This is a genomic window from Halomonas korlensis (genome assembly GCF_900116705.1).
Lineage (GTDB): Bacteria > Pseudomonadota > Gammaproteobacteria > Pseudomonadales > Halomonadaceae > Halomonas > Halomonas korlensis.
The window spans coordinates 114763-209880 of record NZ_FPBP01000007.1; the positions used below are offsets into that span (position 1 = coordinate 114763).

Below are 95118 nucleotides of genomic sequence, written 5' to 3' on the forward strand. Positions count from 1 at the left end.
GCACATCACGCACTGCCTCTGGATCCCAGCGAGCCCGCTCAAGCAGGTATTGCACGCCATCAGGGGTCGCGTCGCCCAGCCACTCGGCAAGCTGCCAGCCATTCTTGCGTTCACATTGGCTCAGCAGCCCCTTGATATAGGCCATGGCTCGCATGCGCGTTTCGGAGCGTAGAAAGAGCGGGCCCAGCCGGCTGGCTATAGTGTCGAAGCATCTGGAATCAGGGAAATCACAGCACACCATGACACACCTATTTCGGAAGAAGGCTTGCTTCCGAGCGTAGCTCAATCAATTACGGCTGTAGTAGTAGAAGCTCCCATGATCGCCGTCATCTTCGAAGTCGTGCCGCACCCTGACCAGCGCGACCACTATCTCGATATCGCCGCCGGCCTGCGCCCGCTGCTGGAGGAGATCGATGGCTTCATCTCCATCGAGCGCTTCGAGAGCCTGGCTCAGCCGGGCAAGCTGCTCTCGCTTTCCTTCTGGCGCGACGAGGAGGCCATCACCGAATGGTGCCGGGTCGAACGCCACCGCGTCGCCCAGTCCCTGGGCCGCGAGGCAGTCTTCGAGGACTACCGCCTGCGCGTGGCCGCGGTGATCCGCGACTATGGCCTGGACGACCGCGAGCAGGCGCCGACGGACAGCCGCGAACGACATGACTCGGCGCCTCGCTCAAGGCCAAGCGCATGATCGAAGCCGTGAGCTGAGACATTGTCGACGCCGGCGCTATAAGTCCATAAATCATCACAACAGATTGTCCCCCCGACCCGCATGACCTTTCCTTGTTGGTGACCAAACCGTCGCCGGCCTCGGCGGCTGCCCCTACGCCAAGGGAGTCTCCGGCAACGTGGCGAGTGAAGACGTGGTCTACCTGCTCGATGGCCTCGCCATCGAAAGCGGCATCGACCTCGACAAGCTCGCTGAAACCGGCACCTGGATCACCCAGACCATCGGGCGGCCGAATCGATCGAAGGTGGGCGTGGCACTGGCGGCGATGTAATTGATCTACCAGAACGAAACGCCCCCGAGCCAGATGACTGACTCGGGGGCTTTGGTCGTGGATGATTAACGCCTGCCATCACCGGTGACAAGACCGTAGCGAAATGGCGTTTGGCATCCGGTGCATGGCTTGGTTAACTACCGATCCTCATGCAAGCGACCTTCTACATATTTATGGAGGATGCTGGCAACAAGGGTTTGGTATGGAATACCTTCGGCCAGAGCTTTCTTCTGAAGCCCACGAAGATCCTTGGAAGAAAGCCAGATGTTAATACGGGCATCTTTCTTGAACATCGCCTCGGCGTACTGTTGATGCCGCGCTTTCCTATCCTCGCTGTCTGGCGACCGCTGCAGTTCTCCTGCATCAAATGCATCCAGAATTTCCTGCTCTTCTTTATCCAGCCTACTCATTTTGGACCTCCCAAATAGGTTTTGGTCGCTTTCCGGCTCGGGATGACCGTTTTTAGAAAAAACTCATCCTCTGTCTCTACAAAGGGCACCAAATACGCATACCTTTCTATTTCAATCACATGAATTCGTTGACCCGGATACCTCTCCCGATTCGGATGCTCGAATGTATCCAAGATACCTCCAACCGAGATGTGCAAAACCACATCCTCGAAAGGGACGTGCCTTCCCATTTGGAGAAATTTGTTCTTCTCTGGGTTCCATGTGATCGGTTTCATGAGTCAAAGCATAGCACGTTGTGTGCTTTTTGTACTCAAGTGCTAACCCAAAGCTTTGCGGTAATTTTGGAGCCGCGAAATGGTGGAAAAGTTGTACGGCAACAGCGGCTGGTTATGCATTATTCGTAGTGGCTTCAGAGCCGGAGAACCTTCACCACCTTCTCTTCTTCAATCACCTAGTACACCAGACGATGCCGGATATTGATGCGGCGTGAATACGCCCCGGCAAGATCACCAATGGGCTTCACGAACGGCGGCTTGCGGTAGGGATCCTCCGCGATCAGTGCCAACAGTTGCTGGGCGTTTGGCTTGAGGCCACTGGAGGCCAGCTTCTTCGCATCTTTCTGGGCTTGCCTGGTGTAAACCAGCTTCCAAGTCACCAGTCCAGCTCCTCATTGCACTGAGCCACGGGGGTATCCATTCCTTCACGAATAGACTCACGCATCCCCGGCACAGAGAGCAGGTAAAGCGTTTACCGAATTGTCGACCAATCTTCCTCGGACACGAGAACAGCCCTGTTCCGTTTACTCATGATAACGATGGGTTGGTGGGACTCGGCGGTTTCATCGATCAACCGGTAAAGGTTACTGTGCGCCTCTGTTGCTGTGATTTCGGTCATGACGCACTTCTTGAGCGTTTAACTGTGTACCGAGTGTACGCCTTTGGGTGCGTACCTCAAGACGCACGTCTTGCGTAACGACGCCAGCATGCGCTGCTAAAAATGGAAGCGAAGCCGAAAAAGAAAGCCGTCTTATAACTGGCCTGGTTAGCGGGGACGAATGCATAACCTGTCCTTCAGTGCCTGCCCTAGATCGCTGTTCATGCCTATTTAATTTCTCGAACACAAACATGCATCTTATGCTTTTAAATCAAGCAGTGATGCGAGCTTCCGTTCGTACTTTATTACATAACGACTTATGTCGGGATCTCCAACCCTCGTCTCAGCCTCTTTTAACTTTTCAAGTGAGCGATCAATGATCTCAAAGCAACCGGACAGTTCGCACATTGCTATCCCCACATCGCAAAACGAAGACAGAACATACTTATTATCGCTGTAACGCTCAACCAAAGTTTCAGCCAGCTCAGACGCATGTTGAAGTATTACCCTCCGATCCTCAAGCATAAGCCCGTTAGTCTTCTGTGCCCTCTCGACCATCAACTTCACTTTATATCTTTCCACAGAAGGATCCCTGCGAAAGTCCTTTTCAAATATTCTAATCTCAGTTTCAGCCTTATCGAACTCACCCATCTCTATGAGGTTCCTGATCAATCTATGTCGAGGTAATCGTTCACCAGGCGCCACTGACATCATTCTACGCAGGATATGATTCCTTTTACCTTTATCAGGTATGCTGTGAATGCCACCATCCACGCTGCACAACTCCCTAATACTTCTTATCTCGATCTCGTATGTAGGAGATATAGCATCAATGACAGACTCAAAAAGCTTATAGAGCTCTTCCTTGTCGTCAAATTTATATTTAGCTATTATTCCCACAATAATACTATGCCTACCTTTCCAGCCATATATTCCCTCCCTTTCACTTACTGTATACTCTGTTACTATGTCAGTAAGTTTCGCAAGGACCACTGGAATCATTGACGGATCAACGTTTAGCATTCTTATTACTAACTGACGATGAACGCGGACTCCCGCATTTTCCATAGCGGCCACAAGCCTATATATCTCTTGAGAATTATCGTCGAGTTCGGAATATTCTCTGAGTATGATGTCATCAAACTTTTCTGACGCGAATATGTTTTTCAAGCAGACAAACATATCCGAATCACATCTATCCACTAGACGCCGACGCCGCTCGTATCTCGAAAATCCGCTAAAGGACTCTTCCGCCAATCGATTTAACTCAGAATTACTTTCTACCAATGAGATGAGGCTTTCAATCTCTTTTCTATCGAGACGCTCAAGCCTCTTTTCAATGCCGAGCCGAAAAATTGAGGGACTTTTTACTCTAGGCAACCACTGATTTGTTACAGAGGCTAGTATTAAATATAGATTTTTAACTCCATCTACCGCGATCCGATCGGCTAAAATATTAACCTTATTCAAATAAGAATGGGCATCATCAACAAAAACCACCGTTTTCCGATCATCTCCATGGCTTTTTGCATAAGCTAGCCACGCGTCCGGATTGAAGTCATAGTCTGAATTATGCTCAAAACAGTCAAATCCCCTATCGTATAGAGATTTTACCAATTGTCGAGCTGCCGTAGTTTTACCAACACCACTAGCTCCTAGTATCGTATAAAATCTAGGCCCTTCTCCATTGACTTTTTCTCCTAGCAAGTCGACAATCGTTCTTTCAAAAGTCATTTTACTCGATATATCAGCATATGTAGCGGCAGATCCATTATACATTGCGCTTACATTCGAATCGCTATTTATTAAGTTCTCTACCACAAAAGTAACAGGTACAAGGTCCGGATATTTTTCAATTGTAGAGCTATCTGTACTATAAACAACATCAGTATCAGGAGCATACCTGCTTAGGCTATTAAAGAAACTATCAATTCCTCCAAAGCAGACTGTAACTCCCTTAGACTCAAGCATTCTCGCCCTATTATTGTCTTCCTTGAACATGAATAAGTATATCTTGCAAATTGATGCGCTTTCCTTTTTTATTCTTAAGGCGCGCTCTACTATTTCTTTAATAGCTGGATCACTAAGTGAATAACCAATTATTATTAGGTGTGAGTCAGAAAGGTCTGATTTCAGCCTGTCGTAAATATAATCCCTATATTCTTCCGTATCCTGATAATCACTTTCCGTTATAACAATCTTGGATGCATCGCCAAAAGACTTATCTTTTTCTAAAGTGCCATGTATTTTAAATAGCTTTTGAGAAGAAGGCGCAGCCGTGGCGTCAAAATCAAAATTTGACGTGTAAACTTTTAAGTCTTTTCCTTTTCTTCGGTATGACTCCTCAACGACGTTGTCGTAATTAGTAGTGTATATTGATTTCCAGTTATACAAGGGAAGGTTTAACATTCCTCCGCTAGGCCTTACATTTTTAAGAGACTCTCGAAGAAAACGTATTAGATCTCGTCTGTCATGATCTTCGCATATAAACTCTGTAATCTCAGAAAGCTCATAATCAGAACTATCGATACCAAACTTCTTGGACAGAGCGCTAATTAATTTGCTAACCGAGGGAGCATTGGACGGTATTGAGGCTCCTGCACCAAAAAAAAGTATGCTTTTTTCAGGTTCAATCCGAGAAGCAAGCGTATCGATTTCTACCGGCATATTAACTACCCACCTCTTTCTTCTAAATTCATTTAAGGACTGTCTCTCAGACTTTACTCGGATCCCACTTCCAAACAGATAAGTCTCCAATATTGAAACTTTTTTCTAGCAAGTGTTAGATTACGCGCTCGTTTTTACACTTGAATGTACGTGCACGTTCAACATTTTTATCCAGCATGTGCTTTTAATCCTAAATTCCTGATTTTTATAAAAAGTATAGCTCGACAGCCTCTGCTGGCTTTGCGTGCTTACGCGCTTTTTCAGAACCCATAATATTGCATGCGTATCCATGCACATTGAGGAGCCGAGTATGGATGCGCACCGCAGGCCACCAAAGCTGATGGACCGGGTGAAGGCGACCATCCGCGTGAAGCGCTACAGCCCACGTACCGAGAAGACCTATTGCTACTGGATACAGCCACTTCATCCGTTTCCATGGCGTGCCACACCCTGCCAACATGGGAGCCAATGAGGTTCAGGCATTTCTCGAGCACCTTACGGGGTAGCGTCATGTGGCGACGGCCTCGACACAGAATCAAGCTCTTCCTAGCCCAACCGCAAATTCACCAGAAAGCTCGCTGTCTCGCCTGTATAGAGTAACCACGCGAGTGCTGCACAGTTGGCCGTTGCCGCGCACCAGAATATGACCTGAAAGGGTTGCTTCCTGGTTTTGTGCCGAAAGAAGCGCTGCGCCACCAGCGCACCTGGCCAGCCACCAATCAGGCCTCCGAACAGAAGGGTGGCTTCTGGTGTGCGCCTTCTGCCCTTCTGTGCAGCGGCTTTGTCAAAGCCATACATGGCGAACGTAATCACGCTCAGCAGCGCGTATGCCCCGACAAGCGTCAAGGGGACGTGGCCCACAGCGTTCAAGGCCGCCAGGAGTGCGAAGAACGCAGCGGCCACACCGCATGCCATTACCAGCCCTTTGGAACGAGCGGACGCATAACGTGCCGCTTTCTGGAAAAGCACCTTTTGTGCCCTCAGCCTGTTCCGGCTGTCGCGGGTGACGTGGTAGGTAACCGGCTCGTTCACCCTTGGTCGGCGCCCGCCACCGGGAAAGGCGCTGATGTGGACGAACACGCGAGGGCCACCTGCCGTTGGCGCGATAAACCCGAAGCCCTTGCCGTCGTTCCAGTCTTTGAGCTTGCCTTCGTGCCGCATGTGGTTATCTCGGGCTAAACGGTGGAGTAGCTGAACGCCCAGGCGCGGCCGAGTCAACTTTCGGTTAAATATATCGCTGGGGGTTTTTTTACGGCTGGATCGGTGAGGTAGGAAAATAAGAGACGGGCACGCTACCGCCCCTACCCAGCACAAGGGATGATGGCAAGCGTCATCACTTGTGTGGCAGCCCTTGCGTAAGTATTGGTCACGCAAGCCGTCTGCTGCGGCTTTTCGCTAACCCTAATCAACCGCTACGTTCAGAGCAACGCCAACGAAAGCATGAGGCGGCAATACGCCGCTGCTCTTGATCTGGGTCTGCCATACGAAAAACCCCGGAGGCTGGGTGTCCAGCCTCCGGGGTTCTTTTCTTCAGCGGGAGTCATCCTCCCGCTGTGGACCTAAGACTCAGCGGTGCAGGTCGAAGCGGTCGTTCTCCATGACCTTGACCCAGCCCTTGACGAAGCGGTCGATCATCCGCTCCTCGCCACCGTTGGCGGCGTACTCCTCGGCGATGGCGCGTAGCTGCGAGTTGGAGCCGTAGACGAGATCGACGCGGGTCGCGGTCCACTTCTTCTCGCCCGTCGCACGGTCGCGGCCTTCGAAGTATTCCTCGCTCTCGTCGATCGGCTCCCAGACGGTGCCCATGTCGATGAGGTTGACGAAGAAGTCGTTGGTCAGCTGGCCGGGACGGTCGGTGAGAATGCCCTCTTTACCGTCACCGGCGTTGGCGCCGATGGCCCGCATGCCACCGAGCAGCGCCGTCATCTGCGGTACGCTGAGGTTCAGCATGAATGCCCGGTCGATCATCAGGTGCTCGGCCGGGATGGACGTCGTCTGCGCCTGCATGTAGTTGCGGAACGCATCGTGTCTCGGCTCGAGGTAGGCGTGCGTATCCACCTCGGTCATGTCCTGGGTCGCGTCGGTGCGGCCCGGGGTGAACGGCACCGTGACGTTGTGCCCGGCCGCCTTGGCCGCCATCTCGACCCCCACACTGCCGCCCAGCACGATCATGTCCGCCAGCGAGATGTTGGCGTCGGAGTCGTTCTTGATCTGCTCGAGCCGGTCGATCACTTCCGACACGCCGGAGCGCACGTTGATGTCCCAGCCGGCCTGCGGCTCAAGACGGATGCGCGCGCCGTTGGCGCCGCCGCGGTGGTCGGTCTGGCGGTAGGTGCAGGCCGAGGCCCAGGCGGTGGCCACCAGTTGCTTGGCGGTGAGGCCGGAGTCGGCGATCTGCTGCTTGAGCGTGGCGATCTGTTGATCGTTGACCAGCGGTCCCTGATGCTCGGGTACCGGGTCCTGCCAGACGAGCACTTCGTTGGGCACCTGCGGGCCAAGGTAGCGGGCGCGCGGCCCCATGTCGCGGTGCAGCAGCTTGTACCAGGCACGGGCGAACTCATCGGCGAGGACGTCCGGGTTCTCGCGATACTCCTTGGAGATCTCGAGGTAGGTCGGGTCGACGATCATCCCCATGTCGGCGGCGGTCATCACCGGCGGGTTCTTCTTGCCCGGCACGTGAGCATCGGGCACCCAGAACCCCTCCTTGACCTCGACCGGCTCCCACTGGTTGGCGCCGGCCGGGGACTTCTTGACCTCCCACTCGTGGGCGAAGATCGTCTCAAGGTAGCTGTTGTCCCACTTGGTCGGCGTGGGGGTCCAGGCGCCCTCGAGGCCCGAGGTGATGGTGTACTCACCGAGGCCGGTCTCATGCTTGTTGGCCCAGCCGATCCCCATCTCGTTGATCTTCGAACCCTCGGGCGCCTCGCCGACGGCGTCCGCCGGCCCGTTGCCGTGCATTTTGCCGAAGGTGTGGCCGCCCACGGTCAGCGCGACGGTCTCGCGGTCGTTCATTCCCATGCGGGCGAAGGTTTCGCGCACATCCTGGGCGGACTTCGCCGCGTCCGGCACGCCGTTGGGGCCCTCGGGGTTGACGTAGATCAGCCCCATCTGGACCGCGGCAAGCGGGTTGTCGAGAACGCGGCTGCCGTCTTCCCAACTACCGGTGTAGCGCTCATCACCGGTCGCGAGCCACTCGGTCTCCGGGCCCCAGTAGATGTCGTCCTCAGGCGCCCAGATGTCGGCGCGGCCGAAGCCGAAACCGAAGGTCTTGAAACCCATCGTCTCAAGCGCCCGGTTGCCGGCGAAGACCATCAGGTCGGCCCATGAGATCTTCTCGCCGTACTTCTTCTTGATCGGCCACAGCAGCCGGCGCGCCTTGTCCAGGTTGCCGTTGTCGGGCCAACTGTTGAGCGGCGCGAAGCGCTGCGCGCCGGTGCCGCCGCCACCGCGGCCATCGAGCGCCCGGTAGGTGCCGGCCGCGTGCCACGACATGCGGATGAAGAACGGCCCGTAGTGGCCCCAGTCGGCGGGCCACCACTCCTGCGAGTCGGTCATCAGCGCATCGACATCGGCGGAGAGTTCGTTGACGTCGAGCTGCGAGAACGCCTCGCCGTAGCGGAAGTCTGCACCGAACGGGCTAGCGTCGGGATGCTTCTGGTGCAGCACGTTGAGGGTGAGCTGGTCGGGCCACCAGTGCTCGTTGCCTTGCAGGCGTGGTGTAGTACGTGCACCCCACTCCGGGCGTGTAGACTTCTGATCGGACACGGTATTCTCCTGGGCTGGATGGTGGGCCTACAGGGCAGTCCAGGCGACGATCCTGAATCGCCGCAAGTGTCGGAACACCCTTGAGGCCCGACATGGAAGGCATCGAGAGATTCTATAAGCCATCAATCTACAGTGAAGGATTCAGGAACGAAGCCGTCAAGCAGTAGAGCGGCTTTCGCCTCGATAGGAACAATCTATAAAGGAAATCGCCCAGCCGTACTGGAAAGCTATACCGCCCCTCGTCAGCGCCCGGAAGACGAAGCAAATGCCTCACGAAGCAGCCCATTGAGCAACAACGTGAAGCCAAGGCACCAGGCGACGAAGGCGATAACATGGCCGAATTCCCAGCGATCTTGCAGTTGCGCATATGACTGCACGGCATCGGCCGAGCCAGCCTGCAACGCCTCTGCCCAGGCAGCGTTTACCGGTTGCACCAGCAGGAACCAGAGCGCCAGGGAAAGGCCGAGGCATACCGCTCCCGCCAGCGTCGACCGGAAGGCGACGCGATCTCGGACCAGCCAGGCCAGCACGGCAGCGGCGAGCAAGGCCATGACCTGCACCGGCCCGCCGACAAGTCCAAAGTACTGGTACAGGGTCGAGGTGACCTGCAGGTAGAACTCCGGTTCGTACTGCTTCCTAACCGGTAGCTCGAGCACATGGGCACCCCCCATGACGAGACCAAGTGCCGCAAGAAGCAGCGTCACTTGCCACCATATCCGAAGCAAGACCACCTCCTTCGATGACCTGACGTCGTAGCAGGAGCAGTGGCTCATCGACCGCTCGAGGAGACGCTCAACACCGTCACCGTGATCAGAATCAGGGCCATGCCGACAAGCTGGATCGCGCCCAGGCTTTCCTCCAACACCACGACCCCGAACAGCGACGCCGTGACCGGCTCGACCATGGCCACGATGGAGGCTACGGCCGGCGCGGTATAGTTCAACCCGACGACATAGAAAATGAACGACAGGCCGGCGCCCAGCACGCCAAGCGTGACGAAGAGCGGCCAGCTCGACGTGCTCAGCACCGCCAGGGTCTGGCCGGCATCGCCCAGCCAGAACAGGATGAAGGCGAGTGCCGAAAAGGCAATGGCGAGAATCGCCTGGGGGCTGCCGTGTGGTGCGGCGTACTTGAAGCCGAAGATGAACACCGCATAGGACAGCCCAGCGAGCAGCCCGGCGGCGACGCCGATCGGGGTCACCCCACCCGGCTGCACGTCATAGATACGCGTCAGCAGCACGATCCCCAGCATGACCATGACGATCGCGGCCCACTTGAGTGGCGTGGGTCGTTCGAGCCGCAGGGCGAAGGAGACGAGAAAGACGAACACCGGGGCGCAGTACATCAGCGTCGCCGCCACCGCGACACTGCCCTCGGAGATGCTCAGGAAATAGAAGGTGAAATTGCCAGCCACGCCGAGACCCGCCATCAGCGACCAGCCCCATAGTCGGCGACTGCCCAGGCCGCTGCCCTGCGGGCGAACGGCGAGCCAGACGAGCACGAACACCAGCCCGATCGCGCCCCGGTAAAACGACACTACGATGGGGTCCCAACTGTCGGCGATCAGCATCCCGCCGATGCCGCCTGACAGGCCCCAGCATAGCGCCGCCAATACCACGAATGCCGTACTCAATCTTGCCATGCAACCTCCTTGTTACCCCGCTTGATAGACGGCTCGATCAGCGGGTGATGGCGATATTGCGAGAAGGCATACTGACATCGCGACGCATGATGGACACCGCCTCGCCGTGGTAGTCGCGCGCCTCGAGGTCGCGCCATCCCAGTTGCCGGTAGAGCCGCTGCTGGTCCGGCGTGTAGAGGTAGAGGCGATCATGCCCATGGGCCTGCGCTTCTTGCTCCACACGCCGGACCAGCCGCGAGGCAACACCCTGGCCACGCCACTCAGGAGGCACGAAGACCGAGGCCAGCCAGGGCGTAAGATCGCGACGGTCGCTCATGTCGTCGGCCACCAGGCTCGCTGTGCCCACCGGGGTATCGCCATGCAGGGCGGCGAACACCGACGGCACGCCTCCCGCGCCGCATTCGTCGCGCAGTATGGCAATGGCGGTGTCCAGGCTTCTGCCGGGGTGCAGATGCCCCCAGGTGGCGTGAGTCCACTTGGCCAGAAGAGCCACATGGGGCGAGTCGCTGTCGAGACGCGCGATGCGTATGTTTTCTTCCCTCCTGGGTGGCTTCCTCATAAAAACAGCGGCCACTTTACGATCCCGCCAAGGAAGCGCTTTCATGCCCTCGCGACTTTAGCTCACGCTAGTCGGCCTAGCCACGGCAAGACACGACGCTCGACCTCCATGATGCGACATGAAGGTGAACTCCTCCAGTTCCATGCCGGCAGCACGAATCTGAACTTTAAAGGCGTCCTCGTAGGTCACTTGGCCGAAATCGACACTCGTCATCCGTTTCAGTGCGGGTTTAAGGATCTCCATCCAACGGGTGGGACGCTTCTCGATGGTTTGCGTGAAGAAGATATGCCCGCCTGGGCGCAAAAGGGCGCAACAATGCCGCAGCGCCTGCTCAGGCTCAGGCATGAGCATGAAGCTTGCCGAAAAATACACGACATCATAAGGCCCGCCCCGGTGATCGTAGACGGACTCGAGACGAAACTCGGCATGGTCGGCCAACTGAGATTCCCGAAGCCTTCGCCGGGCGCGCTGCATGTAGTCGGCGTCGATATCGATGCCCGTCACGCGCAGACGCTTTCGCTTCACCAGCTCGGCATTGGCCAACAGCGCGCTTGCTGGACCAATACCCACATCCAGCACGGCGGCACCCTCGGGTATACGCTTCAGCACCTCGGCGTACCACCGAGAAGTGAGTCTGAGAATAAGAATGTCGTATATGAAGCTGCGCATCACGGCTCCTGTAGTGACTATGCAGTAGCTGCAGACCTGGCGGCACGCGCCGCGTGCAGGTTGCGCCCCACGGTAGTAGTCGTTGTATTACAGGAAAATATCGACTCGCGCCAGGTTGATCACGGCATTGTATCGGCGACCTCGCGCCTGGGCGTACCCGCCCCTCGTGACGGGCTGATCGGCGGCACGGCGTGGCCGCCCTGCAGAAAGCGCCGTGGCGCTACCTCCCGAGGGCGACATCGTGGTGGTGATCACCACCGGCGGCATATAGGTGCAGAGGAGTTGGAGACGTTTCTTTAGGCGCCCGCCGAGCATCGCGGCTCAATGCATTGGCATCAGGCTCGCCAGGTCGGCCAGGGGTCCGCCAAGCTGGCCGCCGAAGGCAACCAGCAGAGCAGCGTGCTGCCTATCGATGAACGATCTCCCCCTTGAGCGAATAGGCAACGCCCAGAACTTCGTTGCAGACCGGTTGCGGATAGTCCAACTCCCTCATGGCTTGCATGATGTCGTCGACCACGGCGACGAATTCGGCCGCACTGACGTTCATCCCGGTGTGCGTCTCGATCATCGAGCGACCCGTGTATTCCACCGGTCCGCCGGAGCCGGCCGCGAGGAACTCCTTGACCTTCTCGCGGGCGTGGTCAATTGCCGCTGTGTCGAGGGCACGATACCGGGGGCCGGCGACGTCATTCTGGAGGTGCAGCTCGACAATGCGATCGACGAGCTTGTCGATACCTGCGCGGCCGCCGAGCCTGTCATATAGGATGTTACTCATGGCACCTACTCCCTTTTGAAGGATTTCTCGTCAGGTGCAGTGGCACCTATCCAAGAGAGCGTGACAATTCTTGTGACAACCGGAACAAGAAGGGCTAAAGCGATGACGGGAACGGAGCTATCGCCGGTTCACGCTGCCCTCGACAGCGGCAACTTCGTCCGGGCACGGGAGCTGCTCGCCGAACTGTCCGCGCCACCCTCGGCCGAGCTGCTGGAGCTGCGCGCCCAGGCGGCGTATGGGGTCGGCGATCTGGAAGGCACGCTGACCGCGTATGGCGATCTTTATCACCTTCACCTGGAAGACCACCGTACCCACGAGGCGGCGTTCGCTGCGGTCATGGTGGGCATGTACCTGATGATGGACACCGGCCTGATGGCCACCGTGCGTGCCTGGCTGTCGCGGGCGGAACGCCTGGTGGAAGACGCGCCCGAGAGTCCAGTCTGGGCGTGGCTCGCTGCAGTGCGGACCTACGAACGCTTGATGTGTGGTGATATGCCGAGCACGAGGCAGTGGGCCCAACGGGCCATGGATGGAGGGAAAAGGCACGCCCTGGCGCCGCCGTCGATCATCGGCCAGGTGGCCTTGGCCAGGGTCCGCATTAATGACGGCGAGCTGGACGCAGGGCTGAGCGCACTGGACGATGTAGCTGTGGCGCTGAGCTCGGGCAACCTCGACCCCCTCACCACCGGGCAGATGTGGTGCGAGCTCATCTGCGCGATGCAGTGGATCGGCCAGCACGACCGCGCCGAAGAATGGACCGAAGCCATGGAGCGCTGGCGCCAGGGCGCCGCGTTCGGGGGCCTCCACGGTCGCTGCCGGGTACACCAGGCGGAGATCATGCGCCTGCGCGGGCCTTGCGACGCCGCCGAACAGGAAGCCTTGCTGGCCTGCGAAGAACTGCGACCGTGGATGCGGCGAGAGTTCGGCTGGCCGTTGACCGAGCTCGGCAATACGCGGCTGCAGAAGGGGGATTTCGCGGGTGCCGAGGATGCGTTCCTGGCGGCGCACCAGAATGCCTGGCTCCCGCAGCCGGGGCTGGCGTTGTTGCGGCTGGCCCAAGGACGCGTCGAGGAAGCCTGCTCGATGATCGCGAGCGCCCTGGCGTCTCCGTTCGATATTCCCTCGAAGGAGCGCCCGCCGACGGGGGGCCTGAGACGCGCGCCCCTGCGCGAGGCCCAGGTGGTGATCGCGCTGGCGGCCGGCGACGCTGACGCGGCGCGAGAAGCCGCCACCGACCTCGCCCAGATCGCCCGGACGTACCAGAGCCGCACCTTGCACAACGCGGCAATCGCCGCGAAGGGACGCCTGGCGCTGCACGACGGGCTGGCAAGCGAGGCGATCCGGCTGCTGAGCGAGGCCGTCATGGAATGGGTCACACTGCGAATGCCGTTCGAGGCGGCGAGTCTGCGCGTCATGCTCGCCGCAGCGCACCGCGCGGCGGGCGACGACAGGTCGGCCGAGCTCGAGCTCGACGCCGCCTGTCGAGCCTTCGATGAACTCAACGCCGGGTTTTGGGCGGAACGAGCTCGCGAACAGGTTCCGGCAACCGCCTCGCGACAAGCTGCCAGTCCCGAGCGTTGCGTCTTCTGTTGCGAGGGGGATATGCGAACGGTGACCTTCGGCGACACCACCGTCCACCTGAGGGACCTCAAGGGCATGCGCTACCTGGAACGCCTGCTGACGGCGCCCGGCCGGGAGTTCCACGTCCTCGACCTGGTATCGGTGGAGCGCGGGGCGCTCACCATCGGCGGGCCTTCAGAGGATCTGGCCGTCAGTACCCCGTGCGGACTGGAGGTGTTCGACTCGAAGGCGCGCGAGGCTTATCGGCAGCGGCTCGCCGAAACGGAAGAGGACATCGCGGAGGCCGAGGCGAACAACGATCTGCACCGCGCAGAGCTTGCACGTGCCGATCGCCAGTATCTGATCGACGAACTCCGCCGCGGCGTCGGCCTGAACGGTCGGGCCCGTACCGTCGGGGGTGGCGTGGAGCGCGCACGCACCAGCACGACCCGTTCGCTGCGCTACGCCCTGGACCGGATCGCCCGGCACCATTCGAGCCTCGGCGAACACCTGGCGCGGACGATACGCACCGGCACTTATTTCGCCTACGAGCCGGATCCCCGCGCACCGGTGAACTGGAAGACCTGACTGCGCTCAGCCACGCCGCCTGCCGGCGAGACCACGCGGGGCGCTATCAACTCGGCAAGCCTTCGGGTCGGGTCAGCCGCGTCCCACCGGCAGTCTCATACCGCTTGGCGCGGTGGGCGTGCAGCTTCTGGTAGCTCTCGATCAGGCGCTGGTGCTTCTCCAGCCCCTCCAGCGCCATGCTGGTGGGCGTCAGGCCATGGAATCGCACGCTGCCGTTCACCGAGCCGACGACCGCCTCCATGGTCGCGTCACCGAACATGCGCTTGAGGTTGAACAGGTAGTCTTCCAGTGCCAGTTCGTCATCGAGCGAGATTTCCAGTACCGCACTCACCGCGCGATAGAACAGGTTACGCGCCACCGTGTTGTCGTTGTATTGCAGGAAGATGTCGACCCGCTCCAGAGCCTCCTCGTGCTGGCCCAGGGCCAGGTTGATCAACAGCTTCAGCTCGAGAATGGTGAGCTGCCCCCACTCGGTGTTCTCGTCGAACTCGATGCCGATCAACGTGATGATGTCCAGATGGTCGTCGATCTGGGTTTCTTCCAGGCGTTCCAGCAGATCGACCAGCTGCTCATGGCTCAAGGTGTGAAGATTCAGGATGTCCTCGCGAAACAGCAGTGCCTTGTTGGTGTTGTCCCACACCAGGTCATCCACGGGATAGACCTCGGAGAAGCCGGGCACCAGGATGCGGCACACCGGCGCGCCCAGGTCCTCGTGCACCGCCATGTACGCCTCCAGCCCCATCTCCTCGAGGAGACCGAACAGAGTCGCCGCTTCCTCGGCCGTACTGCTGGCGCCGCTGCCGGAGAAGTCCCAGTCGCAGAATTCGACGTCGGAGCGGGCGCTGAAGAAGCGCCAGGAGATCACCCCGGAGGAGTCGATGAAGTGCTCCACGTAGTTGTTGGGCTCGGTGACCGCCATGGAATTGAAGGTGGGCGCCGGGAAGTCATTGAAGCCCTCGAGGCTGCGCCCCTGCAGTAGCTCCGTGAAGGTGCGTTCCAGGGCCACGTGGAAGCTTGGATGAGCGCCGAAGGAGGCGAACACGCCGCCGGTCCTGGGGTTCATCAGGGTGACGCACATCACCGGGAACTGACCGCCCAGGGAGGCATCCTTGACCAGCACCGGGAAGCCCTGGGCCTCCAGCGCCTCGATGCCCTCGACGATCTCAGGGTAGCGCGCCAGCACCTCCCGGGGCACGTCGGGCAGCGCCAGTTCCTCCTCGATGATCTGCTTCTTCACCGCCCGCTCGAAGATCTCCGAGAGGCACTGCACCTGCGCCTCGTGCAGGGTGTTGCCGGCGCTCATGCCGTTGCTGAGGTAGAGGTTCTCGATCAGGTTGGACGGGAAATAGACCGTCTTGCCATCCGACCGGCGCACGAAGGGCAGCGAGACGATGCCGCGATCCGCCCGGCCGGAGTTGGTATCGACCAGGTTCGAGCCGGCAAGCTCACCCTCCGGATCAAAGATCGCCCGGCAGTACTCGTCCAGGATTCCTTCCGGCAGTTCATCGTTCGGCCCCGGCTGGAACCACGCCTCGCTGGGGTAGTGGACGAAGGCGCTGCCGGCGATCCGTTCGCCGAAGAACTGGTCGTTGTAGAAGAAGTTGCAGCTCAGCCGCTCGATGAACTCGCCCAGCGCCGAGCACAGCGCACTCTCCTTGGTGGCCCCCTTGCCGTTGGTGAAGCACGTCGGCGAGGCGGCGTCACGAATGTGCAGCGACCAGACGTGGGGCACGATATTGCGCCAGGAGGCGATCTCGATCTTCATCCCGAGATCGGCCAGGAACGCGGTCATGTTGGCGATGGTCTGCTCCAGCGGCAGATCCTTGCCCTCGATCCAGGTGTCACCCTCCCCCTTCGCCTTGCCCAGCAGCAGCGCCTGGGTGTCTTCGTCGATGTTCTCCACGGTCTCGATCTGGAACTCGGGGCCGGTCTGCACCACCTTCTTCACCGTGCAGCGGTCGATGGAGCGCAGGATGCCCTGGCGATCCTTGTCGGAGAGGTCCACCGGCAGTTCCACCTGGATCTTGAAGATCTGGTTGTAGCGGTTCTCGGGGTCGACGATGTTGTTCTGCGACAGCCGGATATTTTCCGTCGGGATGTCCCGCGCGTTGCAGTACACCTTGACGAAGTAGGCCGCGCACATCGCCGAGGACGCCAGGAAGTAGTCGAACGGCCCCGGCGCCGAGCCATCGCCCTTGTAGCGGATGGGCTGGTCCGAGATGACGGTGAAGTCGTCGAACTTGGCCTCCAGCCGGAGGTTGTCGAGATAGTTGACCTTGATTTCCATGACGGGCACCGGAGCGTTGGGCGAAGCGAGGGCAGAAAACCCGACATTATCCAGTTTTTGGGGGGCTTCGTCTTGGGCGAGTGGTCAAAAAATCGCCAATCCGAGCGCACCGGGGCCATGTCCCGCTCAGTCGCGGGGCCCCGAGGTTGGCGGGGAACGACATGCCGATGGCGGCGCAGGCCAGCGAGCGGGTGCCTGCCGCCCGCGTGGGAGACGCCACCAGGCGCCATGCCGCCGATGCTCAATAACGGTAGCGGAGCTCGATCATGTGGAAATCCGCCCCGGTCGTATCCGAGCCATTAACGCCGGCATCGGAATAGTGAAGAAACCGGTAGCCGAGCCCCAGCTGTCGATATAACGGCCCCCCGATGCCCAGGGTAAGGGCGAACTGGAAGGGCCCACCAAAATCCTGCATACCGAAGCGATGCCGACTGAACAGGGCGCCTCCCGCGCCCAGGTCCAGGAGGAAGCGCCCATCTTCGCTCCCGAGGGTCAACTCCGGGATGACCGACACGACGAGCGCGTTTTCTCCCACTCCCCGCAACAGGCCGGCACTCGCCATCAACCGGGTGCCCATCCCCCAGCCCGAGGTGGCGTAGGTCTCCCAGGGCAGCGCGAAATTGGCCGACAGGTCGTACTCCTCGAAATCCTCCGGCGCCTCCTCCCCCAGCAGGGTCTTCTCCGAGACTCGGGCACGCAGGCCGAGACTCTGCAATTCCAGGTCATCGGCGAAGCTCGGTGAGGCAGCGAGCAGGCAAGCGAGGACCATCGCTAACAGCCCGAAAGATACTGAATGGCGAGGCATCCCGATCACTCGCATCGTAGGCTCACTTGAAGGAAAGACCCCCCGAGCCGCCTCATGTGAGCGGCGGGAAGCGAGCGCGGCGAGTCGATGACGCTCGGGAAGCGTCGGTGATGCCCGGGCTCCAGCGCACCAACGCCTCAATAACCGTCGCCGCTTTGCTGCGCAAATCAGCTTCCGACCCCGTTTGCCAGGACGGCCAGGCCATCGCAGTTATCGAGGCGCAACGCGATGATCTCCTGATACTCGGGTGAGTCATACCATCCCTTAGCCGCTTCCTTCGAAGGAAACCGCAGCACCACCGTCACATGCCCGGCATCGCCTTCCACGCCTTCACTTTCGAAATCTGCCGCGAGTATCTCTGCCCCATGAGCTTCTAGGATGCTCGGCACAGCCGCAAGGTAGGGATCATAGGCTTCCCGATCATTGATCCGGTAGTTGAAGACAAGATAAGCGGACATGACGTATTCCCCCTTTCTTACGAGACCCAGAGCCACGGGAAAATGAGGCCGCCTCCCAGTGGGCGGACCATGCTTTTACAGTCTAGTCGGCTTCGCGGCCCTGGCCGGCAGAATCTGGCGAGGGGAATGGCAAATGCAACACACCGCCCTGGTGATCGCGTCAAGGAAGAGGTAGCCGGCCAGGATCCTATCATCGCTGTCGAAGAAGACAGTCCGCGGAATGGCAGGCATGCTGGGAGGCTGGCGACACGCGATCCCGGAGGCCACCAATGACAGCACGCCTGATCGACTTTCAGCAGGAGGATGAGGCGCCGCGCTGGCGGGCCATCAACGATGATGTGATGGGCGGCGTCTCCCGAGGGAATATGCGGGGGGAAGATGGCGTCGGCGTGTTCAGCGGCGAACTCTCGCTGGAGCATGGCGGCGGTTTCGCCTCGGTACGGCGCGAGCCCGAAGCTTTCGCGCTTGACGACGTCTCAGGCCTGCGACTCTACGTGCGCGGCGACGGCCGCCGCTACCAGCTGCGCGTGTACAGCAACCAGCTGATCGAAGGTGCCGCTTACCGGGCCGTCTTCCAGACCCGAGCAGGTGAATGGCAGCGCGTCACCCTGCCCTGGCATGAGTTCGAAGCTGTCTTCCGTGGCCGGCGGCTGGAAGATGCTCCGTCGCTCGACCCCGGGACGATCCATCAGGTGGGATTCCTGACCGTCGACCGGCGGTCGGGGCCATTTCGATTGGAGGTGGCGTGGCTCGAAACGCTGGGGACAGATGATGAAGGCAGGATCTGGTAAGAAGGGGAAGAATGTACCCTTCGACTTTGGGCAAGCTCGTAGCCGCGAAGCGGCAAGGCCGCCTCACGTCGAGGCTGTTGTCAGGCGCTGGGGCCTATCGCCTTCTTCATCAGCATCCAATTTCCGGTGTGGGGGCAGCGAGGAAACGAGACGATCGGTCGCTGCGCGATGACTTGGTAACCAAGCTGTTCGTAAAGCTTTCGCGCTCGAGCGTTATCTTGCGCCACAATCAGGCTCAGTGCCTTGGCATTGGAGGCGTTGGCGAGATGCTCTGCCCATTCCATGAGCTTACGCCCCACTCCCTGCCCGCGAAACGTCGAGTCCGTGGCCACGGCGTTGACGTACCACGAGCCGGGTACCAGCGCCTCAAGTTCGACGAGCGGCCGCACGACGGAAGGAATTTCGTCCGATGGGCCGGTTTCATCGGAATCAGGCAATCGGTATCCGAGCAGCATACCGGCGATTGTGCCGTCATAGGTGGCGACATAGGCGTTCGTATAACTGAAGCCGCCTTCCGTTCGGGCCACCCGACGAGCACCAAACGTCATGACATCCTCGTCCGGACCGACCATGCGCTCCCAGAGATAAGCAGGGATCCCCTCCCCTGCGATGTTCATGAGTTCGGCCAGTTTTGGCGAGTCCTCTACCTTGGCCTTGCGTATCGTCAATGTCATGGCCTGTTCACTGAATTCGGTCATGGCTTAAGCCATGCGGAACTTCCTATCAACAGCTTAATCCCTCAGCGGCTGAGCGCCAGCGGAGCCGGGCGGCGGCCTCTCCCGAGGAGAAATGGGTGAGGAAGACAGCGTCGGCGTGATTGGTTCGGGTGGGACTCACCGGCCCTGACGGCAATCCGGTTGAGCAGGTCGTTGCGAAGCTGAGAGTGCTGCTGCGCAAGGCCGCCGCCCGAACCGTCGATACGCTTTGGTGGACGATTGGCTCCCAACTCGACCGGTTCACCGTCAGCGAATGCGAGCGCTATATTCTGTAGTGCGGCTATGGCCGGGTAGTGTGGGAAAGCTCTAAAAGACCTCACATTAAACTGTACTTATCACATAGCGACGGAGAACGTTATGCTGGGTGCTATTCTTGGTGACATCATCGGCTCGGTCCACGAAGGGGCCGGGACCAAGCATCGTGACTTTCCTCTCTTCGTCGCACAGAGCACCTTCACCGACGATACCGTGCTCAGCGTGGCCGTTGCCGAGGCGCTGCTGCACGGCGGCGATTACGTCCCCCACTTCCATGCCTATTATCATCGCTACCCCGGCGCCGGCTTCGGCGGCAATTTCGCACGCTGGGCCGAGCGCCGCGACACGACGCCCTATTACAGCTGGGGCAACGGCTCGGCAATGCGCGTAAGCCCCGTGGGCTTCGCGGCGACCTCGCTCGACGACGCCCTGGCCGAAGCCAAACGCAGCGCCTCGGTCACTCACAACCACCCCGACGGAATCCGCGGTGCCCAGGCCGTGGCGGCGGCCATTTATTTGGCACGCGACGGTGCCGGCAAGGCCCAGATCAAGCGCCAGATTGCTTCGCGCTTCGGCTACGACCTCGATACCCGCCTGGATGCCCTGCGCCCCGGCTACCGGTTCGACGTTTCCTGCCAAGGCTCGGTGCCGCCGTCGATCGTCGCCTTTCTCGAAAGCGACAGCGTCGAGAGCGCAATTCGCAACGCCATCTCGCTGGGCGGCGATGCCGACACCATGGCCTGTATCGCCGGCGGCATCGCCGAGGCCTTCCATGGAGGCTTGCCGGACGAGCTGCACAAGGAAGCCATGCGCCGGCTCGATTCACCGCTGCGCGACGTCGTCGACGCTTTCCGCGCTCGTTTCATGACCGTCTGATCCGACGCTATGTCTCCTCGCGCACCAGATTGATCAGGCTGCCGAAGCGGATCATGTCGATCTGACGCTTGGACAGGTCGTGGTGCAGGGTGTAGCGCTGCTCCTTGGTGCGGTTGTGCAGGGTAACCTCGTCGCCTTTGCCGAGGGCCGCCACGACGTCGTCCAGAACCAACTCGTCATCCTGGTCGCAGGCATCGAGGTCGTCGGGATTGGCGAAGGTCAGCGGCACGACGCCAAAGTTGGCGAGGTTCTGCCTGTGGATACGGCCGTAGGAGATCGCACACACCGCGCGCAAGCCCAGGTAGCGAGGGGCGATGGCGGCGTGTTCACGGCTCGAACCCTGGCCGTAGTTCCGCCCGGCGACGAGGAAGAAGCCGTCTCCGTCGAGCGCCTTGGCGCGCTGGCTGAAGTCGGGGTCGACGGCCCGAAACACATAGTCTGCGATGGCCGGGATGTTGCTGCGCAGCGGCAGCACCTCGGCCCCGGCGGGCATGATCTCGTCGGTGGAGACGTCGTCACCGAGCTTGAGCATCACCGGACCAGCGAACTCAGCCGGGATGGGCTCGAAGTCCGGCAGGCTCTTCACGTTGGGGCCCTTGATCAGCTCCACCAGGCCGCTGTCCTCGGCGGGGGGCACGAGCATCTCGCGGTTGATGGCGAGCCGCTCGGGTTCTTCGAACCGTGGGTATGCCATGTCCAGTTCGCGGGGGTCGGCGATCCGGCCGGTCAGGGCGGCGGCGGTGGCGGTTTCCGGGCTGCACAGGAAAACCCGGTCCTCGGGAGTGCCCGAGCGGCCCGGGAAGTTGCGCGGTACGGTGCGCAGACTGTTGCGGCCCGTGGCCGGCGCCTGGCCCATGCCGATGCAGCCGTTGCAGCCGGCCTGGTGCAGGCGGGCACCGGCGCGGATCAGCCGCGACAGGTAGCCATGACTGGCAAGGTTCTCGAGGATCTGGCGCGACGTGGGGTTGACGTCGAAGGAGACCCCCGGGGGTATCCGGCGGCCCTCGGCCATCATCGCCGGCACAGCAAAGTCGCGAAAGCCCGGATTGGCCGAGGAACCCACGTAGGCCTGATAGATCTCCTCGCCGGCCACTTCGCGCACCGGCTTGACGTTGCCGGGGCTGCTGGGCAGGGCGATCAGCGGCTCCAGCGTCGACAGGTCCAACACGACATGCTCATCGTAGTCGGCGCCGTCATCGGCAAGCAGCTCCTGCCAGGCGTCGCCGCGCTGCTGACGCTCCAGGAAGCGTTTCACCTCGCTGTCGGCGGGAAACACCGAGGTCGTGGCTCCCATCTCGGTGCCCATGTTGGCGATCACGTGACGGTCCATGGCGGACAGGGCATCGAGGCCGGGGCCGTAGTACTCGAAGACCCTACCGACGCCACCCTTGACGTCGAAGCGGCGCAGCATCTCCAGCACCACGTCCTTGGCGCTGACCCAGTCGGGTAACTCGCCGGTCAACTCCACCCCCACTACTTTGGGCATGTTGAGATAGAGCGGTTTGCCGGCCATGGCCAGGGCCACCTCCAGGCCGCCGGCACCGATGGCGAACATGCTCAGTGCCCCGGCGGCCGGGGTATGGCTGTCCGAGCCGACCAGGGTCTTGCCGGGCATGCCGAAGCACTCCTGATGGACCGGGTGGCTGACGCCGTTGCCGGCCGGGCTGAACCAGGCGCCGAACTTGCGACAGGCGCTCTGCAGGAACAGATGGTCGTCGGGGTTCTTGAAGTCTTCCTGCAGGAGGTTGTGGTCGACGTACTGGGCCGAGAGCTCGGTGCGCACGCGCCCGATCTGCATGGCCTCGAATTCCAGCATCACCAGAGTGCCGGTGGCGTCCTGGGTCAGGGTCTGATCAATGGCAAGCCCGATCTCCTCGCCCGGCTCCATCCTGCCTGACAGCAGGTGGGATTCGATCAGCTTGCGGGTCACGTTGAGCCGTGTCATGACGCGCTCCCGTCGGGGTTTTGCCTTCAGTCTAGCAGTCCAGGAACCGACCACCGCGTTGCCGCGGTCACGCCCCTCGGACAGTACGTAAACCGAGGCCGGCGTTCGCGGTTTTCGGCTTTACATGACGGTTAACCCTCTGCTACGCCAAAGGAGCGTCTAACGTTGATGCGCTCTCTCGACCACAGGAGGTGTCAGATGGCGACTTACATCGAGAAAGGCGATATCTATTTCTTCTACCGGCCCAAGGTCAACGTGGACAAGGTGCAGGGGCTGGATGATGTGCAGCGTCTGCATGTGGTGCTGGCGCCCGATGATGAAGATATCGCTCGGCTGTTCGTGGTGGGCAAGAAGCGTATGCCGGAAATCCTCAAGGGTAAGCAGAAATCCACCGCGCGCGAGTGGATGATGAATGATATGACGGGCAAGCCGAAGGAAGTCGGCGAGGCCCTGGCGCCGCTCGAGTATGAGACCAAGACCCGCGGCGAGCAGGAACAGGGCGAGGCCATTCCCGTCGGTGAGGGCCGCTATGCGATCTTCGAGCGCGACAGCAGCACCCGCCTCGCCTACCGGCTATCCAGCCCGGACAAACCCGGCAAAGCCCAGCAGGAATTGGGAATACTGGCGGAGGCGAGCTTTATCATCTCGGTGCGCAACCCCTCCCTCGATGTGCCTGGCTTTCCGGATTCCAAACCAAACTATCCCAAGCGTTTGCAGGACAAGTTCGCCGACAAGCGCTGGATAAATATCGATGATGGCAAGCTCCTCGATTACCCGAGCGCCCAGTTTCTGCTTATCGGCGCACATGATGCGCTAAGCGAGGAAGACGTCACGATCAGCGGCAAGGCGAAGCTGTTCAAGACCCTGGGACTCAACAAGCGCGATTGGCCTACGGCAGTACTCGAGGCCGGCAAGCTCGCGGAGCCGCAAATGAAGCCCGGGAGTCACGAGCCCAAGGGCGACCGCAGCAAGGGCGGCGAGCGCGGCGGCAAGGCGGCCCGCGACACTTCGTCGGCGGCCGGCATCGCCCAGGCGCTCAAGGGGGTGGATTTCCCCTGCGGCAAGGCCGAGCTGATCAAGCAGGCCAAGGCCAACCATGCCACGGACGAGATCATCGAGGTACTCAATGAATTTCCCCGCCGGCAATACCAGACGATGGCCGACATCCAGAAAGCGGTCGGAGAGGTGCGCTGATGGCACAGTTCAGATGTGAAATCTGTGGTGAGGGGTTCGAGCAGAAATCCCGCTACGAGCGGCACATGCAGACGTCTCACCCCAAGCAGGCGGTGTCGGCTGCCGATATCGAGAAAACGCTGAAAGGCGTCGACTTTCCCAGGACTCGTGACGGGTTGCTCGATCGCGTGGGCGACGAGGCACAGCCTGTGCGTGAGATCCTCGAACAGCTGCCCAACCGGGAATATCGGGACGCTGCCGAAGTCGCACGCGCCTTCGGCGAACTGCGTACTCACAAGAAGGCACCCGACAACCAACCAAGCAAGACCGGCGGCCAACAGGCCATGCAGGCGTCCTCATCGACGCCCTCCGCCGCGCGCCTCGCCAGTCTGTTTGCCGGTATCGACTTTCCGGTCAACGGTGACGAACTCAAGCGTTACGCCCGTCCGAAGGCCAGCAAGCAGGAAATGCAGATTCTGGAAAAGTTCGGCGGGCATACGTACCACAACATGGCCGATGTCACCAAGGAGCTGAACAGGGTGAGCTAAGACAACGCGCCAAGTCTTGCTGTCGACCTTGATTGGCCTATGACGCGCATGCCCGAGCGATCGCCACCGCCTGAGGGTTCGCATTATGATGCCGAAGGCCCCGGCTTGGGGCTGTCCGTCACGGTGGCCGGACGAGTGACCGATCTGTCAGCTGGCTTTTCGCCTAAAGCCACATCGTGACGGCCGAACACTACCACGTCTCTCGGCCACCATTCGGGGTGATTGTCGCGGATGAAGGCCAGCATTTTCTCGCGAACATTCATCTCGGCTGCCCAGCCGCTCATGGGTTCAGAAGTCATCAGGTAGAAGGATATCTGCTGCGCCATCTCGGTCTGCCCGGTCACGTAACACAACAGCTTGTGATGCTCGATGACGTTCTCTTCCGCCTCGGCGAATTCCTTGAACTTCTCCCTCAGGCACGCCACGTCGGCGCTCAAGTGAAGGGTCAGCACCATGCAGCGATACATCTTGGCGCTCTTGACCGACAGGTTCTCGAAGGGTTTGGAGAGAAAATAGGTGACGGGCACGTTCAGACGCCGCTCATCCCAGGTTCTCAGGCGTATGAAGGTATAGAAGATACCCTCCACATAGCTCCAATGGCCCTCGAAGATCACTAGGTCACCAACGCGGATGGGTTTGGCCAGCGACACTTGAAACGACGAGAGAATATTGCTCAGCACCGTCTGGCCGGCGATCCCCACCAGCACCGTCAGCACACTGGCCGACGCCAGCAAGGTCACGCCCAACGTTTCGAAGAGCTCGATCTGGCCAAGCACATAGATGGCGACAGCAACCACCATGACCAGGATGATGCCGCGACGCAACGCGTAGAGCGTTGTGAGTAATTTGCGTTCATCGCGGGGTTTGGTGTCATCGATCTCACCAATCAACCGCCGCGTCATCTTCAGCATGAACGTGTCGACGAGGCGAAGCGCGATCGTGCCGACCCCCCAGGCCATGATGGTGATCAGCAGAATATGGAAAAAGGTCGTCGCCACCGCGGAGAACGAGACCGCATAGTCGAGCAAGGACTGCGCCACGAGCGACATGACGACGAGCGCCATGGATACCTTGATCTGGCTGACGAAGATGCTGGGTAACCCCGACGGTAACCATTGCGACGCCAATCCGACCAGGAAATGGACCCCCCACCCCACCAGTCCAATCGCGAGCAGGAAAACGGGGATGGCGATCCACTCCCAGATCTTGAGCATCCCGTAGGAAGCATGGAAGCGTTCCGGAATATGGCTCTCCAACCATGAAGGGCCGTATTCTTCGTAAAGCAAAGGAATGGAGGAAATGCTCTCCGGTGAAACCAGCCAGACTGCGTCCTCGTCCTCGTCATCGACTCGATAACGTGCCAGACGAATGTCATAGGTTTCGCCATCGACATCGAGCGATGCCAATTGCAGATTTCGTTGCGGCTCGCCCGCCTGAGGATTCTGTCCCGAGGGGTCCTCAATGACGGCATCCGGACGCCCGGAAAGATCGGACAGGTCGAGCCACTCGCCACGTCGGAGGACCGACGACAGCTGCCTGGCCAGTAAACTTCCCCGGCTTTTCTGCTCTTCGGGGGACAAATTGGAAAGGTTAAGCACATGGGCTGCCGCCCCAAACTCCTTGTTTTCGGTGAGCTCCATGAAGCTTCGGATCGCATCGCGTGGCGTCAGCCGGCTGAGATCCTCGGGAACGTCGCCAAGCCCCTCGTTCAACGTGTCAATAGAAAACCATTGCTGACTCTCTTCATCTTCATCCTCGTCTTCCGACTGCGCGATACATACGCTGGAAAACGCGAGGGTCATCGCCATGACGGCCAGCAGCAACCATGAGCTGATTAATTTCATCCGTGTCTTACCGTTTTTGTGATGGGTCAAGTCGCTGTTCCACATGGGAGTCGAGCGTGTCTCCGACCGAATGTTCGTCCGTCCCAGCCTGGCGCCAGACTATCGGGGCCAAGGGTGAAGTACACCCCATCGGCCGCTGGCGCGTCCAGCCCCGGGTAGTAACGGGCTGGGCTGATACATGGCTTGATGCGGTAATGGGCAGGGAAAATAGTCAGGTGATAACGAGGGTCAGCCGAAGCCTCAACGTGCATTATCCCAGCCGCAGACGCATTCCACGAAAGCGCCGGCGATAGTGGCTGGGAGTGAGACCCACCCGTCGGCTGAACAGACGGCGAAAGAAGCTCGGGTCGGCGTAGCCGACCAGCTCGGCCACTGACTCGATCGGCTCGTCGCCGGCTTCCAAGTACTGCTTGGATTCTTCCAGGCGCAGGGTGTGGATGTAGTCCATAGGGCTCATGCCCGTTGCCGCCTTGAAGCGACGCTTGAAGGAACGCTCGGTCAGGCCGCTGAGTCTGACCATGCCGGCGACCGGTGAGTGAGTATCGTAATGCTGCGCAGCCCACACTTGAGTGCGCGCGATCACGGCGTCCTCCACCTGCCGCGACGTCGTTAGCGCGGCGTAGGGAAGCTGGCCCTCCTGGTGCCAGTCGATCAGGAAGAGCCGCGCTAGATGCATCGCTTCCTCGACCCCCACCACTCGTGCCACCAGAAACAGCGCCAGGTCCATCCAGGTCGTCCCCCCGCCCGCCATGATGAGCCGCTCGCCTTCGCCGCTGGCGACGAGGATGCGGTGGGCATGCACCCGTATCTCGGGGTGGCGCCTCGCCATGGCATCGCAATAGGCCCAGTGCGTGGTAGCGTCCTGCCCTTCGAGCAGGCCGGTTTCCGCCAGCAACAGCGCCCCGGTGCAGGCGGCCGTCAACAGCACGTGGCGTTGATGGCACTCCAGCAGCCAGTCGATTTCCGGTTCGTAGCGCCCGTCGAGGTCTTCGCCCGGCGCCACCAGCAGGTCGGGAATGCAGACGGCCGTGGGCACCGGGCAATCGACCAATGCCATATCCGGCTCGATCCAGGCGCCGTGAACGTTGCGAAACCCTCGACCATCGCGCGAGACGATCATGGGCCGAATCAACGACGGCCCCACCCGGCCGTGCATCAGCAACTCCCAGTCACGGCCGGCGGCACCGAACAGGTCAAACATGCCGTAGAGCGTCGAGGCAGTGGACTCGGGCACCGCCAACAGCGCCATCGTGATGTCAGGTTGTTCCGCCATGGCTGAAAACCCTCGGTTGCGACCTAATCCACTTTCGTTCAGCGCGCGTTCCGGCACTAGATTGCGAGGGCACACCCCCAAACAGAGGAGAACGATCATGTGCCAGGTCCATGCTCTCACCCCCGCCGCCGATGCCGAGGCCTTCGAGGCGCGGCTGGTCAACGCCCTCAACGAGAGTGGCCTGATGCTGCTGACGGCCATCGGCCACCGCACCGGGCTCTTCGAGGTCTTGGCAGGCCAGCCGCCCCTCGATAGCCAGGCGCTGGCAACCGCCGCCGGGCTCGACGAGCGCTATGTGCGCGAGTGGCTCGGCGGCATGGTCGTCGGCGGCGTCATCGAAACCGATCCTGAAGCCGGCACCTACTGGCTGCCCGAAAGCCATGCCGAGCTCTTGACCGACCGGGGCGAGGCCAATCTCGCCGTGTACGCCCAGTTCGTCTCCCTATTGGGCAGTGTAGAGGATGACGTGGTGCGGTGTTTCCGCGAAGGCGGTGGTGTGCCCTATTCGCGCTATCCGCGCTTCCATGAAGTAATGGCAAGCGATAGCGGCCAGACCGTGCTGCCGGTGCTGTTCGACGCCATTCTGCCGCTGGCGCCGGGATTGATACAGCGCCTCGAGAACGGCATTTGCGTGCTGGATTGCGCCTGCGGCCGGGGTCGCGCCCTGCTGCTGATGGCCGAACGCTTCCCGGCCAGCCGCTTCGTGGGCTATGACCTCTCCGATGAGGCGATCGGGTGGGCCCAGGCCAAGGCGCGAGACGCCGGGCTCGACAACGTGACCTTCGAGGTTCGCGATCTCAGCGACTTCGATGCCACTGCCACGCCGGGGGCCTTCGATCTGGTCACCACCTTCGATGGCATCCACGATCAGGCCAGGCCACGCAATCTGCTCAAGGGCATCCACCGCAGTCTGGCGCCCGACGGCGTGTACCTGGTCCAGGATATCCACGCCTCGAGTCACCATCACCTGGATCGCGACCACCCGCTCGGGACGATGCTCTATGCCGTGTCGGTGAGCCACTGCATGACGGTGTCGCTGGCCCAGGGCGGCGAGGGGCTCGGTACCATGTGGGGCCGTGAACGCGCGCTGGCCTACCTGCGTGAGGCGGGCTTCAAGGATGTTCAGGTCTACCAGCTGGAGCACGACTTTCAGAACGATTACTTCGTCTGTCGGCCGTGATAGTTGCCTTTCGGCGGGTTCGGCCACCCTGACGCTTTCGCTTTCGGCACGGGAACACCGCAAGGGCCAACCGGGCGACGCCGGCTGGCCCTTTGGTTAATTATCGAGGTGGTAAGTCATCAATCGACGTCATTCGTCGACGATGACCTCGAAACCGCCATAGATCAGCCGCTTGCCGTCGAACGGCATCGGATTCACGTCCGGCTTGAGGCGTGCGTCCGCCATGATTCTGGGCATGGCCTGGTCGCGGACGTCCCGCGAGGGCCAGGTCAGCCAGGAAAAGATGACGGTCTCCTCCGGCTGGCACTTCACCGCCATGGGAAAGGAGGTGACCTTGCCGTCCGGCACGTCATCGCCCCAGCACTCCACCATCGACAGGGCGCCGTGCTCCTTGAAGACGGGCCAGGCATCACGGGCGTGCTGGATGTATTTTTCCCGATTGGCGGTGGGGACGGCCGCCACGAATCCATCGACGTAGTTCATGATCGTGCTCCTGTTCAACCATCAAAGATTCAGCGTCAAGTGAGTCCAGGGACGTCTCTGGGCGGAAGCTCCCGCACGGGCCTGACCTCAATCGTGCCGAAACGGGCGGGCGGAATGCGGCTGGCCAGTTGCAGGGCCTCGTTCAGGTCATGGGCGTCGAGCAAGTAGAAGCCAGCCAGCTGCTCCTTGGTCTCCGCGAAGGGGCCGTCGGCGATCAGCATCTCGCCGTCGCGCACTCGCACGGTCGTCGCGGTGTCCACGGGCTGCAGGGCCTGGCCGGCCAGGTAATGGCCCTGGGCCGAGAGGCGCTCCACCCCCGCCACACATTCCTGATTGAGGTCGTGCCACGCCTGCTCGCTCATGGCGTTGATGAGACTTTCCTGGTAATACACCAGTGCGACGTACTTCATGCGTCCTTCCTCCTGCGGTTCACAGGCACTGCTCGGCATGACACGCCACCATCCACTGCACGCCGAAGCGGTCGGTGGCCATGCCGAATCCCCTGGCCCAGAAGGTGGGCGCGAAGGACATAATGACCTCACCGCCCTCGGCGAGCCGCTGGAAGACCCGTTTCGCCTGCTCGGTATCCAGATATTCCAGGAATACCTGGACACCGCGAGGCGCCTGGTAGCAGTCGCCTGCCATGTCGGCTCCCATCAAACGACGCCCGCGGATATTGAGGCAGGCATGGATGATCTGGCCGTGCCGCTCCGGTGGGGTTTGTTCGGCGGCCGGGGTTTCGCCGTAGGTGAGCATGGCCTCGAGATGGCCGCCGGTGATGTCGGCATAGAAGGCCATGGCCTCGCGGCAATTCCCCGGGAAATTCACGTGCAGATTCAAGGCCTGCGGCATCTGGCCATGGGCGCGGTGTTTTTCCAGCGCGGCACCGGGCTCGAAGTCTTCCATGGCAAAGTAGCGGCGCAGCTCCAGGGTGGCGTTGCCGTCGGCATCCTCCCGCGGCCACTGCCTGGCCCAGTCGATGGCCTCGTCAAACGACGCGACCTCGAGCACGCTATAGCCGGCCAGCAATTCCTTGGTTTCCGCAAACGGGCCGTCGATGACCAACGGCTCGCCATCGTGGAACTCGATGCGGCAGCCCTCCCGGCTCGGGCGCAGGCCATCTCCCGTCACGAGCACGCCGGCCTGGAGCAGGCGCTCGTTGTAGTCCGCCATGGCCTGCAGCATTGCCTCCGAGGGCATCACTCCGCTCTCGGTGTCTGCATCGGCCTTGCGCATCAACATGACTTTCATGATTTCGATCTCCGTTGTCTGCACTGACTCGTTTGCATACTGGGTACGTTCTGATGACACGCATTCCGGTACGCACTATTGAGTCGCGCGAGCGCCAGCGGGATCGACAAGTCACATCAGCTTTTTCAGCCATCCGCGTTCAGCCGGGTGCGTCCGGGTTGGTCGGGGAAGCCTCCAGTTCCGCCAGGCGTCGCTCGAGGAAGCGCCGCTCCGGCCCCTGGGTCGTGAGCGCCAGGGCCCGCGCGTAGGCCTGCCGTGCCGACGGGTAGTCGCCGGCGCGGCGCAGCAGGTCGGCTCGGGCAGCATGAAAAAGATGGTAATTCACGATCTGCTTATGGCTGGCGAGCGCATCCATTAATGACAGGCCGGCCGCCGGCGAGTCCCGCATGGCCACGGCGACCGCTCGGTTCAGGGCGATGACCGGTGACGGCTGTTGGCGATACAGCGCCTCGTAGAGCACGACAATCCGCGCCCAGTCCGTCGCCTCGGCGTTGGGTGCCTGGGCGTGAACGGCGGCGATGGAGGCCTGCAGGGTATAGGGGCCGGTAGGGCTGAGCGCGAGGGCCCGCTCCAGCCAGGCCAGACCGTCGCGAATCCGCGTCCCGTCCCAGCGGTTCCGGTCCTGCTCATCCAGCGGAATCAATTCACCCTCGCTATCCTGTCGGGCCTCGCGTCGGGCATCGTGCAGCAGCATCAAGGCCAGCAGCCCGAACGCCTCCCCGCTGGGCAACAGCCGGGCCAGCGACTCGGCCAGGTGAATGGCTTCGGCGGCCAGGCTGACATCGACCACCGTTTCCCCGTCGCTGCGCGAGTAGCCCTCGTTGAAGATCAGGTAGATCACCCACAGCACCCCCGGCAGGCGCTCCGGCAATGCCGCGGTATCGGGCACTTCGTAGGGAATGCCCGCGTCGCGGATCTTGCGCTTGGCCCGAACGACACGCTGGGCCAGGGTGGCGGGCTTCTGCAATAGCGCGCTGGCCACCTGCTCGGTTGTCAGGCCGCCCATCTCGCGCAGGGTCAGCGCGATGCGATCCGCCATGGCAAGGCTGGGATGGCAACAGGTGAACAGCAGCCGCAGCTGGTCGTCCTCGATGCTTGGGTCTTGCCATTCGAAAGCCGCCCCTTCGAAAGCCTCCTCGGGCATGACGAGATGCGCATAGTGGCGTGACGTCTGGCGGCGGCGAATCTGGTCGATGCCGCGGCGCTGGCCGACACGAATCAGCCAGACGGCAGGATCGTCGGGCGTCCCCTCCGTTGGCCATTGATGCACGGCGGCGGCGAAAGCTTCCTGCATGGCGTCTTCGGCCAGGTCGAAATCCCCGAGCAGCCGAATCAACGTCGCCAATACCCGGCGCGACTGTTGTCGATAGAGCTGGTCGATCAACGGCTGGTTATGCATAAAAATCACAGGCGCGAGACGCCATGCACGGTACAGAAGGTCAGTTACAAAAATCTCCCCTTTATATTAGCGCAGCGCCTGCCCGATTGCCCCGCCATGCGGGTTGGACACTGGCAAACCTTGCCGCATTGAACGATGCTCAGGCTGCAGCCCTTGAGAGGAGGATCGATGGGACAGACTCGTGACCCCCACAATCTGGAAGAACTGATTGATGACATCGAAGCCATCGACAGCCCCTCCGGCCGGATACGCTTCGATGATGTGCTGGATGCCACGGGCCAACGTTCCTTCGGCCCCCTGCTGCTCATCGCGGGATTGATCACCCTGATTCCCGTCATCAGTGGTATCCCCGGCGTGCCCACGCTCATGGCCTTGTTCACGCTGCTGGTTTGTGTTCAGCTGCTCCTGGGCCGCCGCACCTTCTGGCTGCCGCGGTGGCTGCGCGAGCGAAACATCGAGGACAGCAAGGTCCATAAGGGGCTGCGCTGGATGCGCCGGCCGGCAAGGTTTACCGACAAGTTCCTTCATCACCGACTGGCCGTGATGACCGGCAAGACCGGCAGGCGCCTCACTGCCGTGGCGTGCGTGCTGATCGCCCTAGTCATGCCACCGATGGAGTTCATCCCCTTTTCTGCCAGCCTTGCCGGTGCTGCGCTTAGCCTCTTTGGCTTGTCGCTCATGGCCCGCGATGGCCTCCTGGCGTTATTGGGTTTCGTAGCGACCTTTGCCGCTCTGCTGCTGGTCTTCCCCTATGTGATATAGGAGACGCTGTCCATGCTCCAACTCCAGCAGATACAACAGGCCCGCGACACCATCACCCCGACGCTCTCGCCTACGCCGCTGATTCTCGACCATGTTCTCTCCGACCGGCTCGGCCGCCGGGTCTGGCTCAAGGGCGAGCTTTTTCAGCGTACCGGCTCATTCAAGTCGCGTGGGGCGCTGAACTGGCTGCGCACGGCATCGGCGGACGAACTGGCCGGTGGGCTTGGCGCGGTTTCGGCCGGCAACCATGCGTTGGGGCTCGCCTGGGCGGCTCGGGCGATGGGCGCCGCGGTGACCATCGTGATGCCGGAGAACGCCAGCCCTTTCAAGGTCGAGGGCACGCGCCGCCTGGGCGCGGAGGTGATCCTGCACGGCGACATCAACGATGCCTGGGCGCTGATGCACCGCCTGGTCGAGGAACGCGGTCTGACGCTGGTACATCCCTACGACGACGAGCGCATCATCGCCGGCCAGGGGACCGTCGGTCTCGAGATTCTCGACCAGGCCCCCGAGGCCGGCGCCATTCTCTGTCCCGTGGGGGGCGGTGGGCTGATTTCGGGGATAAGTGTTGCGGTGGCGACGCGTCAACCGTCGCTGGAAGTGATCGGCGTGGAACCCGAAGGGGCGGCCAGCATGGCGCACGCCTGGCAGCACGGCGCGCCCACCCGGCTCGAAAGCGTGGCTACCTGTGCCAAGAGCCTCGCGGCGGCCGTCGTCGGGGAGCTCACCTATCCGCTGTGCCGTACGGGCGTCGCCTCGCTCGCCCGAGTGGACGAGCCGGCCATTCGTCACGCCATGCAGCATCTGTTGTATCACGCCAAGCTGATGACCGAGCCCGGCGCGGCAGTAGGGATTGCGTGCCTGCTCGACGATGTCGTGGCGCTGCCGCCATCGGGCGATATCGTGGTGGTGATCACCGGCGGTAATCTCGGTCGCGAGGAGTTGCAGGCGTTCCTGTGATCCTCGCCGAGCCGTGTACCGCTTGAGTTGGCCTTGAGATGGCCTTGGGATGGTCCTGACAGTGCCTAGACGCCGCTCCACTCGTCGCCGTGGCGCCGGGCGCACCCTTCCGCTTCCAGCTTGAGCAGATGGGCCAGCGCCGAGCGTTCGGCAACGGGGTGTCGCGTCTCGGGCGCGTCATCGTAGGCGTGTCGGGTCAGGGCGCTCAGGCTCGCCGGTCCGTGGAGCGACAGCGCCCGGGCCACCTTGTGCTCCCTCGCTAACCGGTGAGTGATCAGAAAGTCGATGACCGCTTGGGGGTTACCCATCAAAAAGCCGTGGCCGGGCGCGAGATGGACGATGGGCTCGGCCATCAGCCTATCGAGGGCTTCCAGGTAGGCGGCCATGTTGCCATCCGGCGGATTGATGACCACCGTGGAGCCCTGCATGACATGGTCGCCCGAGAACAGCAGCCCCTGCGCCTGCAGCAGGTAGCAGAGGTGGTTGGAGGCATGGCCGGGCGTGTGGATCACCCGGAGGGCACCGGCCGGGGTAGCGATGATCTCGCCGTGGGTGAGGACCTGATCGGGGGAGAATTGCTGGTCCTGGCTGGCGCCAGTTGGGGGCGGCATGCCGGCCACCACGGCGCCGGTGCGCTCTTTCAGCAGTGCCGCCCCCGGCGAATGGTCACGGTGGGTGTGGGTAACCAGTATCCGGGAAATACGGCCACCGGTAATCTCCAGCAGCCTGTCGAGGTGTTCAGGGTCGTCAGGGCCCGGATCGATAACGATTTGGTCATCCTCGTCCCCCAGCAGGTAGGTGTTGGTGCCGGGGCCGGTCATCATGCCCGGGTTAGGCGCGGTCAACCTCACGACGCCGGGGGCCAATCTCACCGGGACGCCGGGGACGATCTCGGCACTGGCGATACCCCGAGCCAGCGGGTCGAGTGTCCTGACTTCTTCGAAGGCGGGCGAGTCCGGCTCGACCATGTGCCTGGCGCCGCCCTTGCGAGCAGGCCAGGCACAGCCGGGAGAGGGCTCGGGCGGCGTGGCGTGGGCATAGCGCATCAGGGCATCGGTGGTATCGAAATCAGCGAGGATGCGCAGGGTCCGCCGGGTCGGGAAGCTCAACTGGCGCCGTCCACAGCGGTGGTCCTCCAGCGCCTGCTGCGGCCTCAGCCAGGCGTGGTCGATGACCTCCGCTCCATCGGGTCGCACACGCTGGTCATCCGGTGCCACCGTGACGAAAAAGCGAGTATCGAAGCGCCGCGGCGGTCCCTTGGGCGTCACCCAGTGGCCGAGATAGGCCAGGCGATCCAGCGGCAGGCTCAGGCCACGCTCTCGACAGAACGCGAAGAAGCTCACCTCAGCCCGATTCAGGGCGTCGCGTTGCATCGGGAGCACCGCATCGTCATCAACCGGCATCCGCCCCTGACGATCCACCGCCAGCAACAGGCCGGCCTCCTCGAAGCACTCGCGAACGGCTGCGATCAGATAGTCGGCACCGCCTTCGTCCAGGCTCATCGTCTGACTGATCGAGGCGTCACCGATGCCCGTCATGATCTCCTGGCAGGCCGTGTCCCTGGCATCCACGGCACCGCCCGGAAAGACGAAGTAGCCAGGCAGGAAGACCGCCTCCCAGGTGCGTTGCAGCAGCAGGATTTCCAGACCCTGCTCGGCGTCGCGGACGAGGGCCAGTGTGGCGGCGGGGCGTATCTCCATTCAGTCACCCGATCCTTTGCATAGTGATGGGGCATCAGCAGCCCCGCGGGGCGAGCTATCAACTGCTCTGTGAAAGTGACGCGGCACCCGCGCGCTGGCGTTGCGGCCCGAACAGGCAGGCTCCCAGGAGGATCAGGCCGGATATCGTCGCGATCATGCCGGCGGCGCTCACCGAGACATCGAAGCCCAGGCCCAGCCAGATCAGGCCGTGTCCGGCCAGCAGATAGCCCAGCACCGATGAGATCAGCGCAAAGAGCTGGCTCCAGGCGATCTGCACGCCCAGGCGATTGGTCATCAGCCGCGCCGCGGCCGCCGGACAAATGAACATGGCGATGACGATGATCGACCCCACCGCCTCGAAGGCGGCGATCGCCGCGATCGCCACCATGGTGACCAGCAGCAGATCGACGATCACCGGATGGGCGCGCACGCTGGCGGCAAAATCGGGGTCGAAGCTACCGACCACCAGATGGCGGCGAAACACCACCACATAGGCCACCACCAGCAAGCCCACCCAGGCCACGCGCGCGAGCTGTGGCGGCAGGTCGGCCAGCGCCACCGGGTCGAACAACGAGGCGAGGCTCACCCCCTCGAACCAGATCAGGCTCTCTAGGTTACCGTACAGCGCATGCTCCACGTCCAGGTGCACGCCGCTGGCCTGGCTCCACTCGAGCAGCAGCACGCCGAAGGCGAACAGGCTGGTAAAGGTGACGCCCATGGCGGCGCTGATTTCCACCCGGCCAAGCCGGCGTATCAGTTCGATCATCACCACCGTGACCAACGCCGACACGCCGGCGCCCAGCATCATTGCCGTGGAGGCGAGCGTGCCGGTGAGCAGGAAACTCACCACGATGCCGGGCAGGGCCACGTGACTGATGGCGTCACCGATCAGGCTCTGGCGGCGCAGCACCAGGAAGTTGCCGAGCAGCGCGCAGGTCATGCCGATGATCACTGCCACGCTCATCGGCACCAGGCTGAACATCATGAAATCGCTCATGTCGGCTCCCCTGCCCTGGGCTGCAGCAGGGCTTCCAGCGCCGTGATGGCGTCCGGCGGCAGCACGCGAGCGATCGGCTCCAGGCCGGAGTGTTCCTGATGCAGCGCATCGTCGGGATAGCGCCGGCGATACAGCGCCCAGAGCCGCTCTTCATGCTCGGCATCCCGGGCGGCGGAATGCCCCGCGGGCGTGGCCACGCCGTCACGCCGTATATAGCCCCGCCGTTGCAGCAGCCGCAGCGTCAGGCCATCGAAGATTGGCTCGTCTCGCGCCACCGCCAAGAGGCCCTGGCGCAGGTGGACCCGGCGACGAAAACGCTGATGGGCCAGCAAGGTGGCAAAAGCGCCGCGCTGGGGCGACAGCAAGAATGACACCATGAACAGGCCAAACGCCGCCAGCACGATCAACGAGCCGGTAGGCAGCCCCTCGTTGATGCTGGAAAGCGTGACGCCCAGGTAGGCCGACAGCGCGCCGAGCAGCGCGGCCAGGACGACCATGCGCAGCGGCCGGTTGGTCCAAAAACGCGCCGTCACCGGGGGAATGATGGTCAGCGCCACGATCAGGATCAGGCCAGTGACCTTGAGGCCGATTACCACCACCGCCATCAACAGCGTCAGCATCAACAGATCGACCCGCCAGGCGCTCACTCCCTGGGTGCCGGCGAAGGGGGCATCAAAGCAGACCATCAGAAAGTCGCGACGCAGCACGAAGATCGCCGCCAGAAGCCCCAGGGCACATACCGCGATCAGCTTGGCTTCCGAGGCCAGCATGCCCGCAGTCGAACCCACCAGGTAATCGGTCAGGCCGGATTGCCCGGTGACGTTCATCGATTGAATGAAAGTGATCAGCACCACCCCGAAGGAGAAGAAGGTGGAGAGCACGGCGCCGATCGCGGCGTCCTCCCCCAGGCGGGTACGGGCGCTGATCAACTGCACCAGCCAAAGGCCCAGCGCGGCGCTCGCTGCGGCGCCCATCAGGAGCCCCGGCAGCCAGCGACCGTCGCCTTGAACGAGCCCGGCGGCGATGAACGCCAACGCCAGTCCCGGCAGGGTCGCGTGACTGATGGCGTCGCTGACCAGCGAGCGCTTGCGCAGCAGCACGAAGGTGCCGATCATCCCGGCGCCGGCGCCGAGCAACATGGCGCCGATCGTCACCAGGCTGGTGTTGTAGCCCAGGGTGAACGTCAGGGCGGACCACCAGACCTCGATCATATGTCCTCCGAGACCACCGTCGCCGGGGCCACCAGGCGCGCCAGCTGGATCTGGTTGAGTCGTCCTCCGTAAGTCGCCTGGAGGTGATCGGCCGTAAAGACACTCTCTACCGGTCCAGCGGCGATGCGCCGCACATTGAGCAGCAGGACATGGTCGAAGTAGTCGCGCACCGTCGCCAGGTCGTGGTGCACGCACAGCAGTGTTCGTCCTTGCTCGCGAAGTCGCTTGAGCACTTCGACGATAGCCTTCTCGGTGGCGGCGTCCACGCCGGCGAAGGGCTCGTCGAGAATGGTCAGCTCGGCCTGTTGGGTCAGCGCCCGGGCCAGGAAGACGCGCTGCTGCTGGCCACCGGACAGCTCGCCGATCTGGCGGTCGGCGAAGGTTTCCATGCCGACCCGGGCCAGGCTGTCCATGGCCTGCTCGCGCTGGCGGCGACCGGTAATCTGCCACCAGCGCAGGTCACGAAACAACCCCATGATCACCACATCGATCACCGTGGCGGGAAAGTCCCAGTCCACGCTGCTGCGCTGGGGCACATAGGCGACGTGACGGGTCATCTCGGAGAAGGGTTGGCCGAAGACGCGCACGTCGCCGGTCAGCCGCCGCGTGATGCCCAGCACCGCCTTGAGCAGGCTCGACTTGCCGGCGCCGTTGGGCCCAACGATAGCCGTCATGCTGCCCGGCGGCACCACGAAGTCCACCGAATGCACCACTGGTCGGTGATCGTAGCTGACGGTCAATCCGTGGATCGCCAGGGGGCTGGCGGCGATCTCGTCGCTGATCTGTCCCACAGCGCTCATGGTGCCTCCTCGAGTTGATTCAGGCGGCCCAGCCGTCCACCGTCCGGCACCTCGCCACCCAAGGCCCTGGCGATCACGCTGACGTTATGGTCGATCATGCCCAGCCAGGTGCCCTCATAGCTGTCGACGGGTCCCATGGCGTCGGAGTACAGCACGCCCCCGATACGCACCTGATGGTCCCTGGCCTCGGCACCCTCGATCAGCGCCCGGATATTACGATCCGACACCGAGGTTTCGACGAAAATCGCACCGATATCCCGCGTCACCAACAGGTCGACCAGTGACTCGATCCTCGCCAGGCCGGCCTCGCTCTCGGTGGAGAAGCCCTGGATGCCGAGCACTTCAAAATCATAAGCATCGCCGAAATAGCCGAAGGCGTCATGGGCGGTGACCAGCACCCGGGCATTCTCGGGCACACTGCTCAGCACCTCACGCGCATAGGCGTCAAGCGCTTCGAGCTCCACGAGGTAATCGCGAGCATTGGCCTCGAAGATATCCGCATGGTCAGGTGCCAGCTCCTCCAGAGCGTCACGGATCGCCTCGACCACGTACCGCCAGCGGCCGGGGTCCATCCAGACATGCGGATCAGATTGGTCGGCGTACGCCTCATCGGCGAGCCGCGCCTCCTGGGGAACCGACTCGGCCACCGCGTACACCGGGCTGCGCTCGCCGAGCCGTTCGAGAAATTCCTCGAGCTGCGCCTCGAGATAGAGACCGTTCCAGAACACCGCATCGGCGCGTGTCATGGCGATGACGTCGGAACGCGTCTGGCGATAAAGATGCGGGTCGACCCCTGGCCCCATCAGGCCATGCACTTCGACCCGGTCACCGCCGACCTCGCGCAGCACATCGGCAATCATGCCGGTAGTCGCCACCACTTGCAGTTGTGAGGTATCGGCCTGCACGGGCATAGCGGCCAAGACCCCCGTCACCACCAGACAAAGCGACGCGGAAAGACGACCCGCTAGCGACATGAAGCAACTCCTTATCTATTCCATACGGCATTCGATACATACGGCTGACTACGACAGCGAAGGCCGCCAATAATGCCGCTAGGGTACCCTGTCTGGCGATGGTTGCTAAATTGTCTTGGCCTAGCCTGCCCATAGTGCAGGCGCATATCACAGGCACAAGTGACTCTGGGCTCGGTAGAAATGATAGAAGTCAGGCAAGGTCCTAGGTAACCCGGCGCGTTCAGAGCGTCTCGCCCACCTCGATACGATAGCCCAGATCGATGATGCGCTCCTCGGTCGCCTCGCCCTGAATATGTGACAACAGCAACTGCGCCGCCTGACGGCCGATCGCCTCGCGAGGCGTGATCACGCTGGCCAGGCGCGGCGACATCACCTGCCCCACGTCATGACCATGGAAGCCGGCAATGGCAATGCGTTGCGGTACTTGAATGCCGCGCCGCAGGCATTCGAAGTAGGCCCCGACGGCGACATCGTCATTGGTACAGAAAAGCCCGTCCGCCTCGGGATATTCGGCAAGCACTTCCGCCATCAGTGCGGCCCCCACACTGTAGGAGGATCGCTGGGTGCGCTGGAGCTTCAACGGCACCAGACCATGCGCCTCCATGGCCTCACGATAGCCCTGATCGCGCTGACGGGTACGCTCATCGAGACGCACCGCCAGATAGATGATCCGCCGCCGACCGCGGTGGATCATCTCGCTGACCATATCGCGGGCCGCGGCGACATTGTCGAACCCGACCGCGTGATGGATCGGGGGCGTCAGCGAATCCATGATCTCGACACTGGGGATGCCGGCGGTTTCTAGCATGCGGCGACTGCGTGGGGTGTGCCGACTGTCGGACAGAATCACCGCATCGACATTGTAGGACAGCAGCGAGGCCAGGCTGCGCTCTTCGAGCTCCTCGCTGTAGGCGTAATGGGACAGCATCAGGTGGTAGCCGGCCGGTTCAGTGACCGCCTCCACCCCCACCAGCACATCGGCGAATACCTGGTTGGTCAGCGACGGCACCAACACCCCGATGGAACGGCTGGTCGACTTCGACAGCAGGTCCGGGGCGCGGTTGGGAATATAGCCGAGCTGCTCGGCTACCGCGAAGATACGCTCGCGCAGTCCCACGGACACTGAGTCGGGATTGCGCAGGCACCGACTCACAGTCATCTTCGTGGCACCGACTCGGTCGGCGATATCCTGGAGCGTGGGGCGACGTTTTTTCAAGGCAGCTCGCAGCCTGAGTAGTGAATAGTCAGCAGTGCGCAGCCGGAATGTGCGGCCGTAGTGCTTGAACGTACGGCCTAAGGGGCAAGCCGTTGCACGAAACCGTCGGCTAGCCGGTCGGGCGACAAGGCGATGTTCAGTTCCACCGCCTCATCCTCGCCGGGTGGCTCGAGGTCGGCCAGCTGACTATCGAGCATCCTGTCACCCTTGAAGAAATGCCCCTCCCTTGAAGTGAGCCGCTGATGCAACTGCTCACGATCACCGCTCAGAAACAAGATCTTCAGTGAGGGGTCACCTCGGCGCAGGGTGTCGCGATAGCGCCGCTTCAGCGCCGAACAGCCGATCACCACGCTGGCACCCCGCTTTCGATACTCGGCGAATTTTCTCGCCAGCGTCTCGAGCCACGCCTTGCGATCCTCGTCGTTCAATGGAACGCCGCGGGCCATCTTGTCGATGCTGGCCGGGGAATGGTAATCATCGCCATCGATGAATTCGGCGCCGAGCCGCTCGGCTACCAAACGGCCGATATGAGTCTTCCCCGAGCCGGACACACCCATGACCAGGATACGGCTCGAGCGCGTCTCATCTGCTCCTGTCTCGACCATCATGCCTCTCCTCAGCTGCCGCGGACATCGGTGAGGTTGGGCAGCCAGGTGACGATGCCCGGGAAGGCGATCAGGATGACCAGCACTACCAGCAACGCGACGTAATAAGGCAGCATGGCCTTGACCAGTTGCTCCATCGATACCTTGCCCACGCCACAGCCGACATACAGGCAGGTGCCGACTGGCGGCGTCAGCAAGCCAATACCCAGAACGAACGCCATCAGCACGCCGAAGTAGACCGGATCGACACCAACCGAAGTGACGATCGGCGTCAGCATTGGCGCCATGATCACCATCGCTGGCGTCAGGTCCATCACGAAGCCTACAAGCAGCAACAGGAAGGCGACGATCATCAGCAGCCAGAAGGGGTCCTGGGTAATCGCCTGCACTTGCTGAACCAGCGTCTGCGGCACCATGTTGATCGTCAGGAACCAGGCGATCACCGTGGCGAAGGCCAATAACAGCAGCACCATGCCGGTCAGCCGTGCGGTGCGGACCAACATGCCCCACAGCTCGGTGATATGAAACTCGCGGTAGATTACCAGCGAGATGAACAGTGAATAGAGCAGCGCCGCGACCGCCGCTTCAGTGGCGGTGAACACCCCGCCGATGATACCGCCGATCACGATCACCGGCAGCACCAGCGCCAGCCAGGCGGCCTTGAAGGTGATCCAGAGACGGTCGAGGCGAAACTTCCTGGTCTGACCGGAGTGCTGAATGGTGGCCAGGATGAAAGTGGTGAGCATCAGCGCAAAGCCGATCAGCATTCCGGGAACGATACCGGCGATGAACAGCCGACTGATCGAGGTTTCGGTGACGATACCGAACAGGATCAGCGGGATCGACGGCGGAATGATGATGCCGATGACTGACGAGACGGTATTGATGGCCGTCGCGTGAGGTGCCGAATAGCCCTGCTCCTTCATCGAGGGAATCATCATCGCCCCGGTGGCCGCGGTGTCGGCCACGGCCGAGCCGCTGATGCCGCCGAAGAACATCGAGCCGGTGATCGCCACCTGCCCCAGCCCACCGCGCATGAAGCCGACCAGCGCGCCAGCAAGATCCATCAGCCGGCGCGCAATACCGCCGTTGCTCATGACCTCACCAACCAGAATAAAGAACGGAATCGCCAACAGTGGGAAGCTGTTGACGCCGCGAATCGATTGTTCGATCAAGATAGATAACGGTATATCTGAAAGTAGCGCCATGACCAGCGCCGCAACACCCAGCCCGAAGGCGATCGGCAAGCCGATGGCGATGGTAACAAACAGAATGGCCAGGAAGATCCACAACATCTCAGTGTGCTCCGGGGTCAGGATCAGAGGAAGGCGTCAAAGGCGGGTTGCGTATCAGCCGCACGCACTGCCAGGCACGCCATAGTGCTACCGCCACGATAAAGAGCGCACACAGCACCAACGACAGGTTGATCAGGTTCCACGGCACCCCAAGAATCGCGGAGCGTCCAGTGGAGCGCGTCATCACCACATAACCGCCCCACACCATGATGCCCATCAGGCCACTGATGATCAGGTGCTGGAGCAGATAGAGCAGGTAGGCACCCCGCTTCGGAAGCTTGCGCACCAGGATATCCACGGCAATGTGCTCGAAACGCGCGAAGGCCGCGGCGGCACCGATGAAAACCAGCCAGATGAACAGCATGCGTGCCAGCTCATCGGCCCAGGGCAGCGATTGGTTGAGCAGTGAGCGGCCGATCACGTTGGCGGATACCGAAATGATCAGTGCGACCAGGATGACCGCGATCAGCTGCTCCATGGCGACCGTCAGCCAACGGAATATCGCCGGGCCCTTGCGCGCCGCAAAATCCAGCTCGAGGGGCTCGCGATTGGGATCGTCGAGATAGACATCGGCTTCGGGTAAAGCAGGGGTCGATTGAGACATGGGAGACTCCAGTGACAGGACAAGGGGCCAAAGCCCCTTGTCACTGCGCCGCGTATGCAACTGTCAAGTGCAACAATGACAGGTAGGTTGCTCAGTTAGACATGGTCTCTTCGGCAATGGCCTGGATTTCAGAAATCAGCTCCTCGCCAATTTGCGGCGCCCACTCCTCGTAGACCGGCTGCACCGCTTCCTGGAAGGCGGCAACCTGCTCATCGTTCAGGCGAGTAATTTCCATGCCGCGCTCTTCGAGCTGATTGCGCGACCAGTCGTCATACTCGGTGGCCAGCTGAATCTCGTACTCGGCAGACTGGCGAGCGGCTTCCTGTACCAGTTCCTGGTAAGCCGGATCGAGACTTTCCCAGGTGCGCTCGGACATCATCATGATGAACGGGGTATACACGTGCCGGGTCTCGGAACCGTAGTCCTGCACTTCGTAGAAGTTGGAGGTCAGGATGGTGCTCCAGGGGTTTTCCTGGCCATCAACCACGCCCTGCTCCATGGCGGAGAACAGCTCGCCGAAGGCCATCGGCGTCGGGTTGGCACCGAGGGTTTCCCAGATCGACAGGTGGACCGGATTCTCCATGGTACGGATGGTCAGGCCACCCATATCGAGGCCGCCAACGTCTTCAGGGGTCTCGACCGGACGCACGCTGTTGGAGAGCTGACGATAGCCGTTCTCGGAGAAGGCCAACGCCTTGATGCCGGTGCCATCGAAGGAATCGAGCATGTTCTGGGCGACATCGCTCTGCATGACCGCCACGGCCGCTTCACGAGTCGGCAGCAGGAACGGCAGGTCGAAGGCCGCAAGTTCCGGCACATAGGTGGTGGCCGGCGAGGAGGACGGATACGACATGTCGAGCGTACCGGTCTGCAGCATCTCCATCATCTGCACGTCGTCGCCCAACTGGCTGTTCGGGAAGATATTCACGGTCAGGCGGCCTTCGCTGCGCTCTTCGAGAATATCGGCGAAATACTGGCTGGAAATGTACTGCGGCGACGATTCGGCCAGGCCAATGCCCATACGAATGGTATGGCTACCGTGGTCCTCCACTACCTCACCATCGATGGCGGGTGGGTCAGACAGGTCCGGCGTCTGGGCATGAGCCATGCCTAGCCCCAGCGTCGCCGCACCGGCGAAAGTCAGGGTACCGAATAGAAATCGAGTCATGGCGTTTCACTCCACTGAAGATTATTCATTGTTGGGCGCGGAAGTACCGCTGCCGAATGATCGAGGCCGAGCGAGTCGGCCAGCGGCTATCGACGTTACCGGCAATGTTACCGGTAACTCTTAAGAAATGAGACTAGGTCCGGAGGCAGGGTAAGTCAACGCAGGAAGCCTGCCGAGACGTTAGACATTAGTCGCGATGCGGGCAGCGCAATGCCATTCAGGAACGCTATCAGACACGTGCCTTGATCCAGCGCGTGAGCCCAATCCAGAGAGCCGTGGCAGGTATCAGCAAGATCCCGGCGCCCAGCACCTGCGGATAACTGTAGACCTGCCAGCCCTTCAGTAGCCAGCGCAACAGCCCGAAGATGACCACAATATGGAAGATGAAGGCCTTGAGGGCGTCCGAGCCGATAACCACAATCGGCTTGAGACGGGCAGCGGCCTGAGCGTCGCCGAAGAGACATAGCGCCAGGATCACCAGGGCGCCACCCAGGCTGAAGAGCATGAAAGCGAGTTCGGGCGGATGCTTGCCGGCATTGTGCGCCATCGCCCTCAGCGCCGCGTCGAGCCCAGGCAACGAGACCGCCACGAATCCCAGCAGCATGGCCGTGCCGACCGCGGCCAGGGCAGGCACCAGGCGACGGCGCAGCGCGTCACGCTCGCGGCAGCGCAACACCGCCTCGCCGATCAGCAGCCCCAGCATGACCAGCGGCAGCCGCGAGAGCTGCCCCCAGGTATAGTGGTCGTCGTCCTCGACGAGGATCGCCTTGAGCGGCTCGATACCCCAGAAGTCAAAGTGGCGCTCCAGCCAACCGGCCAGCAAGGCGATGGCCAGTGGGCTCACCAGCCGCGACCAGAGCGGCATGCGTCGCCACAGCGGCAGTGCCCAGGGTAGCCACAGTAGCGCAATGGCATAGAATCCCAGGATCTCGACCCAGATGGCAGAGCGCTGGAAAAGCAAGGTATCGACGATATCCGCCACCGGGAACGCCGGTAGCATCTCGACCACCGTCAACACCTTGTACCAGAACAACACCTCGACCCCGCGCAGCAGCAATTTAAGCCGGCGTTGTGGCCAGTCCGCCGCGTCGGTCCTGGGCAGGAAGGCCACCGCCAGGGCGATACCGAAAACCATGATGAACAGCGAGGACGAAAACTTGGTGAGCAGGTGGATGGGTACCATCCCCCAGTCAGGTACCTGATCGATTCCCAGCAATCCGCTGACCGTATGGCTCAAGATCATCAGGGCGATGGCGACGCCCCGTGCCAGGTCGATCGCCTCGATGCGCCCCTGCGCCGCCGGAAGGGAAGGATGCTCCCCCAGCCGGTCCTGGATCGCCCGCCACGTTCCACTCCCTGACGGCATCATTCGCCCTCCAACCGCTCAACGCTTTCCAACCGCTCGACGCTTTCCAGCGTCAGCCGCCGTCCCTCGCGGGTCGAGAAACGGAAGTGGCCTTCGACCCGCACGGCCTCGCCCAGGTGGAGGGCGATGCGCTGGTGGGGAAATATCTCGACCCGGTTGAGGTCCTCGTCCTCGATCCAGTAGTGCAGCGGATCCTCGAAGTGGCGCACCACGCCTTGGGTGGCGACCCGGCTGTAGTCATGAGCCTCGGGGTTGTTGGCCAGCACTGCCAGGGGCACCTCGGTGACCGGCATCTCCCTGCCGCACCCCACGAGCAGCAGCCCGGCGAGCAGCTTCACCGCCAGGCCACCAGCGCTTCTCCGGGGTAGTCCCATCACGTCTCTCCTGCTGGTCGATGGTCATTCGCCATGAACGACGCCGGCGCCAGTATCGCCGAAGCGTCGCGGCTCCGTCATCGCCAGGGGTATCTCGCCAGAGTACTTTTCGCCCACGAGACCTCGGGGTAGGCTGAGCAGACACCCCTCCACCGAGAGTCGCCAATGCCGCGATCCTGCTCCTTGCGCCTCATCCCCCGCTGCTTCGGGGCCGCCCTGGCCTGGCTGGCCCCGCTCGCCGCCCTGGCCGATGACTGCCCTGCTCCCGGCCAGTGGCAGGTCGCCGGCGGCGAGACGCTGACCACCGCCGGCCTGATGCCCGAGCTCGCCGACACTGACGTGGTGCTGCTCGGCGAGCAGCACGATCGGCTGGCTCACCACCGCTGGCAGCTTCACACCCTGGCTGCCCTGCATGCCCATCGCCCCGAAATGGTGATCGGCCTGGAGATGCTACCCCGCGAAGCCCAGCCGGCACTGGACGCCTGGGTGGCCGGCGAACTCGACGAGGCGGCCTTCCTCGAGCAGAGCAACTGGCGCAGCGCCTGGGGCTTCGACCCCAACCTCTACCTGCCGATCCTGCACTTCGCGCGCATGCAGCGTATTCCGCTGCTGGCACTCAACGTCACCCCCGAGCTGCGCGGCCGCCTGGCCAGCGAGGGCTGGGAGACGGTGCCCGAGCAGCAGCGCTTCGGCATCACGCCACCGGCCCCGGCCCAGCCCGCCTACCGCGCGTCGCTGGCGGCGATCTATGCCGAGCATACCGACCGCGACGAGGACCCGGCGGACCTCGAGCGCTTCATCGCGGCCCAGCTGGTCTGGGACCGGGCCATGGCCACGGCCCTGGTGGAAGCCGCTGCGGCCGGCATCCTGGTGGCAGGGCTGATGGGCGAGGGCCACCTGGCCGACGGCGACGGCGTGCCCTACCAGCTCGACGACCTGGGCCTTGACGACCACCGCAGCCTCTTGCCCTGGGTCCCAGGCCCCGATTGCCAGCCGCCCGAGGCGCGGGCCGATGCCCTCTACGTGCTGGGCGACGAGTCCGACTTCCAGCCACCTGATCCGCCGCGCCTGGGGGTGCTGATCGGCGAACACGCGGACGGCATACTCGTCCAGGGCATCGTGCCCGGGAGTGTGGCCGAGACGACTGGCCTCGCCGAGGGCGATATCATCGTTACCGCGGCCGGCAGGCCCATGGTGGTTCCCGCCGACCTCACCGCCGTGATCGGCCGCCAGCCCCCCGGCACCCTGCTGCCGCTGGAGATCCGCCGCGACGGCAACCTCCAGGAGGTGCTCGCGCGTTTCCCGGCACCGACGTCATGAACCGGCCTGCCACGCGGCTGGCGAGCCGGCTGCTCGGTTTGGTCTGGCTAGCGGCTGGGGAATTCGCCTGGGGCGTGTCGGCGGATGCCCTCGCCACCCGCACCCTGATCATCCAGCTCGACCCGGCCAGTCGCATGATGCAGGGTGAACTGCACCAGGCGCTGCCGGCGGGTGGAAGCTTTCACCTGCTGGATGGCCTGACGGTGATTTCCGCCCGGCGCGGCGACGAGGCCCTCTTGGTCACGCAAAGTGCCGAGGGCCACTGGCGGATTCCACCAGGCGTCGATGCTGCGGACGCCGAAGCCCCGGTAACGCTTCGCTGGCGGGGCACCCTGCCCGAAGCCGACGAGCGCGACCGCCATCGCATGGCCGCCGACGGCTCCCTGCTGCCGACCCGCGCCGGCTGGTACCCGCACCTGGGCGACGCGGCCGGTCCGCTGTCGTTGACGATCCGGGTGCCGGAAGGACAGCGCGCGGTGGGCAGCGGCTCGCTGGTGGAGGAGCGGCGGGTCGAGGGCGATTATCTGGCCCGCTTCCACCACCCTCGCACCCGCGAGGTGGAGATCGCCGCAGGGCCCTGGCGACTGCGCGAGCGCGAGGTCGAGGGCGTGCGGCTACGCACCCTCTTCCCGGAGGGCCTGGACGAGGCCTTTGCCGAGACCTATCTGGCGCGGACCGCCGAGCACCTGTCGCTCTTCCAGGCACGCCTGGGCCGGCTACCCTATTCGAGCTTTACCATCGCCGCCTCGCCCGAACCGGTGGGCCTCGCCTTTTCAGGCTTCACCCTGCTCGGCGAGCGCGTCATCCCGCTGCCCTTCATCCCCCACACCTCCCTGCCCCACGAGCTGATGCACGCCTGGTGGGGCGCTGGAGTGGGTGTCGACTACCCGAACGGCAACTGGGCCGAGGCCCTCACTACCTACCTGGCCGACCATGCCCTGGCCCATCAGCGGGGCGAGGCCGAGACGATGCGCCGCCGCTGGCTGGCCGACCTGGCTGCCCTGCCCCCCGAGCAGGAAGCCGCCCTGGCCGCTTTCCGTGGCGGCTCCGACCCGGCCGGTCGTCTCATCGGCTACCAGCACGGCGCGATGCTCTTCCATATGCTGCGCCAACGCATCGGTGACGAGGCCTTCGACCGCGGTCTGCGCCACCTAGCCGAGGCGTGGATGCACCGCACAGCGGACTGGTCAGTATTGATCGAGGCCTTTGGCGAGGCCGCCGGCAAGCCCCAGGAGGCCTTTATCGCCCCTTGGCTCACCCGGCCTGGCCGCCCCTCGCTGCGCCTGGAATCGGTGCGGGTGGAGGCCCGCGACGGCGGCTTTCGGCTCGGCGGCGTACTGGTCCAGAGCGGCAGTCATGCGCCTTGGCCGCTGGCCGTGCCGCTGATGGTGGAAACCGAGGAGGGTCGGGTCAGCGTCAACCAACACATGGATAGCCTGCGCCACGTCTTTCAGGTCCCCTTGGCATCGCGTCCCCTGGCTCTCGAGGTGGACCCCGGCAGCGACCTGCTGCGCCATCCTGGCCCGACCCCAGCCATCCTGCGCCAACTGACGCTGGACCCGACCACCCGGGTGCTGGCACTGGACGACGCCCACCGCCACCTGGCACGACAGGTGCTGGGGCGAGAAGCCGAGGCGCTTCCAGTATCCGCTGACTTGCATGGTCACGCGGGCTCACCGCTGCTGGTAATCGGCACCACTACGGCCCTTCGCGAATGGCGACGGGCCAACGGCCTGCCCTCGCCGCCGCAGCCGCTGGAGACCGCCGGACAGGCCCGCTTCTGGATGATACCGGACCAGCGGATCGGCCTGCTCGGCGGCGACGATACCGACGCCCTGGCCCTGCTCGCCGCCTCACTTCGCCACCACGGCCAACGCAGCTACGTGGTGCAAGGGCGCGACGGCCAAACCCGACAGGCAGGCACCTGGACGGTCGAGGAAAACCCGTTACGGGCGACCTTCCCCCGCTGACAAGATGGCACCACAGCTCGTGCACAGGCATCATGGGCGCCCTTTACCCATCCAACGTTCGTGAGGTTGACCACGCCGATGAGAATTTTGATTCGTACCTTTTTTCGCGGTCTGCGCCTGGTGCTGGCGCCGGTCATGCTGATTTCCGAGAAGCTCTCCACCCCCCGGGCCATCGAGCGCAGCCCCGAGGCGCAGGCCCGGGTCGACGCGGCGTGCCGAGACCTGGCGCTCTATCAGTTCCGTACCTGCCCGTTCTGCATCCGGGTGCGCAAGGAAATCGCCCGCCTGGGCCTGAATATCGAACTGCGCGACGCCCAACGCGACCCCGAGCACCGTCGCGAGCTCGCCGAGGGCGGCGGCCGGGTCAAGGTGCCCTGCCTGAAGATCGCCCACGCCGACGGCGCGAACGAATGGCTCTACGAGTCCGACGACATCAACGCCTGGCTGCACCGTCGCTTCGGCGAGGCCGAGGCCCAGGCCGCCTGACCCGCCGCGCTCACGGGGGCGCACAGGCCTCGGCCGGCTGACGGTGGGCGGCGGCACTTGCCCTGTGCAGGCGGGCCACCTACACCTTGAAGATGGACTCCCTTCCGGTACGCCCCGCTTCCGGCCGTGGTCCCCTGGCCGTGGTCCGCTTCCTGGGCCTGGTGCTGCTGGGGGCCCTCGTCGGCGCCGTCGCCGCCCTCCTCGCCGTGGGCTTCGTCAGCGCGGTGAGTGCCCTCAATGATCTGCTGCTGATCTCGCCGCGCAGCCACATGATGTTCGACCACCCCGGCCTGTTGCTGGTCGCCACCGTCGCGGTGCCGGCGCTGGGCGGTCTGGTGGTCGGCCTGCTGCACCTGGCCATCCCCGAGCAGCGCCCCCATGCCCCGGCCGATGTGATCGCCGCGGTGCAGACCCGCCGGGGGCGGCTGCCGCCCCGGGCCGGGGGGGCTCTCGGCGCTGAGCGCCCTGGTCTCGCTGGGCTCCGGGGCCTCGGTGGGACAGTACGGCCCCCTGGTGCACCTGGGCGCTACCCTGGGCTCGCTGGGCGCCCAGCTGCTGCGTCTGGGGCGCTCCGATGACAACATCACCATCGCCTGCGGGGTGGCCGCGGCCATCGCCACCGCCTTCAACGCCCCCCTGGCGGGCATCGTCTTCGCCCACGAGGTGGTGCTGCGCCACTACGCGCTGCGCGCCTTCGCGCCGGTGGCCGCGGCGGCGCTGGTCGGCTACGTGATCGCCACCAATGTGCTCGAGCGCGGCGCCCTCTTCCACGTCGTCGACACCGCCGTGCCCCGCCCCTGGGAGTTCGTGGCGTTCCTGGCCATCGGCGGCCTGGGGGCGCTGGTCGCCGGCGCCTACATGCACGCCATCCTCGGGGTCACGCGCCTGGCCGGCACCCTGACGCTCGCGCCGTCGCTACGTCCGGCCCTGGCCGGTGCGCTGCTGGGCCTCACCGCCCTTTGGGTGCCCGACATCCTCGGCATGGGCCAGGAGACCCTGCGCTTCGCCACCATCGCCGGCGCTTTCGGCAGCGCCGAGCTGCTGCTGGTGCTGGTGCTCAAGATCGCCGCCACGGGACTCTGCCTGGGCATGGGCTTCAGCGGCGGGGTGTTCAGCCCGGCGCTGGTCATCGGCACCCTGTTCGGCGCCCTGTGCGGGAGCCTGGTCGGCCAGCTCAGCGGCGCGCCCCAGGAGACCTTCGTGTTCTATGCCGTGTGCGGCATGGTGGCGGTGACCTCCCCGGTGATCGGCGCCCCCCTGACCAGCCTGCTGATCGTCTTCGAACTGACCGGCAGCTATGCGCTGACCACCGCCGCCCTGGCCAGCGTGACCCTGGCCAGCCCCATCGCCGCCCAGCTCTTCGGCCGCTCGCTGTTCGATATCCAGCTCGAACGCCGCGGCCTGGACCTCTCCGCCGGGCGCGGACGCGCCGTGCTGCGCACCACCCCGGTGGCCGAGCACCTGACCGACGACTGCGTGACCCTGCACCCGCAGACCCCGGTGGCCGAAGCAGTCACCACCCTGTGCCGGGCCCGGCATGGCGAGGGCTACCTGGTCGATGAGCGGGGGCGCTACCGGGGCTGCGTGAGCCTGGCCGACCTGGAAGCCGCGCGGGAGTCGACGGCAGGGCCGGCGCGAGTCGACGAGGTGGCGACCCTGGCGCGACCGGTACTGCAGCCGGATACCTCGCTGTGGGACGCCATGGCCGAACTGCAGGACGTCACCGGAGAGGCCCTGCCGGTGGTCGACCCCGCCGCGGATGATGCCTTTCGAGGCGTGGTCTTCGAGTCGAGTATCGCCCGCGCCTACCTGGCGCACAGCGACGAACTGAGCCGGGAGGAACATGGCACGGGATGAATGCAACCAGCGGCTGGCGAGCGCACCGAGGTTGGCGCTATTGGGGCTGGCACTGTTCGCGGCCGTGCCCGGCCGGGCGGACGACGACACCCTCACCGTGCTGAGCTGGGGCGGAGCCTACGAGCGCGCCCAGCAGGCTGCCCTCTTTTCCCCCTATACCGCCGCCACCGGCACGCCCATCGAGGTGGCGCAGTACGACGGGGGGCTCGAGGGGCTGCGTCGTGCCGTGGCCGAGGATGAGGTGTCCTGGGACCTGATTGACATGACCCGCAGCGAGGCCATGGCCGCCTGCGCGGAGGGGCTGCTCGAGCCGCTCTCGCCCGCGCTGCTGGCGCCCGCCCCGGACGGCACGCCGCCGGAAGAGGACTTCCTGCCGGACAGCTTCGGGCGTTGCGCCATTACCCACAGCATCTTCGCCACCGTGGTCGCCTACCGCCGCGACGCCTTCCCTGGCACGCGCCCCGACAGCATCGAGGATCTCTTCGACCAGCAGCGCTTCCCTGGGCCCCGGGCGCTGCAGCGCACCCCGGCGGTCAACCTGGAATGGGCGCTGCTCTCCTATCGCGTGCCCCACGAGGAGCTCTATGGACTGCTGAGCACCCGGCGCGGCCTGGACCTGGCGCTGGCGCGCCTCGACAAACTGGAGGAGATCCACTGGTGGGAAGCCGGCGACACCCCGCCGCAACTGCTGGCCGAGGGCGAGGTGGCGATGGCCTCGGGTTACAACGGCCGCTTCTTCGATGCCATGGTCAACCGTGGGGCGCCCATCGAGATCCTCTGGGACGGTCAGGTCCAGGAGCACGAGACCTGGGCGATCCCCCGCGGTGCGCCGCACCCCGAGGCGGCCCGCGACTTTCTGCGCTTCGCCACCACCACCGAGCGCCTCGCCGACCTGTCACGGCACATCCCCTACGGCCCGGCGCGTCGCTCGGCGGCGGTACGCGTCACGACCCACCCCGACAGCGGCGTGGACATGCGCCTGCACATCCCTACTCATCCGCTGAATGCCGAACGCGCTCTGGCCAAGGACGAAGTCTGGTATGCGCGCACCCTGGGTCGCATGCGTGATTACTTCGAGGCCTGGCTGGCGACGCGGGAGGCGCAATGACGCTGCCCCGCCCTGTAAGCTAGGCCCGCGAGGCCCGCAGCAGCAGGTTGCGCGGGGTCAGCTCGCGTGGACAGAAGGTCCCGAGTTCGACCGTGAAGCCCGCCTCCTCGAGTCGGAGCGCCCTGTCCAGCACCAACCAGATTTCCAGCGGGCGGCGAAACAGCTGGCGCACCAGTTCCAGGCGCGCCACTTGTGCCTGGCGCCGTCGCCCAGCCTGCTCATATACGCGCCAATCGACGCTCGTCGGCAACACGAGGCCCTTCTGGCAGGCGGCCCAGTGACAGAAGCCCGCGAACGTCTCGGGCAACTGTCCGTAGGCGAGACTTGGCACCGGCAGATAGGTATCGATGTCTCGCACGTCACGCTGCAGCGCATCGAAGCCCAGCCGCCAGGCGTTGGCTGCCTCACGGTGCTGGCGAACGTGGCGTGGCGCGGTAACGGTCTCCTGGACGGCCATGGCCAGATCCTCGCGCTCGAGTACCAATCCATGCGTCTCGGCGAGTTGCCTCCCCCGTCGTGAAAGCGGTCGATAGCGCTCGGCCACGGTGCGGTGGTAACAACATGGCGCCAACGTGAGGGCACTGCCGTGCTCGGCGGATAGCTCGATCAGGCGTCGATGCAAGTCGCCACAGGCATGAAGTGCGGCGACGTGAGTGGTCGACGACAACCACTCACCTGCCCCGGCGGCCATCACGTCCTGATGCACCAGGCGCACCGCCGCCCCTTGCCGCTCGGCTAGCCGGGTCCCTGCGTCGCACAGCCCGGCCTGCCATTCCAGGGCCGTGACGTTCATCTCGTGCCGGCGCGCCAAGGTTCTCGCCAGGTGTCCCTTGCCGGCGCACCACTCCACCAGGTGTTGCTCCGGGCGCAGCGTCACCCGCGGTACAAAGGCCTCGATCTGCTGCCATTTGCGCCCGCCGATATGCGCAGCCCAACTGGCGGGGAGTCCTTGCTTGTCACCGGGCATTTCGTCCAGCGCCACCAGCTCGGCAAGGAGCATCACCGGCAACCAGTCGGAAAGCGGCGAATCGATGAAAGGCGCAGCCTGCAGCCGCTCGCACTCGGCATCCTCCAACGCCAGCAGCCGGCGCTCCAGCGAATGAAAGGGCGCCGGCCAGGGCAGCCCGCGATGCATGAATGGTAGTGGCCGCCAAAGCGCCTGCCACTCGGCCAGCAACGCCGTCAGGCGGGCAAAGCGTGTCGGTGTGTCGAGAATCACTTAGCGGCCGTCAAGCCGAGCCGCTCATGCCACTCTGCGAGGCTCTCCTCGGGATAGACGGCGAAACATTTATCGTCTTCGCGGGCATCGACATCCACCCAGTTGGCCTTGCTGTCCAGCAGGAGATGGACCCGTTCCGGCGGGACCGGCAGCGGCGTGTCGATGGCCGAGGCGAAGGGATGCACCAGCGCCGGCCAGCGTGGGTCGTAGACCCAGAGCGCGCTGGCGCAGCGCGAGCAGAAATGTCGCTCGCCGGGACTTTGCTGCCCGTCGATCACTGCATGATAAATACTCTTGTGTTCGGCGCCCGACACCTCTAGCGTCTCGGCCAGGCCGCCCAGATTGATCGCGTAGCCGCCACCACCCGCCGTCTTGCGACAGATCGAGCAGTAGCAGCGCTGATAAGGATAAGGGTGTGGCGACTCGACGCTGAAACGTACCGCGCCGCAGTGACATGAGCCTTCCAGAAACATGGGAACACCTCGCTTGTCAGTGATGTATTGTCCGAGTCATGGCGGCCATCCCCCGTCGGCCCCAGCTTTTTCATCAGAGGAGGAACCGGTGAACACGCCACCGCTTGCCATTGCCAGGACACCGCTGGTGGTCGTCTATGGCACCTTGAAGCGCGGACTGCGCAACCACCATTGGCTCCAGGGGGCCGAGTTTCTGGGCAGCGACCGCCTCACCACGGCGACCCTCTACGACCTCGGCCCCTACCCGGGCGCCAAGCCCGAGCCCTCCCGAGGCGTCGAGGTCGAGGTATTCAGGGTCAACGCCAGGCTGCTGACCAATCTCGACCGGCTGGAGGGCTACCAGGTTCGCCAGCCGAAACGCGGCACCTACGACCGTGCCATCCATGCAACCACTTTCGGCCCCGCCTGGCTTTACCTTTACAACCACGATATTGCGGGTTGCCCGGCCATCCGCGAGGGCGGTTGGCCAGCCGCTGGCTCCCCTCATGGAAACTGAACGCCAGGGGCCGCGTCTACCTCGATGACCCACCGCAGGTGTTGGACCTATCCAAGGAAGCGGCAGCAAGGAGGCGGCATGCACATCGAAATACTCACACTACGAATCTCGCTCCCGGGGTGCGGTTCCCTCAAGGAGAAGCGTCAGCGAATGGGCGGATTGCACGAACGCTTCGGACGCAACCCCGCGGTGGCAGTCTGCGAGAGCGCTGATCACGACAGGCTGGACGCCAGTGAATGGACCTTCGTGGTCGCCGCCATGTCATCGCAGAAGGTCGGCTCCCTCTGTAGCGAGATCGAGGACAAGGTTCAGCGCACCGTGGATGGTCGGGTCATGGAGGCCATACGCGAGGTGGTGTAGCGCTTCGCCGGCTCAGTCCTCATCGAATTCCGGTGCCTCCTTCAGGGTGTCGATGTCGACATCGGTGTAGACAGTGTATCGATCCTCGCCTTCTTTCCTGGCAAGTTCGATGCTCTCCCAAGGGATCGCCACCTCCTTCACGCCCATGCCCATGAAGCCACCGGAGCCCGCGCCGACGACCAGCGCCACGACCTGTCCGAACTCGTCGATGACCAGATCACTGATCGGCCCGACCTCCTGGTCCTCATCGTCGCGTTGCTTCATCACGCTGTTACCGATGAGATCGTCGGCATAGAAGGCATTGTCAGGTTTTGCGGTGAGGTAGGCATCCGTCTCGATTGGTGCGTCCTGTTGCAGGGCCGACTCCTTTCCAGCATTCGTGTGCTGATTGTCGTGATTCTGGTTCGGGTCCTGGGCGGCACTCGGGGCAGCACCCCATAGCGACGTGGAAAGCACAAGTGTCGAGATGAACAGCGAGGCGAGCGTTGGCATGGCGCGTTCCATAAAAGTGGCAAATGAGAATGATAGGGAAGGTCGAATGGCGGGCCTGGTGCGGGTACGCAATGATGCTATATTCAGCCGTAACCTAATGCATCACGGCGCATTTTTCACTTCGCCTCTCGGCTTGCAACAATGCATACGTCAAGCGGATCCCCCCCTGAAAACCGCATCCCTACCTGAGGCAACCCGATATGCCGTTCGTTTACTGGTTGCTGCTTATCGGCGCCTTACTGATCTGGGTATCCCTCTCCAAGGCATCACTGACGCGGCTTCTGCTGAGTACCTCGATGCTTTACCTGGCGGTAGGATACGGGCTGGGTCCTGCCGGATGGGCCATCCTATCGCCCGACCCGCTGGTCTATACCGTCACGCTGGAAAGAGTCGCCGAAGTGGCGGTGCTGATTTCGCTGTTCTCCATCGGCCTGAAGCTCAGTATCCCCTTGAAGGACAAGCGCTGGCGACTGCCGATCTGTCTCGCCCTCGTCTCGATGACGATCACCGTGCTGCTGACCGCCGCCATTGGCATTGCCGTGCTGGGCCTTTCGCTCGGCGCGGCGGTGCTGCTCGGGGCGATTCTGGCGCCTACCGACCCGGTGCTGGCCTCGCGCGTTCAGGTACAGGGCACCGATGATCGTGATCGCCTGCGTTTCAGCCTGACCGGTGAGGGCGGGCTGAACGATGGTGCCGCCTTCCCCTTCGCGATGCTCGGGCTGGGTCTGCTGGGCCTTCACGATCTGGGAATTTTCGGTTGGCGTTGGCTGGTAGTCGACGTGCTTTGGGCCCTCATCGGGGGTCTGGTGATCGGCGCCATTACCGGGACCGCCATCGGCAGGCTGGTGACCTTCCTGCGCCACCGCTACAGGGCTGAGGTCGGGCTGGACGAATTCCTCGCACTCGGGCTCATTGCGCTTGCCTACGGTTTTGCCGTCTTGAGTCATACCAACGGCTTTCTCTCCGTATTCGCCGCCGCCCTGGCGCTCCAGCGAATGGAGCGCCGAGACGCTGGCGTGACGCCACCGCCGGACGGACAGGCCGGCTTCACTACTGGACTATCCACCGAACGCACCACCGAACTCACTACCGAACACCCCGCCGGTCTGACTGCTGCCCTGGCCGCCGACCTGGCCGCCGGTCCATCCCATCGCTGGGTGCATGAAGGTAGTGGCGCGGGATTTATCGAACAGATGGAGCGCATTGCCGAAATGGTGGTCGTCCTGCTGGTTGGCGCCATGCTCTGGTATAGCCATCTGCACGCCAAGGCCATCTGGCTGGTGCTGCTGTTGTTACTGGTGGCACGCCCCCTCTCGGTCTGGTTCGGGATCCTTGGCGCGAGGGTATCGAATGACCAACGTCTGCTGATTTCCTGGTTCGGGATTCGCGGCATCGGCTCGATTTATTACTTGATGTATGCCATCAATCAAGGCGTGCCGGATTCGATGGCAGAAGAGCTCATTTCCCTGACGCTGACCGTGGTAACCGTGTCGATCGTGGTGCATGGCATTTCCGTCACGCCATTGATGAAGCTCTATGCGCGTCGCAAGGCTCGACAACATGGTTTCTAGGCGTGCCCTCTCGCCTTCGCTGCGGCTGACAAGCGGTGACGGCGGAGCGTTTCAGGCCCGCTCTCCCACGGCTCGTTGCCCGACTCGCTATTCGACAATCAACCCCATAGCGGCGATCCATCGTCGCGTCGGGACCCAGCCGGGCCCACGCATGCTATCCTTGCTTCCCTTCAAGGCAGTATTTTACCCACCCTTCGGGAGAGCGATATGGCTCAGGCAAGTGCACGTCACATTCTGGTGGACAGCGAAGCGAAGTGTCAGCAACTCAAGACCGAGATCGAGGGTGGTCGCGACTTCGCCGAGGTCGCACGCGAGAATTCCTCCTGCCCCTCCGGCAAGCAGGGTGGCAATCTGGGTAGCTTCGGTCCGGGCCAGATGGTCCGCGAATTCGATGAAGTGGTGTTTTCGGGCGAACTGAACAAGGTTCATGGCCCGGTGAAGACCCAGTTCGGCTATCACCTGCTGGAAGTCACCGACCGCAAGTAAGCTTTCACCTGCGCCGACAGGCAACGCCGTGACCGGGCAGCCGGCGCGGCGTTGGTCGTTGTCCGACTGTGTCTCGAAGACCGCTCCGCGTTAACATGATGGGTGGTTTTCCCACTTCCCGAGGATGTCCCGATGAATGACGATACCTTCAACCACAGCATCCGCAAGCTACTCAAGAACGTTGGTGTGAATTCTCAGCAAGCCATCGAGCAGGCCGTGAAAGACGCCCTGGCCGACGGTCGCCTTAAAGGCGACGAATCGCTGCCGGCCACGGTCAGGGTGCACGTCGCCGGCCTGGAACTCGATCTTGAATTCGAGGGAGACATCACCCTTGAGTGAAACACCGATGATTCGCGTGGAGGGCCTGTCGAAGACCTTTCGCGGCGGCTTCCAGGCGCTTGTCGATGTTGATCTGGAGATCCGCCGCGGCGAGATCTTCGCCCTGCTCGGCCCCAATGGGGCAGGCAAGACTACCCTGATCAGCGTGATTTGCGGCCTGGTCAATCCCAGCGCCGGGCGCGTGACGGTTGATGGTTACGACAATCTGCGCGAGTACCGCAAGGCGCGCGCGCTGATCGGCCTGGTGCCCCAGGAACTGACCAGTGAGGCCTTCACCACGGTATGGGATACGGTCAGCTTCAGCCGCGGCCTGTTCGGCAAGCCCAAGGACCCGGCGCATATCGAGCGGGTGCTGCGCTCACTCACCCTCTGGGAGAAGCGTGATAACCGCCTGCTGCAACTCTCCGGCGGCATGAAGCGACGCGTGCTGATCGCCAAGGCGCTGGCCCATGAGCCCCAGGTGCTGTTTCTTGATGAACCCACCGCGGGGGTCGATGTGGCGCTGCGCCGCGAAATGTGGGAGGTCGTGCGCCAGCTGCGCGACCAGGGCGTGACCATCATCCTCACCACGCACTACATCGAGGAGGCCGAGGAGATGGCCGACCGCATCGGCGTGATTCGCCGGGGTGAGATCGTGCTGGTAGAAAACAAGCATGCACTGATGCGTAAGCTCGGCAACAAGGAGCTGACCCTGCATCTGCACGAACCGCTGGATGCGGTGCCTACCGCGCTGACCGGTCACGGGCTGGCCCTCACTGACGAGGGCCATGCGTTGGTCTACAGCTATAATGCCGCCAGCCAGGAAGAGAGTTCGAGCATCTCGGGGCTGCTGGCCGACCTCGAGGCAGTGGGTCTGCGAGTCAAGGACCTGCATACCCGTCAGAGTTCACTGGAAGATATCTTCGTCAGTCTGGTTCAGGAGCGCGCATGAACCTGCAATCCGTCAAGACCCTCTATCTCGCTGAAATGGCCCGCAGCCTGCGCACCCTGTTACAAAGTGTCATCTCGCCGGTGATCTCCACGTCGCTCTACTTCGTGGTATTCGGCGCCGCGATCGGCACGCGCATCAGCGAGGTCGATGGCGTGAGTTACGGGGCCTTCATCGTGCCGGGCCTGATCATGCTGATGCTGCTGACACAGAGCGTGTCCAACGCCTCCTTTGGCATCTTCTTCCCGCGTTTCTCGGGCTCGGTCTACGAGATACTCTCGGCGCCCATGTCCTACGTGGAAGTCGTTATCGGCTACGTGGGCGCTGCCGCCAGCAAGTCAATGTTGCTCGGCCTCATCGTACTGCTCACGGCGAGACTCTTCGTCCCCTACTCCATCGAACATCCCTTGATGATGCTGGTTTTCCTGGTGCTGACGGCAGTCACGTTCAGCCTGCTCGGCTTCATCATCGGCATCTGGGCCGACGGGTTCGAGAAGCTGCAGTTGGTGCCGTTGCTGGTGATCACCCCGTTGACTTTCCTGGGCGGCACCTTTTATTCCATCGACATGCTGCCACCCTTCTGGCAGACGGTGACGTTGGCCAACCCGGTGGTCTACCTGGTCAGCGGCTTTCGCTGGAGTTTCTACGGCATCAGTGATGTCAGCCCGCTGGTCAGCCTGCTGATGATCCTGCTGTTTCTGAGCGTGGCACTGGCGGTGTTGAGCTGGATCTTCAAGAGTGGTTACCGTCTGAAGCCTTGAAGGAGCCTCCATGCCGATTCTGCACTGCGTCGCCCATCGCCTCGAAAAAGGGGCCGGCGACCAGCCGTTAACGCTGGTCGCAGCCGAGACCGAACTGCCCGGGTCGGCGGTCCTCGATGACCTGCTCGCGCGTCTCAACGATGCCTACCATGCCAAGCAGAAAAGCTGGGGTCGCTTCGCCGATACGACACCGGAGGGCCGGACGACCTCGCCCTTCCCCGCCGAGCTCGCTGCCTACCTGGACGGCAGCCGCGACTTTCTCGCCTTGAGCCGGCAGATCGCCGAACGCCTCACCACGCTGGTGGACGCTCATCTTTCGGTGTCCGGCCATCTGTTGATCGCCCATGCCCGACAGGGCGACGCCGAGCATTTACTCGTCGCCCTGCTTCACGAGCGCGAAGGATTCGGCGTCGCCGAGGATATGGCCATCGCCCCGGTGCGCCAGCTCAACCTGACTCAGATGAGCCTCGCGGCAAGGATCAATCTCGGGCAATGGCGCAGCGATTCGCCGTCACGGCAATACCTCTCCTGGACCCATGATCGTGGCGGCCGCAAGCTCGCGGAAGGGCTCGCCGAACTGCTGGGGGCGGAAGAAGGCATCGATGCCACCGGTGAAACACGCACCTTGCTCAGGGCCTTCAGCGACTTTGTCGAACAGGAGGACCTGCCCGAGGAGCAGAGCCGCGAGAAGACCGAGGCGCTGATCGACTATGCCAGCGACCAGGCGCGCCGTGGCGAGCCGATCACTCTCGAGGCACTCTCGGAGGTCCTCGACGAGCAACAGCCCAAGGCCTTCTTCGAGCATATCCGCAACGCCGACTACGGTTTGTCCGCGGAGATTCCGCCCGACAAGCGTACCCTGACCCAGTTCCGGCGTTTCGCCGGCCGTGCCGGTGGTGTATCGATCAGTTTCGATTCTCACCTGCTGGGCTCGAGTATCGAGTACGACGACACCCAGGACCGGTTGATCATCAAGCAAGTGCCCAAGCAGCTTCGTGAGCAGTTGAAACGCCGCCAGCGCAACTGAAACGCCCCGTTGATGGTCAAGGAAGTGCTAAGAAAGCCAAGTTATTTATTCGAATATACAAATTAAGCAGCCAGCATAATAAAGGCTGAGATGCTCCTAGCGCACCTCTCATACTCCTTCGGTAAGCGATCTCTTACAGCCAACGTAGGCTGTCATGGGCATCATTCTGAATGACTGGCACGAACGGCTTTTCGCGACCATAGTTACCCTCGCGTCTGCCTTTCCTTACGCAGGGGAACGGCTACACGTCATCATAAAAACCAGAAAAACCAGAAAAACCAAAAAAATCAAAAAAACGCGGGCTGAAGGGAAAGCGCGCGCCATTGGCGTCCCCATGGTGCGCCGACCCTTAAGGAAGGGAATGGATGGCTGCTGGGTGCAGGGATACCCGAATACACCCCCGCCTGAACTGGCGGACAGAGTTTCGGGATACGGCTGTCGAAAGAGCATATCAACACTCCATGCAGTCTCATGACGCCTGTCAGATGCGTTATGCGATGCTGGTGTGTGCAGGGCTGCTGCTGACCTTCAGTGTGGCGGACTATCATCTGCTGGGGTTCCACGACAGTTTTACCCTACTGCTCATCATACGGCTGGTAGTAATGTCGGCCTGCCTGGCACTGGCATGGGCAGTCTGGCGACGCCCCGCCCTGTCGCATCACGCCACCCCTGTCAATGTGGTCTGCCTGCTGGCTATTGGCGGCCTGCTGGTGACCATTCCCACCCGCCCCGAATTGACGGGTGTCCATCTCGCCTCGGTGGTAGCCGCCAGTATGGCGCTGTATCTGTTCGTGCCGAATCGCTGGCATTGGATATTGATCAACAACACCACCCTCGGGGTGGGTTTCATCGTCGCCATGTTGCTCTGGAGCCCGATGTCAGGCGGTATGATGGTCACCATTCTGTTGTTACTTGCCTTCCTCAACCTGCTGGGTGGATCGGCAGTGACGCAATTCAACCGCCTGCGTCGCGAGCAGTTCGCCTCATTGGTCGCCGAACGCGAGGCCAATCATCGGCTCCAGGCTGAAATCGAGGAACGCTGTCAGCTGGAAGGCCAGCTTCGTCACTTGGCCGCGACTGATGACCTGACCGGGGTCGCCAATCGCCGCCGTTTCTTCGAATTGGCCGAACATGAGCTGAAGCGTGCGCAACGCGACAAGACACCGCTGGCGCTGTGCATGGTCGATATCGATCTGTTCAAGCGCCTCAATGATCGGCATGGCCATGCGATGGGCGACCTTGTCCTGGCAAGTGTCGCGGCCTGCTGTCAGACGGTGCTGCGCGAGACCGACATCATCGGCCGCTACGGTGGAGAGGAATTCGTCATCGCCCTGCCCAATGCCGATCTGAATACCGCGACCACCATCGCCGAACGGCTGCGTGTCGCGGTAGCCGAGCTGTCCTTGCCGATGATCGAGGAGGCCGCCTCACTCTCGGTCACGATAGGCATCAGCCACGTAAAACCCGGCGAAACATGGCTCGACACGGCGATGCTGCGTGCCGACCAGGCGCTTTACCAAGGCAAGGCCAGCGGGCGAAATTGTGTCGTGGTCGGGAGCTGGCTGGACCACGGCAGGCACGCCCAGCGTGAGCCGGGCCAGCTCATGTTGGATGCGGCTCCCACCACTGGCGACGATGCGACGTCGATAAAGGGCCTGGCTCGCGGGTTGCCGCCTGCCCTTTGCTGAACATGGTTTGACCTGGCGCAACCCTCGTCGCTTTCGCTGGGCGACTTTTGGGGCACAAGCGGAAGAACGCATTGCCGGGTCATCCTCTCCTGCCTATCTTCACAAACAACCCCTACATTCGTGGCGAAGCCCATGGAGGGAAAATGCCGTCACGTCGACTCGAACGCCTGATGTGGGCCGATGCCTGCGAAATGCTCGACCGAGCGGAGCGTTTGCATCGTCAGTTCTACCGTCCGGGATCCTCTTCCACGACACCGAACTGGGAACCCCCGGTGGATGTTTACCAGTGGCCAGAAGGCATCCTGCTGGTCATTGCCCTGCCCGGTGTCGAGGCGGAATCCATCGAGATCCAGCTCGCCGAGCGCCACCTGACAGTGCGTGCCCGGCGTCGCTTTCCCGACGCGATACCGGGCCTGACGGTCCAGCGCCTGGAGATTCCCTTCGGCCATTTCGAGCGCCGCCTGATACTCCCCGACGGCCGCTACACCCTTCAGCAACGCCAATGGATCGACGGTTGTCTGCATCTCGACCTCCGTCTGGCCTGATGGATGAGGCATGATCATGAGCGAAGACACCTCCTCAGCGGTGCCGGAGCCACCCGACACGCAATCCTTTCCCGATGATGTGCTGATCATCGCACCGATGCGCAATGTCGTGTTGTTTCCGGAACTGGTAATGCCGATCACGGTGGGACGGCCCAAGACGATTGCCGGTGCCCAGGAGGCCGTCAGGAGCGGACGCTCGCTGGGCCTGCTGTTGCAGAAAGACTCCGATGCCAGCGATCCCGGCCCCGACGAACTGTACCGGGTCGGTACCATGGCCTCGGTGCTGCGCTACGTCGCAGGCGACGATGGCCACCGGCTGGTCTGCCAGGGTCAGTCGCGCTTTCGTGTGCTGGATTTCATCGACGGCTACCCCTTTCTGCTGGCCCGCGTCGAGCATATTCACGTACGGGACTACCCCAACGACCCCGAAATCGAGGCGCGCATGCTGACGCTGCGCGACAAGGCGCTGGAGGCTCTGGGGCTGCTGCCGCAGATTCCCCAGGAGCTCGGTCATGCCCTGCGTGCCATCGACCATCCCGGTCTGCTGGTCGACACCATCGCCGGCTATCTGGACCTGCCGATCGGTGAGAAGCAGGAAGTCCTCGAACTGTTCGACCTCAGGACCCGTATGGAGCGGGTCCAGCACCTGCTCGATTACCGCGTGGAGGTGCTGCGTCTGTCGCAGAAGATCAGCCAGCGCACCCACGAAACAATGAGCGAACGCCAGCGCGAGGTGGTGCTTCGTGAGCAGTTGCGCGCCATCCAGCAGGAACTCGGTGAGGGTGACGAAAAAGCCGAGGAGATTCAGGAGCTGGAATCGCGCATCGACGCCTGCGGCATGCCCGGCGAGGTCGCTACCCAGGCCCGCAAGGAGCTCGCCCGGCTTGCGCGCATGCCGGAGGGCGCCGGCGAGTACGCCATGGCACGCACCTACCTTGACTGGCTGCTGGAGCTGCCCTGGGCGTCGCTGAGCGAGGAGCACATTGACATCGCCCAGGCCCGCGAGATCCTCGACCACGACCATTTCGGGCTCGAGCGCATCAAGAAACGCATCCTCGAGCACCTTGCCGTGCACAAGCTCAACCCTGAAGGCAAGAGTCCCATTCTGTGCTTCGTCGGCCCGCCCGGCGTCGGCAAGACCTCGCTTGGACAGAGCATTGCGCGGGCGATGGGGCGGGAGTTCGTGCGCGCAAGCCTCGGCGGCGTACACGACGAAGCCGAGATCCGCGGTCACCGGCGCACCTATATCGGCGCCCTGCCGGGCAACATCATCCAGGCGCTGCGCAAGGCCGGCACCCGCAACCCGGTGTTCATGCTCGACGAGATGGACAAGCTGGGCGCCGGCATCCAGGGCGATCCTTCCAGCGCCCTGCTGGAAGTGCTCGACCCGGAGCAGAACAGCACCTTCCGCGACAACTACCTCGGCGTGCCCTTCGATCTCAGCCGCGTGATGTTCATCGGTACCGCCAACGTGCTGGACCAGATCCCCGGCCCGCTGCGCGACCGTATGGAGGTGATCGAGCTACCCGGCTATACCGAGCAGGAGAAGGTCGAGATCGCCCGACGTTATCTCGTTCAGCGTCAACGCCAGGCCGTCGGGCTCGACGCGGACCAATGGCGCATCACCGACGCCGCGCTGCACCGCATCATCAGCGATTACACCCGCGAGGCCGGGGTGCGCAACCTCGAGCGGCTGATCGGCGCGGTGGCACGTCACGTCGCCGTGCGCATCGCCGAGGGCACCCTCGAATCGAGCGTCACCGACGTCGACGATCTGCGTGAACCGCTGGGCGCGGCCCGCTTTGAGAACGAGGTGGCGATGCGCACCAGTGTGCCCGGTGTAGCCACCGGGCTCGCCTGGACACCGGTGGGTGGCGATATTCTGTTCATCGAGGCCAGCCAGTCCCAGGGCAGTGGCCGGTTGATCCTGACCGGTCAGCTGGGTGAGGTCATGAAGGAAAGCGCCCAGGCAGCGCTGAGCCTCGTCAAGGCCAACGCCACCGCGCTCGGCGTGGACGCCGAGCGGTTGAACGAGGCCGATATCCACGTGCATGTGCCAGCCGGGGCCATACCCAAGGACGGCCCCAGCGCCGGCGTGGCCTTGTACACGGCGCTGGTGTCACTGCTGACCGAAAGCTGCGTGCGTGCCGATCTTGCCATGACCGGCGAGATCACCCTGCGCGGGCTGGTGCTGCCGGTGGGCGGCATCAAGGAGAAGGTGCTGGCGGCCCAGCGGGCCGGCATCCGCACCGTACTGTTGCCGGCCCGCAACCGCCGCGACTGGGAAGACATTCCCGAGAAGGCCCGCGAGCAACTGGAGTTTCACTGGATCGAGCGCGTGGAGGATGCCACACGGCTGGCGTTGCAGGACAACACTAACGCCCTGCCATCCTGAACGCGATGTTCGAAACTGATGGTTGAGCTCGATGCCCGGGTTCGATGACTGAGGTAACAACGCCCGATGTAACGCAAGGGGAGGCGCGTATGACCACACCGCTTGCCTGTGTCCGCCAACTGGCGACACGCCTGGAAGAACGCCCGAGCGATCTGGATGCCCTTCTCGACCAGGTCGCCGAACGGCCCTTCGTGCTGCTCGGTGAAGCCTCGCACGGCACGGCCGAGTTCTATCGGCTGCGTGCCGAGATCACCCGCCGCCTGATCGAGGAAAAGGGTTTCGAGGCTGTCCTCGTCGAGGCCGACTGGCCCGATATGCTGCGCCTGAATCGCTTCGTGACGGGCGACAGCCAGGACACCCTGATCGAGGCCTTCGACGACTTCCAGCGCTTCCCGCAGTGGATGTGGCGCAACGATGAAGTGCGCGATTTTGTCCTCTGGCTTCGCGAGCATAACGCGAGCCCGGACGGTCACGTCAGCAGCGGCGGGCAGGATGCCGCCACGGTTGGCGTGTATGGCATGGATATCTACAGCCTGCACCGCTCGGCCGAGGCGGTCATCGCCTATCTGGAAGGCGTCGACCCCGAACAGGCCGAGCGGGCCCGCCGCGGCTACGCCTGTCTCGACCATCGCGGCGACCCTTTTCATTACGGTCGCAATGTGGCATTCGGCTTGAGCCCGTCCTGCGAGCAGGCGAGCATCGAGCTGCTGACCGGGCTGATGAACAAGGCATCCGACTACCTCGACAGCGATGGCCGCCGCGCCGCGGCCGAGCAGTTCTTCGCCGAGCAGAACGCCAGGGTGGTGGTCAATGCCGAGGCCTACTACCGGGCCATGTTCGGCAGCCGGGTCGACACCTGGAACCTGCGTGACGAGCACATGACCGACACCCTGAACGAGTTGCACTACCATCTCATCCACCAGGGGCGGAAGGGCAAGGTAGTGGTGTGGGCACATAATTCACACCTCGGCGATGCGCGAGCCACCGAAATGGGTTGGGGGCGTCAGCAGCACAACGTCGGCCAGCTGGCCCGCCAGCGGTTCGGCCACCGGCAGGTATTGCTGGTCGGTTTCACCACGCATACCGGGCATGTCTCGGCCGCCCGCGACTGGGACGCACCGGTCAAGCATCGCTGGGTGCGCCCCTCGCTTGAGGGCAGCTATGAGCGACTGTTTCACCAGAGCGGTCTCGACCGCTTCTACTTGCCGCTTGAGTCGGACCGGGCCGACCCGCTCAAGGCGCGACTGCTCGAACGGGCCATCGGCGTCATCTACCGACCGGAGACGGAGCGGGCCAGTCATTACTTTCGTGCCTCGCTCCCCGCGCAGTTCGATGGCGTCTTTCATCTCGACGAGACCACCGCCGTGCGTCCCTTCGATATGGGCGACGCCTGGGAGAAGGAAGCCATTCCCGATACCTATCCGTTCGGCGTCTGAGCGCGGCAGGCCGGATGGCGAAGACGATATTGTCGCTGCGCGACGTTTGCGGCTAACGTTGAACGTTAAGAACGCTGAAGGTTAAGGGTAGCGTTCGGCAGGACGTGATGAAGGAACATCACTCAGGCAAAAGGAACTCGCCATGCAGGATAATCAGCAAGGTGATAACGCCAAGGGGCACAAGCCGCTGGTCGTCATCACCGGCGCCGCCGGCGGCATCGGGACGGCCCTGACCCGCAACCTGAAGCGTGATTATCGCATCATCGCGCTCGACAGGAAGGAGTCGGAAGAGGCGGACGACAGTTATACCTTCGACCTCACCTCGGTCGATTCCATCCGGGAAGCCCTGGACGCCATCGCCGACCGACATGGCCGCGACATCGCGGCGGTCGTGCATCTGGCCGCCTACTTCGATTTCACTGGTGAAGCCTCGCCGCTCTACGACAAGGTCAATGTCCAGGGCACGAGCAACCTGCTCTGCGCCCTGCAGGACATGAACGTCGAGCGGTTCATCTACTCCAGTACCATGCTGGTTCACGAACCGCAGATTCCCGGCAGAAAGGTCTCAGAGGCGACGCCCATCGCCCCCACCTGGGCCTACCCCGAGTCGAAGGCCGAAACGGAAGCGGTGATCCGTGAGCAAGCCGGCGACATGCCCTACACCCTGCTGCGGCTGGCCGGCATGTACGACGAGCACACTTGCGTGCCCACTCTTGCCCATCAGATCGCGCGGATCTACGAGCGCAACCTGAAGAGCCATTTGTATTCGGGCAATACCGGCGCCGGTCAGGCATGCGTGCACAAGGACGATATGCTCGATGCCTTCCATCGCACGATCGAACGTCGTCACGAATTGCCGAGAGAAAACGAGATTCTCATCGGCGAAGAACACACCCTCAGTTACGAGGCGCTGCAGAACCGTCTTGGCGAGCTGATTCATGGCGCGTCCCGCTGGAAGACGCTGTCGATGCCCAAGCTGGTCGCCAAGTCGGGCGCGCTGGTCGAGGAGAAAAGCGAGCCCTTGGTGCCAGACGATTTCGACAAGGGCGAGAAACCCTTCATCCGCCCCTTCATGATCGAAATGGCCGACGACCATTACGAACTGGATATCAGCCGCGCCCGCCAACAACTGGGCTGGGAGCCTCACCATTCGCTGTTCGACACCCTCGAGGCCATCGTCAACCATCTCCTGGAGGACCCACATGGCTGGTACGTCGCCAATGACATTACCCCACCAGACTGGGTCGAGGAAGCCATCGTGAGAGGCCGCAACCCCGAAGATATCCTCAAGCAGCACGAGGCGACTTACCAGACGCAGCATTATCGACACCTGTGGGCGCACTTCGTGAATATCGCGCTTGGTGCCTGGCTGGTTACCTCGCCGGCCACGCTGGGTTACGGCGGCAGCGCCATGGCCTACAGCGACGTGATCTCAGGGCTGCTGTTGATGCTGTTCGCCAGCCTTTCATTGTCGTGGCGGGCCGGTTGGGCGCGCTGGGTATGCGCGGTGATCGGGATGTGGCTGCTGTTCGCGCCGCTGGCCTTCTGGACGCAAAGCGCCGCGGCCTATCTCAACGGCACCGTAACCGGGGCGCTGGCGATCGGCTTCTCGGCACTGCTTCGACCGGCGCCCGGCGTCTCACCGATCGCCGCCACCACCGGGCCCACCACACCGCCGGGCTGGAACAACAATCCGTCGAGCTGGTTCCAGCGCCTGCCCATCATCGTGCTGGCGTTCGTGGGTCTGTTCGTCTCGCGCTACCTGGCGGCCTATCAACTGGGCCACATCGATGCGGTATGGGACCCGTTCTTTACCGGCACCCGCGATATGGGGCTCAACGGCACCGAAGACATCATCACCTCGGCGGCGTCCGAAGCCTGGCCGATTCCCGATGCCGGCCTGGGCGGCATCGTCTACCTGCTGGAGATTCTCTTCGGCCTGCTGGGTACCCAACAGCGCTGGCGGACCATGCCATGGGTGGTCGCCTCCTTCGGCATCCTGATCGTGCCGCTGGGGGTGGTGTCGGTCACCTTCATCATCATCCAACCGATTCTGATCGGAACCTGGTGCACCCTGTGCCTCCTGCAGGCCGGCGCCATGCTGTTGCAGATCGCCTACGCCTTCAACGAATTCGTGGCCACGGGAGAATTTCTCAAGCGGCGCCACCGCGCCGGCGCGCCTATCCTCAAGGTCTTCTTTATTGGCGATACCGATGAAGGCGACACCGAGCGCGCCACGGACGACTTCCGCCGTGGCCCGCTGGCGCTGATTAACGAGTCGGTCAAGACCGGCGTGAGCCTACCCTGGAATCTAGCGGCCTGCCTAGTGGTGGGAATCCTGTTGATGTTCAGCCGCATCACGCTCGGCAACGAAGGCACCATGGCCGACTGGGACCACCTGATCGGCGCCCTGGTCATCACCGTCTCGATCATCGCCATGGCGGAAGCGGCGCGCCCGGTGCGCTGGCTGTTGATTCCGCTGGGGTCGATGCTGCTGCTTACGCCGTTCATGCATGGTGCCGGCGTCCTCGCCACGCTCGTCACGCTGCTTTGCGGAGTCGCGATCATCGCCTTGAGCGTGCGGCGCGGGCCGATCCGCGGGCGTTACGGCAGCTGGAGCAAGCTGCTGGTCTAGCCCCGCTGCGTGATGCCGGGGCGATGCCCCGGCGTGTTCCTCATGCATATGGCTCGGGACACTGCTATGGTGCCTTTCCTCCCGTTCCCGTGCACTGCCGAGGCGCCCGATGCCCTCCTCTTCTTCAATTTCGCCCCCTTCTCCGGATCCGCGGGTGCTTCTGCGCCTGCTGGGGTTTTTGCGACCCTACCGCTGGCGGCTGGCGCTGGCCGGCGTTGCCCTGCTGGCGGCGGCGGCCAGCGTGCTGGTGCTCGGTCAAGGGATGCGGCTGGTGATCGACCAGGGCTTTCTCGCTGAGGACCGCACCCGCCTCAACCAGGCGCTGGGAATGCTCCTGGCGGTGGTCAGCGTACTGGCGATGGCCTCGGCGCTGCGCTATTACCTCGTTACCTGGATCGGCGAGCGCCTGGCCGGCGACCTGCGCCGCCGGGTCTTCGATCACCTGCTCGAGCTCGAGCCGGGTTTCTTCGAGGCCAGCGGCGAGGATGGCGGCGGGGCCGGCGAGATCACCTCGCGGCTGACCGCCGATACCAGCGTGCTGCAGAGCCTGTTCGGCTCCTCGCTCTCGCTGGCGGTGCGCAACCTGCTGATGCTGGTGGGCGCGGTGGCGCTGATGCTGGTCACCCAGCCGTGGCTCTCGGCCATCGTGCTGGTGGGTATTCCCGCCACGGTGCTGCCGATCTTCTGGTACGGCCGTCGGGTGCGGCGGCTGTCGCGCTTCAGCCAGGACCGCGTGGCAGAGCTCGGCCGCTACGCCGGCGAGGCCCTGGCGGGCATCCGCACCGTCCAGGCGTTCCACCATGAGGCGATCGAGCGCCGCGACTACGGCCAGCGCGTCGAGGAGGCCTTCGCCAGTGCCGTCGAGCGCACCCGACAGCGCGCCTGGCTGACCGGCATCGCCATGCTGGTGGTGTTCGCGGCCGTGGGCGTCATGCTCTGGCAGGGCGGCCAGGCGGTGCTGGCCGGCACGATGACCGCCGGCGAGCTCTCGGCCTTCGTCTTCTACGCGGTGCTGGCCGCGGGCGCCGTGGCCACTCTCGCCGAGGTCGCCGGCGACGTGCAGCGCGCCGCGGGCGCCGCCGAACGCCTGCTGGAGCTCCTGGATACGCGACCGAGCATCCATGCCCCGGCGAACCCGACTCCCCTGCCCGAGCACACCGACGGCGACCTTCGCTTCGAAGGCGTCAGCTTCACCTATCCCGGCCGCGAACAGCCGGCGCTCGACGCGCTCGACCTGCATATTCGCCCGGGCGAGCGCGTCGCGCTGGTCGGGCCGTCGGGTGCCGGCAAGAGCACCCTGCTCGCCTTGCTGCTGCGCTTCCATGACCCCGACAGCGGCCGGCTGCGCCTCGATGGCATCGACCTGCGCGACCTCGACCCCCGCTCGCTGCGTCGCACCATGGGCCTGGTGGCCCAGCAACCGACGCTGTTCACCGGCACCACCGCCGAGAACCTGCGCTACGGCAAGCCCGACGCCAGCCTCGAGGAACTGCGCGAGGCAGCGCGTGATGCCAACGCGCTTGGGTTCATCGACGCCCTGCCGCGCGGCTTCGACACCCCGCTCGGCCCCGGCGGCGTACAGCTCTCCGGCGGCCAGCGTCAGCGCCTGGCCATCGCCCGCGCGCTGCTCAAGAACCCGCGCGTGCTGCTGCTCGACGAGGCCACCAGTGCCCTGGACGCCGAGAGCGAACGCCTGGTGCAGCAGGCGCTCGATCGGCTGATGCACGGTCGTACCAGCCTGGTGATCGCCCATCGCTTGGCGACGGTAGTCGCCGCCGACCGCCTACTGGTACTGGAAGGCGGCAAGCTGGTGGCCGCCGGTCGTCATGCCGAACTGCTCGAGACCAGCCCGCTCTACCGTCATCTTGCGGAGCTTCAGTTCGGCAAGCAGCCGCAACCCGCCCAGCGCACCCCGAGCTAGCCGCCCCTCCTTCATGCCGGAACCCACTCGGCGCTTGATGCTCGACTTGATGCCAATCAAGCCCACGCGCGGGTCCAACCGCTATGCTTGTGGATATGGATTAAGGAGCCGCCACCGCCATGACGCAACGAATCCTGATCCTGCAAGGGCATCCGGACCGCCATATTCCGCACTACTGCCACGCCTTGGCGGATCGTTATCGCCAGGGTGCCGAGGCCAGTGGTCATGAAGTCCGCCTGATCGAGATCGCCGCCCTTGATGTGCCGCTGCTGGAGAGTCAGCGGGCGTGGCAGGATGGCGAACTTCCCGCCAGCCTTAAGGAAGCGCAGGACGCCATCCGCTGGTGCCAGCATCTGGTGCTGGTGTTCCCGCTATGGCTCGGCGACATACCCGCACTGGTAAAGGCCTTCCTCGAGCAGGTCATGCGCCCCGGGTTCGCCTTCGAGTTCGTGGAAGGCAACCCGCTGGGCAAGAAGGGCCTGACCGGGCGCTCGGCAAGAATCGTCGTCACCATGGGCATGCCCGCGCTGGTCTATCGCCATCTCTACCGTGCCCATAGCGTCAAGTCGCTGGAGCGCAACATCCTGGGCTTCGTGGGATTTTCCCCGGTGCGCGAGACCCTGGTCGGCAGCGTCGAGGGCACAAGCGACGCGGCCCGCGAGAAGTGGCTCAACCGGCTCGGCAAACTGGGCGCCAAGGGTGAATAAGCCTGGCTGACGTCTCGAAACGCTCAGAAATGTTCGGAAAACTCAAAAAAGTCCCAGCTGGCGATCGATCAGCGCCGTGAAATCGTCGCCCACGAACGGCAGGATGGCGTCCGCCACCGGCTGTAGCTGTCGCGTCAGGTAGTGCTGGTAATCGAGCGCCGAACGCCGGTCTTCCAGCGGTTCCGGCCCAGACATCGTCATCACGTAGCGAATCCAGCCGCCGTTCTGGTACTGCCGCGGCCGCCCCAGCGCCTGGTTGTATTCGTCGGCTAGCCGCGCGGCGCGCACATGAGGTGGCACGTTGCGCTGGTAATCGCCCAGCCGCCGGCGCAGTCGCTTGCGATAGACCAGCAGTTCGTTGCACTCGCCCGCCAGGGTGGCACGCACCGTGTCGCGCAGGTAATCGCGGTAAGGCGCGCCGATGAAGATGCGCCGATAGAGCTCCTGCTGGAACTGCTTGGCCAGGGGCGTCCAGTCGCTACGTACCGTTTCCAGGCCCTTGAAGACCAACCGCTCGCGGCCGTCCGGCGCTTTCACCAGCCCGGCATAGCGTTTCTTGCTGCCGGCCTCGGCGCCGCGAATGGTCGGCATCAGAAAACGGCGAAAATGCGTCTCGAACTGCAGCTCCAGCGCGCTTTCCAGCCCCAGTTCGGCACGCAGGTGCTCCCGCCACCAGCCATTGACGTGCTCCACCAGCCGCTGGCCGACAGCAGCCGCCTGCGACTCGTCATGAGCCTCGCCCAGCCACACGAAGGTGGAGTCGGTATCCCCATAGATAACGGTATATCCTTCGGCCTCGATCAGCTCGCGGGTCCGGCGCATGATCTCGTGGCCGCGCAGGGTAATCGACGAGGTCAGGCGCGAGTCGAAGAAGCGGCAACCCTTGGCGCCCAGCACGCCGTAGAAGCTGTTCATGATAATCTTGAGCGCCTGCGAGAGCGGCAGATTGTCAGCCCGCTTGGCAGCCTCGCGCCCATCCCAGACGCTCGCCACCATCGCCGGCAGGCAATGCCGTGTGCGCGAGAAGCGCGCCCCGCCGAAGCCCGGCACCGTTTGGCGCTCATCGCGCTGATGCAGTCCTTCCACCAGCCCTACCGGGTCGATCAGGAAGGTGCGGATGATCGACGGATAGAGGCTCTTGTAATCGAGCACCAGCACGGAATCATAGAGGCCGGGCCGCGAATCCATGACGAAGCCGCCGGGGCTGTCGTTCATCCGGCCGTCGCCGAGGTTGGGCGCGACGAAACCCTGGCGATGCATGCGCGGCAGATAAAGATGCGTGAAGGCCGCCACCGAGCCACCGCTGCGGTCGGCCGGCAATCCGGTCACGGTCGCGCGCTCAAGCAAGAACGCCAGCAGTTCGGTCTTGTCGAAAATCCGCGTGACCAGTTCGCAATCCTTGAGGTTGTAGCGCGCCAGGGCGGGCTTGTCCTCGGCGAACATGCGCAGGATGTCGTCCAGACGCTGGTAGGGGTTGTCGATGGCCTTGCCCTCGCCGAGCAGGGTCTGGGCGACGTTCTCCAGACTGAACGAGGGAAAGTGCCAGGTGGCTGAGCGCAGCGCCTCGATGCCGTCGATGATCAGACGTCCGGCGGCATCGGCAAAGTAATGGTGGCGCTGGTGGCCATGGGCGCGCCACTCCATCGGCGTACCGCTGCGTCCCAGCCTGAGCGGCACGCCGAGGCGCTGGGCATGCTCGTGCAACAGGCGCAGGTCGAACTGCACCAGGTTCCAGCCAATGATGGCGTCCGGGTCGTGCTCGGCGAACCACTGGTTCAGGCGCTCGAGAAGCTCGCCACGGGAGTCGCAGTAGTCGAGCGAGAAATCCACCGTCGCTGCCGCATTGTTGGGCGGCCCCAGCATGTAGACCTGACGCTGGCCGCAGCCCTCAAGCGCGATCGAGTAGAGCTCGCCACTGCCGCTGGTCTCGATATCCAGCGACACCCGCTTGAGCCGCGGGCGATAGTCCGGGGCGGGCTTGAGATGAGCCTCGACGAGGATGCCGGTGGCGTCCGGCGTGCCCTGGCACCACACCGGTGCGGTGATGAAGCGCTCCATCAGGTAGCGTTCGGGTGGACGAATGTCGGCCTCGTAGACCGTCACACCCACGTCTTTCAGGCGCTTGTCGAGCTGCATCAATTGGCGATGCTGGCGGCAATACAAGCCCATCACCGGCCGGTGATGGAAATCGCACAGCGCCAGCTCGCGCAGTTCGGCGCGCTTTTCTGCCCTCGGCTCGCCGGCCAGCACGGCCTCGGCTTGCTCGCGCTGCGCGGTCGGCACGAAGGCCACCGAGGGCTGCACCGGCAACCGAACCCGCCGGGGCCCGTCATCGGTCGCCAGCCAGAACTCGACCTGAGTGCCCGCAGGCGTATCCCGCCAGTGCCGCGTCAGCACAAACCCCTGCAACGTTTCCACCGCCGCTCCTCGTGCCCCGCTTCAAGCGGCGATGATACCGGCGCGACCGCCGGGTTGTCGCCGGACTGCCAGGCGATGCGCCGCTTCGGCAGTAAAGCATGCATAAAAAAGGCCCTCCGAAGAGGGCCAGGAGGAGCACGCCAGCTCACTCGGTATATCGCCTGATGCTACATGGCGACGTTGACATTGGGGTCGGATTTCCGTGGTTGGTGGCTTCAACCGGCCCCGTCATGTTCGTTTTCCCTGGCAGCAGGGAGGATGCTTCCGGCTTGCGGTGTTGCTGCTTTCTTACCTTGCATAGTGCGACTGGCATGCCAGAACGCTTTCAATACGCTAACTAACAACAACTTAAAGAATTAACGACCGCTTTCTCGTCTCGACAAGAGACCTGCGACGGCTTTACCTGCACCCATTGTGGCGCATTTTTTATTGCAGTGCATCATTTATGCGCAAACAGGCTGAAGCAGCTGGGTCATGGGCAACCTCTGGCAAAGCCACCGCGTGGAACATAGCATGCCTCTCACCATCCCCTATCATGCGACGGCCTTGCCGCCAGGAGTAACGTCATGCACCTGACCACCGAGGCGACAACGCGCAATATCCTGGTCACCGGCTGTTCCAGCGGAATCGGCCATGCCAGCGCGCAGGCGCTCAAGACGCGCGGCTGGCGGGTATTCGCCACCGCCCGCCGCCAGGCCGACCTGGAGCGCCTGCGCGAAGAAGGCCTCGAGGCCGTCGAACTGGAGCTCACGTCGAGCGACTCCATCGCCGTTTGCATCGAGACGGTGCTGTCGCAGACCGGCGGACGACTCGAAGCGCTGTTCAACAACGCCGCCTACGGCCAGCCCGGGGCGGTGGAGGATCTGTCGCGCGACGTGCTGCGCGCGCAATTGGAAACCAACCTGCTCGGTACTCATGAGTTGACCTGCCAGGTGATCCCGGTCATGCGTGAGCAAGGTGAGGGGCGCATTGTGCATAACAGCTCGGTGCTCGGCTTCGCGGCCCTGCCCTATCGTGGCGCCTATGTGTGTTCCAAGTTTGCCCTCGAAGGCTTGACCGATACGCTGCGTCAGGAGCTTCGCGGCAGCGGCGTACATGTCAGCCTGATCGAGCCCGGCCCGATCAAGAGCCGCTTTCGCGAGAACGCCTACCGCGCCTTCGTTGCCAATATCGATACCACCCACAGCTACCACGCCGACACCTACCGCGCCGTCGCGGCGCGTCTGGCCGGCGAGGACACCGGCGGCGCCTTCACGCTCGGCGCCGATGCCGTGGTGGCCAAGCTGCTCCACGCCCTCGACAGCCGCCGCCCCAAACCCCGCTATCACGTCACCGTGCCGACGCATCTCTTCGCCGCCCTCAAGCGGCTGCTCTCGACGCGGGGCATGGACCGTGTGCTGTTGCGCGCTACCCGCGGCGAGCGCCAGCCTTGATTTGTGGGCCGCCTTCGCCAGCTGGTTCGCCCCGGGTTTCGTAGTTACTTCCAGGCGTATAAACGAAGCGGAGTCTTTCCATTATCACTGAGGTTGCCGCCCGACTGGAGGTATCCAGCGCAGGTGAAGCGCCATGCCAAGGCTGCTGAACAGCGCCTGCCAGGAGGGGATGGAGATGAGTGTCATCGAGGCGTAATTCCTCGACCTCAAAGAGGCCATTTCGAAGAACAATGGCGAGCCATTGAAGAATGAAGATTGTGCGTAACACTTACTCGGCGAGCAAGCTTGGCGCCTCTTTCGTCGAGAAGGGCCTCATCGTCTTCTGATTCCAGATCTCAAAGTGATCATGCATCGCCTGACGCGCCACTTCCCTTTCTCGCGTCTTGAGAGCAGCAACGATGGCAATATGAGTCTCGTTGGTTTTTTTCTGCGCGTCTTTCGACTGTCTTGCCAAGATGCGGCGCTGGTGAAGCACTTTCTTCAGAACCGATGATAACCCTTGAAAGATTATCAAAATAACAGGATTCTTGGCCATAATAGCCAGTTGCTCATGAAACTCGTAATCCGCTTGAATGCCTTCAAGCACATCGGAGGAATTAACGATTATGTCGCAAAGCGATTCAAGCCTTTCAAGCTCATGCGGCAGGTGATTGACCGCAGCGGCCTGGACGATCTCTTTTTCAAACATTTCCCTTGCGGATTCGAGATGATCGACGGAAATGTAATTGAGCTTGAGCGCAAGTTCGAAATAGAGCTGTATGAAGACCGGCTCAGGCATCTTGAGAAAGGTGCCGCTGCCTTGCTTGCGCTCGATGAATCCAAGACTGTGCAATATCGAAAGCACGTTCCTGACCGAAGAGCGGTGCATCGCAAAGTGCTCGCACAGCGCTCTCTCCGGCGGTAGTTTCAAGCGGCCGTCCCTGGACAGCTCGGAGACGGAAACGAACTCCTTGAGTCTGTCCAGAAGGTTCGGATCAATCTGGCTCATAATGGCATCCAAGCGCTGCCCCCGTACCACGGGTACAGGAGCAGCTTAGCATAGTCAGTGAATGTGCATGCCCCCGTTGACGTCCAGGGTGGCTCCCGTGATGTAGCCCGAGAGCTCGCTGGCCAGGAACAGGAAAGCATTGGCGACATCGTCGGGCGCGCCCAGACGGGCCAAGGGAATACCCTCTAGTATCTTGGTTTTCATTGTATCATCCAACTTCCCCGCGGTGATATCAGTAGCGATCAAGCCCGGTGTTACAGCGTTAACCCGTATGCCATGAGCGCCCAACTCTCGCGCCATCGCCTTCCCCAGACCCAGCATGCCGGCCTTGGCGGCGCTGTAGTGTGGCCCACCAAAGATACCGCCGCCACGTTGCGCGGAGACTGATGAAGTGTTGATAATGGAGCCTGACCTGCCTTGCTTCATATACGGAACGACGGCCTGCGACATATAGAGCATGCCGCGCAGGTTGACATCGAGAATCCGGTCATAGTCTTCTGGCGAAATCTCCTCAAACTTTACCGGCTGAGTGATGCCGGCATTATTGACGAGCACATCGATGCGCCCGAACTTGTCGCTCACGGCCTTCGCCAGGTTCAGGCAGTCATCACGGTTTGCCACGTTTCCCGTCACCACCAAGGAACGCTCGGGATCGAACTCACCCCGCACCTTTTCACAGGCCTGCTCGTTGATATCGGAAATCACCACCGAGGCGCCCTGCTCATAAAAGAGCTTGGCGGTTCTCAGGCCGATTCCCTTTTCACCTGCAGCGCCGGTGACGATACACACTTTGTCTTTAAGTAGCATTATTTTATCCTCTTATACCTTTTTAGTAAGTGAAGCCAACTCTTTTAAGGAGTGGGTTAAGCGCGACTCAATCACCTCGAGTGACAAGGGTTGTTCATCGCGCCATGGTTGCGCACCGGTATCTCGGTGAAGGCGAAAAGGAAGCTCCAACGAAAAGGGCTTCCCTTGCCTGAGAAGCTCCGTCGCCACCTTAACGTCATCCACATCCCCCTCGCCAAAAGCAACGAAGTCGATGCCTTCGGCAGTCCGGATGCAGGGCTTGATGTGGAAATGATCAGCAATGCTTGTGGCCGCCAAGGCATCGCTAAGTGGGGTTCGTCCAGGGCAATGCGACACTATATTGCCGACATCATAATTGATGCCAAAGGCATCATTATCCAGACGCTCCAGCAGGGCAGTTACGTCACTGGCATGGTCGAGTACGTTGGGTACCCCGTTGCCGGGATTCTCAAGAAGAATGCGCACACCAAATTGGCAGGCTATTGCCGCTAATGTATCGGCCTGCCGGAAGAAGGCGTCGCTACGGTCTCGCGTAGCGGCATTGGTAATGACGTAGGAAGCCCCCAGCGCGGCGGCAAAACGGCAACGCGCCTCTAGCCTGGCCGCAGCATCACTACCTCCCAGGTCGATATGCCCTGAAAAGTAGCGGCACTCTTGGCCATGGCGCCTCATTTCATTGTTCAAGTCATCAGCGAAGACATTGGTAAAGTCGCTATCCGTAAAGGCTTCTACATAGCCGTCGATAAAAGCGAACTCAACCTGATGCACGCCGCAACGTGACAGTGACGCCAGGATCGTATCGAACCCATAACCATCATAGGCCGCGGTACTGACTGACACATATCCAGTCATGTTGCCTCCTCAAGCGCTACCATTGAGCAGCCGATAGGTACGAATCAGCTGGCTGTCATCGAGCTTTCCCTCTCCCCGCTGAGAGCTGGACACGAACAGCTGACGAGCGGTTTCCGCCAAGGGAGTAAAGGCACGGGAGGCTTTCGCGGCGTCGCAAACAATGCCCATGTCCTTGCAGAAGATATCGATGACGCTGGTGACATCACCCGGCTCGGCGATCATCCGCGGCCCGCGATCCTTGAGCATCCAGCTGGACGCTGAAGACCCATTCACCATCGATAGCATCAGCGATGCATCGATACCGTTCTGCTCGGCCAGAGCCAGCGCCTCGGCCGCGGCGGCGATATGCACACCGCACAGCAGCTGGTTAACCGCCTTCATCGCGGCCCCTTGTCCAGGCTGCTGCCCCGCCTCGTACACGGCCTTGCCCAACACCTCGAACGCCGGACGACACTCCGCCAAGGCGTCTTCCGCCCCTGCGGCCATGATGGTGAGCTCACCGGCGCGAGCGCCCACCACGCCTCCGGAAACCGGGGCGTCCAGGTAACGCAGGTCCGGGCGCATTGCTGCGACGTCTCTCGAGATGGCCGCGGCGTCCTCCGGCGATATCGTGGACATCTGAACGATGCAGGCATCCTGCCCCAGCGACTCGACGCCCCCCATCTCGAACAGCAGCGAACGAACCTGGTCGGCGTTGACCACCATCAGGAAGAGCGCCTCGCAACGGACGAGGTAGCGACTCTCTTCCTCGGTGGAGATCGCTTGGCCGTTAAAGTCTATCGCTCGCTGTTCGAGCGCATCGATGCCGTGCACCTGGAAGCCGCCTTCTTTCAATCGAGAGGCCATCGGCCACCCCATGGCACCCAGCCCGGCAAACGCGATTTTTTCCATAATCACACCTCAGTAAAGGATCAGAGCCGGCACATAGGACACCAGCAACAGTACGATGATGGCCACCAGATAGAAGGGGAGCAGCTCCTTGACCACGGCTCCGATACGTTCACGGGCAATGGCGGAAGCGACGAACAACGTGGTGCCGATGGGCGGCGAGAACAAACCAATACTGAGGTTCACGCACATGATGATGCCAAGCTGCACAAGATCCAGCCCGATCGCATTAGCGATCGAGACCAGCGTTGGCCCCAGCAGCAGGATGGCGGCGGGCAGGTCGAGGAACATACCAATGAAGAGCAGCAGCAGATTGATCGCCAGAATGATCAGGAGCGGATGCTTGAGATACTCTACGGACCACTGGGCAACGGCCTGAGGCACGCCCCCTGAGGTCAGGATGTAGGCAATAATATTGGCCGCAGCAATAATTAGCATGACGATGCCGGTGGTGATCACCGTATTCACCAGGGCACTCATGACACGATCGGCAGTCAGGTCGCGATAGATAGCCGCACTGACCACCAGCGCATAGGCAACGGCGATGATACTCACCTCGGTGGGCGTGGCGATACCGACCCTCAGCAGCACCACAATGAATACCGGCATCAGCAGCGCCGGCAACGCGGAGATCAGCGTGCTTCTCACCTCGGCGCGAGTGTACTTGAGCGTAAGCCGAGGGAAACCGCGACGCTTACCAACGAGATAGCAGGCCGTCATCATGCCACCTGCGAGCAGCAGTGCCGGAATCACTGCCGCAACGAACAGTGACGCAATCGAGGTGTTGGAAACGGTAGCAAACAGGATCAGGGGTATCGAGGGCGGCATCAGGCCAGCTATGACCGATGAAGACGCGGTCACGGCCGCCCCGAAAGCGCCTGGATAGCCTTCTCTCTTCTGCCAGGGTATCAACATGGAGCCAAGGGCCGACGCCTCGGCCACCGCGGAGCCGGAAACCCCACCGAATACGGTTGATCCCACTACAGTGACCTGCCCCAGACCGCCATGGTATTTTCCCACCAACATGGACGCCAATCCCACCAACTTCTGACCGAGCCTGCCTGACATCATCAGGCTCCCCGATAGAATGAAGAAGGGTATCGCCAGCAGAGGAAAGCTTTGTGTTGGCTGAAAGATCTTCATGACTGCCATGCTCGACGGCAAAGGGCCGAAGACCGACAGGGCGGCCCAACCACTAATCACCAGCGAGTAGCCGACCGGCATCGCCATCAACATGAACAGGATGAAGCCAATGAGCATTTGGACGGTCATATCCCATCCTCCCCATGAGAGACTTGCGGCTTGGAGAATTGATCTCCACCGGTCAGTACCAACGCGATGTTAATGAGCGAATCGAGTGCCAAGCCAATGAATCCGATGACCACCGACCAGTAGGCCCAGGACATAGCGACCTGGGTAATCGGGAGTCGCTGGGATCCTGCGATCTCGACGACGTCGAGGGCATGGACTGCCATGGTTCCAAAGGCAATCATCGCGATGCCGTCGACGGCCAGGACGACAGCCTTCCTCGGCAAGCTGGGCAGCTTCTCCACCACCAGATCGATGCCGATATGCTCGTTCTTGGCGGCGGCGGCGACGATGGCACTCATCGTCAACCAAGGGAAAAGCAGATTGGGCACTTCCGCCACCCAGCCCAGGTTAGTGGAAAGCACATACCGGACCACCACCCCCGTCAACAACGACAGGAACATGACCACGATGGAGGCAATGGCTACCCATTTGGAGGCGAAATAAATGGCATTCTTTGAGCTCGCTAGCAGTGAAGGGGGCGCTCCCCCTTCGCTGCTGCGGCTCTCATCCGAGAGCTTCATGGACATCTCCTCCCGTTACTGCGACTCGCTCTGAGCCGCGTTGACGACCATCTCGACCAGCTCCGGGTACTGTTCACGCCACAGGTCGTAAACGGATTCAGTGGCGTCGATAAACGGCTGCTTTTCGACTTCATTGAATTCCACGCCAGCCTGTTCCATTTCACTGCGCAACTCTTCATCCGCCTCGAGAGAGGCCTGACGATTGAACTCACCTGCCTCGATCGCCGCCTCTTGAATCACTTGTTGATGCTCAGGAGAAAGCATATCCCAGGCCATTTTGCTCATTAGCAGCGGGGTTGACTCGTACTTGTGGCCCGTCAGCGAGATATAGTCCTGCACCTCGTGGAGCTTCGATGAATAAATATTCATCAGCGGGTTCTCTTGGCCATCCACGACACCCTGCTCAAGACCGATGTACAGCTCGGAGAAATTCATCGGGGTCGGGTTGGCACCCAGCGCTTCGAAGATATCGACGGTCATCTCATCGGGAGGCGTGCGGATTTTCATGCCATCCAGATCCTCGGGGGTCTCGATGGGATGCACATTGTTACTGACGTGACGAATGCCGTTATCCCACAGCGCGAGAAGCACCAGGTTCTGCTCTTCCGCGAGTTTCTTCAGCTCGTCGCCGACCTCACCGTCCATCACTTTCCAGGCGGTGGGCAGCGAGTCGAAGAGGAACGGCAGGCCAAGTACGGAGAACTGCGGCACGACGCTCGAGGTGGCACCTTGGCTATTGGTACTGAAAGCCAGCGTGCCCATTCTCATCTGGGTCAGCGCTTCCATGTCATCGCCATACTGGGCGTTGCCCCCTACGTCCACAATTAGCTGGCCGTCAGTGCCCTCTTCCACCAGCTCTGCGAAAAGTTCGGAGGCATCCCACTTCGGATTACCCTCCGCAGCGTTGTGGGTAAGCTGGAGCGTCTGCTGAGCAGCCGCGGTACCGGTAAAGAAAAAGGCGCCGGCGAATACATATCCAATGACTGTTGGTTTCATGACATATCTCTCTGTTCAAATGATTGTTGTAATGCAGTTAACGCGTTAGATGGTTGGCATGATTTCTTCGTCTTCGGAGAAATATTTCTCCAAAGTTTTCACTACCTCCTTGGTTGAAATACCATAGAGATCGTGAAGGGTCGGCAGGGCACCCGCACCCAGGAACTCATCGGGAAGACCAATTTGACGGAACGTGACCGAGACGCCCTCTCGCATCAGCAGAGAAGCGATGCTTTCCCCTAAGCCGCCGACGATCGAGTGGTTCTCGGCCACAAAGACGGGGCGGTCGGGGTAACGACGCACCTCTGCGAGAATGGCATCATTATCCAGCGGCTTGATCGTGGCACAGTGCATGACAGCCACCTCGACACCTTTTTCCTTCATTTGATCGGAGGCCTCGATCGCACGCGTCGTCATGAGACCGGAAGAGATGATCAGGGCATCTTTGCCGTCAATCAGTTGCTTGGCCTTGCCAATCTCAAAACGGTAGCCTTCGAAACGCTCCAGGACGCGCGGTACCTTGCCACGCAGCAGTCGCAAGTAGACGGGGCCGTCGAAATCCACCATCGCCTGCACCGACTGCTCGATATCCACCGCATCACAGGGGTCGATAATGGTCAGATTCGGCATGCCGCGGAAGATGGCAATATCCTCAGTGGCTTGGTGACTCGGCCCATAGCCAGTAGTCAGTCCCGGAAGCGCACTAATGATCTTGACGTTCAGCTTCTCCTCGGCAATCGCCAGGCAGATGAAGTCGTAGGCGCGGCGCGAGGCGAAGACACTGTAGGTCGTGACGAAGGGGATGAAACCCTCGCGCGCCATGCCGGCGCCTGCCATCATGAGCAGCTGCTCGGCCATGCCCATCTGGTAATACCGATCAGGGTAGGCCTGAGCGAAGATATGCAGATCGGTATACTTGCCCAAGTCCGCCGTCATACCGACGATCTTGGGGTTCTTCTCGGCAGCCTCTACCAGCGCATGTCCAAAGGGGGCCGACGTCGTTGGCGTGCCTTCGTCGGCGATGGACGCAATCATGGCTGAGGTTTTCAACTTCTTTTTGGCGCTCATTTCATTTCCTCTTTACTGGACACCGTAGACTTCATCGAGCTGCTTGAGCGCCACACTCCACTCATTCTCATCAACACGAATGAAGTGAGTCTTGTCCCGAGTTTCCAGGAACGGCACACCGCGGCCCATCAGGGTGTCGCAAATAATGACGCGGGGCTTATCGGAGTTGCTTTGCATGGCACTGTCGAAGGCCTCGACCAGCGCCTCAAGATCATTGCCATCGACGCGATAGGTCTCCCACCCGAACGCGACCCACTTGTCGGCTATCGGTTCGTAGTTGAGCACGGTGGACGACTTGTCGTCGGCCTGCTGGTCATTGACATCCACAAGCGCAATCAGGTTATCCAGCTTCCAATGAGCGGCGGAGGCGACGGCCTCCCAGGTCGAGCCCTCATTCAGCTCGCCGTCTGACAACAGGTTGAAGATGCGCGAGTCGCTCTCCTTGCGCTTGAGACCCAGCGCCATGCCGACGCCAATGCCCAGGCCGTGGCCCAGAGAACCACCGGTGATCTCCATGCCCGGCGTATAGTCGGCCATGCCTGACATGGGCAGAATACTGTCGTCGCTGCCGTAGTCTTCGATTTCCTCCTCGGCGATGACGCCGGCCTCGATCAAGACGGCGTAGAGGGCGATGGCGTAATGCCCGATGGACAGCAGGAAACGATCCCGCTCCTCCCACTCCGGGTTCTTGGGGTCCAGTTTCAGTGCGCGGAAATAGGAAACCGCCAGGACATCGGCAACCCCCAAGGCCTGACCGACGTACCCTTGTCCCTGTACTTCGCCCATCCGTAAGGAGTTACGACGAATCTTGTAGGCTCGCTGCCGAAGCGCCTCGATAGCACTGGCCTGCGATGAAGTAGCTGTTTGACTCATACCAGTCACCTCCAATTGGTTGACCATTGGAAGGTAGAGACTTCAGGGTAATTGCGAAATAAGACCTTAGTCTATTGCATGCTTCGCGAGTGAATAAAGAGGACAGTTTAGTGAATAGCCTGTTATTTATTAGCCGTTTAATAGAGCTAGCTTCTTAGAATTTTATACAGTTTATTCTTTATTTAACAACAGCTTACAAGATGTAAACGTGTTTAGCGCTTATCTTCCCATATCAAAGAAATCTAAAGGAATCTGGCTTGCACTCGTAGCATCCAGCGCACTCCCCGTAAGCCAGTCAAGACGTGCGCTTATATAAATGGTCGACCAATATAGACAAATTGGCCAGCATAAGAGGAGGGTGGGATCGCGACTCTCCACGTCGATCCCTTGTCAGGCGAGTGGGTCTTTTGTGCTTGCCGCCGAAGCCCTAGCGTTAGGCGAGCTCCTGATCATCATCCCGGCGGGCTCGACCTGCATGGGACTAGCGTGGAGGAAGCACAGCGCGCGTAGGTTGCCGACAGCCATTCCCCGCAAGCGCTGCATGTGTCATAGCAACTGAGCGTCAGAAATGTTCACAAAGCGAGAAATCAGTCTTCGGCGACCAGCCATCTACTTGATAAAGCGTAACTACTGCATGGTGGAATTGATGTGAGCAATTTCCTGATCGTTGGTGGCGGCGTGATCGGCATGATGACGGCGTTGCAACTAGCCGATGCTGGCCTTGATGTCACCGTGGTCGAGCGCGGCGTGAGTGGACGCGAGGCGTCTTGGGCCGGGGGAGGTATTGTCTCGCCGCCCTATCCCTGGCGCTACAGCGCACCGATTTCCAGTCTCTCTCGCTGGTCGGAGGGCTTCTATCCCGAGCTAGCACTGCGTCTGCTGGAGGAGACCAGCATCGATCCCGAGTACCGGCAGAATGGCCTGCTCTACCTGCGGGTAGAGGACGAGGAAAAGGCCTTGGCCTGGGCACGCAACGTCGGCAAACCGTTGGAGCGGGTCGGGGCTGATTTTCTGTACGCCAAGGAACCTAATGCTGTTCCGGGCTGCGACGATGCCCTATGGATGCCGACGCTGGGCAACATTCGTAACCCCCGCCTGGTGCGTGCCTTGCGAGCTCGGCTGGCAATCATGCCCCGCGTGACCCTGCGCGAGGGCGTGACGGTCATCGGGCTTACCCGCGAAGGGGCGCGAGTCGTCGGCGTGGAGACCACCGCCGGGAGAATTGCCAGTGATCAGGTGATCATCTGCGGCGGGGCCTGGGCGGCCGAGTTACTGGCCACCGTTGAGGTGCGCCTGCCGGTACGCCCCGTCAAAGGCCAGATGATCTTGTTCAAGGCGCCGCCAGAGCTGGTCCAGCGCGTGGTGCTGATGGACGGGCGCTACGTGATCCCGCGGGCCGATGGCCGAGTGCTCGCCGGCTCAACCCTCGAGGAGGTCGGCTTCGACAAGACGGTCACCCGCGAGGCACGGGAATCGCTGTGGCAGAGTGCCACGCGCATCGTGCCGGCGCTGACCGCGTGCGAGGTGGAGCATCACTGGTCTGGGCTGCGCCCTGGCTCGCCAGACGGGGTGCCCTTCATCGGCCGTCTGCCGGGCTTCGACAACCTGCACGTCAACGCCGGACATTTCCGCAACGGCTTGGTGTTGGCGCCGGCTTCCACGCGCCTGTTGGTCGATTTGTTACTGGGTCGCGAACCTATCCTCGACCAGTCGCCCTACCGACCCGGTTGCTAAATATGAAAAATGAACTCGTGAAAACAGTTACTGAATTCAGAGAAAACCAGCATCCTTTTCTACAACACTCTCTTTCTATGATGGATGCCTCATCAATATTCCTCTAAGGAGCAGCGTTCAATTTATAAAGAAATAACAGAAACCAGCAGCGTCATATTTCCGCCGGGCTGCGATAAATAACGCAATGATTCAGGCTGTTGTTTCCCGGGCGGCATCGACAATCATCTCACGCAGCGCCGCTGCGGCCGTGGAGAGCGCGCGCCGGCGACTCTGGACGATGCCGAGCGGGCGACTCACATTGGGCGATACCAGGGGGCGGTGGTCGATCCCATGGGTGGCGATCTGTCGGAAGCTGAACTTCGGCAGCACGCTGATACCCACGCCGGCGGCCACCATGCGCCCCACAGTGGCGATCTGGCTGGCATCGCAGATCACATCCAACGGTTGGCCCACTTCGGCCATGATGCGGTCGATATCCTGCCGCGAGCTCGAGAGCCGGTTGATCCCGATAAAGGGAAAGGCGGCCAGTTGTCGCCAGGCGATTCGCGGTCGCTCAAGCAGCGGGTGGCCCAGCGCGCAGACGACCACGTAGCGATCTTCCAGCACCGGTTCGAAGGCGAGATCCTCCGCGCCGAGAGGCGGCACCGAAAGCCCCAGGTCGGCGCGCCCTTCACGCACCATCACGTTCACCTGCTCGGCCAGCACATCGTGCAGGGCGAAGTTGATGCGCGGGTAACGAGCGTGAAAGGTGGCGATCACGCCAGGCAGCAGGCCGGCGGCCAGGGTGGGCAGCGCCGCCACCGCGACTTTGCCGCGCTTCTTCGAGAACAGCTCGTCGAGGTCTTCGAAGGCCTCGCTCCAATCATTCAGCAGACGGATCGCCACCGGCAGGAAGGCTTCGCCTTCCGGCGTGAGGGTGAGCTGGCGGGTGCTGCGCGAGAACAGTGCACCGCCCACCGTCTCTTCCAGCTTGCGCAGGGCAATCGAGATGGCCGGCTGGGAGAGATGGATGCGCTCGCTGGCCTCGGCCAGGCTGCGCGACTGCGCCACCGCGACGAAGGCGCCGAGCTGTCGAATGCTGGGATTCATTTAGAGAGTAAAACAGGTTTTAAAAACAATTCAATGTACAAAATTGGGAGCGGCAACCACGCTGCATTGAATGGCGCTCTTCCGGAGCACCTTCCTGAAGCGCCGCCGGGTGGATCGTGCACCGCCACGAGACGCTGTTTCACATCATGATTCGTCATAACAACAAGCCCGTAGCCGGGCCAGGAGCCAACCACCATGAAAACGCTGTTCACCGCTGTGGCCGCCAGTGCCGCACTTCTCGCCGCCGCTTCCGCCCCTGCCCAGGAACGACTGCTGATCGGCTCGACCTCCAGCTCGTCGAGCCACTACGGCTACTTCGTGGCGGTCAACCAGATCATCAACAGCGAGCTCGAAGGCGTCAGCTCTTCAGTTGCCGAGACCGGCGCCACCGTCGATAACCTGCGCCGGCTCAGCCGCGACCAGATGGACATGGGTCTGGTGACCACCAACACCGGCTATCACGCCTACGCCGGCCAGGGCGATTTCGAGGAGCGTCCGGTGGATACGCGACTGCTGTGGGTCTACACCGTGGCGCCGCAGAACGTGGTGATGCGCGAGGATGCCGGGGTCGAGAGCATGGAGGAGCTGGACGGGGTGCGTCTCAACCCGGGCATCACCGGCTCGGCCACCGAGAGCACCACCGAGGCAGTCATGAAAACGCTGGGCATCACCCCCGACTACGTGCGCGGTTCTACCACCGACGTAGTCGATTCCATCAAGGATGGTCGCATCGCCGGCTACGTGAAGTCCGGGGTAGGCAACCGCCTGGACGGTTCGACCATGGACATCGCCACCTTCACACCGATCAATGTGCTGTCGCTCAGCGACGAGCAGGCCGATACCCTGCGCAGCGAGATGCCCGATATCGCGGTTGTGGACATTCCCGAGGGCGCCGCCGACGGCATTCCGGCCTTCACCACCTGGGCCTTCGGCGTGGCCGTTCACGCGCATCCGGACATGGATGAAGAGACCGCCTACCAAATCGTCAAGGCGGTGATGGAGAATCCCGAGCCCCAGGCCAACGCTTTCTCCGCGATCAAGGATGCCGACATGGCACAGATGACCCTCGATGTCGGTACCGTTCCGCTGCATGCCGGTGCGGCACGTTATTTCGAAGAGCAAGGCATGGAAATCCCCGACGCCCTGCAGCCCGCCGAATAACGGCCGCCTTAGGAGCTTTCCGTGCGCGAGCATTTGACCCGGGGGCTGGCCCTCACGCTGGGTGGGCTGATTCTGTATACCGCCGCCACCGGCCCCTTCGAGAGCTTGATCCAGCGCAGCATCTTCCTTGCGCTGGTGATCCTGCTGGGGCTGACCGTCTACCCGTTGGGGGCCGGCAAGCGCTGGCGCCCCCTGGGCGTGGCCTTCGATCTGGCCCTGGCAGTGGGCACCGTACTCGCCTGCGGCTACGTGGCGATGAACTCCGAGCGCATCCTGGTGGAGCTGCCCTGGGCATCGACCCGCGACATGCTCTTCACCGGCGTACTGTTGGTGGCGATCCTGGAGCTGTCGCGGCGCGCCATCGGCGTGATCTTCCCGTTGCTGGTGGTGGCCGGTCTGGGCTATGCCTGGTTCGGCGCCGCCATCCCCGGCCCGCTGGGGCACCGCGGATTCGGCCTGGCCTACATCACCGAAACCATCTATCTCGGCGATCTCGGGGTGTGGGGCATGCTGGTAGGCGTGGCCGCGACGACCATCGCCGCCTTCGTGCTGTTCGGCAGCCTACTGCTGCACACTGGCGGTGGTCAAACCTTCATGGACCTGGCGCTGCGCATCAGCGGCCGATCGCCGGGCGGGGCCGCCAAGGTAGCCACGGTCGCCTCGGGGCTATTCGGCATGGTCAGCGGCAGCGCGGTGGCCAACGTGGCCACGACCGGTAACTTCACCATTCCCATGATGAAGCGCCTCGACTATCCGCGGCCCTTCGCGGCCGCGGTGGAGGCCGTGGCCTCGACGGGGGGACAGATCGCGCCGCCGATCCTCGGCGCGGCCGCCTTCATCATGGCCGAGATCCTTGGCGAGAGTTACCTGCGCATCGCCCTGGCGGCGCTGCTGCCGGCGATACTGTTCTACCTGGGCGTGTTTCTGACCATTCATCTGGTGGCGCAACGGCGCAACCTTCGCGTGGTGCCTGGCGACGAGCTGCCCGGCTGGCGTGATGTGCTGCGCCCCGAACGCATCGTGCCGATCCTCGCGGCGCTGGGTGGCCTCTTCTTCGGCGTGCTTAGCGGCCGCTCGATCCAGCTTTCGGCGTTCTACGGCATTCTGATGACGGTGCTGACCTTCGTGCCCTTCTCGCTGTTGGCAAAAATGCCGCCCCGCGAGATCCTCGGCAAGCTGCTCTCGGGGCTGACGGATGCCGGCAGGGGCATGGTGATCATCGGCGTGCTGCTGGCCGGTGCGCAGATTCTGGTGGCGATGATTGGCATGACCGGCATCGGCGTGACGCTCGCCAGCCTGATCGTCAACGTGGGTGGCGAGTCGCTGTTCCTGGTGGCGGGCATTGTTGGGGGGGTGTGCTTGATCCTGGGTATGGGCATTCCCACTACCGCCGCCTACGTGCTGGTGGCTTCGGTACTGGCGCCGGCGCTGACCACCATCGGCGTGGAGCCGTTGATCGCCCACCTGTTCGTGTTCTACTTCGCCACCCTCTCGGTGATTACGCCGCCGGTGTGCGTCGCGGTGTTCGTCGCCTCGGGCATCGCCGGCACTAACTGGCTGCCGGCCGCCGGCGAGGCCGTGCGCCTGGCAGGGGCGATCTACGTCATTCCTTTCCTGCTGCTGATCTATCCGGCCCTGGCCGGCTTCGGTGGCGCGGTCGACATCGCCCTGGCGAGCTGTCAGGGCGTGGTCTTCGTGTTCGCCTTCGCCTCGCTGATGTCGCGGGTCGCGATCACCGGCCATCGCGCGCTGGATATCATCGGCCTGATCGTGGTGGTTGTCCTGGCGCTGACGCCTGGCTGGCTGACCACGGCGGCGGCGCTGCTGACGCTGGTGGGCATGTACGCCTTGCGCCGGCGCCGACAGAGAAGTGCCGGCCCCTCGCCGCGTGATGTTCCCGCCAAGGAGTCCCACCCATGACCTTTCTGCTGGGCAGCGGTGCCGGCTTCTCCGGCGACCGCACCGATGCGGCGATTCCCGTGGTGGCTGAGCTGATCCGCCGCGGCCAGCCCGCTGCGTTGCTCTTCGAGACCCTGGGAGAGCGAACCCTGGCCGCCGCCCATCGGGCGCGGCATGATGACCCCGGGAGCGGCTTCGAGCCGCTGCTCGATGAGCTGCTGGCGCCCGTCCTCGCCGACTGCCTGGACAACGGTATCGCCATTCTGGGCAACTTCGGCGCCGCCAACCCCGCGGGTGCCTGCGAGCGGGTCCGCGTGCTAGCCGAGCAGGCCGGACGGGGCGATATCCGTATCGGCCATGTACAGGGCGACGACATCCGCTCGCGCCTGTCCGCTATCGACCTGCTGCACTGGGAGACGGAGAGCGGCGAGATGCCCGGCGAGGAGGCACTGATCTCGGCCAACGTCTATCTCGGTGCTGCGCCACTCGTCGAGGCGCTGAGCCAGGGCGCCGAGGTGGTGGTGACCGGTCGTGTGGCCGACCCGGCGCTGTTCCTGGCACCGTTGGTGCATCATTTCGGCTGGGCCTGGGACGACTGGGATCGCCTGGCGGCGGGCACGATGGCGGGACATCTGGGCGAGTGCGGGGCCCAGGTGAGCGGCGGCTATTTCGCCGACCCGGGGCTCAAGAACGTGCCCGGCCTGGCCACGGTGGGCTATCCCATCATCGAGGTGGAGGAGGACGGTAGCCTGGTGGTGACCAAGCCGCCCGGCACCGGCGGGTGCGTGACCGAGCGCACGGTGAAGGAGCAGCTTCTCTACGAGGTGCACGACCCGGGCAACTACCTGACGCCTGACGTGGTCGTGGATCTCTCCGACGCCCGGATCGTCGAGATCGGCCCTGATCGGGTCGCGGTCAGCGGTATCCGTGGCAGGCCGGCGCCGGAGCGGCTCAAGACCACCGTATGCTACGCCGGTGGCTGGCAGGGCGAGGCGGAGATCTCCTACGCCGGCCCCAATGCGTTCGGCCGCGCGCGATTGGCCGCTGAGGTACTGCGCGAACGGCTCACGTTTCGCGTGCCGCCTGAGCTGCGCTCGCGTTTCGATATCATCGGTCACGCTAGTGTCTTCGACAGCGATGCTGGCGAGCTCCAACAGCAATCAGCAGCGCCGGAGAACGGGGATTACCGCCTGCGGCTCGCCGTCGGGCACCCCGAGCGACGCTGGGTGGAGCGCGCCACGCAGGAGCTGCTGGCGCTCTATTGCGCCGGCCCGGCCGGCGGGGGCGGGGTAAGACGCCAGTTCCAGCGCCGGGTCTGTACGGCCTCCTATCTGGTCAAGCGCAGCGACGTCGAGGCCTTCGCTACGCTGTACGACGCTACGCTGAACGAAGCCACGCGGAACAACGAGAGGAGCCACGACCATGGTGCGCAGTGAAGCCGAAGTCACCGTGTCGCTACACCGTCTGGCACATGCCCGCGCCGGCGACAAGGGCGAGCGGCTCAACCTGGCGTTGTTCGCCTACGATCCGCGCCACTTCGATGTGCTGATGGCCCAGGTCACCGAGGCACGGGTGCAGGCGCTGTTCGCCCACCGCGGCGTCAGCCGGGTGCGGCGCTATCCGCTGCCGGGTCTCAGCGGAATGAATCTGGTGCTTGACGATGTACTGCAGGGCGGGGTCAACGGGGCGCTGAACCTCGACGGCCACGGCAAGACCCTCTCCTTCCTGTTGCTCAGCATGGCGATCATCTTGCCGGCGGCACTAAAAACCGGCAATCAAGGCTAGACTATCAAATTGCCGGCAGCCCCTATCATCGCGCATGCTAGGGCTTCTTTACTTTCTGGAGACCCCTGCATGCCTCTTCCCCGCCTCGGTTTCATCGGTATTGGCCTGATGGGCTATCCGATGAGCCACCGACTATGCGATGCCGGCTTCGATGTCACGGTATGGAACCGTTCGGCGGACAGGACAACCGCGCTGCAGGGGGCCGGCGCCACGGTGGCCGGCTCGATTGCCGAACTGATGGCCAGGGTCGATGTGGTGATGCTGTGCCTGGCCAATACCGAGGTGGTCGATGAGCTGGTGTTTGGCGCGGGCGGCGTGGCCGATAATGGCAGGGCCGATCAGCGGCTGATCGACTTCTCGAGCAGCGACCCGGCCGCCACGCGGGAGTTTGCAGCGTTGCTCAAGTCGGCAAACGGCATGGCCTGGATCGATGCCCCGGTCTCCGGCGGCGTGGTGGGTGCCGAGACGGGCAGCCTCGCCATCATGTGTGGCGGCGAGCCTGATGACATCGCCGCCATCCGCCCGCTGCTCGACCCTCTGGCCGCGCGGGTCACGCATATGGGGCCGGTGGGCAGCGGTCAGGTCACCAAGATATGCAACCAGATGGTCGTCGGCTGCCAGGCGGCGGTACTCGCTGAGATGGTGGCGCTCGCGGAATCCAGCGGCGTGGACGCTAATCGACTGACCGAGGCGCTCACCGGTGGCTTCGCCGATTCCAAGCCCTTTCAGATCCTCACCCCGCGCATGGCGGCGAGCGACTATGATTCGCCGCCCTGGCACCTGCGCACCCTGCTCAAGGATCTGGACATGGCCGTGGCCCAGAGCCAGCGTTGCAGCAGCGCCACGCCGATGAGCAGCCTGGCCGCCCAATTGCTGCGTGCGCATGCCAATCGCGGCCATGGCGAGCACGATCCCGCGATCCTCGTCGAGGCCTACCGGAAGTCTCCGACAGACTAGTCACTACCCGCCGCTTCAGTACACTTGTCTGACTGCTGACATTTCCTGACGACACAGCCGAGGCAATCCCATGGCGTTCGATTCCACTTCTTCCTACATTGCCACCGATGCCCTGAAGCAGGCGGTCAATGCCGCCGTGACCCTCGAGCGGCCGCTGCTGATCAAGGGTGAGCCAGGCACCGGCAAGACGCTGCTGGCCGAGGAACTCGCCGCCACGCTGGATACGCGACTGCTCACCTGGCACATCAAGTCCAGCACCAAGGCGGCCCAGGGGCTCTACGAATACGACGCGGTGAGCCGGCTGCGCGACTCTCAGCTGGGCATCGAGGGCGTGGAAAACGTTGCCAACTACATCAAGCCCGGCAAGCTGTGGGAGGCATTTACTCAGGACAGGCGCGTGGTGCTGTTGATCGACGAGATCGACAAGGCGGACATCGAATTCCCCAACGATCTGCTTCAGGAGCTGGATCGCATGGAGTTCCATGTCTACGAGACCGGCGAAACCATCAAGGCCAGGCATCGACCTATCATCGTCATCACGTCCAATAACGAGAAGGAGCTGCCCGACGCCTTCCTGCGTCGCTGCTTCTTCCATTACATCGAGTTTCCCGACCGCGAGACCATGCAAGCAATCGTCGATGTGCACTTTCCCGACATCGCCCCCAAGTTGGTCGGCGAGGCGCTGGAGGTGTTCTTCGAGCTTCGCGACGCACCAGGGCTCAAGAAGAAGCCCTCTACTTCGGAGCTGGTGGACTGGCTGAAACTGCTGATGAGTGATGAGCTGGCCCGCGAGGCTCTTTACCAGCGCGACCCGGTAAAAGCGATCCCGCCACTGGCCGGCGCCTTGGTCAAGAACGAGCAAGACACTCAACTGCTGCAACGGCTGGCCTTCATGCTGCGCCGGCAAGGACGCTAAACGATGTTCATCGGCCTGTTCGAGACGCTCAAGCGCGCCGGTGTACCGGTGTCACTGCGCGAGCTGCTCGACCTGCATGCGGTGGTCGAGCGCGGTGTGGTGTTCGCCGACATGCAGGCCTTCTATCAGGTGGCACGTACGGTAATGGTCAAGGACGAGCGCTACTTCGATCGCTTCGATCGCGCCTTTGCCGCCTGGTTCGAGGGGCTCGAGAATCTCGATGCGGCGATCGAGGCGCTGATTCCCGACGACTGGCTGCGCCGCGAGTTCGAGAAGCAGCTCAGCGAAGAAGAGAAGGCGAAGATCGCGTCGCTGGGCGGGCTTGAAAAGCTCATCGAGACCTTCAAGCAGCGCCTGGAGGAGCAACAGGAGCGTCACGCCGGGGGTAACAAGTGGATCGGCACTGGCGGCACCAGCCCCTTCGGCGCCTACGGCTACAATCCTGAAGGCATTCGCGTTGGCCAGGACGGCTCGCGTCATCGCCGAGCGGTGAAGGTATGGGACGAGCGCCGTTTTCGCGACTATGACGATTCGCGGGAGCTGGGCACGCGCAACATCAAGATGGCGCTGCGCCGGCTGCGCAAGTTCGCCCGCCAGGGCGCCGCGGAGGAGTTCGATGTCGATGCCACCATTCGCGAGACCGCCCGCGATTCCGGCCTGCTCAACGTGCAGATGCGCCCGGAGCGTCACAACGCAGTGAAGGTGCTGCTGTTTCTTGATGTGGGTGGCTCCATGGATGACCACATTCGCACCTGCGAAGAGCTGTTCTCGGCGGCGCGTTCGGAATTCAAGCACCTGGTGCCCTATTACTTCCATAACTGCCTTTATGAAGGGGTGTGGCGCAGCAATTCTCAACACCGGGCCAGGCGCCACGGCGAGCGTATTCCGACCATGGACGTCCTGCATACCTACGGCGCCGACTACCAGGTGGTGATCGTTGGCGACGCCGCCATGTCGCCGTACGAGATCACCCACCCTGGCGGCAGCGTCGAGCACTTCAACGACGAACCCGGCGGCCTCTGGCTCAAGCGTCTGGTGAAGACCTTCCCGCGTCTAGCCTGGCTCAACCCCATGCCGTCCCGCGCCTGGGAGACCACTCACTCGACCCAGCTGATCCGCGAGCTGATCGATGACCGCATGTATCCCATGACGCTCGAGGGCCTGGAAAACGCCATGCGCGAGCTCGCCAAGTAGCCCCCACAAGCCAAGCCAACGTACTACGCAACGTTCTACGGCCCGAAACTCCGCCCCGAATAAGCACAAATACAAAGAATCGTCACGATAGAGAATCGAGTAGGAGGGGGAATTGCTTCCCCCGTCCTCTCACACCACCGTACGTACGGTTCCGTATACGGCGGTTCATGAAGAACGAGTAAGCCC

The 95118-nt window shown here is 62.6% G+C and carries 90 protein-coding genes and 1 pseudogene (1 of these 91 only partly in view); 41 read left to right on the forward strand and 50 right to left on the reverse strand.

The window, feature by feature from the left end; translation table 11 throughout:
- Positions 1 to 241, reverse strand: partial view of an IS701 family transposase gene (locus BM341_RS10915; protein WP_089795839.1) — the start only. The gene continues 914 nt to the left of window position 1, outside the view; only the first 241 of its 1155 coding nucleotides appear in the window; its start codon is at positions 239 to 241; the stop codon falls past the left edge of the window.
- 75 nt (positions 242 to 316) lie between these two features.
- Between BM341_RS10915 and BM341_RS10920 the strand changes: the two genes are divergently transcribed.
- On the forward strand, positions 317 to 688 hold the full coding sequence (locus tag BM341_RS10920; RefSeq protein WP_089795841.1) for an antibiotic biosynthesis monooxygenase family protein: 372 nt from the start codon (positions 317 to 319) through the stop codon (positions 686 to 688).
- A gap of 100 nt (positions 689 to 788) precedes the next feature.
- Positions 789 to 998: pseudogene (locus BM341_RS10925) on the forward strand (hydroxymethylglutaryl-CoA lyase); the annotation flags it as partial.
- A gap of 137 nt (positions 999 to 1135) precedes the next feature.
- On the opposite strand, the gene BM341_RS10930 reads toward BM341_RS10925, so the two are convergent.
- The 4 genes from BM341_RS10930 to BM341_RS10950 all read right to left on the reverse strand — a co-directional run bounded on the left by BM341_RS10930 (position 1136) and on the right by BM341_RS10950 (position 4948).
- On the reverse strand, positions 1136 to 1408 hold the full coding sequence (locus BM341_RS10930) for an antitoxin (RefSeq protein WP_089795843.1): 273 nt from the start codon (positions 1406 to 1408) through the stop codon (positions 1136 to 1138).
- A 451-nt stretch (positions 1409 to 1859) separates the two neighbouring features.
- Complete coding sequence (locus BM341_RS10940) at positions 1860 to 2063, reverse strand: type II toxin-antitoxin system YoeB family toxin (protein WP_089795847.1); 204 nt, start codon at positions 2061 to 2063, stop codon at positions 1860 to 1862.
- 92 nt (positions 2064 to 2155) lie between these two features.
- Positions 2156 to 2302, reverse strand: a complete 147-nt coding sequence (locus tag BM341_RS19795; protein ID WP_425431992.1) for a type II toxin-antitoxin system Phd/YefM family antitoxin — start codon at positions 2300 to 2302, stop codon at positions 2156 to 2158.
- A 237-nt stretch (positions 2303 to 2539) separates the two neighbouring features.
- Positions 2540 to 4948 carry an SIR2 family protein gene (locus tag BM341_RS10950; protein WP_089795848.1) on the reverse strand — a complete coding sequence of 803 codons (2409 nt, stop codon included), beginning with the start codon at positions 4946 to 4948 and terminating at the stop codon, positions 2540 to 2542.
- Positions 4949 to 5288: 340 nt separating this feature from the next.
- On the opposite strand from BM341_RS10950, the gene BM341_RS19800 reads away from it, so the two are divergent.
- On the forward strand, positions 5289 to 5420 hold the full coding sequence (locus BM341_RS19800; RefSeq protein ID WP_425431995.1) for a phage integrase N-terminal SAM-like domain-containing protein: 132 nt from the start codon (positions 5289 to 5291) through the stop codon (positions 5418 to 5420).
- Between the two features lie 74 nt (positions 5421 to 5494).
- On the opposite strand, the gene BM341_RS19530 is transcribed toward BM341_RS19800, so the two are convergent.
- The 8 genes from BM341_RS19530 to BM341_RS10990 form a co-directional block, all read right to left on the reverse strand.
- Positions 5495 to 6109 carry a DUF1294 domain-containing protein gene (locus tag BM341_RS19530; RefSeq protein WP_089795850.1) on the reverse strand — a complete coding sequence of 205 codons (615 nt, stop codon included), beginning with the start codon at positions 6107 to 6109 and terminating at the stop codon, positions 5495 to 5497.
- 405 nt (positions 6110 to 6514) lie between these two features.
- Positions 6515 to 8713, reverse strand: a complete 2199-nt coding sequence (katG, locus tag BM341_RS10960; protein ID WP_089795852.1) for a catalase/peroxidase HPI — start codon at positions 8711 to 8713, stop codon at positions 6515 to 6517.
- Positions 8714 to 8955: 242 nt separating this feature from the next.
- Positions 8956 to 9438 carry a DUF1772 domain-containing protein gene (locus BM341_RS10965; RefSeq protein WP_175507848.1) on the reverse strand — a complete coding sequence of 161 codons (483 nt, stop codon included), beginning with the start codon at positions 9436 to 9438 and terminating at the stop codon, positions 8956 to 8958.
- 44 nt (positions 9439 to 9482) lie between these two features.
- A complete protein-coding gene (locus BM341_RS10970) occupies positions 9483 to 10355 on the reverse strand; it encodes a DMT family transporter (RefSeq protein ID WP_089795855.1) in 873 nt (290 codons plus the stop codon).
- Between the two features lie 37 nt (positions 10356 to 10392).
- Entirely contained in the window at positions 10393 to 10914 is a 522-nt protein-coding gene (locus BM341_RS10975; RefSeq protein ID WP_089795857.1) for a GNAT family N-acetyltransferase, read from the reverse strand.
- Between the two features lie 57 nt (positions 10915 to 10971).
- On the reverse strand, positions 10972 to 11583 hold the full coding sequence (locus BM341_RS10980) for a class I SAM-dependent methyltransferase (RefSeq protein WP_089795859.1): 612 nt from the start codon (positions 11581 to 11583) through the stop codon (positions 10972 to 10974).
- Positions 11584 to 11670: 87 nt separating this feature from the next.
- The gene (locus BM341_RS10985; protein ID WP_089795861.1) at positions 11671 to 11898 is read right to left on the reverse strand and encodes a hypothetical protein; all 228 of its coding nucleotides are present in this window, start codon (positions 11896 to 11898) and stop codon (positions 11671 to 11673) included.
- Positions 11899 to 11989: 91 nt separating this feature from the next.
- Positions 11990 to 12358: a group I truncated hemoglobin gene (locus BM341_RS10990; protein ID WP_089795863.1), complete on the reverse strand. Its 369-nt coding sequence runs from the start codon at positions 12356 to 12358 to the stop codon at positions 11990 to 11992.
- A 102-nt stretch (positions 12359 to 12460) separates the two neighbouring features.
- On the opposite strand from BM341_RS10990, the gene BM341_RS10995 reads away from it, so the two are divergent.
- Positions 12461 to 14506: an ATP-binding protein gene (locus tag BM341_RS10995; protein ID WP_089795865.1), complete on the forward strand. Its 2046-nt coding sequence runs from the start codon at positions 12461 to 12463 to the stop codon at positions 14504 to 14506.
- Positions 14507 to 14552: 46 nt separating this feature from the next.
- Here BM341_RS10995 and BM341_RS11000 read toward each other — a convergent pair whose 3' ends face one another.
- The 3 genes from BM341_RS11000 to BM341_RS11010 form a co-directional block, all read right to left on the reverse strand.
- On the reverse strand, positions 14553 to 16793 hold the full coding sequence (locus tag BM341_RS11000) for an OsmC domain/YcaO domain-containing protein (protein WP_089795867.1): 2241 nt from the start codon (positions 16791 to 16793) through the stop codon (positions 14553 to 14555).
- Positions 16794 to 17034: 241 nt separating this feature from the next.
- Positions 17035 to 17598 carry an acyloxyacyl hydrolase gene (locus BM341_RS11005; protein WP_175507849.1) on the reverse strand — a complete coding sequence of 188 codons (564 nt, stop codon included), beginning with the start codon at positions 17596 to 17598 and terminating at the stop codon, positions 17035 to 17037.
- 167 nt (positions 17599 to 17765) lie between these two features.
- Positions 17766 to 18056, reverse strand: coding sequence for a DUF1330 domain-containing protein (locus BM341_RS11010; RefSeq protein ID WP_089795871.1), 291 nt, complete (start codon positions 18054 to 18056; stop codon positions 17766 to 17768).
- 269 nt (positions 18057 to 18325) lie between these two features.
- Between BM341_RS11010 and BM341_RS11020 the strand changes: the two genes are divergently transcribed.
- Complete coding sequence (locus BM341_RS11020) at positions 18326 to 18847, forward strand: CIA30 family protein (protein WP_089795875.1); 522 nt, start codon at positions 18326 to 18328, stop codon at positions 18845 to 18847.
- An 80-nt stretch (positions 18848 to 18927) separates the two neighbouring features.
- Here the strand turns inward: BM341_RS11020 and BM341_RS11025 are convergent, their stop codons facing one another.
- Positions 18928 to 19545 carry a GNAT family N-acetyltransferase gene (locus BM341_RS11025; RefSeq protein WP_245784253.1) on the reverse strand — a complete coding sequence of 206 codons (618 nt, stop codon included), beginning with the start codon at positions 19543 to 19545 and terminating at the stop codon, positions 18928 to 18930.
- 375 nt (positions 19546 to 19920) lie between these two features.
- On the opposite strand from BM341_RS11025, the gene BM341_RS11030 reads away from it, so the two are divergent.
- Entirely contained in the window at positions 19921 to 20694 is a 774-nt protein-coding gene (locus tag BM341_RS11030; RefSeq protein ID WP_089795877.1) for an ADP-ribosylglycohydrolase family protein, read from the forward strand.
- Between the two features lie 7 nt (positions 20695 to 20701).
- Here the strand turns inward: BM341_RS11030 and BM341_RS11035 are convergent, their stop codons facing one another.
- Positions 20702 to 22639, reverse strand: a complete 1938-nt coding sequence (locus BM341_RS11035; protein ID WP_089795879.1) for an aconitate hydratase — start codon at positions 22637 to 22639, stop codon at positions 20702 to 20704.
- A 198-nt stretch (positions 22640 to 22837) separates the two neighbouring features.
- On the opposite strand from BM341_RS11035, the gene BM341_RS11040 reads away from it, so the two are divergent.
- Both BM341_RS11040 and BM341_RS11045 read left to right on the forward strand, forming a co-directional pair.
- Positions 22838 to 23833, forward strand: a complete 996-nt coding sequence (locus tag BM341_RS11040; protein WP_175507850.1) for a DUF2795 domain-containing protein — start codon at positions 22838 to 22840, stop codon at positions 23831 to 23833.
- Entirely contained in the window at positions 23833 to 24360 is a 528-nt protein-coding gene (locus BM341_RS11045; RefSeq protein ID WP_089795882.1) for a DUF2795 domain-containing protein, read from the forward strand. The genes BM341_RS11040 and BM341_RS11045 overlap by 1 nt, the downstream gene beginning before the upstream one ends.
- 83 nt (positions 24361 to 24443) lie before the next feature.
- On the opposite strand, the gene BM341_RS11050 is transcribed toward BM341_RS11045, so the two are convergent.
- Both BM341_RS11050 and BM341_RS11055 read right to left on the reverse strand, forming a co-directional pair.
- Positions 24444 to 26204, reverse strand: a complete 1761-nt coding sequence (locus BM341_RS11050) for a mechanosensitive ion channel family protein (RefSeq protein ID WP_089795884.1) — start codon at positions 26202 to 26204, stop codon at positions 24444 to 24446.
- Between the two features lie 250 nt (positions 26205 to 26454).
- Complete coding sequence (locus tag BM341_RS11055; protein ID WP_089795886.1) at positions 26455 to 27477, reverse strand: GlxA family transcriptional regulator; 1023 nt, start codon at positions 27475 to 27477, stop codon at positions 26455 to 26457.
- A 97-nt stretch (positions 27478 to 27574) separates the two neighbouring features.
- Between BM341_RS11055 and BM341_RS11060 the strand changes: the two genes are divergently transcribed.
- The gene (locus BM341_RS11060; RefSeq protein ID WP_089795888.1) at positions 27575 to 28657 is read left to right on the forward strand and encodes a class I SAM-dependent methyltransferase; all 1083 of its coding nucleotides are present in this window, start codon (positions 27575 to 27577) and stop codon (positions 28655 to 28657) included.
- A gap of 129 nt (positions 28658 to 28786) precedes the next feature.
- Here the strand turns inward: BM341_RS11060 and BM341_RS11065 are convergent, their stop codons facing one another.
- The 4 genes from BM341_RS11065 to BM341_RS11080 all read right to left on the reverse strand — a co-directional run bounded on the left by BM341_RS11065 (position 28787) and on the right by BM341_RS11080 (position 31790).
- Positions 28787 to 29140 (reverse strand): DUF1428 domain-containing protein, encoded by a 354-nt coding sequence (locus tag BM341_RS11065; RefSeq protein ID WP_089795890.1) that lies wholly within the window; start codon positions 29138 to 29140, stop codon positions 28787 to 28789.
- Between the two features lie 35 nt (positions 29141 to 29175).
- Positions 29176 to 29550 carry a YciI family protein gene (locus BM341_RS11070; protein WP_089795892.1) on the reverse strand — a complete coding sequence of 125 codons (375 nt, stop codon included), beginning with the start codon at positions 29548 to 29550 and terminating at the stop codon, positions 29176 to 29178.
- 19 nt (positions 29551 to 29569) lie between these two features.
- On the reverse strand, positions 29570 to 30391 hold the full coding sequence (locus BM341_RS11075) for a YciI family protein (RefSeq protein WP_089795894.1): 822 nt from the start codon (positions 30389 to 30391) through the stop codon (positions 29570 to 29572).
- 139 nt (positions 30392 to 30530) lie between these two features.
- A complete protein-coding gene (locus BM341_RS11080; protein ID WP_089795896.1) occupies positions 30531 to 31790 on the reverse strand; it encodes an RNA polymerase sigma factor in 1260 nt (419 codons plus the stop codon).
- Positions 31791 to 31958: 168 nt separating this feature from the next.
- On the opposite strand from BM341_RS11080, the gene BM341_RS11085 reads away from it, so the two are divergent.
- Both BM341_RS11085 and BM341_RS11090 read left to right on the forward strand, forming a co-directional pair.
- Positions 31959 to 32552: an exopolysaccharide biosynthesis protein gene (locus tag BM341_RS11085; protein WP_089795898.1), complete on the forward strand. Its 594-nt coding sequence runs from the start codon at positions 31959 to 31961 to the stop codon at positions 32550 to 32552.
- Between the two features lie 12 nt (positions 32553 to 32564).
- Positions 32565 to 33512 (forward strand): threonine/serine dehydratase family protein, encoded by a 948-nt coding sequence (locus BM341_RS11090; protein ID WP_089795899.1) that lies wholly within the window; start codon positions 32565 to 32567, stop codon positions 33510 to 33512.
- 65 nt (positions 33513 to 33577) lie between these two features.
- On the opposite strand, the gene BM341_RS11095 is transcribed toward BM341_RS11090, so the two are convergent.
- From BM341_RS11095 to BM341_RS11150, 12 genes are all read right to left on the reverse strand, one after another.
- Positions 33578 to 35212: an MBL fold metallo-hydrolase gene (locus tag BM341_RS11095; RefSeq protein WP_089795901.1), complete on the reverse strand. Its 1635-nt coding sequence runs from the start codon at positions 35210 to 35212 to the stop codon at positions 33578 to 33580.
- 58 nt (positions 35213 to 35270) lie between these two features.
- Positions 35271 to 36209 carry a metal ABC transporter permease gene (locus tag BM341_RS11100; RefSeq protein WP_089795903.1) on the reverse strand — a complete coding sequence of 313 codons (939 nt, stop codon included), beginning with the start codon at positions 36207 to 36209 and terminating at the stop codon, positions 35271 to 35273.
- Positions 36206 to 37420 (reverse strand): metal ABC transporter permease, encoded by a 1215-nt coding sequence (locus tag BM341_RS11105; protein WP_089795905.1) that lies wholly within the window; start codon positions 37418 to 37420, stop codon positions 36206 to 36208. Before BM341_RS11105 ends, BM341_RS11100 begins: the two co-directional genes overlap by 4 nt.
- Positions 37417 to 38220 carry a metal ABC transporter ATP-binding protein gene (locus tag BM341_RS11110; protein ID WP_089795907.1) on the reverse strand — a complete coding sequence of 268 codons (804 nt, stop codon included), beginning with the start codon at positions 38218 to 38220 and terminating at the stop codon, positions 37417 to 37419. Before BM341_RS11110 ends, BM341_RS11105 begins: the two co-directional genes overlap by 4 nt.
- Positions 38217 to 39194, reverse strand: a complete 978-nt coding sequence (locus BM341_RS11115; protein ID WP_089795909.1) for a metal ABC transporter solute-binding protein, Zn/Mn family — start codon at positions 39192 to 39194, stop codon at positions 38217 to 38219. The genes BM341_RS11110 and BM341_RS11115 overlap by 4 nt, the downstream gene beginning before the upstream one ends.
- A gap of 220 nt (positions 39195 to 39414) precedes the next feature.
- Positions 39415 to 40410: a gluconate operon transcriptional repressor GntR gene (gene gntR / locus BM341_RS11120; RefSeq protein ID WP_089795911.1), complete on the reverse strand. Its 996-nt coding sequence runs from the start codon at positions 40408 to 40410 to the stop codon at positions 39415 to 39417.
- 77 nt (positions 40411 to 40487) lie between these two features.
- Positions 40488 to 41018: a gluconokinase gene (locus BM341_RS11125; protein ID WP_245784254.1), complete on the reverse strand. Its 531-nt coding sequence runs from the start codon at positions 41016 to 41018 to the stop codon at positions 40488 to 40490.
- Between the two features lie 8 nt (positions 41019 to 41026).
- Positions 41027 to 42310: a TRAP transporter large permease gene (locus BM341_RS11130; protein WP_089795913.1), complete on the reverse strand. Its 1284-nt coding sequence runs from the start codon at positions 42308 to 42310 to the stop codon at positions 41027 to 41029.
- A gap of 1 nt (position 42311) precedes the next feature.
- Entirely contained in the window at positions 42312 to 42914 is a 603-nt protein-coding gene (locus BM341_RS11135; RefSeq protein ID WP_089795915.1) for a TRAP transporter small permease, read from the reverse strand.
- 91 nt (positions 42915 to 43005) lie between these two features.
- Positions 43006 to 44082 (reverse strand): TRAP transporter substrate-binding protein, encoded by a 1077-nt coding sequence (locus tag BM341_RS11140; protein WP_089795917.1) that lies wholly within the window; start codon positions 44080 to 44082, stop codon positions 43006 to 43008.
- A gap of 229 nt (positions 44083 to 44311) precedes the next feature.
- Positions 44312 to 45451, reverse strand: a complete 1140-nt coding sequence (locus BM341_RS11145) for a heparan-alpha-glucosaminide N-acetyltransferase domain-containing protein (RefSeq protein WP_425431993.1) — start codon at positions 45449 to 45451, stop codon at positions 44312 to 44314.
- Positions 45448 to 45822, reverse strand: coding sequence for a hypothetical protein (locus BM341_RS11150; protein WP_089795918.1), 375 nt, complete (start codon positions 45820 to 45822; stop codon positions 45448 to 45450). The genes BM341_RS11145 and BM341_RS11150 overlap by 4 nt, the downstream gene beginning before the upstream one ends.
- 165 nt (positions 45823 to 45987) lie before the next feature.
- Between BM341_RS11150 and BM341_RS11155 the strand changes: the two genes are divergently transcribed.
- From BM341_RS11155 to BM341_RS11175, 6 genes are all read left to right on the forward strand, one after another.
- Entirely contained in the window at positions 45988 to 47142 is a 1155-nt protein-coding gene (locus tag BM341_RS11155) for a ChaN family lipoprotein (RefSeq protein WP_089795920.1), read from the forward strand.
- Positions 47139 to 49112, forward strand: coding sequence for a M1 family metallopeptidase (locus tag BM341_RS11160; RefSeq protein ID WP_089795922.1), 1974 nt, complete (start codon positions 47139 to 47141; stop codon positions 49110 to 49112). The genes BM341_RS11155 and BM341_RS11160 overlap by 4 nt, the downstream gene beginning before the upstream one ends.
- A gap of 78 nt (positions 49113 to 49190) precedes the next feature.
- Complete coding sequence (locus BM341_RS11165; RefSeq protein ID WP_089795924.1) at positions 49191 to 49598, forward strand: glutaredoxin family protein; 408 nt, start codon at positions 49191 to 49193, stop codon at positions 49596 to 49598.
- 224 nt (positions 49599 to 49822) lie between these two features.
- Positions 49823 to 50176: a hypothetical protein gene (locus BM341_RS19540; protein WP_245784255.1), complete on the forward strand. Its 354-nt coding sequence runs from the start codon at positions 49823 to 49825 to the stop codon at positions 50174 to 50176.
- Complete coding sequence (locus BM341_RS11170; protein WP_245784256.1) at positions 50091 to 51455, forward strand: chloride channel protein; 1365 nt, start codon at positions 50091 to 50093, stop codon at positions 51453 to 51455. The genes BM341_RS19540 and BM341_RS11170 overlap by 86 nt, the downstream gene beginning before the upstream one ends.
- Positions 51442 to 52563 (forward strand): extracellular solute-binding protein, encoded by a 1122-nt coding sequence (locus BM341_RS11175; protein WP_089795926.1) that lies wholly within the window; start codon positions 51442 to 51444, stop codon positions 52561 to 52563. Before BM341_RS11170 ends, BM341_RS11175 begins: the two co-directional genes overlap by 14 nt.
- Before the next feature lie 19 nt (positions 52564 to 52582).
- Here BM341_RS11175 and BM341_RS11180 read toward each other — a convergent pair whose 3' ends face one another.
- On the reverse strand, positions 52583 to 53782 hold the full coding sequence (locus tag BM341_RS11180; protein WP_245784257.1) for a methyltransferase: 1200 nt from the start codon (positions 53780 to 53782) through the stop codon (positions 52583 to 52585).
- Positions 53779 to 54255 (reverse strand): GFA family protein, encoded by a 477-nt coding sequence (locus tag BM341_RS11185; protein ID WP_089795927.1) that lies wholly within the window; start codon positions 54253 to 54255, stop codon positions 53779 to 53781. The genes BM341_RS11180 and BM341_RS11185 overlap by 4 nt, the downstream gene beginning before the upstream one ends.
- An 88-nt stretch (positions 54256 to 54343) precedes the next feature.
- On the opposite strand from BM341_RS11185, the gene BM341_RS11190 reads away from it, so the two are divergent.
- Positions 54344 to 54751, forward strand: a complete 408-nt coding sequence (locus BM341_RS11190) for a gamma-glutamylcyclotransferase family protein (RefSeq protein ID WP_089795929.1) — start codon at positions 54344 to 54346, stop codon at positions 54749 to 54751.
- 78 nt (positions 54752 to 54829) lie between these two features.
- Positions 54830 to 55111, forward strand: coding sequence for a DUF503 domain-containing protein (locus BM341_RS11195; RefSeq protein ID WP_089795931.1), 282 nt, complete (start codon positions 54830 to 54832; stop codon positions 55109 to 55111).
- Between the two features lie 12 nt (positions 55112 to 55123).
- Here the strand turns inward: BM341_RS11195 and BM341_RS11200 are convergent, their stop codons facing one another.
- Positions 55124 to 55603, reverse strand: coding sequence for a PRC-barrel domain-containing protein (locus BM341_RS11200; protein WP_175507851.1), 480 nt, complete (start codon positions 55601 to 55603; stop codon positions 55124 to 55126).
- A gap of 200 nt (positions 55604 to 55803) precedes the next feature.
- Between BM341_RS11200 and BM341_RS11205 the strand changes: the two genes are divergently transcribed.
- The 13 genes from BM341_RS11205 to BM341_RS11265 all read left to right on the forward strand — a co-directional run bounded on the left by BM341_RS11205 (position 55804) and on the right by BM341_RS11265 (position 72042).
- Positions 55804 to 57174, forward strand: a complete 1371-nt coding sequence (locus BM341_RS11205) for a cation:proton antiporter (RefSeq protein WP_089795935.1) — start codon at positions 55804 to 55806, stop codon at positions 57172 to 57174.
- A gap of 207 nt (positions 57175 to 57381) precedes the next feature.
- Positions 57382 to 57660, forward strand: a complete 279-nt coding sequence (locus BM341_RS11210) for a peptidylprolyl isomerase (RefSeq protein WP_089795937.1) — start codon at positions 57382 to 57384, stop codon at positions 57658 to 57660.
- A gap of 132 nt (positions 57661 to 57792) precedes the next feature.
- On the forward strand, positions 57793 to 57999 hold the full coding sequence (locus tag BM341_RS11215; RefSeq protein ID WP_089795939.1) for a DUF6494 family protein: 207 nt from the start codon (positions 57793 to 57795) through the stop codon (positions 57997 to 57999).
- A gap of 7 nt (positions 58000 to 58006) precedes the next feature.
- Entirely contained in the window at positions 58007 to 58930 is a 924-nt protein-coding gene (locus BM341_RS11220; RefSeq protein ID WP_089795941.1) for an ABC transporter ATP-binding protein, read from the forward strand.
- Complete coding sequence (locus BM341_RS11225) at positions 58927 to 59688, forward strand: ABC transporter permease (RefSeq protein ID WP_089795943.1); 762 nt, start codon at positions 58927 to 58929, stop codon at positions 59686 to 59688. The genes BM341_RS11220 and BM341_RS11225 overlap by 4 nt, the downstream gene beginning before the upstream one ends.
- Before the next feature lie 10 nt (positions 59689 to 59698).
- The gene (yejK, locus tag BM341_RS11230) at positions 59699 to 60715 is read left to right on the forward strand and encodes a nucleoid-associated protein YejK (RefSeq protein WP_089795945.1); all 1017 of its coding nucleotides are present in this window, start codon (positions 59699 to 59701) and stop codon (positions 60713 to 60715) included.
- Positions 60716 to 61176: 461 nt separating this feature from the next.
- Complete coding sequence (locus BM341_RS11235; protein ID WP_175507852.1) at positions 61177 to 62403, forward strand: GGDEF domain-containing protein; 1227 nt, start codon at positions 61177 to 61179, stop codon at positions 62401 to 62403.
- 143 nt (positions 62404 to 62546) lie between these two features.
- Positions 62547 to 62948, forward strand: coding sequence for an Hsp20/alpha crystallin family protein (locus BM341_RS11240; RefSeq protein ID WP_089795948.1), 402 nt, complete (start codon positions 62547 to 62549; stop codon positions 62946 to 62948).
- Positions 62949 to 62964: 16 nt separating this feature from the next.
- Entirely contained in the window at positions 62965 to 65343 is a 2379-nt protein-coding gene (gene lon / locus BM341_RS11245) for an endopeptidase La (protein ID WP_217646218.1), read from the forward strand.
- Positions 65344 to 65432: 89 nt separating this feature from the next.
- Positions 65433 to 66779 (forward strand): erythromycin esterase family protein, encoded by a 1347-nt coding sequence (locus BM341_RS11250; protein WP_089795951.1) that lies wholly within the window; start codon positions 65433 to 65435, stop codon positions 66777 to 66779.
- A gap of 142 nt (positions 66780 to 66921) precedes the next feature.
- On the forward strand, positions 66922 to 69414 hold the full coding sequence (locus BM341_RS11255) for an NAD-dependent epimerase/dehydratase family protein (RefSeq protein ID WP_089795953.1): 2493 nt from the start codon (positions 66922 to 66924) through the stop codon (positions 69412 to 69414).
- A gap of 109 nt (positions 69415 to 69523) precedes the next feature.
- Positions 69524 to 71335 carry an ABC transporter transmembrane domain-containing protein gene (locus tag BM341_RS11260; RefSeq protein WP_089795955.1) on the forward strand — a complete coding sequence of 604 codons (1812 nt, stop codon included), beginning with the start codon at positions 69524 to 69526 and terminating at the stop codon, positions 71333 to 71335.
- A gap of 119 nt (positions 71336 to 71454) precedes the next feature.
- Positions 71455 to 72042, forward strand: a complete 588-nt coding sequence (locus BM341_RS11265) for an NAD(P)H-dependent oxidoreductase (RefSeq protein ID WP_089795957.1) — start codon at positions 71455 to 71457, stop codon at positions 72040 to 72042.
- A gap of 42 nt (positions 72043 to 72084) precedes the next feature.
- Here the strand turns inward: BM341_RS11265 and BM341_RS11270 are convergent, their stop codons facing one another.
- Positions 72085 to 74460, reverse strand: a complete 2376-nt coding sequence (locus tag BM341_RS11270; RefSeq protein ID WP_089795959.1) for a DNA polymerase II — start codon at positions 74458 to 74460, stop codon at positions 72085 to 72087.
- A 566-nt stretch (positions 74461 to 75026) separates the two neighbouring features.
- On the opposite strand from BM341_RS11270, the gene BM341_RS11275 reads away from it, so the two are divergent.
- A complete protein-coding gene (locus BM341_RS11275) occupies positions 75027 to 75893 on the forward strand; it encodes an SDR family oxidoreductase (protein ID WP_089795960.1) in 867 nt (288 codons plus the stop codon).
- A 268-nt stretch (positions 75894 to 76161) separates the two neighbouring features.
- Here BM341_RS11275 and BM341_RS11280 read toward each other — a convergent pair whose 3' ends face one another.
- Genes BM341_RS11280 through BM341_RS11320 form a run of 9 tightly spaced genes read right to left on the reverse strand, consistent with a single transcriptional unit; the run spans position 76162 to position 84197 of the window.
- Complete coding sequence (locus BM341_RS11280; RefSeq protein ID WP_089795962.1) at positions 76162 to 76881, reverse strand: FadR/GntR family transcriptional regulator; 720 nt, start codon at positions 76879 to 76881, stop codon at positions 76162 to 76164.
- Between the two features lie 54 nt (positions 76882 to 76935).
- On the reverse strand, positions 76936 to 77688 hold the full coding sequence (locus tag BM341_RS11285) for an SDR family NAD(P)-dependent oxidoreductase (RefSeq protein WP_089795964.1): 753 nt from the start codon (positions 77686 to 77688) through the stop codon (positions 76936 to 76938).
- Between the two features lie 12 nt (positions 77689 to 77700).
- Positions 77701 to 78540, reverse strand: a complete 840-nt coding sequence (locus BM341_RS11290) for a sugar phosphate isomerase/epimerase family protein (RefSeq protein WP_089795965.1) — start codon at positions 78538 to 78540, stop codon at positions 77701 to 77703.
- A 9-nt stretch (positions 78541 to 78549) separates the two neighbouring features.
- Positions 78550 to 79431, reverse strand: coding sequence for an NAD(P)-dependent oxidoreductase (locus BM341_RS11295; RefSeq protein ID WP_217646219.1), 882 nt, complete (start codon positions 79429 to 79431; stop codon positions 78550 to 78552).
- Positions 79432 to 79440: 9 nt separating this feature from the next.
- A complete protein-coding gene (locus tag BM341_RS11300; RefSeq protein WP_089795969.1) occupies positions 79441 to 80700 on the reverse strand; it encodes a TRAP transporter large permease in 1260 nt (419 codons plus the stop codon).
- Positions 80697 to 81260: a TRAP transporter small permease gene (locus tag BM341_RS11305; RefSeq protein ID WP_175507853.1), complete on the reverse strand. Its 564-nt coding sequence runs from the start codon at positions 81258 to 81260 to the stop codon at positions 80697 to 80699. Before BM341_RS11305 ends, BM341_RS11300 begins: the two co-directional genes overlap by 4 nt.
- 15 nt (positions 81261 to 81275) lie before the next feature.
- Positions 81276 to 82256, reverse strand: a complete 981-nt coding sequence (locus BM341_RS11310) for a TRAP transporter substrate-binding protein (protein ID WP_089795974.1) — start codon at positions 82254 to 82256, stop codon at positions 81276 to 81278.
- Between the two features lie 45 nt (positions 82257 to 82301).
- Positions 82302 to 83324: a transketolase family protein gene (locus BM341_RS11315; RefSeq protein ID WP_089795976.1), complete on the reverse strand. Its 1023-nt coding sequence runs from the start codon at positions 83322 to 83324 to the stop codon at positions 82302 to 82304.
- A gap of 12 nt (positions 83325 to 83336) precedes the next feature.
- Positions 83337 to 84197, reverse strand: coding sequence for a transketolase (locus BM341_RS11320; RefSeq protein ID WP_089795977.1), 861 nt, complete (start codon positions 84195 to 84197; stop codon positions 83337 to 83339).
- 648 nt (positions 84198 to 84845) lie between these two features.
- On the opposite strand from BM341_RS11320, the gene thiO reads away from it, so the two are divergent.
- Positions 84846 to 85931 (forward strand): glycine oxidase ThiO, encoded by a 1086-nt coding sequence (gene thiO, locus BM341_RS11325; RefSeq protein ID WP_089795979.1) that lies wholly within the window; start codon positions 84846 to 84848, stop codon positions 85929 to 85931.
- 189 nt (positions 85932 to 86120) lie between these two features.
- Here thiO and BM341_RS11330 read toward each other — a convergent pair whose 3' ends face one another.
- Positions 86121 to 87020, reverse strand: a complete 900-nt coding sequence (locus tag BM341_RS11330) for a LysR family transcriptional regulator (RefSeq protein WP_089795981.1) — start codon at positions 87018 to 87020, stop codon at positions 86121 to 86123.
- Positions 87021 to 87215: 195 nt separating this feature from the next.
- Between BM341_RS11330 and BM341_RS11335 the strand changes: the two genes are divergently transcribed.
- From BM341_RS11335 to BM341_RS11365, 7 genes are all read left to right on the forward strand, one after another.
- Positions 87216 to 88181 carry a TAXI family TRAP transporter solute-binding subunit gene (locus BM341_RS11335; protein ID WP_089795982.1) on the forward strand — a complete coding sequence of 322 codons (966 nt, stop codon included), beginning with the start codon at positions 87216 to 87218 and terminating at the stop codon, positions 88179 to 88181.
- A 21-nt stretch (positions 88182 to 88202) separates the two neighbouring features.
- Positions 88203 to 90101, forward strand: a complete 1899-nt coding sequence (locus tag BM341_RS11340) for a TRAP transporter permease (protein ID WP_089795985.1) — start codon at positions 88203 to 88205, stop codon at positions 90099 to 90101.
- Positions 90098 to 91516 carry an acyclic terpene utilization AtuA family protein gene (locus BM341_RS11345; RefSeq protein WP_089795987.1) on the forward strand — a complete coding sequence of 473 codons (1419 nt, stop codon included), beginning with the start codon at positions 90098 to 90100 and terminating at the stop codon, positions 91514 to 91516. The genes BM341_RS11340 and BM341_RS11345 overlap by 4 nt, the downstream gene beginning before the upstream one ends.
- Entirely contained in the window at positions 91503 to 91865 is a 363-nt protein-coding gene (locus BM341_RS11350) for an AtuA-related protein (RefSeq protein ID WP_089795989.1), read from the forward strand. Before BM341_RS11345 ends, BM341_RS11350 begins: the two co-directional genes overlap by 14 nt.
- A 69-nt stretch (positions 91866 to 91934) precedes the next feature.
- A complete protein-coding gene (locus tag BM341_RS11355; protein ID WP_089795991.1) occupies positions 91935 to 92822 on the forward strand; it encodes an NAD(P)-dependent oxidoreductase in 888 nt (295 codons plus the stop codon).
- A gap of 70 nt (positions 92823 to 92892) precedes the next feature.
- Complete coding sequence (locus BM341_RS11360) at positions 92893 to 93738, forward strand: AAA family ATPase (protein WP_089795993.1); 846 nt, start codon at positions 92893 to 92895, stop codon at positions 93736 to 93738.
- Between the two features lie 3 nt (positions 93739 to 93741).
- The gene (locus BM341_RS11365; RefSeq protein ID WP_089795995.1) at positions 93742 to 94932 is read left to right on the forward strand and encodes a vWA domain-containing protein; all 1191 of its coding nucleotides are present in this window, start codon (positions 93742 to 93744) and stop codon (positions 94930 to 94932) included.
- Positions 94933 to 95118 lie beyond the last annotated feature (186 nt).

What these genes read in the sequence shown, in the direction of transcription:
- BM341_RS10920 (WP_089795841.1), top strand. Translation starts at nt 317, where the DNA reads ATGATCGCCGTCATCTTCGAAGTCGTGCCGCACCCTGACCAGCGCGAC.
- BM341_RS10930 (WP_089795843.1), bottom strand. Translation starts at nt 1,408, where the DNA reads ATGAGTAGGCTGGATAAAGAAGAGCAGGAAATTCTGGATGCATTTGAT.
- BM341_RS19795 (WP_425431992.1), bottom strand. Translation starts at nt 2,302, where the DNA reads ATGACCGAAATCACAGCAACAGAGGCGCACAGTAACCTTTACCGGTTG.
- BM341_RS10950 (WP_089795848.1), bottom strand. Translation starts at nt 4,948, where the DNA reads ATGCCGGTAGAAATCGATACGCTTGCTTCTCGGATTGAACCTGAAAAA.
- BM341_RS19800 (WP_425431995.1), top strand. Translation starts at nt 5,289, where the DNA reads ATGGACCGGGTGAAGGCGACCATCCGCGTGAAGCGCTACAGCCCACGT.
- BM341_RS19530 (WP_089795850.1), bottom strand. Translation starts at nt 6,109, where the DNA reads ATGCGGCACGAAGGCAAGCTCAAAGACTGGAACGACGGCAAGGGCTTC.
- BM341_RS10970 (WP_089795855.1), bottom strand. Translation starts at nt 10,355, where the DNA reads ATGGCAAGATTGAGTACGGCATTCGTGGTATTGGCGGCGCTATGCTGG.
- BM341_RS10975 (WP_089795857.1), bottom strand. Translation starts at nt 10,914, where the DNA reads ATGAGGAAGCCACCCAGGAGGGAAGAAAACATACGCATCGCGCGTCTC.
- BM341_RS10980 (WP_089795859.1), bottom strand. Translation starts at nt 11,583, where the DNA reads ATGCGCAGCTTCATATACGACATTCTTATTCTCAGACTCACTTCTCGG.
- BM341_RS10985 (WP_089795861.1), bottom strand. Translation starts at nt 11,898, where the DNA reads ATGCTCGGCGGGCGCCTAAAGAAACGTCTCCAACTCCTCTGCACCTAT.
- BM341_RS10990 (WP_089795863.1), bottom strand. Translation starts at nt 12,358, where the DNA reads ATGAGTAACATCCTATATGACAGGCTCGGCGGCCGCGCAGGTATCGAC.
- BM341_RS10995 (WP_089795865.1), top strand. Translation starts at nt 12,461, where the DNA reads ATGACGGGAACGGAGCTATCGCCGGTTCACGCTGCCCTCGACAGCGGC.
- BM341_RS11000 (WP_089795867.1), bottom strand. Translation starts at nt 16,793, where the DNA reads ATGGAAATCAAGGTCAACTATCTCGACAACCTCCGGCTGGAGGCCAAG.
- BM341_RS11005 (WP_175507849.1), bottom strand. Translation starts at nt 17,598, where the DNA reads ATGCCTCGCCATTCAGTATCTTTCGGGCTGTTAGCGATGGTCCTCGCT.
- BM341_RS11010 (WP_089795871.1), bottom strand. Translation starts at nt 18,056, where the DNA reads ATGTCCGCTTATCTTGTCTTCAACTACCGGATCAATGATCGGGAAGCC.
- BM341_RS11020 (WP_089795875.1), top strand. Translation starts at nt 18,326, where the DNA reads ATGACAGCACGCCTGATCGACTTTCAGCAGGAGGATGAGGCGCCGCGC.
- BM341_RS11025 (WP_245784253.1), bottom strand. Translation starts at nt 19,545, where the DNA reads ATGACCGAATTCAGTGAACAGGCCATGACATTGACGATACGCAAGGCC.
- BM341_RS11030 (WP_089795877.1), top strand. Translation starts at nt 19,921, where the DNA reads ATGCTGGGTGCTATTCTTGGTGACATCATCGGCTCGGTCCACGAAGGG.
- BM341_RS11035 (WP_089795879.1), bottom strand. Translation starts at nt 22,639, where the DNA reads ATGACACGGCTCAACGTGACCCGCAAGCTGATCGAATCCCACCTGCTG.
- BM341_RS11040 (WP_175507850.1), top strand. Translation starts at nt 22,838, where the DNA reads ATGGCGACTTACATCGAGAAAGGCGATATCTATTTCTTCTACCGGCCC.
- BM341_RS11045 (WP_089795882.1), top strand. Translation starts at nt 23,833, where the DNA reads ATGGCACAGTTCAGATGTGAAATCTGTGGTGAGGGGTTCGAGCAGAAA.
- BM341_RS11050 (WP_089795884.1), bottom strand. Translation starts at nt 26,204, where the DNA reads ATGAAATTAATCAGCTCATGGTTGCTGCTGGCCGTCATGGCGATGACC.
- BM341_RS11055 (WP_089795886.1), bottom strand. Translation starts at nt 27,477, where the DNA reads ATGGCGGAACAACCTGACATCACGATGGCGCTGTTGGCGGTGCCCGAG.
- BM341_RS11060 (WP_089795888.1), top strand. Translation starts at nt 27,575, where the DNA reads ATGTGCCAGGTCCATGCTCTCACCCCCGCCGCCGATGCCGAGGCCTTC.
- BM341_RS11065 (WP_089795890.1), bottom strand. Translation starts at nt 29,140, where the DNA reads ATGAACTACGTCGATGGATTCGTGGCGGCCGTCCCCACCGCCAATCGG.
- BM341_RS11070 (WP_089795892.1), bottom strand. Translation starts at nt 29,550, where the DNA reads ATGAAGTACGTCGCACTGGTGTATTACCAGGAAAGTCTCATCAACGCC.
- BM341_RS11075 (WP_089795894.1), bottom strand. Translation starts at nt 30,391, where the DNA reads ATGAAAGTCATGTTGATGCGCAAGGCCGATGCAGACACCGAGAGCGGA.
- BM341_RS11080 (WP_089795896.1), bottom strand. Translation starts at nt 31,790, where the DNA reads ATGCATAACCAGCCGTTGATCGACCAGCTCTATCGACAACAGTCGCGC.
- BM341_RS11085 (WP_089795898.1), top strand. Translation starts at nt 31,959, where the DNA reads ATGGGACAGACTCGTGACCCCCACAATCTGGAAGAACTGATTGATGAC.
- BM341_RS11090 (WP_089795899.1), top strand. Translation starts at nt 32,565, where the DNA reads ATGCTCCAACTCCAGCAGATACAACAGGCCCGCGACACCATCACCCCG.
- BM341_RS11095 (WP_089795901.1), bottom strand. Translation starts at nt 35,212, where the DNA reads ATGGAGATACGCCCCGCCGCCACACTGGCCCTCGTCCGCGACGCCGAG.
- BM341_RS11100 (WP_089795903.1), bottom strand. Translation starts at nt 36,209, where the DNA reads ATGAGCGATTTCATGATGTTCAGCCTGGTGCCGATGAGCGTGGCAGTG.
- BM341_RS11105 (WP_089795905.1), bottom strand. Translation starts at nt 37,420, where the DNA reads ATGATCGAGGTCTGGTGGTCCGCCCTGACGTTCACCCTGGGCTACAAC.
- BM341_RS11110 (WP_089795907.1), bottom strand. Translation starts at nt 38,220, where the DNA reads ATGAGCGCTGTGGGACAGATCAGCGACGAGATCGCCGCCAGCCCCCTG.
- BM341_RS11115 (WP_089795909.1), bottom strand. Translation starts at nt 39,194, where the DNA reads ATGTCGCTAGCGGGTCGTCTTTCCGCGTCGCTTTGTCTGGTGGTGACG.
- BM341_RS11125 (WP_245784254.1), bottom strand. Translation starts at nt 41,018, where the DNA reads ATGATGGTCGAGACAGGAGCAGATGAGACGCGCTCGAGCCGTATCCTG.
- BM341_RS11130 (WP_089795913.1), bottom strand. Translation starts at nt 42,310, where the DNA reads ATGTTGTGGATCTTCCTGGCCATTCTGTTTGTTACCATCGCCATCGGC.
- BM341_RS11135 (WP_089795915.1), bottom strand. Translation starts at nt 42,914, where the DNA reads ATGTCTCAATCGACCCCTGCTTTACCCGAAGCCGATGTCTATCTCGAC.
- BM341_RS11140 (WP_089795917.1), bottom strand. Translation starts at nt 44,082, where the DNA reads ATGACTCGATTTCTATTCGGTACCCTGACTTTCGCCGGTGCGGCGACG.
- BM341_RS11145 (WP_425431993.1), bottom strand. Translation starts at nt 45,451, where the DNA reads ATGATGCCGTCAGGGAGTGGAACGTGGCGGGCGATCCAGGACCGGCTG.
- BM341_RS11150 (WP_089795918.1), bottom strand. Translation starts at nt 45,822, where the DNA reads ATGGGACTACCCCGGAGAAGCGCTGGTGGCCTGGCGGTGAAGCTGCTC.
- BM341_RS11155 (WP_089795920.1), top strand. Translation starts at nt 45,988, where the DNA reads ATGCCGCGATCCTGCTCCTTGCGCCTCATCCCCCGCTGCTTCGGGGCC.
- BM341_RS11160 (WP_089795922.1), top strand. Translation starts at nt 47,139, where the DNA reads ATGAACCGGCCTGCCACGCGGCTGGCGAGCCGGCTGCTCGGTTTGGTC.
- BM341_RS11165 (WP_089795924.1), top strand. Translation starts at nt 49,191, where the DNA reads ATGAGAATTTTGATTCGTACCTTTTTTCGCGGTCTGCGCCTGGTGCTG.
- BM341_RS11175 (WP_089795926.1), top strand. Translation starts at nt 51,442, where the DNA reads ATGGCACGGGATGAATGCAACCAGCGGCTGGCGAGCGCACCGAGGTTG.
- BM341_RS11185 (WP_089795927.1), bottom strand. Translation starts at nt 54,255, where the DNA reads ATGTTTCTGGAAGGCTCATGTCACTGCGGCGCGGTACGTTTCAGCGTC.
- BM341_RS11195 (WP_089795931.1), top strand. Translation starts at nt 54,830, where the DNA reads ATGCACATCGAAATACTCACACTACGAATCTCGCTCCCGGGGTGCGGT.
- BM341_RS11200 (WP_175507851.1), bottom strand. Translation starts at nt 55,603, where the DNA reads ATGCCAACGCTCGCCTCGCTGTTCATCTCGACACTTGTGCTTTCCACG.
- BM341_RS11205 (WP_089795935.1), top strand. Translation starts at nt 55,804, where the DNA reads ATGCCGTTCGTTTACTGGTTGCTGCTTATCGGCGCCTTACTGATCTGG.
- BM341_RS11210 (WP_089795937.1), top strand. Translation starts at nt 57,382, where the DNA reads ATGGCTCAGGCAAGTGCACGTCACATTCTGGTGGACAGCGAAGCGAAG.
- BM341_RS11215 (WP_089795939.1), top strand. Translation starts at nt 57,793, where the DNA reads ATGAATGACGATACCTTCAACCACAGCATCCGCAAGCTACTCAAGAAC.
- BM341_RS11220 (WP_089795941.1), top strand. Translation starts at nt 58,007, where the DNA reads ATGATTCGCGTGGAGGGCCTGTCGAAGACCTTTCGCGGCGGCTTCCAG.
- BM341_RS11225 (WP_089795943.1), top strand. Translation starts at nt 58,927, where the DNA reads ATGAACCTGCAATCCGTCAAGACCCTCTATCTCGCTGAAATGGCCCGC.
- yejK (WP_089795945.1), top strand. Translation starts at nt 59,699, where the DNA reads ATGCCGATTCTGCACTGCGTCGCCCATCGCCTCGAAAAAGGGGCCGGC.
- BM341_RS11235 (WP_175507852.1), top strand. Translation starts at nt 61,177, where the DNA reads ATGCAGTCTCATGACGCCTGTCAGATGCGTTATGCGATGCTGGTGTGT.
- BM341_RS11240 (WP_089795948.1), top strand. Translation starts at nt 62,547, where the DNA reads ATGCCGTCACGTCGACTCGAACGCCTGATGTGGGCCGATGCCTGCGAA.
- lon (WP_217646218.1), top strand. Translation starts at nt 62,965, where the DNA reads ATGAGCGAAGACACCTCCTCAGCGGTGCCGGAGCCACCCGACACGCAA.
- BM341_RS11250 (WP_089795951.1), top strand. Translation starts at nt 65,433, where the DNA reads ATGACCACACCGCTTGCCTGTGTCCGCCAACTGGCGACACGCCTGGAA.
- BM341_RS11255 (WP_089795953.1), top strand. Translation starts at nt 66,922, where the DNA reads ATGCAGGATAATCAGCAAGGTGATAACGCCAAGGGGCACAAGCCGCTG.
- BM341_RS11260 (WP_089795955.1), top strand. Translation starts at nt 69,524, where the DNA reads ATGCCCTCCTCTTCTTCAATTTCGCCCCCTTCTCCGGATCCGCGGGTG.
- BM341_RS11265 (WP_089795957.1), top strand. Translation starts at nt 71,455, where the DNA reads ATGACGCAACGAATCCTGATCCTGCAAGGGCATCCGGACCGCCATATT.
- BM341_RS11275 (WP_089795960.1), top strand. Translation starts at nt 75,027, where the DNA reads ATGCACCTGACCACCGAGGCGACAACGCGCAATATCCTGGTCACCGGC.
- BM341_RS11280 (WP_089795962.1), bottom strand. Translation starts at nt 76,881, where the DNA reads ATGAGCCAGATTGATCCGAACCTTCTGGACAGACTCAAGGAGTTCGTT.
- BM341_RS11285 (WP_089795964.1), bottom strand. Translation starts at nt 77,688, where the DNA reads ATGCTACTTAAAGACAAAGTGTGTATCGTCACCGGCGCTGCAGGTGAA.
- BM341_RS11290 (WP_089795965.1), bottom strand. Translation starts at nt 78,540, where the DNA reads ATGACTGGATATGTGTCAGTCAGTACCGCGGCCTATGATGGTTATGGG.
- BM341_RS11295 (WP_217646219.1), bottom strand. Translation starts at nt 79,431, where the DNA reads ATGGAAAAAATCGCGTTTGCCGGGCTGGGTGCCATGGGGTGGCCGATG.
- BM341_RS11300 (WP_089795969.1), bottom strand. Translation starts at nt 80,700, where the DNA reads ATGACCGTCCAAATGCTCATTGGCTTCATCCTGTTCATGTTGATGGCG.
- BM341_RS11305 (WP_175507853.1), bottom strand. Translation starts at nt 81,260, where the DNA reads ATGAAGCTCTCGGATGAGAGCCGCAGCAGCGAAGGGGGAGCGCCCCCT.
- BM341_RS11310 (WP_089795974.1), bottom strand. Translation starts at nt 82,256, where the DNA reads ATGAAACCAACAGTCATTGGATATGTATTCGCCGGCGCCTTTTTCTTT.
- BM341_RS11315 (WP_089795976.1), bottom strand. Translation starts at nt 83,324, where the DNA reads ATGAGCGCCAAAAAGAAGTTGAAAACCTCAGCCATGATTGCGTCCATC.
- BM341_RS11320 (WP_089795977.1), bottom strand. Translation starts at nt 84,197, where the DNA reads ATGAGTCAAACAGCTACTTCATCGCAGGCCAGTGCTATCGAGGCGCTT.
- BM341_RS11330 (WP_089795981.1), bottom strand. Translation starts at nt 87,020, where the DNA reads ATGAATCCCAGCATTCGACAGCTCGGCGCCTTCGTCGCGGTGGCGCAG.
- BM341_RS11335 (WP_089795982.1), top strand. Translation starts at nt 87,216, where the DNA reads ATGAAAACGCTGTTCACCGCTGTGGCCGCCAGTGCCGCACTTCTCGCC.
- BM341_RS11345 (WP_089795987.1), top strand. Translation starts at nt 90,098, where the DNA reads ATGACCTTTCTGCTGGGCAGCGGTGCCGGCTTCTCCGGCGACCGCACC.
- BM341_RS11350 (WP_089795989.1), top strand. Translation starts at nt 91,503, where the DNA reads ATGGTGCGCAGTGAAGCCGAAGTCACCGTGTCGCTACACCGTCTGGCA.
- BM341_RS11355 (WP_089795991.1), top strand. Translation starts at nt 91,935, where the DNA reads ATGCCTCTTCCCCGCCTCGGTTTCATCGGTATTGGCCTGATGGGCTAT.
- BM341_RS11360 (WP_089795993.1), top strand. Translation starts at nt 92,893, where the DNA reads ATGGCGTTCGATTCCACTTCTTCCTACATTGCCACCGATGCCCTGAAG.
- BM341_RS11365 (WP_089795995.1), top strand. Translation starts at nt 93,742, where the DNA reads ATGTTCATCGGCCTGTTCGAGACGCTCAAGCGCGCCGGTGTACCGGTG.